This is a genomic window from Methylobacterium oryzihabitans, from assembly GCF_004004555.2.
GTDB lineage: Bacteria > Pseudomonadota > Alphaproteobacteria > Rhizobiales > Beijerinckiaceae > Methylobacterium > Methylobacterium oryzihabitans.
This window is the reverse complement of record NZ_SACP01000004.1, coordinates 1-107,649: the sequence shown is the minus strand read 5'-3', so window position 1 is coordinate 107,649 and position 107,649 is coordinate 1. Positions and strand designations below refer to the sequence as shown.

Genomic DNA, 107,649 nt, shown 5'->3' with positions numbered 1-107,649 from the left:
GCCAACGTCGATGCCCGGGCGATCCAGGGCTTCGAGGACGGCAGCTACCCGCCGTCGCCGGAACAGGCCGAGGCGATCCGCGGGGCGCTTCTCGCGGCGGGCGTGCGCTTCACCGGCGGCGCCCATCCGGGCGCCGCCCTGCGGGGCGAGGGCGAGCCGGACGACGGCATCCACCCGGACGACCTCACCACCGAGAACGACCGCTGAGGCCGGTTCAGCGCGGCCCGGCCGCGAAGCCCTTGAGGTCGAAGGCCGGGTCGGCGGCCTGTTCCGGCGACGGGCCGATCCCGGCGGCGAGCAGCCGGCGGGCGATCATGTGGTCGGCGGGGCGGTTGAGCGACTCGACGCCGACGAGGCGGCCGCCGCGGTAACAGAACACCGAAACGCCGCCGCGCTCCGGGTCGCCGCGGGTCACCGCGCGGTCGTGCGGGGCGGCGAGGCCGGCCATCTGCAGCTTCATCGGTCCCTGGTCGCTCCAGAACCACGGCACGGCGGAGAACGGCGCCGGCCGGCCAAGCAGGCGAGCGGCGATGCAGCGGGCCCCGTCGACGGCGTTCTGCACCGATTCGATCCGCACCCGGGCGCCGTCGGCGAAGGGCGAGGGATGGGCGGCGCAGTCGCCGAGCGCCGAGATTGCGGGATCGGGCGTCGCCAGCATCGCGTCGACGGCGATGCCGTTGGCGACCGGCAGGCCGGCCGCCTCGGCGATCTCCTGGTTCGGCAGCACGCCGATGCCGACGAGGATCAGGTCGGCCGCGACCGCCTCGCCGTCCGCCATCGCGACGCCGGTGGCGCGCCCCGTCCCGGTGATCGCCGTGACCGCGGCGCCGAAGCGGAACGCGACGCCGGCGGCGACATGGGTCCGCTCGACCAACGCGGCCATCTCGGCCGAGACCGCGCGGCCGAGGGGGCGCGGCGCTCCCTCGATCACCGTCACGGGCACGCCCCTGGCGGCGCAGACTGCCGCGAATTCAAGCCCGATGAAGCCGGCGCCGACGACCGCGACCCGCCCGGCCCGCGCCAGCGCCGCCTTGAGGGCGTCGGCCTCGGCGAGCGTCCGCAACTGGTGCACGCCCGACAGGTCGGCGCCGGGGACCGGCAGCGGGCGGTTGCGTGCGCCGGTCGCCAGCACGAGGTGGTTGTAGGGAAGCGACTCGCCCGAGGCGAGGACGACGCGGCGGCCGTCGCGGTCGATCGCGGTCGCGCGCTCGCCGGAGCGGACCGTGATCCCGTGCTCGTCGTAGAAGGCCGGCGGGCGCAGGTTCAGGCCGGCGGCGTCGGTCTTGCCGAGGAGATAGGCCTTCGACAGCGGCGGCCGGCCGTAGGGCAGGCCGGGCTCGTCGCCGACCAGGGTCAGGCTGCCGCGGAACCCGCCCTCGCGCAGGGAGGCGGCGAGCTGGAAGCTGCCCTGGCCGGTGCCGACGACGACGACGTTCTGGAGCGACACGGGCACGGGCCTCGGGTTGGGATGCAAGGGGCGCAGACCGTCGCCGCCCCGCGGGCCGCCGTCAATGCGCCTCGGCGGCCAGCACCGCCTCGGCGCGGATCTCCTCCGTCAGCCGGGCCTTGAGCCGGGAGAATTCCGGGCTGGTCTTCACGGTGTAGTGGCGCGGGTGATCGAGATCGACGGCGACGTCGGACTTGATGCGGCCGGGGCGGGCGCTCATCACGATCACCCGCGAGGCCATGAAGATCGCCTCCTCGATGTCGTGGGTGACGAAGATTACGGTCTTGCGCTCGCGCTCCCAGATGCCGAGCAGCAATTCCTGCATCAGGCCGCGGGTCTGGTTGTCGAGGGCGCCGAACGGCTCGTCGAGGAGCAGGATCTCGGGGTCGTTGGCGAGCGCCCGGGCGATGGCGGTGCGCTGCTGCATGCCGCCCGACAACTGCTTCGGGTAGTGCTCGGCGAAGCCGCGCAGGCCGACCTTGTCGAGATAGGCCGCGACGATCTCCCGGCGCTCGGCCGCCGGCACGCCGCGCTCGCGCAGGCCGAAGGCGACGTTCTCGGCGACGGTGAGCCACGGGAACAGGGTGTAGGACTGGAACACCATGCCCCGATCGGGGCCGGGCCCGCGCACCTCGCGCCCGCCGACCCGGACGCGGCCCGCACTCGGGCGGTCGAGGCCGGCGACGATGCGCAGCAGCGTCGACTTCCCGCAGCCGGACGGCCCCAGGACCGTGATGAAGTCGTTCTTGGCGACGGTGAGGTCGGTCGGCGACAGCGCCTGGACCGGCGCCCGGCCGCCGGCGCCGGGAAACACCCGCGACACGCCCTCGATCGACACCTCGACGGGTTCAGGCATCAGGCGAGCTTCCACGGAAACAGCAGGCGGTTGGCGGCCTTGAACAGGAAGTCGGAGACGAGGCCGATCAGCCCGATCACGATGATGCCGAAGATGATCTGGCCGGTGGCGAGCAGCGCCTGGCTCTCGATGATCATGTGGCCGATGCCCGACGACGAGCCGATCAGCTCGGCGACGATGACGTAGGTCCAGGCCCAGCCGAGGACGAGGCGCAGGATCTCGGCGATGTCGGGGGCGGTGGCCGGGATCAGCACCCGGCGGATGATGCCGGAATCCCGGGCGCCCAGCGTGTAGGCCGCCTCGACGAGGTCGCGCCGCGTGTTGCCGACCGTCACCGCGACCATCAGGATGATCTGGAACACCGAGCCGATGAAGATGACGAGGAGCTTCTGGGTCTCGCCGATGCCGGCCCACAGGATCAGCAGCGGCACGAAGGCCGAGGCCGGCAGGTAGCGGGCGAAGGACACGAACGGCTCGAAGAACGCCTCGACCGGCTTGTAGGCGCCCATCAGCACGCCGAGCGGCACCGCGACGAGCGCCGCCAGCACGAAGCCGCCGACCACCCGCCACACCGTGACGCCGATGTCCGACAGGAAGCCGAACCGGGTCAGCAGCAGCCAGCCGTCCTGCACCATCGTGACCGGATCGGCCAGGAAGGTGCGCGGGACGAAGCCGCCGAGGGTCGCCACCGCCCAGGCGAGCACGAACAGCACGAAGAACGACAGGCCGAGCACGAGGCGCGCGGACCGGCCGACCGGCTGGAGGGGACGCAGGAGCAGCGGCATGGAGGCGCTTACTGGATGTAGCGCGGGTCGGACAGGGTCGCGATGTCCGGCTTCTGCTTGATGACGCCGATCTCCAGCAGCAGGTCGGCCGCCTTGTTGGAGAAATCCTGGATCGGACCGTTGAAGAACGCCTTGTTGGCCTCGCGGTCCTGCCAGCGCAGGAACTTGGCCGAGTTGCCGAACGCCTCGCCGGTCTGCTTGACGTCGGCGCCCATGGTCTCGAACGCCTTGGCCTGATCCTTGGCGATGAGGTCGAGGGCCTCGAAGTAGCTGTCGGCGAGCGCCTTGCCGGCCTTGGGGTTCTGCTCCAGGAATTCCGGCGTGCAGCCGAACGTGTCCATCACCATCGGGTAGTCGAGGGTGGTGGCGATGATCTTGCCGGATTGCGGCGCGGCGCGGACCGAGGACAGGTAGGGCTCGTAGCTCATCGCGGCGTCGTTCTGGCCGGCGATGAAGGCCTGGGCGGCCGGACCGGGCTCGAGGTTGACGACCTTCACGTCCTTCAGGCTCAGGCCGTTCTCCTTGAGGAACCACGCGAGCGCGAAGTAGGGCGAGGTGCCGGGCACCGAGGCGGCGACGGTCTTGCCCTTGAGGTCCTTGATCGACGCCACGTCGTTGCGCACCGCCATCCCGTCGGCGCCGAACGACTTGTCGAGCTGGAAGATCTGCTTGGTCGGCACGCCGTTGGCGTTCCACGCCACCCAGGTCTCGACCGTGGTTGCGGCGCATTGCACGTCGCCGGAGCGGATCGCGAGGTGGCGACTCGCCTGCGGGATCTTCTTGATGGTGACGTCGAGGCCGTTCTTCTTGAAGATCCCGGCTTCCTTGGCCAGCGTGAGCGGCGCGAAGCCGGTCCAGCCGCTGATCCCGATCGTGACCTTCGTCTCCTGCGCCGTAGCCGGCAACGCCGCCAGCATGGCCGCGGCAAACACACCCGTGACGACCGCCCTCATGACCCGTCTCCCGCCCGTCGGACGGAGGCCAGTCGTACCGGCAGGTCCCCGTTTTGTATAGACATATTAGCAGGCAGAGTGCCTTCCCGGTCGGCAATGCGGGCTCGCGCACCCAGGGTCAGCGATTCCGCCGCCGGCAGGCATCCGACGCGCGACCGGAGCGTTGTCAGCCGCATCGACGCAGCGTCAGGACGACGAACATGGCAGCACAGAGAGCCCGCACCGTGGTGGTGACCGGAGGGAGCGCCGGGGTCGGACGGGCGGTGGCTCTGGCGTTCGGACGCCGGGGCTGGAACGTCGGCGTGATCGCCCGCGGCGAGGCCGGCGTCGAGGCGACGGTGAGGGAGATCCGCTCCGCCGGCGGCGAGGCCCGCGGCGTCGTCGCCGACGTCGCCGATGCCGAGGCGATGAGGGATGCCGCTCGGATCGTCGCGCGGGCCTTCGGCGGGATCGACGTCTGGATCAACAACGCGATGGCGACGGTCTACGCGCCGGTCCAGGAGACGACCCCGGCGGAGTTCGCCCGGGTGACCGCGGTGACCTATCTCGGGCAGGTCCACGGCACGCTGGCGGCGCTGGAACAGATGCGCCGGCAGGATCGCGGCACGGTGGTGCTGGTCGGCTCGGCGCTCGCCTACCGCTCGATCCCGCTGCAATCGGCCTACTGCGCTGCCAAGGCGGCGGTGCGCGGCTTCGCCGACAGCCTGCGCAGCGAGCTCCTGCACGACGGCAGCCGGGTGCGGCTGACCATGGTGCAGTTGCCGGCGGTCGACACGCCGCAATTCGACTGGGCGCGCTCGCGGCTGCCGCGCCGGCCGCAGCCGGTGCCGCCGATCTTCACGCCCGAGGCGGTCGCCGAGCGGATCGTCGAGGCGGCGCTCGCCGCGCCGCGGGAGCTATGGATCGGCACGCCGGCCTGGAAGGCGATCCTCGGCACGATGGCGGCGCCCGGACTCGTCGACCGCTACCTCGCCCGCCACGGCTACGACGGCGAGATGAGCGACGAGCCGGCGCGGCCGGACCGGCCCGACAACCTCGACGCGCCGGTCGACCGCGAGCGCGACCACGGCGCCCGCGGCCGGTTCGGCGACCGGGCGATCGGACGGGTCGTCGCCGCCGATCCGCGGTCGCTGCGCGCCGGCCTCGCGGGTGCCGGCCTCGCCCTCGTCGCCGGGGCGGCGTGGCTCGCGGCCCGCCGACGCGACCGGCCGTCCTGACGAGGCGGCTCAGGCCCGGGAGCGGGTGGACAGGCGGGCGGCCGTCAGCAGCGCCGCGGCGCTGGCGGTGAACGGCGCGATCAGGAGGGCGAACGGCAGGCCGCCGTCCAGGAGCAGGACGAGGCCGGCCGGCACCGCTCCGCCGACGATCGCCGCTCCGAGAATGCCCCTCATTCCCGCTCCTCCCGGTTCCGCCGGCGAGCATGAGGCCGGATCGGGGCCTCGCCAAGCTTGCGCGGCGGCGCCCGGAACCGCCTCATCCGGTTTCCGGTCGGTTGCTTCGGGCGATCCTGGCGGATCGCATTCGCAATGCGGAAACCGGCTTCGCTCAAGTGCCGCGCGGGCCGGTGAAACGATCTTCGGAACTGATCGTCCGAAAATCGTATCATCCGTAGACCAGCGCGGTCAGGCTCCGGCGGTGGTCGTCCTCGATCTGCTGGGCCATCAGGCGCAACAGGTTGACGGCCGCCACCGGGCCCTGCCGGTCGGCGTAGGTCCGGAAGGCGACGTCCGCCATCGTCTCGAGCGCCACCTCTTCCTCGCATCCCTTCTTGACGAGATGCGCGAGCGCGAATTCCCAGGCGGCCTGCGCCTGCTCGCGCTGCTCCACGACATCCATTCGACGGCATCCATGCAACCGGGCCGCTCCCTGCCGCGCCATCGTGGCGAGAAGACGATGCGTCCCGGCCGACGCCCCGCGTCATCGCGGATAGGTCGGCAGCCCGGAGGCGCGCTCGGCGGCGGCGGCGGCGCGGCGGTGGGCCGCATCCTCGGCCTCGTCCGCCGCCTGACGCGCCTCGTCGAGCAGGCTGACCTGGGCGCGGCTGGCGCAGCGCGTCCGCAGATCCGCCAGCTCCTCCTCCGTCAGGCTCTCGATGCCGATGTAGCGGTTCTGCGCCGCGCTGGTGCGAATCAGTTCGTCGAGCTTGGCCTGGATCGCCGCGCCGTCGCGGTTCTGGGTGTTCTGGATCAGGAACACCATCAGGAAGGTGACGATCGTCGTGCCGGTATTGATGATGAGCTGCCACGTGTCCGAGTAATGGAACAGGGGCCCGCTCGCCGCCCAGGCCAGGATGACGACGAGGCTGACGGCGAACGAGGCCGGTCGTCCCGCCGCGTGGGCGACGCGGGACGCGAGGGTGGTGAACGTCCTGCTGGGCGACATCGAACAGCCTCGCGCTTGGCCCCTGCACTGGCCTCAACTGCCGCGGCGCCGGGACGGTTGCCGCAGCGCGGCGCGGGTCGGAGGGGGCGACTGTCGCAAAGTCATGCGGGTGGTGAACCGCGGCATCGCAGCGGCGTTGTCCGGCAATCCAGGCCCTGACGCTCCCTGCCGACCCGTCGCGGTCCGCACGCTGACCGATCGGGGCCGATTTCTGAGCGATTTGGGAGAACGGGATGTCGCGGGCACGATGGGCAGTCTGGGCGACGGGGGCCGGCCTCGCGGCGCTGCTCCTGCCGGGGGCGGAGGTCCGGGCGCAGGGGACCGAGCAGGAGCGGATGGCGTGCATGTCCGACGCCATGCGCCTGTGCGCCGCCGACATCCCGAGCGAGGCGCGGATCGAATCGTGCCTGCGCCGGAACTACGTCCGCATCAGTTCCGCCTGCCAGGTCGTGCTCGGGCCGGCGAACACGACCGCGGCCAGCCTCGACGCCACCGGATCGATCCGCGGCCGGCGCTGATCGGCCCCGGCGCGAACGGAACGCGCCCCGACCGGTGCGAGTTGGACCGCGTCACCGGAAGGGTATGCGTCATGGATGTCTGGCACCTGATCTCCCGCGACCACGCGAACATCGCCGACCTGATCCGCGAGATCCCGCTCGCGCTCAACGGGCGCGGCGTCGTGCGCAGCCGCGAGCGCCTGCTGGCCGATCTGCTCGACGAGTTGCACGCCCACGGCGCGGCCGTCGAGGCGGGCCTGCTCACGCCGCTGGCCGAGGCCGACGGCCGGGCCCGGGATCTGGTCGGGTCCCTGCGCGACGAGCACGCCGCCGCGCTGCGGCAGGTCGAGGCGCTGTCCCGCCACCGGGTCGCGGGCTGGCTCGATGCGTTCGAGGATGCGACGTTCCGGCTCGACCAGCACCTGCACCGCCACGGACACGAAATGGTCCCGCTCGCCCGGGCCCGGTTCTCGCCGCAGCAGGAGCAGGCAGCCGCCTCGGCCTACATCCGCGCCCGGATGCAGGCCCTGCGGGACCGGCGGCACGCGCTTCCCGGCGTCGGCGGCGAGATCCTGCTCGGCGCCAGCGTCGCCGCCGCGGCGATTGGGCTCGGGCTGCTGGCGTGGCGCAGCGGCCTGCTGCGCGGGGCCGGCGCGTCGCGGTCGCGGACAGGAGGTGCCGCATCCTCCGGGCCCGGACGCGGGCGGCCGCGCGCCGGTCTCGCCGCCGCGGCTCCGTCGTCCCGGCGGCCCGATGAGGATCCCGCCCGCCGCCGGGATGCGCTCCTCGACGAGGCGACCGAGGAGACCTTCCCGGCCAGCGACCCGATCGCGCCGCACCAGATCACGCATTGACGGCGCGGCGCCGGGATCAGTCGAGGCCGCGCTGCGACTTCCGCTTCAGGCGCTTGTCGTAGAACGTCATGGTGATCCGGGCGTTCGTGCGCTCGTCGGTCCAGTTGTAGATCTCGATCTCGCCGACGCCCGGGATCAGGGTCGCGGTGTCGAGGATGCCCGAACATCCGATCGTCGCCTCGACCTCCCGCACCGGCATCTCGGCGCGCACCTGCCGGAACCCCGCCAGCGTCAGCGCGCAGACCGGCGGCGGGGGCACCAGAGCCAGGCCGGACGGGGCGCGGGCGCCGGGCAATCGGGCCCTGTCGCCGCCCTGGCCGGCCTGCCTCAGGGCGGCGTCCGGACCGATCGCCGCTGCGGCGTCGGCGCTGGCGACTTGTGTGACGGCTTGAGCGGCCTGGCCCGCACCGCCGGTGAGGCTCGCCGCCACGTCGCCGTCATCGGGCCCGCCTGCCGGCACGGGGCCTGCCGCGCCCCGCTTCTCCTGGAACGGATCCACGATCGGGGCGGTCGCGTGATTCGGCGCGAAGGCGGTGCCCCGGCGTTCGCGCGGCTGGGCGTCGGCCTTCCCGGGAGGCCGCGCGGGCGGGGGCCCCGACGACCGCTCGGACTGGTCCTCGGCCGCATCCTTCGCCTGGCTGAGGGCGATGAGACGGCGCAGCATCCGTTCGAGCCGTGCGGTCTCCGGGCGCGGGGTGGCCTTGCCGACGAGCGGCGGACCCTGCTCGCGGTCCTCGCAGGCGGCGTAGACCGCCAGCGCGTCCCGGATGTCGGCCTCGGTCCAGAGATCGGCCGGCTTGCCGAACAGGTCCTCGTGCGGATCGGACACCTGACTCGGGAAGACGGCCGCCGCATCGAGCGGTCCGAGGCGCTGCTCGACCAGGGCGCGATGCGCGCCGCAGCCGCCCTGCGTCGCCAGGGCGGTGCGGAGCGGCGAGCGGGCGGCCTCGGCCGACACCGTCAGGCCGGCGAGGACCGTTGCCGCCAGGAGGGGCATCCGCAGCAGCGGACGGGTCGGACCATCTCCGCGCTGGGACACTGTCGCACCTCGCAATCCGCGCCGGAGACCGGTGACCGGCAGGCTTCGACCGATCTAGGCACGGAATGTTTAACCGTCCGGAAACCGGTTGCGGCGGGTTCGACCGGTCGCGGCTTCCGGCGCCGGCGATCTTGACCGAACCGTTCGCCCCGTGGCGTGTTCACTCTATGTTCCAGCCGATTCGCCCGGAGCGAAGCCCGATGCCGGATGTACGACACGCCGCCCCCACTGCCGACCCGGTCTCGCCGCCCGCCGCGGGATGCCCGGTCGAGACGATCGCCGCCTCGTACCTCGTGCTCGCCTCGGGCGATCCCGGCCTCGCCCTGCGTTGTGCGATCACCGACGCCCTCGCCGACCTCATGGAGGCCGAGCGCCGCACCCGCCGCAACAGCCGCCTGATCTCCCGCGGCTACGTCCGCGGCGCACTCGACGCCGCCGGCTCACCGGCGGGCGGACCTTTCCCCGCCGGCGGGAGTTAGAGGGGACATTCTTCGACAGGAGATCCCCATGCGTACGACCGCCCTCGTCCTCGCGGCCGCCCTGGCCCTCGGCGGCACCGCCTTCGCCCAGTCGGCGATGCCGGGCAGCGCCGAGAACAACATGAACAACCCGGCCAGCGTGAAGAGCAACGCCGAGAAGGGCATGCCCGGCCGCGACATGCCGGCGACCACCGGCACCGTCACGACCCCGGGCGCGGCGCCGATGGCGACCGACGTCTCGACCAGCGGCCACAGCGGCGGCGCCAATACCAGCAGCGGCCCGGCCACCGGCGCCCGCTGAACCCGACACGACCTATCGAAGGGGCCGGCCTCGTCCGGCCCCTTTTCTTTTCGGAAGACCGTCGGGCCGTCCGCTCCCCGGGAGACCGTGCCGATGACGAGCAAGCCGACCCCGACGAACGACGACGGCGCCGCCCCCCGCAAGCCGCGATCCGCCGCGACGCCGGCCGACATCGCGGCTCCCCGCCTGACGCCGCAGGGCCGCGACGCCCCCGACGGTTCCGGCGAGGACGCGACCGATCCCGCCGGCGGCGCCAAGCAGGGACAGGCCGATAAGGCGGAGGGATGATACGCTATCCGGAAGATTCCTTCCGGATCGCGTATCACAAGCCCGCGCGGTGGAGCCTTCGGCTCCACACACCTGAGCGAAGCCGAAATCCGCATTGCGAAGCAATCAATCGGATTTCGTATGACGGCCCGCGCGACCGGGTCCGGGCTACCGCGACGCTGAAACCGCGTCTCTCCAGATACGTTGGTGGAGTATCCCGAACCCGGGAATCTCCATCGAAAGGTCTGACTCCATGCGTCGGCATCCCGCCCTCGTGGCCCTCGCCTCCGTGATCGCGCTCGCGCCGTTCTCCGGCGGCGTGATGGCCCAGAACCCGCCGAGCGCGGTGACCCAGGCCACCGGCAATACCGGCGCCCGCATGGGTGATGCCGAGGCCAAGCACGCGGCCGACACCCTCGCGGCCGGCGCGATGTCGCTGGCGGCGAGCCGGGTCGCGCTGCAGAAGGCCAAGGACGACGACGTGAAGCAGTTCGCCCGCTTCGAGGTCGCCGAGCAGGAGACCATCGCCGACGTGCTCAAGGCGATGCGCGATCCGGCCACCGCGGCGAGCGGCAGCGTGAAGCCGCCCTCCGAGCCCGAGGTGACGGGCCAGCTCGACCCGAAGGGCAAGGCGATGCTGGACAAGCTCGAACAGGCCAAGGCCGGCAGCGCCTTCGACCGCGAATACATCCGCGGCCAGATCGAGGGCCATCAGGCGTTGCTGAAGATCCAGGAGGATTACCTCGCCTCGGGCAAGGATCGCGAGAATCTCGCCGTCGCGAAGCTCGCGCGGGGTCAAATCAGGGAACATCTCGCCCTGCTCAAGGACATCGATGCGGACTTGAAGGACTGAGCCGCCCAGCCCGGGATGCCGTCGGGCCGGCGTGGCGGCACGAAATCTGCTAGGTCAGGCCCGCCGATCGTATCGCGGCGGCGTCACGAAAGACGGCGGAGCCATGATGGACGCGGAGTTGCCGGGCCTGGAGGAGCAGGTCCGGCGCGTGCTGGCTGCCTCGCAGCATCTCGTGGAGCAGACGATCCTGCTCGGCCTCGCGATCCAACTGTTCTGGCTCGACCAGTGGACCCGTCCGGTCCTCGCCGCCGCCGAGGCGCAGGCGGCGTGGCGGGCCCATCAGGCCCGCCGCGAGCGCCTCGTGCGCCGCGGCGTGCCCGATCACCTCGCCCGGCAGGGGCTGCGGCTGGTCTGAGCGAACCCGATCTGCGCATCCGCGAAAGCTTGCGGTGGCCTGAAGCGATCGACCGGACACCCCAGGCGACGAGCGACACGCATGAACATGCGCCTCTCGCGATACGATCCGGCTTTTTCGCAGGGAAGAGATGGTGCCGCTGGGGAGGATTGAACTCCCGACCTCGTCATTACCAATGACGCGCTCTACCACTGAGCTACAACGGCCGGCCGGCCTGCGATCCTCCGGAACAACCCGTTCGCCGGAGCCGCCATCCTGTGCAGGAGGGCCGGGCGAGGGGTCCGAGGCGGTGCAGCGCCGAACACGAGTGGGGCTTTAGCGGATCGGTTTCGGCATTGCAATCGCGAAAAACCGGGCCGCGGACCGGCCGTGGCGCACCGGCCACGGCGGGGTCAGCGGGCGAGTTCGCGCAGGCCGAGGCGGATCAGGGTCTTGGCCTCCATCGCGGCGGCGGCGTCGCCGGCCTCGCGCATCACGGCGGCGATCGCGGCCGAGGCCTGGACCTGGGCGTAGCCGAGATTGACCAGCGCCGAGACCGCGTCGGCGACCGGCTGCGGCGCGGTGCGGGCCTCGACGGCGCCGGTGAGCTGGATCAGCGCCGGATCGACCGGCGCGAAGGCGGGGGCCTTGTCCTTCAGCTCGGCGACGAGGCGGGCGGCGAGCCGGGGGCCGACGCCGGGGGCGCGGGCGACCGCGGTGCGGTCGCCGGTGGCGATGGCGGTGGCGAGGTCGCCGGGTTCGAGCGCCGACAGCACGCCGAGCGCCACCCGGGCGCCGACGCCCTGCACGGTCTGGAGCAGGCGGAACCACTCGCGCTCCGGATCCGAGCGGAAGCCGTAGAGCCGGATCATGTCCTCGCGGACATGGGTCTCGATCGAGAGTTCCGCCGCCTCGCCGGCGGAGGGCAGGCGCTGGAGGGTGCGGGCCGAGCAGTGCACCACGTAGCCGACGCCGTGCACGTCGAGGATGACGAAATCCTCGCCGTAGGAATCCACCACGCCCTTCAGCTTGCCGATCATCGCGTCGTCGTGCTCCTCGCGCCCGTCCTTGAGCCGCGTCCGGGTTCATGGGATGGGGTCGCGCCGATATCGGCCAAGCCCGACCGACCGACAAGGTGACTGCATGAAGCGCGCGACCCTGCGTCTCTCCCGCGCGGCCCTCTGCCTCGCGGGGCTGTGGGCGGCCGCACCGGCCCCGGCGCAGACGGCGCCGCCCGCCGGCCCGAGCGCCGACCCGACCCAGGTCCGGCCCGGGCGCTACGTCCTCGACCCGGCCCACGGCACGATCACGTGGTCGCTGAGCCATTTCGGCTTCTCGGTCTTCTACGGCCAGTTCACCGCGGTCGCCGCGACCCTGACCCTCGATCCGAAGGCGCCCGCCGCCAGCCGGCTCGCCGCCGAGGTCGCCGTGTCGGAGATCGGCGGCGTGGGCGAGGCGCTGAGCCAGCGCCTGCGCGAGCCCGACTTCTTCGACAGCACCCGATTCCCGAAGGCGAGCTTTTCCAGCACCCAGGTCGAGCCGACCGGCCCGACCACCGCCCGGGTCACCGGTGACCTGACGCTCAAGGGCGTGACGAAGCCGGTGGTACTCGACGTGACCTTCACGCTGGCCGGTCCGCATCCGCTCGACCATCGCTACACGGTCGGGTTTGAGGGCCGCACGGTGCTCAAGCGGTCCGAGTTCGGCGTCAGCGCCTACGCGCCGCAGCTCGGGGACGAGGTGACCTTGCGGCTCGCCGGAGAGTTCAAGGCCGAGCCGTGATACGGGATCCGGACGCCGTCTTCCGGACCCCGCATCACGCCCGCCCGTCGACCACCCCGCCGACGAGGTTGCGGCCGAGCAGGAACTCGGACGGGAAGTCGGTGCGCACCAGCGGGTCGAGGGCGATCGGGCCGGCCAGCGCCTCGGCCTCGGCCCGGCGGGCGGCGACCGCCTGGGCCACACCGACGGCGGCGAAGCGCAGGCGGGTGCCGGGCTGCGCCTGGGCGAGGCGGCCGAGATCGGGACCGATCACGGTGGCGATCTTCGGGTAGCCGCCGGTCGATTGCCGGTCGGCCATCAGCACGATCGGCCAGCCCTCGCCCGGCACCTGGATCGCCCCCATGGCGATGCCGTCCGAGACGATGTTGTAGCCCTTGGCGTGGGTCAGCGGCGTGCCGTCGAGGAAGCAGGCCATCCGGTCGCCCTTGGCGGTGACGGTCCAGGGGCGTTCGAGGAAGGCTGCGATCTGGTCCTGCGAGAAGTAATCGTCCTGGGGGCCCAGCACGACGCGGATCTCGCCCGGGTCGCGGTCGAGCCAGGGCGCCACGAGAGTGCAGACCTCGCCCGGGCCGGGCTGCGCGTTCGCGACCGGCAGCCGGTCGCCGGCCTGGAGCGCGCGGCCCCTGAACCCGCCGAAGCCGGAGCGGGTGTGGGTCGCGGTCGAGCCGAGCATCGCCGGCACGTCGATCCGGCCGGCGACCGCGAGGTAGAGCCACGCCCCGGCGCGGCCGGCCCGCACCGTCAGGCTCTCGCCCGGCCGCAGGGTGAGCGCGGCGCCCGGCGGCACCAGGTTGCCGTCGAGGGCGATCCGGAACGCGCCGCCGGCCAGCGCGACGCCGAGCGGCCCGCCCTCGGCGGTCAGCTCGATGCCGCCGAGGGGGATCTCCAGGGCGGTGGCGCCGGCCGGGTTGCCGAGCGCGCGGTTGGCGGTGGCGTGGGCGAGGGGATCCATCGGGCCGGCGGCGGTGATGCCGTAGCGCAGCCAGCCGTGGCGCCCGTGATCCTGGAGCGTCGCCCCCTGGCCGGCGGCCAGGACCGAGAGGAAGACCGGACTCATCACGCCTCCTTGCGGGCGACGACCTCGCCGGCCTCGGCGCGCCGGTCGAGGGCCGCGAAGGTGTCGGCATCCACCGCCTCGAAGCGCAGGACGTCGCCGACGCCGACGGGGAACGGGTCGTCCTGGCCGGGCCGGTACAGGCGCATCGGCGTGCGGCCGACGACGTACCAGCCGGTCGGCATCGAGAAAGTCGCGACCGCCGCGAGCCCGCCGCCGATCATCACGGCGTTCGCCGGGTGCGGCGGGCGCGGCGTCGCCCGGCGCGAGACGGCGAGCGCCTCGGGCAGCCCGCCGAGATAGGCGAAGCCGGGAGCGAAACCGTACATGTAGAGCCGGTACGCGCCCCCCGCGTGCAGGGCCGCGACCTCGGCCACGCTCCTGCGCACGAGATCGGCGACGGCGCCGATATCCTCGGCGACCACCGGGTCGTAGCAGCACGGCAGGGTCCAGGTCGCCGCGGCGGCCCGCGCCGCGGCGGGGCGGTCGGCGAGCGCCCCGACCCGCTCGGCCAGGGCCGCTCGGTCGAGCACCAGTGGGTCGTAATGCACCATCAGCGAGCGGTAGGTCGGCACGGTCTCGCGCAGGCCCGCGGGCGGGTCGGCCTGCAACGCCGCGTCGAGGGCGAGCACCCGGTCGCTGATCGCCGGATCGACGGTGGTGCCGAACTCGACCACGAGCGCGGCCTCGCCGGCATCGAGCAGGCGCATGGCGGGCGCGCTCACGGCCGGAACGGTGCCAGGGTGACTCCGGCCCGTTCCAGCCGGGCGCGGACGGCGCGGGCGGTGGCGACCGCGTGGGCGGAATCGCCGTGGACGCAGATCGAGCGGATCGGCGTCGGCAGGCGTCGGCCGGAGGCGGTGACGATCGCGCCCTCCTCGACCATCGTGCGCACCCGCTCGGCGGCCTCGTCCGGGTCGGTGACCATCGCGCCGGGCTGGCCGCGGGGGATCAGCATGCCGGCCTCGGTGTAGCCCCGGTCGGCGAAGATCTCCTGGTGGACCTCGATCCCCAGGGCCTCGCCGGCCGCCGCCTGCGCCGACAGGGCGATGGCGAGGAGGGCGAGGCCGGGATCGACCGCCTTGACCGCCCGGGCGATGGCGTCGGCGACGCCGCGATCGACCGCCGCGAGGTTGCCGAGCGCCCCGTGCGCCTTGACGTAGGTGATGCGGTGGCCGGCATAGGCCGCCAGCCCCTGCGCGGCGCCGACCTGGTAGGCGACGAGGCGCTCGACCTCGGCGGGCGTGTAGGGGAGGGTGCGCCGGCCGAAGCCCCACAGGTCCGGGTAGCCCGGATGGGCGCCGACGGCGACGCCGCGCTCCTTCGCCAGCGCGAAGGTCGCGGCCATGATCTGCGGGTCGCCGGCATGGAAGCCGCACGCGACGTTGGCCGAGGTCACGACCGACAGCATCGCGGCGTCGTCGCCGGCGCGATAGTCGCCGAAGCCTTCGCCGAGGTCGGAGTTCAGGTCGATGGAGGGCATGGGCGTCTCCGTGGATGGGGATGCGCGGCGGGGGCCGGAAGGAGAGATGAGGCGGTGCCGGTGCGGGAGGGAAGGGGGCCACGCATAACCCTCCCCCCCTCTGCGGGGGAGGGTGCCCGGCGGATGCCGGGCGGGAGAGGGGAACCACGTTTTCGGAGAGGTCGCGACCGTCGTGACGTGCGCCACCTCCGGCACTGTCGCGTTCCCCTCTCGGCGGGACTTCGTCCCGCTGCGCTCGCATCCGCTCGCCACCCTCCCCCGCGGAGGGGGGAGGGTCGGGGCGCGGCCCTACAACCCCAGATACGCCCGCCGCACCTCCGGATCGTCGCGCAGGTTGGCCGCGGGGCCCTGGAGGATCAGGCGGCCGGTCTGGAGCACGTAGGCGCGGTCGGCGATCGACAGCGATTCGGCGAGGCGCTGCTCGACCAGCAGGATCGTCACGCCGGTCGCCCGGATGGTCGTGATCGCGTCGAAGATCTCGTCGACGAGCTTGGGCATGATGCCCTGGGACGGCTCGTCGAGCATCAGGAGGCGCGGGCGGGTCATCAGGGCGCGACCGATGGCGAGCATCTGCTGCTCGCCGCCCGAGAGCGTCCCGGCGCGCTGCGGCAGGCGCTCCTTGAGGCGCGGGAACAGCGCGAAGACCCGCTCCAGCGGCGCCTCGCGGTCGGCGGCGGCGCGGTGGAGGTAGCTGCCGAGCCGCAGGTTGTCGGCGACCGAGAGGCGCGGAAAGAGCCGCTTGTTCTCGGGCACGTAGGCGACGCCCTTCTGGGTGATGACGTGGCCGGGCAGCCCGTCGAGGCGGGCGCCGTCGAGGGTGACGGAGCCGGAGCGCGGACGCTCCATGCCGGCGATCGACTTGAGCAGGGTCGACTTGCCGGCCCCGTTGGCGCCGGCCACCACCACGATCTCGTTCTCGGCGACGTCGATCGAGATGTCCTGGATCGCCAGCAGGCCCGAATAGGCCGTCGACAGGCTGCGGACCTCAAGCAGCACGGTGGCGCTCCCCCAGATAGGCGGTGATGACGGCCTCGTCGCGCACCACCTCGGTCGGCAGCCCCTGGGCGAGGACGCGGCCGAGATGCAGCACGACGGCGCGGTGGACGAGCGGCATCACCACCTCCATCACGTGCTCGACCATGATGACGGTGACGCCGCGCTCGGCGACCTTGCGGATCAGCTCGACGCCGGCCCGGGCCTCGCTCGGGGTCAGGCCGGTCAGCACCTCGTCGAGCAGCAGGACGCGCGGGCCGGTGGCCAGCGCCCGGGCGACCTCCAGCCGGCGCTTCTCCGGCGGGGTCAGTTCCCCGGCCACCGCGTCGGCCCGGTGCTTCAGCCCGACGAAGTCGAGGGTCTCGATCGCCGCGCGGCGGGCCGCGGCGGCCCCCGGGTGCCGGGCGAGGCCGCCGACGATGACGTTCTCGACCACGTTCATCGAGTCGAACGAGCGCGGCACCTGGAAGGTGCGGGCGATGCCGCGCCGGCAGCGCTCCGGCGCCGGCAGCCGCGTGATGTCCTCGCCCTCGAACAGGATCCGCCCGGCGCTCGGCTGGTAGGTCCCGGAGATGAGGTTGAACAGCGTCGACTTGCCGGCGCCGTTGGGTCCGATCAGGCCGAGGATCTCGCCGCGCGTCACGTCGAGGGTGACGTCGCGGTTGGCGACGAGGCCGCCGAAGCGCAGGGTGACGTTGTCGATGCGCAGAATCGCGTCGTCGCTCACGGCGTCGCCTCCTGGTTGCGGGCGCTGCGGGTGCGGCGGAACAGGCTGAGGATGCCCTCGGGGCGGGCCAGCGCGATCGCCATGACCAGCACGCCGTAGAGCATCAGGTCGATGCCGCTGCCGGTGCCGCCGAGGTAGGACCGGCTGATCTCGGTGAGCGGGATCAGGATCGCGGCCCCGACCAGCGCCCCCCACAGGGTGCCGATGCCGCCGAGCACCGCCGGCAAGGCGAAGAGCAGCGAGAAGCGGAAGCTCATCACGCTCTCGGGGTCGATGTAGGAGACGTAGGCGGCGTAGAAGCCGCCGCCGATGGCGGTGAAGAAGGCCGAGACCGCCGCCGCCGCCATCTTGGAGCGAAACACCTCGACGCCGAGGCTCTCGGCCGCCTGGGCGTCGTCCTTGACCGCCCGCCACCAGTAGCCCCAGCGGGAATCCTCGATGAGGTAGGTGACGAACCACACCACCGCGAAGAGCCCGAGGGCGAAGTGGACGTAAGGCACCTTGTCGCGGGCGAACTGGAGCGTCCACCACGAATCCGGGTTGAACGGCCACTGGATGCCCATGGCGCCGCCGACGAAGTCCCAGTTGTGGACGAGCAGCAGGCCGATCTCGGCGATCACGATGGTGGCGATCGAGAAGTAGTGCCCGGCGAGCCGGAAGCAGGGCCAGCCGAGCGCCAGCGCCACCAGGGCCGACAGGACGCCCCCGACCAGCATGCCGCCCCAGGCGACGATGCCGTAATTCACGAACAGCACGCTGGTCGCGTAGGCGCCGATGCCGAAATACAGCGCGTGGCCGAGGGAGATCTGCCCGCAATAGCCCCCTAAGATGTTCCAGCTCTGCGAGAGCGCGGCGTACATCAGGGTCAGGATCAGGACGTTCTGGAGGTAGACGTCGGTGATGCCGTAGGGCAGGGCGGCGATGGCGGCGAAGACGACCGCGGCGACGAGGAGCTTGCGGCGGCGGCGGGCGGCGAAGCCGGCCTCGGGGGAGGCCGCCGGGACGGCGGCGAGGGTGGTCGAGGTCATCTTACAGCCTTCCGAACAGGCCCTGGGGCCGCACGAACACCACCGCGAGGTAGAGGGCGTAGACGCCGACCGACTTCATCGCCGGCGGCAGGATCACGGCGGTGAAGGCTTCGACGAGCCCGACCACGATGCCGGCGACGAGGGCGCCGCCGACGCTGCCGAAGCCCCCGAGCGCCACCGTGACGTAGGCGATGAGCGCGAACGAGGCGCCGACCTGCGGGTGGATGTAGTAGAACACCGCCAGCACGGCGCCGGCGAGGCCGACGAGCGCGGCGCCGAGCCCCCAGCCGAGGGCGAAGACCCGGTTGCGGTCGATGCCGACCAGCGCGACCGCGCCCTGGTCCTCGCGCGTCGCCTCGAGCGCCCGGCCGAAATCGGTCCGGCTCATCAGGAGGTGCAGGCCGCCGAAGGCCGCGAGCGACACCACCGCGCCGAAGATCTGCGGCCAGGGCAGGAACACGCCGCCGGCGTCGAGGGTGCGCCCGCCGAGCCACGAGCCCGGCACGTTGCGGTAATCGGTGCCGAAGGCGTATTGCGCCGCGCCCTGGAGCAGGATCGCGAGGCCGAAGGTCGCGAAGATCTGCACCATGCCCTGGTTGGCCTTCGCCCGCATGGCGAACCGCACCACGCCGAGATAGGCGCAGCCGCCGAGGACGAACAGCAGGGCGACGACGACCGGCATCAGCACGATCGGGTCGAGATGGGTGAGCACGACGAGGCCGAAGGTCGCGTACATCGCGAGCATCAGGAACTCGCCGTGGGCGAAGTTCACCACGTCCATCAGGCCGAAGATGAGCGAGAGCCCGACCGCGATCAGGGCGTAGATCAGCCCCATCAGGAGGCCGCTCGCGAGGACTTGTGCCAGGGCTTGCGCTGTCATGCTGGGGGATCCGGGTGGGGGCGGCGGGGCCGGGGCCGGTGATGCGCGCGGGCATGACCCTCCCCCCTCCGCGGGGGAGGGTGGCGAGCGGAGCGAGCCGGGAGAGGGGGCGGCGCTTCCGGAAAAGTCGGAGCCGTTTTGAAGGGCGCCACCTGGATCAGCGTCGCGTTCCCCTCTCCCGCCCCGCTTCGCGGGGCACCCTCCCCCGCAGAGGGGGGAGGGTGGGGGCGTCCGATGCATCTCCGTCCCGGCCGGTCAGAACCGGCCGCCGCCCTAGGGCGTCACGCGTTCATCGGCCACTTGGCCGGCGACACCGCCACCGCTTCGGGGAAGACGGTGACGAAGCTGGTGCCGACATATTGCAGCAGCACCGGGTCGGCGTTGACGTTCTGGCCGTCGGGCCCGAACGCGACCTTCGACCACGGCATGATGGTGCGCTCGCCCGGGATGTTGGTGGCGGCGAGCGCCTCGCGGATCTTGGGGCCCTCGACCGAGCCGGCGCGGTCGAGGGCGTCGGCGAGCACGATCAGCGCCATGAACTGGCGCGAGGTGTTGTCGTTGAGGTCTCGCCCGGCGCGGGCCTTGTACATGTCGTTGACGGTCTTGATCATCGGCCGCTTGGCGGCGAGGTCGAGGGAGAAGCTCGCCCGCGAGATCAGGCCCTGGAGCTTGTCGCCGACCGTGTCGAAGGTCGCCTTCTCGGAGAAGCCCGACGCCTGGGCGATGATGCTCTTCGGCTTGTAGCCGAGTTCCGCCATCGTCCTGGTCAGCAGGATCGCGTCGGTGGTGTAGGAGGACGGCATCAGTACGTCGGCGTTGGCGGTCTTGATCTGCTGCACCTCGGCGGTCAGCGAGGGCGAATTGGTCTTGTACTTGATGTCCGAAACGACCTTGTAACCGCGCTCGCCCGCCAGCTTGCGCTGAACGGTGGAGGAGTCGACGCCGAAGATCGTGTCCTCGAAGAACAGGGCGACCGAGTCGATCTTCTCGCCCTTGTTGCGCATGGCGTCCATGAAGTCGAACATCGCCGCCGAGAACATCTCGTCGTGGGCGGCGGGGCGGAAGAAGAACTTCAGGCCCTTGCGGTGCAGGCTCGGCGAGGACGAGTCGGCGCAGACGAACGGCACGCCGTAGCGCTCGCAGGTGGCGCTGACGGTGGACGACACCGCCGACTGATAGCAGCCGACGATCGCCGAGACCTTGTCCTGGGTGATGAGGCGCTCGGCCTCGGCGCGGCCCTTCTGCGGGTCGCTCTGGTGGTCGGCGAAGACGAGGCGGATCTTGGCGCCGCCCAGCCCCTTGAGGCCGGTGCCCTTGGCGTTGGGCAGGTCGAGGTCGTGGTCGTTGTTGACGATGTCGAGGGCGGTCTCGATGGCGTGGCGGGCATCGACGCCGACCTGGGCGTTGGCCCCCGACATTGCGTAGAGCACGCCGACCACCACCTCGCTCGGCGCGGCGCGGGCGGGGCCGAGGCCGAGCCCGGCGAGGGCGAGGGCGCCCGCGCCCCCGGTGAGGATTTCGCGACGACGGATCATGTCTGACTCCAGGTGCGGCGGGGCAGGTGCGGCGAAGGAAGGCGGGGCGGGCTCAGAGGACCGCGAATTCGCTGTTGCGGCGGTCGGTGATGAGCATCGACCCGGGGGCGTGGGTGATGGCGAAGTCCGGCTTCACCGCCGCGATCACCGATTGCGGGGTGACGCCGCAGGCCCAGAACACCGGGATCTCGTCGGACGCGATGGTGACCGCGTCGCCGTAATCGGGCCGGCCGATGTCGCGGATGCCGATCATCTCCGGCAGGCCGAGATGCACCGGCGCGCCGTGCACCGAGGGGAAGCGCGAGGTGATCTGCACCGCGCGGATCGCCTGGGCCGGCTTGAGCGGGCGCATCGACACCACCATCGGCCCGGCGAAGCGGCCGGCCGGGGCGCACGGGATGCTGGTGCGGTACATCGGCACCTTCACGTCCATCTCGACGTGGCGCAGCGGCAGGCCGTCCTCCAGCATCGCCGCCTCGAACGAGAACGAGCACCCGATCACGAAGGCCACGAGGTCGTCGCGCCACAGGTCGCCGACCTCGAGGCGCTCCTCCACCACCTCGCCGTGGCGCCAGACCCGGTAGCCGGCGACGTCGGTGGCGATGTCGAGGTCGACGCCGAGTTCCGGGATCGAGCGCTCGCCGCGGGCCGAGACGCCGATGATCGGGCAGGATTTCGGGTTGCGCTGAGCAAACAGCAGGAACTCGTCGGCGAGGTCGCCCGGCAGGACCGCGAGGTTGCCCTGTACGTAGCCGTTGGCGATGTTGGCGGTGCTGCCCGAGATCGCGCCGGACCGGCAGGCGAGCCGCGCCTCGTGGCCCGTCATCGACGGGCGTCCCGTCGGGGTGGCGCGGTCGGCGGCGGCTGCGAAGGACGGCATGGCGAACCCCGTTGCTCAGGAATGCGCCATGTTCACAGAGTGTGCAGTGCGGTACAAATCGTCATTCCGCATCGATTTCGATAACGCCAGCTTATCGGTCGCGACGGCCTCGGCGGCGACCTCCTGGGCGAGGCGGGCGGCCGGGGCGGCGAGGCCGGCATCCGGCACGTTGGCGTAGGTCGCCGTGAAGACGATGTCCGGCAGGTCGGTGGCGGTGTTGACGATGCGCAGGTCGCCGGCCTCCAGCTCGCGCCGCACGATCGCCGGCGGGATCACGCTGATCCCGATCCCCTCGAGGGTCATCCGCACGATGGTCGAGAGCGAGGCGTTGCTGTGCAGGCGCGGCGGCGGCAGGTTCGAGCGCGCGATCAGGTCGTGGAGCTGCGCGTAGGGGTTGGTGTTGCGCGGGTAGGTGATGATCGGGTGGCGGATCAGTTCGGCCAGCGGCACCTCGCCGGGGCCGAGGTCGAGCCCGGGCGCCGCGATCCACGCGACGCCGTAGCGGCACAGCGGCAGGTTGACGAGGCTCGGCATCGTGATCGGCCCGACCAGGAAGGCGAGGTCGAGTTCGCGGTCGAGCAGCGCGTCGCGCATGTTGGGCGAGATGTCGACGGCGATGTCGACGGTGACGCCGGGATAGACCTGCGCCATCCGTTCGATGAAGCGCATCAGCCAAGAGTGGACGATGGTCTCGGACACGCCGAGGCGCAGCACGCCGCGGGCCAGCGCCGGGCTCACCAGCGCCTCGGTCATCTCGGTGCGCAGGCGCAGGAAGCGCTCGGCGTAGCCGAGGAGGTCGCGGCCCTTCGGCGTGAGGCAGACCGAGCGGGCGCGGCGCTCGAACAGCTTGCAGCCGAACTCCGCCTCCAGCGCCGCCACCCGCTGCGACACCGCCGGCTGGGTCGTGTTGAGCCGCTCGGCCGCCCCGCGGAAGCTGCACAGCGTGGCGGTCCAGTAGAAGATCTCGAGGGAGCGGATCTCTGCCAAGGGGGTGCCTCTCCCGATTTCGCGCCAGTCTGGATCGGACGCCGCGCGGCGTCACGGGAAAAAACCGGCGGCCGCGGAGGGACTGGCAAGGGCCGTGCCGCCGTGGTGCGGAAGGCTGTCGCGGCGAAGCACGTCGTTCGACCGGGACCGGCAGGGTGACGTACTACGATCCGTCCGGATGGTTGCCGGATCCGTAACGGGTAGCGATACTTGACCATTGGTCAATGATCCCGGATCCGCGATCCGGTCCTTCAGGATCCGGTCAGTCGTCGGGGCGATCGGGGTCTGTGGCGACGTCGATTGCAACATGGAATGCACTGCGATCTTTTAACGAATCGCGGCGCTATATTGCCGGAAACCGCCGGGCTTTGGGGGCTTGAGGCGGTCCGACGACGTCCGGAGCCTGCCGTGTCCGCTTCCTCCCTGTCCATCCGCGCGCGCCTGATCGGCGCCTTCTCGATCCTGACCCTGTTCGTCGTCGGCCTCGGCGTCCTCGGTCTCCTCAGCACCCAGGCGATGCGCCGGCAGGCGCTGGAGATCGAGACCAACTGGCTGCCGAGCGTGCGGACCCTCGGCGAACTCGACACCCGGCTCGCCCGGCTGAACGGCGTCCTCCTGCGCTTCACCCAGGCCGCCGACCCCCAGACCGTGGCGGCGACCGAGAAGGATCTCGTGCGCTTCGGCCAGTGGGTCGATGAGACCCGGATCGCCTACGAGCGGCTGATCGGCTCGCCCGAGGAGCGGGCGCTCTACGACACCTATCTGCGGGACGCCGCCCTGTTCGAGACCCAGCGCCAGATCGTCCTCGATCTCGCCCGCTCGGGCCGCCGGGCCGAGGCGTTCGCGTATTACGAGACCAAGGGCATCGCCGCGCGGCGCGCGATGTCGAAGGCGATCGAGGCGCTGGTGGCGTTCAACAACGCCGGCGCCGCCGCGGCGCAGGCGCGCAGCGAGGCGGTGTACGAGACCGCCCGCACGGCCGCCCTCGCGGCGATCGTTGCGGGCCTCGTCGCCTCGATCGTGCTGGCGGTGCTCATCGTGCGCGGCGTCACCCGCGGCATCGCCTCGGTGGTGGCGCCGATGCAGGCGCTGGCGGCCGGCGACCTGACGGTCTCGATCCCGCACCAGGGCGCCCGCACCGAGATCGGGTCGATCGCCGACGCCGTGCAGGTGTTCAAGGACGGGCTGATCCGCATGCGCGCCCTGGAGGAGGAGACCGCGCAGGCGCGGCTGGCCGCCGAGGCGCAGCGCAAGGCCGGGATGCGCGAGATGGCCGAGAGCTTCGAGCAGGCCGTCGGCGGCATCATCGAGCACGTCGCGGCCTCCGCCACCCAGCTTCAGGCGACCGCGCAGGCGATGGCCGGCACCGCGACCCAGACCGCCGGCCAGTCGACCGCCGTCGCGGCGGCGGCCGAGCAGGCGGCCTCCAACGTCGGCACTGTCGCGGTGGCGGCCGAGGAACTCGGCGCCTCGGTCCAGGAGATCGGCCGGCAGGTCTCCGGATCGGCGGCGCTCGCCCAGACCGCGGTCGCCGAGGCGTCGCGCACCGCCGGCCACGTCCACGAGCTCAGCGGCGCGGTGGCGCGGATCGGCGACGTGGTGACGATGATCACCGGCATCGCCGGCCAGACCAACCTGCTGGCGCTCAACGCCACCATCGAGGCCGCCCGCGCCGGCGAGGCGGGCCGCGGCTTCGCCGTGGTGGCGGCCGAGGTCAAGGAACTCGCCGGCCAGACCGCGAAGGCGACCGAGGAGATCACGGCGCAGATCGGCCGGATCCAGGGCACCACCGGCGAGGCGGTCGCGGCGATCGACGCGATCACGGCCCGCATCCGCGAGATTAGCACGGTCTCGGCCTCGATCGCCGCGGCGGTGGAGCAGCAGGGCGCGGCGACCCACGAGATCGTGCGCAACGTCGCGGAGGCGGCCACCGGAACCGGCGAGGTGACGCACAACATCGCGGGCGTGGCGGGAGCCGCCGAGGCGACGGGCGCGGCGGCGAGCCAGGTTCTGGCCTCGGCCTCGGCGCTGTCGCGGCAATCCGACCATCTCTCGGCCGAGGTCGCGCGCTTCCTCGGCACGGTGCGCGCCGCCTGAGCGGCGCTCGCCCTCAGCGCAGCCCGACGACGGTGCGGATCGCGAAGCTCGACTGGATCCGCGCCACGCCGGGCAGCCGCGACAGCACCTCCTTGTGCAGGCGCTCGTAATCGCCGGCATCCGTCACCTCGATCCGCATCAGGTAGTCGGACAGGCCGGTCATCAGGTAGCAGTCGCGCACCTCCGGGCAGCGCCGCACCGCCGCCTCGAAGCGGACGAGGTACTCCTCGGTCTGACGGTCGAGGGTGATCTGGGTCAGCACCACCAGCCGCCCGCTCCCCTCCGCCTCCTCGATCAGCGCCGTGTAGCCGCGGATGACGCCGCTGCGCTCCAGGAGCCGCAGCCGGCGCAGGCAGGCGGAGGGTGACAGCCCGACCCGCTGGGCGAGGTCGGCGTTGCTGATCCGCCCGTCGCCGCGCAGCACCCGCAGGATCGCGGCGTCGATCTCGTCCTGGACCGCCACGGCAGGATCCTCCATTTCCTCGCACGATCGTGCGCGGAATCCTCGCACGCGACGGATCCTGCGAGCAAGCGGCGGGACATTCGGCGATCGTTGCGCCTACCCTTGCGGCCGCACTCGTCCGGCCGGGCCGGCGCTCCAGGGGGTGATCGCGATGCGGGTTCTCGTTCTCGGCGGCGGCGTCGTCGGTGTCGCCACGGCCTATTACCTCGCCCGCGCCGGGCACGCCGTGACGGTCGTGGACCGCCAGCCCGGAGCCGGCCTGGAGACCAGCTTCGCCAATGCCGGGCAGGTCTCGCCGGGCTACTCGGCCCCCTGGGCCGCCCCCGGCATTCCGGTCAAGGCGATGAAGTGGCTGATGATGCGCCACCGCCCGCTGGTGCTGTGGCCGAGCCTGGAGCCGAGGCTCTACGGCTGGCTCGCCCGCATGCTGGCGAACTGCACCGAGGACGCCTACCGGCGCAACAAGGGCCGGATGGTCCGCCTCGCCGAGTATAGCCGCGACGTCCTGCGCGACCTGCGCCGCGACACCGGCATCGCCTACGACCACCGCGAGAGGGGCACGCTCCAGCTCTTCCGCACCCAGAAGCAGCTCGACCACGTCGGCGAGGACACCGCGGTGCTCGACGCCTACGGCGTGCCCTACGAGGTGCTCGACGCCGCCGGCTGCGTCGCCGCCGAGCCGGCGCTCGCCCGGGTGACGGGCGGGATCGCCGGCGGCCTGCGGCTGCCGGGCGACGAGACCGGCGACGCGCACCTGTTCACCACCGCGCTCGCGGCGATCTGCGAGCGGCTCGGCGTCGGCTTCCGCTACGGCGTCGCGGTCGCCGGCCTGCGCCACGAGGGCGGCCGGATCACCGGCGCCGTCACCGCCTCGGGCGAGGTGCTGACGGCGGACGCCTACGTCGCGGCGATGGGCAGCTACACCCCGGCGATGCTGCGCCCGCTCGGCCTCGACCTGCCGGTCTACCCGGTGAAGGGCTATTCCCTGACCCTGCCGGTCACCGACGAGGCCGGCGCCCCGGTCTCGACCGTGATGGACGAGACCTTCAAGGTCGGCATCACGCGGCTCGGCGAGCGCATCCGCGTCGGCGGCACGGCGGAATTGGCCGGCTTCAGCAGCACCCTGCGGGCGCCCCGCCGCGCCACCCTGGAGCGCTCGGTCTCCGATCTGTTCCCGGACGGCGGCGACCTGTCCCGGGCCCGGTTCTGGACCGGCCTGCGGCCGATGACGCCGGACGGCACCCCGATCGTCGGCGCGACCTCCTACGCCAACCTGTTCACCAATACCGGCCACGGCACCCTCGGCTGGACGATGGCCTGCGGCTCGGGACGCCTGCTCGCCGACCTGATGAGCGGCCGCGAGCCGGACATCGCTCACCGCGACCTCGCCGGCGCCCGCTACGCCCTGGCGGCCTGACGGCTTCTCGGGGTCGGTGCAAGGATTTCTTAGCCGGTGACGGCGGACCCTGCGTCCGGGGCCGCCTCGATCATGCGACGACTTGCCGAATCCTTGCCGCGCTCCCGCGCCGCCGGCCGACCCGGGCCGGCGCTGGTGGCGACGTGCCTCGGCGTGCTCGTGCTCGCGCCGGCGCTGCTGCTCGCCCTGCCGCGGACCCGCGACGTGGTGGTGATCGGAGCCCCGGGGCGGACGCCGCGGGAGATGGCCGACCTCGTCGCCCGCGCCGACGGCCGCCTCGTCGCGTCGACGGGCACCGGCAACGCCCTGGTGGCGACCTCGGACCGGCCCGGTTTCCCGCTGCGCCTCTACGCGGCCGGCGCGTGGCTCGTCCTCGCGTCGGCGGGTCCGGCGGGATGCGGCCCCGCGGCGCGGCCCGCGACTGCCCTGCCGTAGGGGGGCGCCTCGATCCATCGCGGCCGGCCGGCGGACGACGGCACGGCACGGGCGAATGACGCAGCGTTGCCGTGCGAGTTTAAGGATTCCGGAAGCCGCGCATGCTCCTCTCGAAGAACGGGGAGTCATGGGCGGCAATGAGCGATCTTGCGGATATTCGGCGGAGCTTCGCGCGCATTGTGATCGCGCTGCTGTGGCTGCATCTGCCGGTGATCGCGGCGGTCGGCCTGATGACCGGCGACGGGCTCGCGGTGGTCGAGCCCTGCGCGATCGCCCTGGTCCTGGCGGGCGTGCCGTCGCTGCTGTGGCGGCGCGATCCGACCGGCGCCGCCACGCGCGCGGCGAGCGCCCTGGCGCTGATCGGCCTGGCGATGGTGATCCTCGCCGAGGCCGCCGGACGCCCCTGGCAGGCCGACCTGCACATGTACTTCTTCGCCTGCCTGGCGATCCTGGCGGGGTGGTGCGACTGGCGCGTCATCCTGGTCGGCGCCGGCGCGACCGCGGCCCATCACCTGCTCCTCAACCTCGCGATGCCTGCCCTGGTCTTTCCGGACGCCCGCGGGGATCTCGCCCGCGTGCTCCTGCACGCGGTGATCGTCGCGATGGAGGCCGGGGTGCTGGTCTGGCTGTGCCGGACCATGGAGCGTTCCTTCACCGGGTTGACCCGGGCCGAGGAGGAGTCCCGGTCCCAGCTCGCCCGGCTGCGGGAGGTCGAGGGCGAGGCCGAGCAGGACCGGGCCGCGGCGGCCGAGCGGCGCCGCAGCGACCGGCGGCAGGTCGCCGAGACCTTCGAGGCCAGCCTCGGCGGGATCGTGGGCGCGGTCTCGGCGTCCGCCGCCGGGCTGCGGATGGCGGCGTCCGCGATGACCGAGGCGGCCGACCGCGCGGCGGAGCAATCCGGGTCGGTGGCCGCCGCCGCCGGGGCGGCGGGCGACACGATCGACGCGGTCGCGGCGGCGGCCCGCGAACTCGGCGGCTCGATGCACGAGGTCGGCCGGCAGGCCGCCGCCTCGGCGGAGGTCGCCGGGCGGGCCGCCGGCGAGGCCGACCGCACCGCCGACCTCGTGCGCGACCTCAGCGCCGCCGCCCGGCAGATCGGCGACGTCGTGGCGCTGATCTCCACCATCGCGTCACAGACCAACCTGCTGGCGCTCAATGCCACCATCGAGGCCGCCCGCGCCGGCGAGGCCGGGCGCGGCTTCGCGGTGGTGGCCGCTGAGGTCAAGACGCTCGCCGACCAGACCGCCAAGGCCACCGACGACATCACGGCGCAGATCACCCGCATCCAGTCCTCGACCGGCGAGGCGGTGACGGCGGTGGAGGCGATCATCGCCCGCATCCGCGAGGTCAGCACCGTCGCCACCGGCATCGCCCGGGCGGTCGAGCGCCAGGAGGCGGCGACCGGCGCGATCGTGCGCGACGTGGCCGAGACGGCGGCCGGGACCGGTGCCGTCCGCACCCGCATCGCCGAGGTCGCCGGGACGGCCGGGGAGAGCGGCACCGCGGCGGGCGCGGTCCTCGCCTCGGCCTCGGCCCTGAGCGACGAGACCGGCCGCCTCGGCGACGAGATCGCCCGCTTCCTCGCCATGGTCCGGGCGGCCTGAGGCGGAGCGGAGGGCGGGCCGCCGGGCTTGAAAACGCCCGGCGCCGCCCGAGCATACCGGACGGGCTCGCGGGCGGAGGCGGGATGACGGAGGTGGTGGCGGGCGTCGACGGCTGCCCCGCGGGCTGGATCGCGGCGTTCCGCGACCCCGCCGACGGCGCGGTGACGGTCCGGGTCGTCGCCGATCTCGCGGCGGTCTGCGACGGGCCCGAGGCACCCGCCATCGTCGCCGTCGACATCCCGATCGGCCTGCCCGACCGGGTCGAGGCCGGCGGGCGTCTCGCCGAGCGGCTGGTGCGCCCGCTGCTCGGACCGCGCCGGGCCTCGGTCTTCCCGACCTCGGCCCGCCCGGTGGTCCATGCCGGGGACTACGCCGCCGCCATCGCCCTGTCGCGCCGCCCCGAGACCCAGCCCTTCGCGCCCTCGCCGCCGGCCAACGCCCTGTTTCCGCGCATCCGCGCCGTCGATGCGCTGCTGCGTGCCCGGCCCGATCTCGTCGCCCGGGTGTTCGAGGTCCATCCCGAACTCGCCTTCGCGGGCCTCGCCGGCGGTCCGCTCGCCGAGACCAAGCGCTCGCCGGCCGGGGCCGCCCGGCGCCGGGCGCTGCTCGCCCGGGTCGGGCTCGGCGACGCGGCCGGGCGACCGCCGCCCCGGGGCGCCAAGCCCGACGACCTGCTCGATGCCCTCGCGGCGCTGGCGGTCGCCGAGGCCATCGCCAACGGCCGCGCCGTGTCCTATCCAGACCCGCCCGAGCGCGATGCCCACGGCCTGCCGGCCGCGATCTGGACCCTGCGCCCCGACGAGGCCCGACCATGACCGATTCCCTGCCCACCCGCGACATCGCCCGCGCGCTGGTGTTCGACCCGCAGGACCGCCTGCTGCTGATCGCCTACGAGGCGGTGCGCGACGTCGATCCCGCCCGGCCGGGCGAGCGCAAGTTCTGGTTCATGCCCGGCGGCGGAATCGAGCCCGGCGAGACGCCGGAGGAGGCCTGCCGGCGCGAGCTGGAGGAGGAGATCGGCGTCGCCGACGCGCCGCTCGGGCCGATGGTCGCCCGCTGCGAGGGCCCGTTCACCCTGTTCCGCAAGCCGCGCATCGCCCGCGAGCGCTACTTCGTGGTCCGTCTGCCGAACGACGAGATCGACACCAGCCGCCTCGCCGAGACCGAGGACAACCCGCTCTACGGCACCCGCTGGTGGAGCCTCGACGAACTCGCCGCCACCGGGGAGCGGGTCGAGCCCGCCGGCCTCGCCGCCCTCGCGCGGCGGATCGTCGCCGGCGAGGCGGTGACGGACGTCCGGCTCACCTGGGGCGAGGGTGCGGCATAAGCCTGCGCTCGGCGGCGGAGCGCCGCCGTTAAGGATCTCTCCCGTAAGCAGGAGCCGTTTCCTCCCGCCGGCGGTGCCGGCCCGTGTCCTGGAGCGTCCCGATGAGAATCCGCCTCGCCCTCCTGGTCCTCGCCGCCGCGACGCTGGCGCCGTCGCTCGCCTCTGCGATGTCCCTGGAGGATCCCCGCCGGGCCTGGATCGCCCGCGACTACCGCGCCCGCTGCGCCTACGGCGACGAGCGCGCCTGCTGGCGCTACGAGAAGATGAAGCGCGACGCCGCGCGCGTGATGGCCAAGCGGCGCTATTATCAGGGTTACTGAGAGCGGCGCGGCGGGCGGGACGGCCCCTCCCGCCCCGGCTGCCGCAGACCGGAGGACCGACGATGTTTCCCCAGACGCTCACCGACGGCTACCGCGCGTTCCTCGGCGACCGCTTCCAGCGCGAGCAGGGCCGCTACAAGGCCCTCGCCGAGACGCAGAGCCCCGAGATCCTCGTCATCAGCTGCTGCGACAGCCGGGTCTCGCCGGAGGTGATCTTCGACGCCAGCCCGGGCGAGCTGTTCGTGGTGCGCAACGTCGCCAACCTCGTGCCGCCCTTCGAGAGCGGCGGCGAGTATCACGGCACCTCGGCGGCGCTGGAATTCGCCGTCCAGGCGCTGAAGGTGAAGCACATCGTGGTGCTGGGCCATGCCCGCTGCGGCGGCGTGCGCGCCTTCGCCGACGACGTGGCGCCGCTCTCGCCGGGCGACTTCATCGGCCGCTGGGTGTCGCTGATCCGGCCGGCCGCCGAGAAGCTGAAGGCCGAGGCGCCCGACGCCGCCAAGCGGCCCGACTACCTCCTGCGGCTCGAATACGCCACGGTCGAGAACAGCCTCGCCAACCTGCTGACCTTCCCTTGCGTGCGCATCCTGGTCGAGCGCGGCAGGCTGCACCTGCACGGCGCGCATTTCGGCATCGCCAGCGGCGAGCTGCGCCTGCGCGATCCGCAGACCGGCGAGTTCCACCTCGCGGTGCCGGAGGGCGCGGGCGGGGCGACCCGGCTGATCCGCTGCCAGGACGAGGCCGGCAGCGGCGGCTGAGCCGCGCCGCCGGCGCGCCGGGGCCGGGAGCCTCTACGCCTCCCCGGCGAAGCCGCGCACCAGCAGGTTGGCGATCGCCATCGGGGGCGGGGTCGTCAGGCCGTCCGGGTGGGTGCGCTCCAGCATCTGCCGGACCTCGGCGCGGGAGAACCAGCGGGCGTCCTCCAGCTCCGTGCGGTCGAGGATCAGCTCGACGTCGAGCCCGCCCGACAGCGCCTCGGCCTCGCAGCCGATCATCAGCGAGGACGGGAACGGCCACGGCTGCGAGGCGCGGTAGCGCACCGCGCCGACCCGCAGGCCGGCCTCCTCGAAGGTCTCGCGCCGCACCGCGTCCTCGATCGTCTCGCCGGGTTCGAGGAAGCCGGCGAGGCAGGAATAGACGCCGGGCAGGAAGCGGGCCTGCCGGCCGAGCAGGCAGTACTCGCCGCGGGTCACCAGCATGATGACCACCGGGTCGGTGCGGGGGAAGTGCTCGGTGCCGCAGGCGGCGCAGTCGCGGCGGTAGCCGCCGCAGGCGATCGTCGTCGGCGATCCGCAATTGGCGCAGAAGCCGTGGCGGCCGTGCCAGGACAGCAGCGACTTGGCGGTGGCGAGGAGCCCGGTCTCCGGTGCCGCGACCGCACCCTCGACCGCGATGGTGCGCAGGTCGACCACCCGGTAGGCCAGGTCGTCGGCGTAGAGCGCGCCGGCATCGGCCGGGAGCGCGGTGCCGAAAACCGGGCGGCCCTCGATCCGGCCGAGGAACAGGACCGGCGCGGGGTCCGGTGCCCGTTCGAGGTCGGGCGGCGTCAGGAGGGCCGTCGCACTGTCGCCGGCGCGGCGCAGCACCGCCTGCTCGCCGGCGAACAGCACCAGCCCGGCCCCGGGGCTGCCGGCGAGCGTCGGGGCCGGGTCGGTGCGCTCGGCCGAGTGGCGTTCGAGCAGGCTGCGGGCGAAGCCGAGGCGGTCGAGGGGAGACGTCACGGGCGGGTCCTCAGGCGTCGGCGAACAGGGCGCGGGCGCGCTCGACGAGCTGCGCGGCGGCGTGCGGCGGGTAGGGCGTGCGGCTGCCATGGCCCCAGACCGGGCCGGGCCAGGCCGGATCGGACAGGAAGCGCCCGACGACGTGGACGTGCATCTGCGCCACGACGTTGCCGAGCGCCCCGACATTGACCTTGTCGGGCTTGGCGAGCGCCTGCATCACCCCGACGGCGATCCGCGTCTCCTGCATCAGGGTCGCGGCGTCCTCGGGCGAGAGGTCGGTGAGTTCGCTCACCCCCTCCCGGCGGGGTACCAGCACCAGCCAGGGGAAGCGGGCGTCGTCGAGGAGCAGCACGGAGCAGAGCGGCAGGTCGCCGACCGCCAGGGTGTCGGCGGCGAGCCGGGGATCGAGGGGAAAATCGGACATCGGGGCCTCGGATGACCGCGATGGTGTAGGACGTGCCGCGGGCGCGGGCAAACGCCGGACCGGCTCAGTGCGCCATCAGGACCGGCATCGCCGCGTGGGCGAGGATGTGGCTGGTCGGGCCGCCGAAGATCATCTGGCGCAGGCGGCTCTGGGTGTAGGCGCCCTTGATGAGCAGGTCGCAGCCGATCGCCGCGGCCTCCTCCAGGAAGATCTCGCCCGGGGTGCGGCGCCCCGCCGCGAGGGTGCGCCCTTGGGCCGACAGGCCCTCGCGGGTCAGCGCCGCCGCCATCGCCTCGGCGCTCGGGCCCGGCACCATGCCGGTCTCGACCGCCAGAACCTCGATCCGCGACGCCTTGCGCAGGAACGGCGCCGCGAAGGCGACCGCGCGGGCGGTCTCGGTCGAGCCGTTCCAGGCGATCACCACGGTGTCGCCGATCGTCGCCGGCGGCTCCGGCGGGGCGATCAGCAGCGGCCGGCCGCTCTCGAACAGCACCGCCTCGAGGGTGGTCATGCGCGGGCCGTCGTCGCCGGCATGGGGGCGGCCGACCACCGTCGCGGAGAACAGGCGGGCGTATTGCGCGAGGAAGCCGTCGCCCGGCGAGGCCTCGGGGAGCCAGCGGTAGCGCGGACCGGCCTGGGCGACCCCGGCGCTCTCCCGCGGCACGCCGTGCCGGTCCATGAAGGCGGTGAACAGGCTGCCGCAATCGCGCGCCTCGGCCCGGTCGGTCTCCTCGTCCCGGACCCAGGTCATGCCGCCGACCATGTCGACGGGGACGTATTCGGCGAGCGCGGGGCGCAGGCCGAAGCCCTCGATGCTGCCGTCGAAGCGGCGGGCGGCGAGGAGGGCGGTGGTGAACACCGAATCGAGCAGCGCGTGGCGCGCGACCGGAACCAGGAGGGTCTTCATCGGCACGGGACCTCGGTACGGGCGGCATAGCATCACGCCGCCGCCGCCGCTGTCCAGAGCGCCGGAGGCGCGGCCCCCAGGGCTTTGCCCGGGGCGTTCAGCCGGCCAGGAGCGCGCCGGCCCCGGCGCTCACGCCCACGACGAGCCAGGGCGGCGCCCGCCACAGGAACAGCAGCAGGAAGGCGGCGGCCGCGACGGCGTAGGCGGCGCGGTCGGTGATGCCGGCGGTCCAGACCGGGTCGTAGAAGGCGGCGAGCAGCAGGCCGACCACCGCGGCGTTGACCCCGGCCAGCGCCCGGCGCGCCCGCGGCACGCCGCGCAGGCGGCCCCAGAACGGCAGCGTGCCGAAGACCAGCAGGAACGACGGCAGGAAGATGCCGGCGAGCGCCGCCGCCGCCCCGGCGGGGCCGCCGGCCACGGCCCCGAGATAGGCCGCCAGGGTGAAGAGCGGCCCCGGCATCGCCTGCACGGCGCCGTAGCCGGCCAGGAAGGCGTCGGCGCCGACGAGGTGCGGCACCAGCTCGGCCTGGAGCAGTGGCAGCACGACGTGGCCGCCGCCGAACACCAGGGCGCCGGCGCGGAAGAACAGCGCGAACAGCGTCAGGCCGGGGCTGCCGGCCGCCTCCGCCGCCAGCGGCAGGCCGGCGAGGAGCAGCGCGAACAGGCCGAGGCAGGCGAGGGCGGTGCGGCGGCCGACCGGGCCGGCCGCCGCGGGCGCCCCGGCCGATGGGGCGGGCTGCCCGGGCAGGGCGAGCCCGGCGAGCCCGCCGAGGACCAGGGCGGCGAGCTGGCCGGCGACCCCCGGCAGCGCCAGGGCGATGGCGGCGGCGGCCACCGCCAGGGTGGCGCGGGGCCGGTCCGGGGCGAGGCTGCGCATCATCCCGAGGATCGCCAGCGCCACGACCGCGGCGGCGGCGGCCTTGAGCCCGTGCAGGGCGCCGCGCCCGGCCGGACCGTCGAGGAGCATCGCCCCGGAGGCGAACAGCGCCATCGCGGCGGCGGAGGGCAGGGTGAAGCCGGTCCAGGCCGCGAGGGTGCCGGCCGTCCCCGCCCGGCGCAGGCCGAGGGCGATCCCGACCTGGCTGCTCGCCGGGCCGGGCAGGAACTGGCACAGCGCGACGAGGTCGGCATAGGCCGCCTCGTCGAGCCAGCGGCGCCGGACCACGAACTCGTCGCGGAAGTAGCCGAGATGGGCCACGGGACCGCCGAAGGCGGTGAGGCCGAGGCGCAGGAACGCGGCGAAGACCTCGGGCCAGCGGCCGGCCGCGGTGTCGCCGCGGAGGCCGTGGTGGCGCGCCTCGTCCATGCCGGATCCGTCCCGTCCCTGCGGGGCGGACCTGCCCCGGCTGGGCTTGTGGCCCGGTCCGGGGGGGCGATCAACCCGGTCGGGCGGTCAACCGGCGTGGAGGCCGCGGATTTCCGCGCGCGCCTGTTCGAGGTAGCGGTGGCGCTCCTCGTCGCTCAGCAGCACCGCGATCTCGGCCTGCGTCGCGCGGCGGCGCACGGCGTCGTTCCACAGGCTGTCCTTCGGTCCCTCGGCGGCATGGATCTGCCGAGCGCGGACGATCTCGGTCGCGGTGTAGGCGTCGAGCATGCGTTCCTCCCTGGATCCGATGCCGTGACCTCGTGGTTTTGCCGGACCTTAACCCGAGCGTAAACATGGCGCGAGTGTGGCAGCGTTACCAATGTGCCGGTGGCGCATTTTCCTTTCTTTGTTGCAGTGCGGTAGAGTATCGGATACCCACGTCCCGAATGCCTCGCCCGCCGCCTCGGCGTCCGGTGGGACATCCTCGCCCCGCGCCGGGGCAGGATCGTCCCGTCGCGGGACGGCCGGCGGAGCGGGCGACGCCGGTTGCCAAGGGCATCGCTTCCACGATGCGGCCATCGTCCGGTGGTACAGAATTCGCGTCGGCGCTCCGGACGTTCGCCACGCGGTCGCGAGGAGTGTTCGATGTCGTCTGCCGTCGGCGGCCAGCAGGTCGGCCTCACGAAACGTCTCCGTCGCGCCGCGTCGGGGGACGAATTCGCCGGGGCCCGACAGGATCGGTCGTGACAATGGCAGATCATCGGTCTCGCCGATATTCCGGTCTCGCCCGAGATCGTCTGTTCCTGGCGCTTGCTTGGCAGTCCCGACCATGGTCGAGCAGGCTCGACTTGCATGAACTTGACTTGCATCAACACGACTGACAGATGATGGGCCGCATCAGACGACGCGGACCGATTCCGGATCCACCCTGCCCGGACCGAATCACGGTCCCTCTCGACACGTTGCCCTGAGCGCCAGCCAGCGAAAGGACGTACGATGCTCAAATGGCCAAAGGCAAAGTCATTCGGCCAAGTGCTGGATGACAACAAGGGGGCGGGGCCGGGCTTCGATCTCCTTCGCATGGGCCTCGCCGTCGCGATCCTGCTCAGCCATGCGTCCGGCATCACCGGCAACCGCGGCTTCCTGTCGAGCTTGCTCGCCAACCTCTTCGGCCTGTCGCCGGAGGTGGCCGGCGCGATCGGCGCGCAGGCCGGCGGTCCGCTCCTGGGTCCGGAAGGGCCGGCGGTGACGGGCCTCGCCCGGCCCTACACGCTCTCCCTGGTGCCGATGTTCTTCGCGCTCAGCGGCTTCCTGGTCACGGGCAGCGCCTTCCGCACCCGCAGCGTTCCGCGCTTCCTCGGATTGCGCGCCCTTCGCATCGTTCCGGCGCTGTTCGTCGAAGTGATGCTCTGCGCGGTGGTCCTCGGAGCCATCTTCACCACGCTGCCCCTGAAGGAATACTTCACGTCCAGCGGCTTCTGGATCTATTTCGGCAACATCATCGGCCACGTGGTCCTGACGCTCCCCGGCGTGTTCGAGACCACCAGCCTGTCGAAGAACGTCAACTCGAACCTGTGGACGTTGCCGTACGAGTTCTACTGCTACGTGATCATCGCCATCGGCATGTTCGCGTCGGTGCTCTACAACCGGATGCTGTTCACCGTGCTGTTCGCCATCGCGACGGTCGCGCTGCTGATCGGCAACAGCTTCTTCGGTCTCCATGTCGTGGGCGGGCGTCTCACCGGCGCGACCATGGTGTATTACTTCTTCGCCGGCGTGTTCATCTTCCTCTGGCGTGAGAAGATCGCCTATCGCTGGAGCTACGCGATCGTCGCCGGCGTGATCTGCTACGTCCTGATGATGTCCAGCCGCACGGTCTACCTCTATCCGATCCTGCTCACCTACCTGACCGTGTTCATCGGGCTGACGTCGTTCCCGCGGATCCCGTACCTGAACAGCGGCGACTACTCCTACGGCGTCTACCTCTACGGCTATCCGGCCACGCAGGCGATCATCGCGGCGGCCCCCTCGCTGCGCCACAACCTCGGTGCCGTCGCGCTGCTCGCGCTCGTGATGACGATCCTGTTCTCGGTGGCGTCCTGGCACCTCATCGAGAAGCACTTCCTCAAGCTCAAGGTCTATATCGCCCCGCGCTCGGCGAAGATCTCGGCGATGCTGCATCCGGAGTCGTTCAAGCCGGATGTGCCGATCGAGGGCCAGCCGATCAGCAAGACCGCGACCTGAGGCGACCCCACCCGAAGGCCGGAGCGCGACCGCTCCGGCCCGATGCCCGGCCCGAGCAGGATCGCCCCCGCGATCCTGCTCGTCGCGTTCCCGGCACCCGTCCGGGTCGATAGCGGTCTCATCCTCCCCCGACCGCAGGACGGGTCGGATCCTCCCGGGACAGGGCGACGCCGAGGCGGCTCGTCAGTCGAAATCCGGACGATTGCTTCCGGATTTCGACTGGAGCACGTCACGATCGCGCTGCCATCGCGAAGCTTCTCTCGGTCTTTGAACTTGCTGCCTTTTCTACGACGAACCGGTACCCGCTTCGTCGGAAAATGCTCCAACGAGCCCGCGCGGCGGCTGAGCGAAGCCGGTTTCTGCAACGCGAAGCGATTGCACGGCAATCGCCACGATCCCGCAGGGATCGCCGAGCGATCAATCAGAAACCGCATCAGAGGCAGAGCCGGGTCCGCGGCCCCAGCCGCCGGGCGAGCCGCAGCAGGTCCTCGCGCCGCAGGGCCACGCAGCCCTCGGTCGGTCGGAAGCCCGGCCGGGCGACGTGCAGGAAGATCGCGCTGCCGTGCCCGCGCCGGATCGGCCCGCGATTGTAGTCGAGGTCGACGACGAGGTCGTAGAGGCCGTCGTCGCGCCACAGCCGCTCGGCGCTCACCCCCGCCGCCGGCAGCGGGATCGGCCGGTTGTAGCGCCGGTCGCGGGGGTCGTCGCACCAGCCGTCGCCCGGCGCGGTCCGGCGTAGCGGCAGGGCGGTGCGCGGGCGCGGCCCGAGATGATCGGCGCGGTAGAAGCCGCCGCGCAGGCGGAAGCAGCCCCGCGGCGAGGCGCCGTCGCCCTCGCGCTTCGTCCGCACGATTCCGCCCTTGCCGAGCGCGCACGGGATCAGCACCGGGCCGGCGATGAGCGTGCCGCGGCTGCGGTCGAGCACGCTGACGCGGACCCGCAGCAGCGGCAGGGTAGTGCGGACGGGCCGAGAGGGGACGGAGCGAAGTCGGAGGGACATGGGGCGACGGGTCCCGGTGCGTGGCGGTGGCGCCGCGGTGTAGAGGGCGGCGATCCGCTTGACCATGGAGGCCGGAGTGAACGACGGGGCCGGACCCGACTGGCTCGGCTGGCTGCCGGCACGGATCCTCGCCCTCGACGTCGAGGCCACCGGCCTGCGCGAGCGCGACCGGATCGTCAGCCTCGGCCTCGTCGCGGTCGAGGCCGCGGCGCTGACCGGGCCGGCGCCGCCGCTCCGCCTATGCCACCTCGTGTTCGATCCGGGTCGCCGCAGCCATGCCCGGGCCGAGGCCCTGCACGGCTACGACGACTGGACCCTGCGCCATCAGGACCCGATCGACGCCCACCTTCCGGCGCTCGCCGGTCTCATCGAGGCGGCCGACCTCGTGGTGGCCCACAATGCGGCGTTCGATCTCGGCCTCCTCGACCGCGAACTCGCCCGGGCCGGGCTGCCGCCGCTCGCGGTGCCGCGCTACTGCACCTGGGAGGCGTACCGGCGCCGGGGCGAGAAGGGCCGCGAGTCCCTTGCCGCCGTGTGCGCCCGGTTCGGCGTCGCGCGGGCCGGGCCGCGCCACGGCGCCCTGGAGGATGCGTGGCTCGCCCTGCGGGCCTATCTCTGGCTCCAGGCCTGCCCGGTCGACCTGCCGCGGCTGGACGGCCTGACGCTTCCTCCCGCCAACCTGCGGCCGGTGCCGCCGCGGCCCGAGGGCCGGCTGCCGCCGCGGTCGGCCGGAGCCTCCGTCCCCGTCACCGTCTCTGGACAGTGAGGCGCCGACCCTTGCCGCGAACCCGGGCTCCACTACTGTCGCGTCGGCGGTCCGCGCCCGATCCCGGGGCGCGGTCCCGCCGGTCTCTGCCGCAACGTCCGGCCGGGCATCCGTGCCGCCGGGCGGCCGTCCCGAGAGTGCCGAACCGATGTCCAACGCCCACCGCCTGCTCGTCGTCGACGACGATCCCGCACTCCGGGAGACGCTGAGCGAGCAGCTCGTCCTCTGCGAGGAGTTCGAGGTCGTCACCGAGGAGACCGCCCGGGGCGCCGTCGACCGGGTCGGGGCCGAGCGGGTCGACCTCGTGGTCATGGATATCGGGCTGCCCGACCTCGACGGCCGCGAGGCGGTCAAGCTGATGCGCGGACAGGGGTTTCGCGGGCCCGTCATCATGCTGACCGCCCAGGATTCCGAGGACGACACCGTGAGCGGCCTCGAATCGGGCGCCAACGACTACGTCACCAAGCCGTTCAAGTTCGCGGTGCTGCTCGCCCGCATCCGCGCCCACCTGCGCCAGTACGAGGCGAGCGAGGACGCGGTGTTCCAGATCGGCCCCTACACCTTCCGGCCGGGCGCCAAGCTGCTCGTCGGCGAGCGCGGCTCGAAGCTGAAGCTCACCGAGAAGGAGACCGCGATCCTGCGCTTCCTCTACCGGGCCGGGCGTCAGGTGGTCGGGCGCGACACCCTGCTCGCCGAGGTCTGGGGCTACAACGCCCAGGTCACCACCCACACCCTTGAGACCCACATCTACCGGCTGCGCCAGAAGATCGAGCCCAACCCGGCCGCGGCCTCGATCCTGGTGACCGAGGGCGGCGGCTACAAGCTGGTGCCGTGATACCGATCCGGTAGGAGCCCTCCGGCGGGTGCGCGGCCCGGTTGAATCGGTTAAGCTTGTTCGTGGCCGCCCCCGGGCGGAGGGGGGAGTACCGGGCCGTTGGCGCTCGACGACGACATCGCCACGCTCGCCGCGGCACCTCTGTTCGGCCTGATGAACCGGGACGCCCTGCGGCTGATCTCGTTCGCCGCCGAGCGCCTGCGCCTCGCGCCCGGCGCCGAGCTGTTCGCCCGCGGCGCGGCGGCGGAGGCCGGCTACGTCGTGCTGGCGGGCTCGGTGCGGGTCGAGGCGCGGGCGCCCGGCGCGGCGCCGGTCGAGGCGGGAGCCGCGGCGGTGATCGGCCAGACCGCCCTGCTGGTGGCCGGCGAGCGGCCGAGCGCCGCCCGCGCGGGCGAGGCCGGTGCCGAGGTGATGGTGGTGCCCCGCACCCTGATGCGCCGGGTCCTCGAAGTCTTCCCGGACGCCGCCGCGGCGATCCACGACGCGCTTGCGGACGAACTCGCGGCTCTGGTGCGCGACCTCGCCGGATCGCGCGCGGCACGGCGGACCTGACGCATCCCGGCGGGGCTCCGCTGTACCCTGACGGGGGCTCCCCTGTACCCTGGCGGGGCCTGCCGGCGAACCCCTATCGCGCCACCGGAGGATGCAGGATGGAAGCACGGCCCAGGACGACCGGTGGCGCGGCGGCGGAGACGCCTCCTGCGGGGCCGGCCGATGCCCCCGCCTTCCGCTACGCCGACGTGGTCGCGGTCTCCGACTTCCAGCGCGTGCTCGACGACGCGATCTACCGGCCGGTGCCGGATTCGTGGTCGGTTGCGATCACCGACGTGGTCGAGTCGGGCGCCGCCATCGCCGCCGGCCGCTACCGGGAGGTCAACTTCGTCGGCGCGGCCACGATCGCGTCCCTGCGCAACGCGCTCGGCGGGCGCGACCTGCCGTTCACCTTCGGCGGCGACGGCGCCGCCGCGCTGCTGGCACCGGAGGACGAGGCGGCCGCCCGCGTGGCCCTCTCCGAGACCGCGACCTGGGCGCGGGAGGCGATGGGGCTGCGGCTGCGCGCCGCCCTGATCCCGGTCGCGGAGATTCGGGCCGCCGGCCGCGACCTGCGGGTGGCGCGCTACGCGCCCTCGCCGGACGTCGCCTACGCGATGGTCACCGGCGGCGGGCTCGCCTTCGCCGAGCGTGCGCTGAAGGCCGGCCGCTGGGAGGTGGCGGAGGCGCCGGCCGGGGCCCGGCCCGACCTGTCGGGCCTGTCCTGCCGGTTCGAGCCGACCCGGGCGCGGCGGGGAATCGTCCTGTCGATCGTCGCCATCGGCCGCGACGGCGCCGACCCGGCCGGCCTCCGGGGCGCGATCGCCGACATCCTGCGCCTCGTCGCCGCCCTGCCGGCGATGGGCCGACCGCTGCCGGAGGAGGGGCCGATGCTGGCCTGGCCGCCGGCCGGGGTCGAGGCGGAACTCGGCGCCCGGCCCGGGCGCGGCCCGCGCGCCGTGCGCCGCCTCGCGGTCCTCGGCCGCGGCGCCCTGATGCACCTGATCTTCCGGTTCGGGCTGACGGTCGGCGGCTTCGTCCCGGGCCGCTACCGGCGCGAGATGACCGCCAACGCCGACTTCCAGAAATACGACGACGGCCTGCGCATGACGATCGATTGCGACCCGGACACCGCCGGGCGGATCGAGGACAGGCTGCTGCGGGCCGAGCGGGACGGGATCCTGGATTTCGGGCTGCACCGCCAGGGCTCGGCGCTGGTGACCTGCATCACGCCGGCGCCGAGCGCGAGCGACCACGTCCACTTCATCGACGGCGAGGGCGGCGGCTACGCCCGCGCCGCGGGGGTGCTCAAGGCCAAGCTCGCGACGGGACTCTGAGCGGCCTCGCGTCGGCGCCGGCGCGAGGTGCTTCAGCCGTCCTTCGGCATCGCCGAGCGGATCAACCGGTCGGTGCCGAGATCCTCCTCGTCGTAGCCGAGCAGCTCGGCCAGACGGCCGCGGGCGCGGCTGACCCGGCTCTTCACCGTGCCGACCTTGCAACCCATGATCGCCGCCGCCTCCTCGTAGGACACGCCCTCCGCCCCGACGAGCACCAGCGCCTCGCGCTGGTCGGCCGGGAGCTTCGCCAGCGCGCTCTGCAGGTCCTCGACGTCGAGCCGGTCGCCCTGGTGCGGCGCCGTGGCGAGGCGCGCCGCGTAGGAGCCGTCCTGGTCCTCGACCTCGCGCACCCGTTTGCGGTGGTCGGAGTAGAAGATGTTGCGCAGGATCGTGAACAGCCACGCGTTCAGGTTGGTGCCCGGCTGGAACCGGCCGCGGTGCTGCCAGCCCTTGAGCAGGGTATCCTGCACGAGGTCGTCGGCGCGGGCCGGGTTGCTGGTCAGCGAGAGCGCGAAGGCGCGCAGCGACGGCACCGCCTGGAGCAGCCCGTCGCGGAATTCCGGCCGCACCACCTCGCCCTGGGCCTTGAGCGCGGCTTCGAGCCGGGCGATCAGGTCGGCGAAGCGGTTGCTCGGATCCTCGCTCCCGAGGGTCTCGTAGGCGGCCCGCAGGTGGTCGCCCAGATGCGTGCGGATCGTGGCGGACAGGCCGGGCCGCAGCCCGTCCGGCGGGTTCGAGGCGGTGTCGCGCGTCATGGCTCTCGCATCTGGCTCCCCCTGGACAGATGGGGTCGATCCGGGAGGCGGAAAGGCTCGTGACGAACCTTACCCGGCAAGACCTTGGCCGGAAAGACCTTGGCCGGGAAGCTTCCGCGTCAGCCCCCCGCCGCGGCGCCGTGCTCGTCGCCGTCCGGCACGCCGAGGCGGAACGCCATCACCTCGCCGGGCGCGAGGTCGGTCCAGGTCTCGTCCCGGGTCAGCGGCCGGGTGGCGATGACGGTCACGATGTCGTCGGGCGTGGTCTCCTGGGCAAAATCGACGCGCCAGTCCTCGTCGATCAGCGTCGCGGTGCCGAACGGCGCCCGGCGGGTCAGGGTGCACAGGCGCTTGCCGCAATGGGCGTAGAGGGTGCGGCTGTCCGACAGCAGCATGTTGAACACGCCGAGCCCGTGCAGTTCGGCGCACAGCTCGCGCACCGCCCCGTCGAGGCGGGTCGGCCGCGGCAGCGACGACCAGCGCGCCTCGAGCCGGCCGAGCATCCAGCAGAAGGCGTGCTCGCTGTCGGTGGTGCCGACCGGCTGGAACCGGGTCAGCGGCAGCCGCTTCACGCCCTTGAGCTGGCCGTTATGCGCGAAGGTCCAGGTGCGGCCCCACAATTCGCGGCTGAACGGGTGGGTGTTCTCCAGCGTCACCCGGCCGCGGTTGGCCCGGCGGACATGCGCGACGACGATCCGGCTCTTGATCGGGTAGCGGCGCAGCAGCCGGGCGATCTCCGAGCGCGCGCTCGGCTCGGGATCGTGGAAGCTGCGGCTCCCGCGGCCCTCGTAGAACGAGATGCCCCAGCCGTCCTGGTGCGGCCCGGTCTCGCCGCCGCGGCGGGCGAGGCCGGCGAAGCTGAAGCGGATGTCGGTCGGGACGTTCGCGCTCATGCCGAGGAGTTCGCACATCGCCTCAGCCGCCGATCCCGAGGGCGCGGCCCGCCGCCCGCGCCTGCGCCAGGAAGCCCGGGCCGTCGTAGAGCACCCGGCCGCCGTTCGGCAGCGCGGAGACATCCGGTTCGGGCGCCTCGCGGAACCGCTCCAGGGCGATCGGCATCCGGTTCAGGGTTTCCGCCTGGCTGGCATGGGCGGCGAACAGGGCCGCCTTGAGGGCGCAATCGTCCGGGTCGAGGTGGAGGGCGATCGCCCGCCGCGGCGGCACCGCCGGCAGGAAGCCCCCGGCCTCGAACCCGTCCGGGCCGGCGTGGTAGTACGGCATCTCGACCACGCCGAGGCGGTCGGGCCCGAGCCGTCGGCGCGCGCCGGCGACCGCGAGCGCCACCGCGTCGTGGTCGCTGTGCCCGCCCTCCCAGGCATGGGTGAGCGCGACCGCGATGCCGCGCTCGGCGAACAGGCCGGCGAGGCGGTGCGCGAGGTCGGGGATCCTCTCCGCGACGCCGCCATCGGCATACCCGAGGGCGAGGCGGCGCGCCGCCGGCACCCCGGCGAGCGCCATCGCGGCGTCGAGTTCCTCGAGCCGGGGCCCGGCGCCGGTGACGTGGACGACGGTCAGCCCGCGCAGCCGCGGCAGTTGCGCGCCGCAGCCGATGCTCTCGTCGTCGGGATGGGCCACGACCAGGGCCGCCCGCTCCGCATCGACCGGCCCGCAGGCCGGATCGGCGAGGGCGGCGAGGAACCGCTCGGCGGGGGAGGCGGGCGCCCCCGGCCGGTCGGGAGGGGGCAGGCGGCGCTCGTCCGGGTCTGGCGTCACGGTCTTCTGGCTCTCGAACGCGGTCGACTGTCATGGCGGCGCGACCGCCCCGGTGCAAGATGGCGCGCCCGGCCCGCTCGCCGAGACCCGCGCACGCGGCTCCTGTCGAGAATCGCCCGAAGCCGAGTGTTGCCCGTATCTTACGGTGCCGCACGAATCGACCGCGGCGCAGACCTCCTGCGCTCGCGTCCATCTTGACGACGATACCGCACTTGCGAGATGACCCGTCGCAAAGATTCCAGGCCCGGATTCCAAGCCGCAGGATTGCGCCCGATGAGCAACTTCAACGAGGAGCGCGTGCTGTCCGTCCACCACTGGACCGACACGCTCTTCAGCTTCCGCACCACCCGCGACCCGTCGTTCCGCTTCCGCAACGGCGAGTTCACGATGATCGGTCTGAAGGGCGAGGGCAAGCCGCTCCTGCGGGCGTACTCGGTGGTCAGCGCCAACTACGAGGACGAGCTGGAGTTCTTCTCGATCAAGGTCGCGAACGGCCCGCTCACCTCGAAGCTCCAGCACCTCAAGGTCGGCGACCCAATCGTCGTCAGCCGCAAGGCGACCGGCACCCTCGTCCTCGACAACCTGCTGCCCGGCCGCCACCTCTACCTGCTCGGCACCGGCACCGGCCTCGCGCCGTTCCTGTCGATCATCAAGGACCCGGAGACCTACGACCGCTTCGAGAAGGTCGTGCTGGTTCATGGCTGCCGCCACATCCAGGAACTCGCCTACGGCGAGACGATCACCGAGACGCTGCCGAACCACGAGCTGATCGGCGAACTGGTGCGCGACCAGCTCGTCTACTATCCGACCGTGACCCGCGAGCCGTTCCGCAACCGCGGCCGCATCACCGACCTCATCACCTCGGGCAAGCTCTTCGCCGATATCGGCCTGCCCGAGATGGCGATCGACGCCGACCGGTTCATGCTGTGCGGCAGCCCGGAGATGATCCGCGACACCCGCGACCTGCTGGCGAGCCGCGACTACGTCGAGGGCAACCACGGCGAGGCCGGCCACTACGTCATCGAGAAGGCCTTCGTCGAGAAGTGATCGTTCGAGGGGGAGACGGGCCCGTGCGCATCCTGCTCATCAACCCCAACACCACGGCGGCCGTCACCGAGCAGGCGGCGGCGCATGTGCGCCGCCTGATCCCGGCCGAGATCGTCGCGGTCACCGGCCGGTTCGGCGCGCATTACATCTCCAGCCGGGCCGCGGCGGCCATCGCCGCCCACGCCGCCCTCGACGCCCTGGCCGAGCACGGGGCCGGCTGCGACGCGGTCTACCTCGCCTGCTTCGGCGATCCCGGTCTCCTCGCCCTCAAGGAAGTCTCGCCGGTCCCGGTCGTCGGCATGGCCGAGGGCGCGCTGCACCTCGCCTGCACCCGCGGTCGGCGCGTCGGCATCGTCACCGGCGGCGTGCTGTGGCGGCCGATGCTGGAGGAGTTCGCCGCGAGCCTCGGCCTGTCGTCGCGGCTGTCGGGCATCCGCGCCATCGCGCCGACCGGCGGCGAGATCGCCCGCGATCCCGACGCGGCGCTCGCCCGCCTCGCCGCCGCCTGCCGGGCCTGCGCCGAGGAGGACGGGGCCGACGTGGTGATCCTCGGCGGCGCGGCGCTGGCCGGCCTCGCCGAGCGGATCCGGCCCGACGTGCCGGTGCCGGTGATCTGCTCGACGGAGGCCGGGGCCCGCGCCGTGATGGCGGCTGCCGGCCTGCGGACCGGCCGCGTTCCGCCGCCGGCGACCGCGAGCACCGGCCTGTCGCCGGCCCTGACGGGCCTGCTCGCCGCCGGCTGAGCGGTCCCGGGCCGGGCGCCCGCCGCGCATGACCGCCGCGACCCCCGTGGGGATTGTCATCGCGGCGCCGGCACGCGAAGCAGGGTCGGCCACGGGCCCCGCAGAGGGCCGCGACGCGAGGAAACACCACGATGCAGGACTGGAACGGCTACCGCACCGAGCTGGCGGCCACGCTGGGGCAGATCGGCCAGATCAGCCCCGACCTCCTCAAGGCGCACGATCTCATCGCCACCGCGACCCCGAAGGAGCCGCAGCTCGACGCCAAGACCCGCGAGCTGATCGCGCTGGCCGTCGCGGTGACGACCCGCTGCGACGGCTGCATCGCCTTCCACTCCGAGGCCGCCCGCAAGGCCGGTGCGACCAAGGAGGAGATGGTGGAGGCCCTCGGCGTCGCGATCGCGCTCAATACCGGCGCGGCCCTCGTCTACACCGCCCGCGCCTTCGACGCCTTCACCAAGGGCGAGGGCTGATTAGACACAGCCTTTGAAGCATCGATTGCTGCAACTCTGGATGCATGACTCATAACGGCGTGTCACAATGACCTGCCCCAGGTGGGATGTGCGAGAGGCAGGCATGCCAAACCCGGTTTATGCAGCAATCGAGAAAAAATCCGATGTTTGTGCTGCCATGAAAGAATGGCAGAGAAAATTCGAGGAAGGATCAGACCGTCTTCCAGGTATGCAGGGATCTATTGACTGGCATCCGAGTCTCAAGTTGTGGGGGAGTTTTGGCGGTTGGAGAAAGGGGAATGGTGCATTTCGTTACTGGAATGCGTTCGGAATGGAGCGGCCCAATTTCCGTCAAAATATCATCGTCGAAATTAATCCGCCTGACCAGGGTTCCAATAAGATCATGCAGGGCGTCCTGGCTCTTGATGCTAGGCAATCCCGCTGGATTCTCCATAAGGGCCGGCTGTCCATCCCAGGAAAAGGCATCAGTGAAAATGAATTTGATTTAGCTGTAAGTAGCCGCAGGGTGCCCGTTAGATTTAGCGACGGAACTGTTGTCGAATGCCATCCTGTCGCAGAGATCGACAATTCTCCATCTGCTGTTCAACGTCAAGTAGCCGAGTTTGTCGCAAAATGCCTTATTGTTAGGTCGTTTTACCAGTTTGGCGAGAAAATCCATGAGCAGGCTTTAAACGTCGAAGACGCGGAGCGCAGCGTCCCTGAATTAACAGGCTTTTACGAAATTGGCCCCCAGGCTGGGCGGCAAGTTGAGCGAAAGCATGGAGAGGTCTGGCGTGCGCTTGTTGAGGAACTGGATCGTCGCAACATCAAGCACACGAATGGCCGTGTAGGCCGCTGGGGTCCAGATCTGCGCACGATTGAGGTGGACCCAATATTGTTTGAGATAAAAGTTGCAATATCGGCTCATGATTTGCAATGCGCAGTAGGGCAGCTTTTATTATATGAAGGTCTTTTGGGTAAATCATATCGCAAGGTAATGGTTGTGCCGTGGGATTCGGGATTAGAAAATAGTTCATATATAAGACAAATTCGAGATCTCGATATTATGATACTACCCTATCGGACCAGAAAGATGGGCGTTTACTTCCCCGAAAAGGAGATGCTCCATGAATTGCTGCGGAGCGGCATCGACGATCCGATCTCGTAAAAGGCACCATTGACTTCTGGCCCAACTAATTTGAGATCGTTGGGATGAGCGCGGCGGCGTGCGCCGCCACGTCGCCGGCCCGGCACAGCCACACCGCGTCGCGATGCGCCGCGATGTGGGCGAGCGCCCGCCGCAGGGGCCGCAGGCGGTGCGGCTGGCCGACGAGATAGGGGTGGAGGGCGATGCCCATGACGAGCGGCGCGGCCTCGGCGCGCTCGCGCATCTCGTCGAAGCCGTCGACGATCATCTCGGCGAATTGCGCGCCGGAATCCTTGCGGCCGACGATCGACGGGATGTCGTTGAGCTCCTGCGGGTAGGGCACCGACAGGATCCGGCCCGAACGGGTGCGGAACCAGACCGGCTGGTCGTCGTGGCACCAGTCGAGCAGGTAGCCGTAGCCGGCCTCGGCCAGGAGGTCGGGGGTGACCCGGCTCTGCGAGATCCACGGGCCGAGCCAGCCGGCCGGAGCCCGGCCCTCCTCGGCGGTGAGCGTCGCGGTGGCCTCGGCGATCAGCGCCCGCTCCTCGGCCTCCGGCAGGGTGCCCTGGCGCTCGGCGTTGGTGCGGCCGTGGCCCACCACCTCGTCGCCGCGGGCGCGAAACACCTCCATCAGGCCCGGGCAGTCGCGGTAGACGTGGCTGTTGACCAGGATCGAGGCCGGCAGCCGGACTTCGTCGAACAGTTCGGCCAGCCGGAAGACCCCGACCCGGTTGCCCCAGTCGCGCCAGGCGTAGTTGAGCACGTCCGGCTGCGGCCCGCCGGGGGCGAGTTCGGCGCCGAGCCCCTCGCCGAAGGCGAAGCACTCGACGTTGAGGGCGAGGTAGACCGCGAGGCGGCGTCCGCCGGGCCAGTCGTAGACCGGGCGGGCCGGCAGCGGGCTGTAGGCGTAGCGGCCGTGTCCGGCCCGGGGCGCGTCGGTCATGTCGCGGGGCTCCGGTCGCGCGAGATCGGGTGAACCTAACGCCGGGTGCGGTGCCGGACAGCCCGAGACGACCTCGCGGTGGGCCGCGGGCAAAAGAAAAGCTCCCGTGACGGCCGTCGGCCATCGGGGAGCCTTGGAGATCGAAGGGCCTCGGAGATCGAAGGGCCTTGGAGGACGTCCGTGCCGGCCGGGGCGGCCGGGTTACTGCCGGTAGTGCTGGATCCGCGTCGTGCGCAGGCCGGCGAGGCCGTGCTGCTCGATCGAATACTGCCAGCTCAGGAATTCCTCGGTGGTCAGCGTGTAGCGCTGGCATGCCTCCTCGAGGCTGAGGAGCCCGCCGCGCACCGCCGCGACCACCTCCGCCTTGCGGCGGATGACCCAGCGCCGGGTGTCCGACGGCGGCAGGTCGGCGATCGTGAGAGGACTTCCATCGGGCCCGATGACGTACTTCACCCTCGGGCGGTGCGGTTCGGTCATGATACGCTCATACACTCGACTGACCTGTCGAGATCGGAGGCTAGGGTCCCGCGCTTAAGATTGCTTGAATCGGACGGCGCGGATCCGATTCGTTGCCCACAGGCAATCGTTAACCGCGTTCGCGGCTGCGTCATGATGAAGCGGATCCGAGGGACTGCACGCTGCTGAGCGGCACCTGGGCGTCATCCACGGTCAGCATCGGCTCGGTCCCGCTGAGGTCGATGGCGCTGATCGTGCCCGAGACCTTCGTGTCCACCGCGACCTTCTGGCCGGTGGCGTCGGTGGCCTGCACCTTCACCGTGTACTTGCCGCCCGGGGCGAGCTGCCCGGTCGCGGTGCGCCCGTCCCAGGCGAAGGTCTGGCTGCCGCTCGCCAGCGCCTTGCTCTGGGTCGCCACCACGTTGCCGTTGGCGTCCGAGATCGTGATCGTCGCCTTCGGCGCGGCCCGGGCGGCGGTGAGGGTCCAGGACGCCTTTCCGTCGGCGAGCGTCGAGGTCGCGCCGTCGGCCGTCACCGTCCGGCCGATCAGCCCGGCGGTCGAGGCGGCGGTGGCCGACTTGTTCGCCGTGGTCATGGTCGAGAGCAGGTCGTTGGTCTTGAGCTGCTGCTCGACCGAGGCGAATTGCACGAGCTGCTGGGTGAACTGGTTGGTGTCGAGGGGGTCGAGCGGGTTCTGGTTGCGCAACTGCGTCGTCAGGATGGTGAGGAACTGGTTGAAGTTGCCGGCGATCGCCGAGCCGCCGGTGGCGGTGGTCGAACCGGATTTCGTCGTGGTTCCGGATGCGCTGCCGCTGCCGGCTGTGCTGATGCTGGAGGCCATCGGGGACGCCTTCGGGGAGTGCAGGGGACGCGGACGGGGTCAGATCACGAGGTCGAGGCCGGTCCGGCGGCCGAGCCGGGCGACCGCGGCGGCCGGGAGCGGTTCGGCTTCCGGCAGCGCCGGCCGCGATCCGGCCCGGGAGCCGTCGTCGTCCCGGCCGGTGCCGCCGCGCGAGCCGGCCGAGCCGTCGCCGAGGGAGAAGCTCAGCGCCGCCTCCCCGGCCGACAGCCCGGCCTGGCTCAGCGCCTGTTCGAGGCTGCGGGCGTCGCGCTGGAGCAGCGCCAGGGTCTCGGGCCGCTCGACCACGAGATGCGCCTTCACCGCCCCGCGCTCGCGGTCGATGTCGAGGCTGACCGCGACCCGGCCGAGATGGGCCGGATCGAGCCGGATCTCGAACCGGTTGCTGTCGGCGAGCGCCCGCAGCCCGATCGTCATCGGCACCGCGCTGAGCGGCGTCGGCGGGGTCGCGGCCGGCCCGCCGCCCGGACCCGCCTCGGTCCCGGCGGCCGTCGTCTCCGGCGCGCCGGCCTTCATCGCGGCCACCCGGCCGGTCGCCGGCGACGGAGCGCCCGCATCGCCGGTGACCGCCTGAGCCGGGGTCTGCGGCACCGGCGCGGGCGTTCCCGGCGCGGGAGCCGGGGGCGGCACGGGGGGCGTCGCGACCGCGGCGGCTTCGGTCGCGCTTTCGACGGCCTCCTCGTCCTTGGGGGCGGTCGCCGCCGCCGCCTCGGCCCCGGCGCCGGACCCGGGGGGGGCGGCGTCGGTCGGCGCGTCCGTCTCCTTCGCGGTCTCGTCGGGCCGCTCAGGTGCCGGCGGACGGTCGTCGGCGCTCGGCCGCACCGCGCTCCGGGCCTGCCCGGCCGGCGTGGCGCGCGGGGCGGATCGGGTCTCGGCGCGGCGGTCGCGGTCCGCCGCGGCCGTGTCGGTGCGGCGCTCCTGCGACCCGCCCACGTCGCGCCGCGCGGCGCGCTCGTCCTGCGGCGGGCGGGCCTCGCGGGCGTCGTCGAGGCTGAATCGCCGCTCCGCCGGCAGCGCCGCCTCGCGCGTCCGCGGCCGGTTCGCCGCCGGTCTCGCGGCCTCGGCCATCCGCGCCGGTCCCGTGCTCGTCATCGTCGCCCCGATCCGTTCCTGCCGGTGCGGGCTGCAACCGCCGGGCCACGGGCCGACCCGGCGCAAGCCGTTGGAGGGGTTGGGACGCGGGGGCGGCGGGGCCGGGCGGGCCGGAGCTATCTGCCGGGGCGCCCGGCAGGATCTGCCGGGCGCCGGGTCGTCCTCCCGCGGGAGAATCGACAGGGCCATCGCTTCAGCGATTGTTCTGCGGTCGCCCGCAGGACGCCGCCGCCTGGCGGGCGCGGTGCGCTCTGCGCCCGAAGAGCGCCCCGCGGAGCGGGTTCGAGGGGACGAATGTCCCCTCGAACACAGAGCGGAGCGAAAGCCGAGTGAGCGGGCGACACATCGTGTCGCGCACGACTGCCGGCGCCTGAGGCCAAGCAAGAAACCAGGGCCATCGCTCCGGAGCGATGGCCCTGGGAGAATCGACCGCCACCCTGGAAGAATGCCGGTCGGACCACTATAGACTGCGGGGCGCCGGTCGTGCGGAGCGGTCGCCGGGCGCGCCGCCCCGCGCGCCGAGACTGATGTCGTCCGGATGATGAACTCGCTCGATCTGCCGAAGGCCCCGGAGGCCACCCGCGTCGTCGTCGCCATGTCGGGCGGGGTCGACTCGTCCGTGGTGGCCGCGCTGTTGAAGCGCGAGGGCTACGATGTCGTCGGCATCACGCTCCAGCTCTACGACCACGGCGCCGCCACGCATCGCCGCGGCGCCTGCTGCGCCGGCCAGGACATCCACGACGCCCGCCGCGCCGCCGAGACGCTGGGCATCCCGCATTACGTCCTCGACTACGAGGACCGGTTCCGCGAGGCGGTGATCGACCGCTTCGCCGAGAGCTACCTCCAGGGCGAGACCCCGATCCCCTGCGTCGAGTGCAACCGCTCGATCAAGTTCCGCGACCTGCTCGCCACCGCCCGCGACCTCGGCGCCGACGCGCTGGCGACCGGGCACTACGTCGCGAGCCGGCGGCGCCCGGACGGCGGCCGCGCGCTCTACCGCGCCCTCGATCCGAGCCGCGACCAGAGCTACTTCCTCTACGCCACCACGCCCGAGCAGCTCGCCTTCCTGCGCTTTCCCCTCGGCGAGCGGCCGAAGGACGAGACCCGGGCGCTCGCCCGCGAGTTCGGCCTCTCGGTCGCCGACAAGCCGGACAGCCAGGACATCTGCTTCGTGCCCCAGGGGCGCTACCAGGACGTCATCGCCCGCCTGCGGCCCGACGCCGTGCGCCCGGGTGAGATCGTCCACCGCGACGGACGGGTGCTCGGCCGCCACGACGGCATCATCGGCTTCACGGTCGGGCAGCGGCGCGGGCTCAAGCTCTCCATCGGCGAGCCGCTCTACGTCCTGCGCCTGGAGCCCGACGCCGCCCGGGTCGTCGTCGGCCCGCGCGAGGCGCTGGCGACCTCGCGCCTGCGCCTCGCCGACCTGAACTGGCTCGGCGATGCCGCCCCCGCCGGCCTCGGCGACATTCCGGTCGCGGTCCGGGTCCGTTCGACCCGCGAGCCGCGCCCCGCCACCCTGTCCGTCGACCCTGCCACCGGCGGCGTCGAGATTTCCCTGCTGGCGGCGGAGGACGGAGTGTCCCCGGGGCAGGCCTGCGCCATCTATGCCGACGACGGCCCGCGGGCGCGGGTGCTCGGCGGCGGCACGATCCTGCGCGTCGAGGACGCGCGGCGGGCGGCGGCCTGAGGCGCGGCGGACGACGACACGACCCTTCGAGAGAGAACCACAGACATGCTGAGCGAGCCGCGGGAGGCCGGACCCACCACGGCCCTGATGCGCAAGGCCTATGCGCGCTGGGCCCCGGTCTACGACGTGGTCTACGACAAGCTGACCGAGCCGGCGGCCCGCGACGCCGTCGAGGCGGCGGTGGCGAACGGCCGACGCATCCTGGAGGCCGGGGTCGGCACCGGCCTGTCGCTCGGCTACTACCCGGCGAGTTGCGAACTCTACGGCGTCGACCTGTCGGAGGACATGCTGCGGCGCGCCCGCCGCAAGGTGCTGCGCCGCGGCCTGTCCCACGTGAAGGGCCTCCAGGTCATGGACGTCTGCCGCCTCGGCTACGCCGATGCGAGCTTCGACGCGGTGGTGGCGCAGTTCCTCATCACCCTGGTGCCCGACCCCGAGGCGGCGCTCGGCGAGTTCCTGCGGGTGCTGCGGCCCGGCGGCGAGATCGTGCTCGCCAACCATTTCGGGCAGGACGGCGGCGCGGTCGCGCGGGTCGAGGAGATCGTCGCCCCGCTGTGCTCGAAGATCGGCTGGAGCTCGGACTTCAAGGCCGCCCGCATCGAGGCCTGGGCCCGGCGCAACGGCGTCGCCTTCATCGGCGTCCGCCCGACCTTCCCGGGCGGCTTCTTCAAGATCCTGCGCATGCGCAAAGCCGCGTGAGCGGCCCCGAACAGGCCAAGGACCGCGTGAGCGGTCCCGACCAGACGAAGGACCGCGTGAGCGGTCCCGACCAGACGAAGGACCGCGTGAGCGGTCCCGACCAGACGAAGGACCGCGTGAGCGGCCCCGACCAGACGAAGGACCGCGTGAGCGGCCCCGGCGAGGACGGCGACGCGCCCGCCCTGCCGGAGGAGGCGGTGGCCCGGGCGCCGTGGCGGCGCTGGCTGCGGGTGCTGCCGCTCGTCGCGCTGGTCGCGCTCTCCCTCGGCCTGCTGATCGGCGGGGCGCCGCGGTGGTTCACCCTCGACCACCTCCTCGCCTCCCGTGACCTCGCCCAGGCGGTGGTGACCGAGAACCGTCCGCGGGCGGTGCTGATGGCCTACCTGTTCTACGTCGGCACCGTGGTCGTCTCGGTGCCGGTCTCGGTCGTGATGACCACCCTGTGCGGCTTCCTGTTCGGCACCGTGACCGGTGCCCTGGTGGCGATCGCCTCGGCGACGACCGGGGCGGTGATCGTGTTCGGCATCGGCCGCACAGCAGCGGGGGAACTGCTGCTCAAGCATGCCGGCCCGCGCCTGCGCCGCTTCGCGGACGGATTCCGCGAGGACGCGTTCTCCTACGTGCTGTTCCTGCGCCTGCTGCCGATCTTCCCGTTCTGGATGACCAATCTCGGTCCGGCGGTGTTCGGCGTGCGCCTGCGGACCTTCGCGCTCGCCACCGTCCTCGGCATCAGCCCCGGGGCGTTCATCTACGCCGCGACCGGGGCGCGGATCGAGGCGGTGGCGGCGGCGCACAAGGAGGCGCGGGACGCCTGCCTCGCCGCCGGAGGGACCGCCTGCGACGACGCGATCTCCCTCAGCCAGGTCGTGACGCCGGGCATGATCGCGACCCTGATCGGGCTCGGCGCGCTCGCCCTGCTGCCGGTCGTGGTGCGGCGCCTGCGGCGGCGGCCGGTCTGATACGGGTTTCGGACGATGCGTTCCGAAAACCGTATCAGAAGCCCGCGCGGCGCATGAGCGAAGCCGGTTTTTGCATCGCGAAGCGATCCCGCAGGGATCGCCGAGCGATCAATCAGAAACCGCATGACGCCGGCGCGGACCGTCCCCCGACCAATGGCCCAGTGGCGACGGGCCCGCCGCAGCGGCAATTCTTCAGGAACAAAACGCGGGCGCAGCGGCTCAGTGCAGCGCTGACCGGGCGGATCGGAACCCGCCGTCGACGAGGAGGAATGCGGCCGTGCGACCTGCCGAGAGCGCCCGTGACCGCGCGCCCCTGCGGCGCGGCCTCGGCCGGATCGGGCTCTCGGGCCGGCTGCTCCTGTGCACGGTGCTGTTCGTGCTCCTCGCCGAGGTGCTGATCTCGGTGCCGAGCGTCGCGAACTTCCGCCGGGCGTGGCTGTCCGACCGGGTGGCGGCGGCCCAGGTCGCGGCCCTGGTCCTCGACGCCGCCCCCGAGCACCGGGTCTCCGACGACCTCGCCCGGCGCCTGCTCGGCGGCGTCGGCGCCCAGGCGATCGCCCTGCGCGGCGAGGGGGTGCGCAAGCTGCTCACCGTCGACGAGATGCCCCCGGAGGTAAGCGAGAGCATCGACCTGCGCGACGCCGACTGGCCGGAGCTGATCGCCGGGGCATGGCGCACCCTGGTCGATGCCGACCCGCGCCCGCTGCGGGTCGTCGGCCACGGCATGAACGGCATCGACTTCGTCGAGCTGGTGCTCGACCCGGCGCCGCTGCGGCGGGCGATGGTGGCGTTCTCGCGCCGGATCATGCTGACCTCGCTGGCGATCTCGGGGATCACCGCCCTGCTGTTGTTCCTCGTCCTCCAGGTCTCGATCGTCGGGCCGGTGCGGCGCCTGACGCGCCACATCACCGCCTTCGCCGACGCCCCCGAGGACGCGACACGGCTGATTACCCCGTCCTGGCGCAGCGACGAGATCGGCCTCGCCGAGCGCGCCCTCGCGCAGATGGAGACGGCGCTCGCCGGCGAGCTGCGCCAGAAGCGGCGGCTGGCCGATCTCGGCCTGTCGGTGAGCAAGATCAACCACGAGCTGCGCAACCTTCTCACCACGGCGCAACTGCTCGGCGACCGCCTCGAGAGCGCGGCGGATCCTGGCGTGCAGCGGGTCGCCTCGCGGCTAATGGCGACCCTCGACCGGGCAATCCGCTACTGCGAGGCGACCCTGGCCTACGGCCGGGCCTCCGAGCGGGTGCCGGCCCGCCGCCGGGTCGCCCTGCGGACGCTGCTCGCCGACCTGCCCGACATCGCCGGCCTGTCGCGGGAGGCGCGGGTCCGGGTCGAGGACCGCACGCCCGACGGGATCGAGGTCTGCGCCGATCCCGACCAGCTCGCCCGGGTGCTGGTCAACCTGATCCGCAACGCCGTCCAGGCGCTGAGCCTCGCCGGCACCGCCGACGGGGCGCCGCCCGTGGTCGCCATCGAGGCCGAGACGGTCGGCGACCGGGTGGCGATCCTCGTCGCCGACAACGGCCCGGGCCTGCCGGAGCGGGCGCGGGCCCACCTGTTCGAGGCGTTCCAGGGCGCCGGGCGCTCCGGCGGCACCGGCCTCGGCCTCGCGATCGCGGCGGAACTCGTGCACCTCAACGGCGGCACCCTGTCCCTCGACGAGACGGCGCTCGGCGCCCGCTTCCGCATCGTCCTGCCGCGACACCCGGGTGCCGGGTCCCCGACGTCCTGACACGAGACGCCGCCTGCGCCGCGGCCCGCATCCCCGGTTCGCCGCCATCCCGTCGTCGGGTCCGTGGCCGCTTCGGCGGGCGGCGGCCCGACAGGACTCGCGAAGTCGTCGCCGGTGGCGTGTTCAGCCGACGGGGCGGGCGGGCGCCGCTGCATTCGGGGAGATGGTCGCGAACGACGACGTCATTAAGATTTTTTCAGTTTGTTGTCTGCGATACGGCGGGACGTGACAGCGATGGGGGCACCATGGCCGTTTCCATCCGTCTCCAGCATCTGCAATGGGCCGGCGGCGCCGTCGCGGCGGCCGGCAGCGTGATGCTCGGCACCACGCTGGTCCTGTCCGACTTCCGGAGCGTCCGGCATTACGACCGGGGGCTGGAGGAACTGGCACGGTTCCGCTCGGTGATGGACGCCGCCACCGCGATCTCGGCCGAGCGCGGCCCGGCGAACAGCGTCATGGGCGAGGCCGGGCCGCCGCCGCCGGGTCTGGTCGCGGCCCTGGTCGCCAAGCGCCTCGCGACCGACGAGAGCCTGACCCGCCTGGAGGCGGTGTTCGACGGCGAGTTGCTCGGATCCCCGCGCTTCCGGCAGGACCTGAAGGACCTGCGCGACCGGCTCGCCGCGTCCCGGCTGACAGTCGATACGGTCGTCGGGCGCCCGGCCGGCCAGCGCGGCGGCGGCGAGATCGCGGGGGCGATCCTGGCGATGTTCGCGGTCGCGGACGATGCGGCGGTGCTGCGCGACGAGCTCGGCCGCGGCATCGCCAGGACCCTGCCGCAGATCAGTGCCGAGATCATGCTCCAGTCGGCGGCGAGCGCCCTGCGCGAGGAGGCGGGCAAGCTCGGCTCCTACGTCGTGATGGCGCTGACGACGACGGACGAGCGCCGGCACGGCGAGATCGCGGCCGACTTCGCGCGCACCGCCGGCCGGGTCCGTCAGCAATGGGCCCTCCTGTCGAGCTACGCGGGGGCCGCGATTCCCGGGCGCGCCGTCGACGATGTGCTCGCCGAGGTGCAGACGCAGTACTTCGCCGGCAGTTGGGTGCGGGCCCACGAGACCCTGGGCCACGAAGCGCTGGCCCACGGGACCCTGGCCCACGGGACCCTGGCCCACGAGACCCTGGCCCACGAGGGCGAGAGGCCGGAGACCGCGGTCGGCGGGCGGCCGAGCGCCGCGGCGTTCACCGCCGCCTACGTCCCGGGGCTCGCGGCGGCGGCGCGCCTGCGGGACCGCCTCGGCGAATTGAGCCGCGAGAAGATCGAGACTCAGCGAAGGGCCGCCCTGCGCGACACGGTCATCGCCGGCAGCCTCACGGTCCTCGTCGCCGGGATCCTGCTCGCGCTCAACCTGCTCCTGAGCAACCGCCTGTTCCGTCCGCTGATCGCGGCGCGCCGCCAGATCGTCGCCATCGCCCGGGGCAACCTGTCCGAGCCGGTGCAGCCGGCGCGGTTCGGCCGCGAGATCGGCGAGATGTTCGACGGGCTGGCGATCCTGCGGGCCGAGCAGCGCCAGAAGCGGGTTCTCGAGCGGGAGCGCACCCGCCTGACGCGCCAGCTTCAGATCCTGTCCGAGACCGACGCCCTGACGGGCCTGCCGAACCGGCGCGCGGCCGGCGAGCGGGCGGCGCGGGCCCTCGCCGAGGCCGACCGGGCCGGCACCGGGCTCGCCGTCGTGCTGTTCGACATCGACCACTTCAAGGCGGTGAACGACACCCACGGCCACGCCGCCGGCGACCTCGTCCTGGCCCAGATCGGACCCCGGATCGCGCCGTGCCTGCGGCCCGGCGACCTGCTCGCCCGCTACGGCGGCGAGGAGTTCGTCGTCGTTCTGCCGGGCATCGGCGCCGCGGACGCCGAACGCCTGTGCGAGCGCCTGCGAACCGCGTTGTGCCGGGAGCCGATCGGCCAGATCCCCGGCCTGCGCATCAGCGGCAGCTTCGGGCTGGCGACGCGCGAGCCAGGCTCGAGCCAGAGCTGGGACGCCCTGGTGTCGCTCGCCGACCAGCGGCTGTACCGGGCCAAGCAGGCCGGCCGCAACCGGATCTGCGCCGCCGACCCGCCGCCGGCGGAATGCGACGCAGCGTGACACGGGTGGCGGAGACGGATGGGAATCGAACCCACCGCACGCTTGTGGCGTGCCGCTGGTTTTGAAGACCAGGAGGGCCACCAGACCCCGATCGCCTCCGCCGCCGGTTATGACGGGTTCGCCGCCCCGGGTCCAGCCTCGACCAGCACGCGGGTGTCGCCGGTGCGCCGGGTGAAGCGGGCGGCGTCGAGATGTTCGAGCAGCGGGATCGAGAACTTGCGCGAGATGCCGAGGACCGCCCCCGCCTCGCGGGCGAGGAAGCCCGGCGATCCGGCGAAGGCGTCCGCCAGCGTCGCCTTGGCCTGCTCGACCGCGTCGCGGTGGAAGACGATGGTGCGCCGCTGCACCCGGTCGAGGGCGCGGATCAGGATGCCGGCCCGGACCAGATAGGCCATCGCCTCGGCCCGGCGGGTGTCGCGCCCGACCGCCTCGGCCTCGTCGGGCGGGGTCAGGCCGCCGCGCCGGAAGAGGGCCTCCAGCACCTCGACCACCTCGGAGGCGTTGCGGGCCGGGTCGAAGTCGGCGAGGCGAAAGACGGTCTGGTCCTGCGCGACCTCGCCGGCGGCGACGAGGTCGCGCAGGACCGCCTCCGCCACCGCGTCGTCGGTGCGCAGCAGCGGCGCGAGGCGCGGCAGCGCCAAGCCGTGCTCGATCGGCCGGTCGCGGTGGTAGGAGGCGAGAACCTGGAGCGCGCGCCCGCGCATCGCCGCGAAGGCCTCCGGCCCGACGAACCGGCCCCCGGCCTCTCGGGCGCCGAGTTCGGTCAGCCGGCGCCGCACCCGGTCGGGGGCGATGCCGACGAGGCGGGCGAGATCGGGGAGGCCGGCCCCGGCGCCTCCGGCCTGCCGCAGGCGGATCAGCAGCGTGTCGGCGGGACGGCCGGCGGCGATCGCCCGGAGATCGGCGAGAAGGCGCGGGTCGTGGCGCTTGCGCCGGTGCGAGGCCGGATCGAGCACCCGGCCGCCGCCGACCGTGAGGCTCGGCGAATCGAGCCGGAGGATGAACGGGTCGCGCGCCGGCACCGCCACCGGCTCGGCGCAGTGCAGTTGCGCCAGCGCGGTCTCGCCGGGGGCGAGTTCGTCGCGGTCGAGCAGGCGCAGGCGCACCTCCGCCTCGGTGGTGCCGACGAGAAGCCGCAGCCGCGCCCCGCCGGCGAGCGGAGAGGGCGCATTGCGGGCGGCGCTCAGCTCCACGTCGAGCCAGTCGGACGGCACGAGCAGGCCGGCCGGGGCGAGGGCCTGTCCCCGCTTCAGGTCGGACAGTTCGACGCCGCGCAGGGCGACGGCGGTGCGCCGGCCCGGCTCGGCGGCCTGGACCGCCCGGCCGTGGATCTGAAGCGAGCGCACCGCGGCCTTCAGTTCGGTCGGGGCCACCACGAGAGAATCGCCAACCGCGAGCGGCCCGCGCCGGAGCGTGCCGGTCACGACGGTGCCGAAGCCCGGCCGGGTGAACACCCGGTCGATCGGAAGATAGGGATAGCCGTCGTCGGGAGACCCGGCCCCGTCGAGGAGCGCGGCGAGCCGGGTCCGCAGGTCGTCGAGGCCCTGGTCGCGCAGGACCGAGGTCTCGACCACCGCGACCTCGTCGAAGCCGGCGGCCGCGACCAGGGCCGCGACCTCGGCCGCCCGCTCCCGCGCGGCGTCCGGCGCGACGAGGTCGCACTTGGTGAGTGCGACGACGCCCCGGCGCACGCCGATCAGCCGCGCGATCTCGAGGTGCTCCACCGTCTGCGGCCGCACGCCCTCGCGGACGTCGACCGCGAGCAGCACCGCCCGCATCCCGGTCGCCCCCGACACCATCGCCCGCACGAAGCGCTCGTGGCCGGGCAGGTCGACGAGGTCGATCTCGCCGCCCGGCACCGGCAGCAGGGCGAAGCCCGGCACGATCGAGACGCCGCGCTCCTGCTCCTCCTTCAGCCGGTCGGTCTCGGTGCCGGTCAGCGCCCGCACCAGCGCCGTCTTGCCGTGGTCGACATGGCCGATGACACCGACGAGCAGCGACCTCGTGCCCGCCCCCTCGGACCGGAGGCTCGTCTCGTTGCCCACCCTCACTCGTCTCTCCGTGCTGCCGCGACAGACATCGCGCGCAATTCTTCAGTCTGCAACCGATCTTCGGGTCGTGCATGGCCGGGTCCGGCCGGCGTCGCGATCCGGTCCTCGTCATCGTAGAGTCGCCCGCCGATGCTGAATCGGGACGGAACGGGAGCCCGCCGACGTGACCGACGCACCGCGCTACGCGCTGTACTACACCCCCGCCCCGGGTTCCGGGCTGGCCCGGTTCGGCAACGCGGTGCTGGGCACCGACAGCGCGACCGGCGCGGCGGTGGCGCCGCCGCCCGGCTTCGGCGACGACCTCGACGCGGTGGCGCGGGGCCCGCGGGTCTACGGCTTCCACGCCACCCTGAAGGCGCCGATGCGCCTCGCGGCCGGGTGCGGCGAGGCCGACCTGCTCGCCGAGGCCGCCCGCCTCGCCGCCGGGCGCGGGCCGGTGGCGGTCGGCCCGCTCGTCGTCGCGACGCTCGGGCGCTTCACCGCCCTGGTCCCGGCGGCCCCCCCGCCAGCCCTCGGGCTCTTCGCCGCCGAATGCGTCGCCTTCCTCGATCCGCTGCGCGCGCCGCCGACGCCGGCCGAGATCGCCCGGCGCCGTCCCGAGACGCTGTCGCCGCGCGCCCGGGCGTTGCTCGACCGCTGGGGCTATCCCCACGTCTTCGAGGAATTCCGCTTTCACATGACCCTCACGGCGGCCCTGCCGGAGGCCGAGTGCGCGCCCTGGCGCGAGCGGCTGGCGCGGCTCCATGGCGGCGGCGAGGATCTGACCGTCGAGGCGGTGACGGTCCTGCGCCAGGACGGGAGCGCGCCGTTCCGGGTCGTGCAGCGGTTTCCTCTTGCCGGCTAACTCATTGGCGTCATTCAACTGTCGTTAAACCGGGGTTTACGTTCGCAACGACGCAGGAGCCGCGGACGGGACCGAATGCTGGTTGTCGAGAACCTCACCCGTCGCTTCGGGGGCCGCAACGCCGTCGAGGGCGTGTCGCTGCGCATCGAGCGCGGCAGCTTCGTCGGGGTGATCGGGCGATCGGGGGCCGGCAAGTCGACCCTGCTGCGGATGCTCAACCGGCTCACCGACCCCTCCGAGGGCCGGATCCTGTTCGACGGCACCGACGTGACGGCGCTGCGCGGCCGTGACCTGCGGCGCTGGCGGGCGCGCTGCGCGATGATCTTCCAGCAGTTCAACCTCGTCGGCCGCCTCGACGTGATGACCAACGTGCTGATGGGCCGCCTCGACCACGTCCCGGCCCACCGCTCGCTGCTGCGGCTGTGGTCGGACGAGGACCGCGCCCTGGCGCTCGCGGCGCTGGAGAGCTTCGACATGGGCGGCTTCGCCGCCAACCGGGCCGACCACCTCTCCGGCGGCCAGCAGCAGCGCGTCGCCATCGCCCGCGCCCTGGTGCAGGAACCCGACATCATCCTGGCCGACGAGCCGGTCGCCTCCCTCGACCCGCGCAACACCCGCCTCGTCATGGACGCGCTCGCCGACGCCAACCGGCGCTACGGCATCACCGTCCTGTGCAACCTGCACTCCCTCGACCTCGCCCGCGCCTATTGCGACCGGCTCATCGGCCTCTCGGCCGGCCGGCTGGTCTTCGACGGCCGCGGCTTCGACCTCACCGAGGACGTGGCGCGCGAGCTCTACGGCCTGGAGGCCGGCGAGGTGATGGACCGGGCGCCGCCGGAGGTCCCGGAGCCGCGCCCGCGCCCGGTGCGCGAGGCCGCCGCCCTCGGCGCCTGACCCGTTTCCCCGCGGGCCGCGCCCGCGCAACATCAAGGACGATCCCATGCTCGACCGCCGCACCCTCCTCGGTGCCGCCGCCCTGGCGCTCGCCGCGTTCCCGGCCCTCGCCCAGGACTGGAAGGCCAAGTATCCGGAGCTGACCCTCGGCGTCATCCCGGCCGAGAACGCCTCCGGCACCGTCGACCGCTACACCCCGCTCACCGCCTATCTCAGCAAGGAGATCGGCGTGCCGGTGAAGCTGCGGGTCGCCGCCGACTACGCCGCGGTGATCGAGGGCCAGCGCGCCGGCAACATCCAGCTCGCCTTCTACGGCCCGGCCTCGTTCGCCCGCGCGACGATGACCGGCGTCAAGGTCGAGCCGATCGTCAACCAGAAGCACGACAACGGCGCCTCCGGCTACTACTCGGTGATCTACGTCAAGGCCGACAGCCCGTACAAGACGCTGGAAGACCTCAAGGGCAAGAACCTCGCCCTGGTCGATCCGAACTCGACCTCCGGCAACCAGGCCCCGCGGTTCTTCCTGCAGAAGGCCGGCCACGACGTCGACAAGCTGTTCGGCAAGACCTTCTACGCCGGCAGCCACGAGAACGCGGTGCTCGCCCTCGTCCAGGGCACCGCCGACGCCGCCGCCAACCTGTGGAACTCCGAGACCGACACCATGGTCACCCGGATGGCGACCAAGGGCATGCTGAAGAACCCCGACGGCTCGCCGATGAAGCAGTCGGACTTCCGGGTGATCTTCCGCTCGGAGTTCCTGCCCGAGGGACCGTTCGCGATGCTGACGGGCCTGCCCGACGACCTCAAGGCCCGCATCCGCGAGGCCCTGCTGGCGATGCCGAAGAAGGACAAGGCGGCGTTCGACCGGCTCTCGGACGGCAAGGACCTCGACTTCACCGCGGTGACGCTGAAGGACTACCAGCCGATCATCGAGATGCTCCGCTTCAACGACGAGCAGCGCAAGCGCTCGTGACCTGAGGCGTCCGTGGCTGTCCGCATCGAACCCCTGGCGCCGGAGCGGGCGGCCGCCCTCGCCGGCGCCTACGAGCAGGCCGTCGCCGCGTCGCGGCGGCGCAGCCTCGCGATCCTCGGCACGCTGCTGGTCCTCGTCCTTGTCGCCGGCTGGCTCGCCGAGGTCCGGCCGCTCGCGCTGGTCGAGAACATCGGCGGCCTCACCGCCTATCTCGCCCGGCTGGTGCCGCCCCTCGCCCCCGCGACCCTGCCGGCCGACCTCGCCGCCTGGTACTGGGGCCTGCCGAAATGGCTCTCGCTCCTCGGCGAGACCCTGCTGATGGCCTATCTCGGCACGCTGCTCGGCGGCATCGGCGCGTTCTGCCTCTGCTTCGTCGCCGCCGCCAACCTCGCGCCCTCGCGCAGTGTGCTGTTCCTCGCCCGCCGCTTCCTCGAAGTGTGCCGCACGGTGCCCGAGGTGGTGTTCGCGCTGATCTTCGTCATCGCCTTCGGCCTCGGCCCGATGGTCGGGGTGCTGGCGCTCGCCATCCACAGCGTCGGGGCGCTCGGCAAGCTTTTTTCCGAGGTGGTCGAGAACATCGACATGAAGCCGGTCGAGGGCCTGCGGGCGACCGGCGGGTCCTGGGTCGAGACCGTCCGCTTCGCGGTCGTGCCGCAGGTGCTGTCGAACTTCGCCTCCTACGGGCTGCTGCGCTTCGAGATCAACGTGCGCGGCGCCAGCGTCATGGGCTTCGTCGGGGCCGGCGGCATCGGCCAGGAGCTGCTGGTGGCGATCCGCAACTTCTACAACGCCGACGTCAGCGCCATCCTGCTCATGATCGTCCTGACCGTGGTGGCGATCGACCTCGCCACCGAGCGCCTGCGCCACGCCCTCCTCGGCCGGGAGGCGGCGCGATGAGCCGGCCGTCCTCCTCCCTGCGCGCGGCGGCGCTGGCCGACCTCGACGGCCTGCGCTGCCGCCATCCCGGCGCCTTCCGCACTCCGCCGGCCCGGCGCCTCGCCGTCGCGGCGGTGCTCGCCGGGGTCGTCGGCCTCGCGGTGCTGGCGATGGTGCGCCTCGACTTCTCGCTGATGCGCCTCGTCAACGGCGTCGGCCGGCTCGGCGACTTCGCGGTGCTGATGCTGCCGCCCTCGCCGGAAGGCCAGTTCCTCACCTTCCTGAAGGCGCTCGGCGAGACGCTCGGCATCGCCTTCCTCGGCACGCTCACCGCCTCGCTGATGGCGCTGCCGGTGGCCTTCCTGGCGGCCCGCAACGTGATGCCGAACCCGTTCCTGCGCTTCGGCGTGCGGCGCGGCTTCGACGTGATCCGCTCGGTCGACGTGCTGATCTGGGCGCTGATCTGGATCAACGTCGTCGGGCTCGGTCCCTTCGCGGGGGCGCTCGCCATCGCCTGCTCGGATGTCGGCGGCCTCGGCAAGCTGTTCTCCGAGGCGATCGAGACCGCCGACCGCAAGCCGCAGGAGGGCGTGGCATCCTCGGGCGGCAGCGCCCTGCACCGGGTCCGCTTCGGCCTGCTGCCGGGCGTGCTGCCGGTGCTGACGAGCCAGATGCTGTACTACTTCGAGTCGAACACCCGCTCGGCGACGATCATCGGCATCGTCGGCGCCGGCGGCATCGGCCAGTACCTCACCGAGCTGATCCGCGTGCTGGAGTTGCAGCAGGTCGCGTTCCTGGTGCTGATGATCCTCGTCACGGTGGCGCTGATCGACCTCGTCTCGGGCCGCATCCGCCGGGCGATCATCGGCCCCGCCGCGCGCTAACGCCGCAATCGGGTCGGCAGCCGAGCGTAGCGGAGATCGGAGGGCGCGAACCCGCGCCTTCCGGCCCGTTTCTGCTTGACGGGCGCGGGAGAGGCGACTAAGAGCGCTCCCACTGAACGGCCGGCCGTAGGCGGCAGGCTGATCGAAGTGCCCTCTGTGCCTCGATCGACGCCGCCTAAACGCGACCGAACTTCAAAACCGACTGACACGTGTCAGACCGGCAAGATCGCGGGGCCTCGCGGCCCAGGTGGTCCTCTGCTCGCATGGCGCGCCAAAGGCTGGTTTCAGCCTGGGGCGCGATTTGCGTTGCGCCGTCCCGCACGGCGACGGTCGTTCAGACGAGATTGGGAATTCGACGGTCGCCCGGGACGGCGACGCGTTGCGAGAGGAATGGCATGCCGACGATCAACCAGCTGATCGCCAATCCGCGGAAGGCCCAGAAGGCCCGGAACAAGGTGCCGGCGCTGAACGCCTGCCCGCAGAAGCGCGGCGTCTGCACCCGCGTCTACACCACGACCCCGAAGAAGCCGAACTCGGCGCTCCGCAAGGTCGCCAAGGTCCGTCTCACCAACGGCTTCGAGGTCATCGGCTACATCCCGGGCGAGGGTCACAACCTCCAGGAGCACTCGGTGGTCATGATCCGCGGCGGCCGCGTGAAGGATCTGCCGGGCGTGCGCTACCACATCCTGCGCGGCGTGCTCGACACCCAGGGCGTCAAGAGCCGCAAGCAGCGCCGGTCGAAGTACGGCGCCAAGCGTCCGAAGTAAGACGCCTCCGAGACAAAGGCCCCGCCCGGTTTCGGACGAGGTCACGTTGATCGCCCGTCCCACAAGGATGCCGCCGGCCTCGGGCTCGAGGCGGCCTGCGTGGGGCGCAACAATCTGATTTGAGACAGTACGGAGCGAGCGATGTCCCGCCGCCACAGCGCCGAGAAGCGTGAGATCATCCCCGACGCCAAGTACGGCGACATCGTCCTCACCAAGTTCATGAACTCGGTGATGTACGAGGGCAAGAAGTCGGTCGCCGAGAACATCGTCTACGGCGCGTTCGACATCATTGAGGCCCGCGCCAAGGCGAACCCGATCGAGGTGTTCCGCGCCGCCCTCGACAACGTCGCCCCGGCGATCGAGGTCCGGTCCCGCCGCGTCGGCGGCGCCACCTACCAGGTGCCGGTCGAGGTCCGCAACGAGCGCCGGCAGGCCCTGGCGATCCGCTGGCTGATCCAGGCGGCCCGCTCGCGCAACGACCGCACCATGGTCGAGCGCCTGTCCTCGGAGCTGCTCGACGCCGCCAACAATCGCGGCAACGCCGTCAAGAAGCGGGAAGACACGCACCGGATGGCCGAGGCCAACCGCGCCTTCTCGCACTACCGCTGGTAACCAGCGGCCACCCCCTTCAGGAGCCCCCCGATGCCCCGCACGCACGCGATCGAGGACTACCGCAACTTCGGCATCATGGCCCACATCGATGCCGGCAAGACCACGACGACCGAGCGGATCCTCTACTACACCGGCAAGTCCCACAAGATCGGCGAGGTCCATGAGGGCGCCGCCACCATGGACTGGATGGAGCAGGAGCAGGAGCGTGGCATCACGATCACCTCGGCTGCGACGACCTGCTTCTGGCGCGACAAGCGCCTGAACATCATCGACACCCCCGGGCACGTCGACTTCACGATCGAGGTGGAGCGTTCGCTCCGCGTGCTCGACGGCGCGGTGTGCGTGCTCGACGGCAACCAGGGCGTCGAGCCGCAGACCGAGACCGTGTGGCGTCAGGCCGACAAGTACGACGTGCCGCGCGTCGTGTTCGTCAACAAGATGGACAAGATCGGCGCCGACTTCTTCAAGTGCGTGGCCGACATCATCGACCGCGTCGCCGGCAAGCCGGTCTGCCTGCAGCTGCCGATCGGCTCCGAGTCGAACTTCCAGGGCGTGATCGACCTCATCAAGATGAAGGCGATCGTCTGGTCGGGCGAGGCGCTCGGCGCCAACTTCAACGAGACCGACATCCCGGCCGAGCTGAAGGACCAGGCGGTCGAGTACCGCACCAAGCTGGTCGAGGCCTGCGTCGAGCTCGACGACGACGCCATGACCGCCTACCTCGACGGCGTCGAGCCGGACGAGGAGACGATGCGCAAGCTCGTGCGCCGCGCCGTGCAGCTGCGCGCCTTCCACCCGGTCCTGTGCGGCTCGGCGTTCAAGAACAAGGGCGTCCAGCCCCTGCTCGACGCCGTCGTCGACTACCTGCCGTCTCCCGCCGACCGCGGCGAGATCAAGGGCATCGACTTCAAGACCGAGGAGGACGTGGTCCGCCGTCCGACCGACTCCGACCCGTTCTCCATGCTCGCCTTCAAGATCATGGACGATCCCCACGTCGGCACGATCACGTTCTGCCGCGTGTACTCGGGCAAGATCGACTCGGGCGCCAACGTCATCAACTCGACCCGCGACAAGAAGGAGCGGGTGGGGCGGATGCTCCTGATGCACGCGAACAACCGCGAGGACATCAAGGAGGCTTTCGCTGGCGACATCGTGGCGCTGGCCGGCCTCAAGGACACCCGCACCGGCGACACCCTCTGTGATCCGCAGAAGGCCGTCATCCTCGAGAAGATGGAGTTCCCGGAGCCGGTCATCGAGATCGCCGTCGAGCCGAAGTCGAAGGCCGACCAGGAGAAGCTCGGTATCGCGCTCTCGAAGCTCGCCGCCGAGGATCCGTCCTTCCGGGTCTCGACCGACCAGGAATCCGGCCAAACCATCCTCAAGGGGATGGGCGAGCTGCACCTCGACATCAAGGTCGACATCCTGAAGCGCACCTACAAGGTCGAGGCCAATATCGGCCAGCCGCAGGTCGCGTACCGGGAGAAGCTGACCAAGCGGACCGAAATCGACTACACCCACAAGAAGCAGACCGGCGGGACCGGCCAGTTCGCGCGGGTGAAGTTCGTGGTCGAGCCGAACGAGCCCGGCGCCGGCTACGCCTTCGAGTCGAAGATCGTCGGCGGCTCGGTGCCCAAGGAGTACATCCCGGGCGTCGAGAAGGGCCTCAACAGCGTCCTGACCGCCGGCATCCTGGCGGGCTTCCCGGTGGTCGACATCAAGGTGGAGCTGATCGACGGCGCCTACCACGAGGTCGACTCCTCGGCGCTCGCCTTCGAGATCGCCTCCCGCGCGGCCCTGCGCGAGGCGCTGCAGAAGGGCGGCTCGGTCCTGCTCGAGCCGGTGATGAAGGTCGAGGTGGTGACCCCGGAGGACTACACCGGATCGGTTATCGGCGACCTGAACTCCCGGCGCGGCCAGATCCAGGGCCAGGACATGCGCGGCAACGCCAACGTCATCAACGCGATGGTGCCGCTGGCGAACATGTTCGGCTACGTGAACCAGCTCCGCTCCTTCACCCAGGGACGCGCGAACTTCACGATGCAGTTCGACCACTACGAGGAGGTCCCGCGCGGCGAGGCCGAGAAGGTGGTGGCGAAGTACGCCTGACCGGATCCGCGAGGATCCAGACCCGGACCCGGCGACCGCGCCGGGTCCTCTCCGCGCCCCCTCTCCACGGCCCCTGGCCGGGAGGTCGAGCGCGAACCCGACGAACGCCTGAGAGCATTGGAGATTGGCAATGGCCAAGGAAAAGTTTTCGCGGACGAAGCCGCACTGCAACATCGGGACGATCGGACACGTCGACCACGGCAAGACGTCGCTGACGGCGGCGATCACGAAGGTTCTGGCCGAGACCGGCGGGGCGACGTTCACCGCCTACGACCAGATCGACAAGGCACCGGAGGAGAAGGCGCGCGGCATCACGATCTCGACGGCGCACGTCGAGTACGAGACGCAGAACCGGCACTACGCCCACGTCGACTGCCCCGGCCACGCCGACTACGTCAAGAACATGATCACCGGCGCGGCGCAGATGGACGGCGCGATCCTGGTGGTCTCGGCCGCCGACGGCCCGATGCCGCAGACCCGCGAGCACATCCTGCTCGCCCGTCAGGTCGGCGTGCCGGCGCTCGTCGTGTTCATGAACAAGGTCGACATGGTCGACGATCCGGAGCTGCTGGATCTGGTCGAGCTCGAGGTGCGCGAGCTGCTCTCGAAGTACGACTTCCCGGGCGACGACATCCCGATCACCAAGGGCTCGGCGCTGTGCGCGCTGGAGAACCGCGAGCCGAAGATCGGGCATGACGCGATCCTCGAGCTGATGAGCCACGTGGACGCCTACATCCCGCAGCCGGAGCGTCCGATCGACCTGCCGTTCCTGATGCCGATCGAGGACGTGTTCTCGATCTCGGGCCGCGGCACGGTGGTGACGGGCCGGGTGGAGCGCGGGATCATCAAGGTCGGCGAGACGGTGGAGATCGTCGGGATCCGGGCGACGCAGACGACGACGGTGACCGGCGTCGAGATGTTCCGCAAGCTGCTGGACCAGGGTCAGGCGGGCGACAACGTCGGCGTGCTGCTGCGCGGCACCAAGCGCGAGGACGTGGAGCGCGGGCAGGTGGTGTGCAAGCCGGGATCGGTGAAGCCGCACACGAAGTTCAAGGCCGAGGCGTACATCCTGACGAAGGAGGAGGGCGGGCGCCACACGCCGTTCTTCACCAACTACCGTCCGCAGTTCTACTTCCGCACGACGGACGTGACGGGCGTGTGCCAGCTGCCGGAAGGCACCGAGATGGTGATGCCGGGCGACAACGTGACGATGGACGTGACGCTGATCGTGCCCGTCGCGATGGAGGAGAAGCTGCGCTTTGCCATCCGCGAGGGCGGCCGCACCGTCGGCGCCGGCGTCGTCGCCTCCATCACCGAGTAAGCGGAGCCCGCTCTCACCCTTCAACCCGACGGTTCGATCCGGGGCGGGCCGTGAGGCCCGCCCCGTCCCGTCGCGAGGCAAGAACATGAACGGTCAGAACATCCGCATCCGCCTCAAGGCGTTCGATCATCGCATCCTGGACACGTCGACCCGCGAGATCGTCTCGACGGCGAAGCGGACCGGTGCGCAGGTGCGCGGCCCGATCCCGCTGCCGACCCGGATCGAGCGCTTCACCGTCAACCGCTCGCCCCACATCGACAAGAAGTCGCGCGAGCAGTTCGAGATGCGCACTCACAAGCGCGTGCTCGACATCGTCGATCCCACCCCGCAGACCGTGGACGCGCTGATGAAGCTCGACCTCGCCGCGGGCGTGGACGTGGAGATCAAGCTCTAGGCGATCCCGAGGGATCGCTTAGGGCTTTGGATGGATCGCGCGGGGGAGAACCATGCGCACAGGACTCATCGCACAGAAGGTCGGCATGACCCGCGTCTTCACGGACGCCGGCGAGCATGTTCCGGTCACGGTGCTCAAGGTCGATCAGTGTCAGGTGGTCGCCCACCGCACGGTCGAGAAGAACGGCTACGTCGCGCTGCAGGTCGGCGTCGGCAAGGCCAAGGTGAAGAACGTCTCGGCCGCCGAGCGCGGACGCTTCGCCGTCGCCAAGGTCGAGCCGAAGAAGAAGCTCGCCGAGTTCCGGGTCACCGAGGATGCCCTCATCCCGGTCGGCGCCGAGATCACCGCCGACCACTTCATCCCGGGGCAGTTCGTCGACGTGACGGGCACCACCACGGGTAAAGGCTTCGCCGGCGGCATGAAGCGCTGGAACTTCGGCGGCCTTCGCGCGTCGCACGGCGTGTCGGTCTCGCACCGGTCGATCGGCTCGACCGGCGGCCGTCAGGACCCGGGCAAGACCTTCAAGAACAAGAAGATGCCGGGCCATCTCGGCGTCGAGCGGGTCACGACCCAGAACCTGCGCGTCGTGCGCACCGATCCCGAGCGCGGCCTGATCCTGGTCGAGGGCGCGGTGCCGGGCGTCGCCGGCGGCTGGATCCAAATCCGCGACGCGGTGAAGCGCAAGCTCCCCGCCGACGTGCCGCTGCCGGGCAAGTTCCGCGAGACCGGCGCTCCGGCTGCCGAGGCGCCCGCGACCGAGGAGACCGCGTGATGAAGATCGAGATCACCACGCTCGAGGGTGCCGAGGCCGGCTCGCTGGAGCTGGACGAGGCCATCTTCGGCCTCGAGCCCCGCGCGGACCTGCTGCACCGCTGCGTGCGCTGGCAGCTCGCCAAGCGCCAGGCTGGCACCCACCAGACCAAGCAGCGCGGCGAGATCGCCCGCACGACCAAGAAGCTGTACAAGCAGAAGGGCACCGGCAACGCCCGCCACGGCGCGGCCTCGGCGCCGCAGTTCCGCGGCGGCGCCCGCGCCCACGGCCCGCAGACGCGCTCGCACGCCCACGACCTGCCCAAGAAGGTCCGGGCGCTGGCCCTGCGCCACGCGCTGTCGGCCAAGGCCAAGGGCTCGGCGCTGGTCGTCGTCGACGACGTGCGCCTCGACGAGGGCAAGACCAAGGTGCTCAAGGAGCGCTTCGGCAAGCTCGGCCTGTCGAACGCCCTCATCATCGGCGGCGCCGAGGTGGACGAGAACTTCGCCCGTTCGGCCCGCAACCTGCCCCATATCGACGTCCTGCCGGTGCAGGGCATCAACGTCTACGACATCCTGCGGCGCGAGAAGCTCGTCCTGACGCGCGCGGCCGTCGATGCGCTGGAGGCGCGATTCAAATGAGCGCTGATCCGCGCCACTACGACGTGATCGTCTCCCCGGTCATCACCGAGAAGGCGACCAACCTCACGGAGCAGGACAAGGTCGTGTTCCGCGTCGCCCCCAAGGCGACCAAGCCGCAGATCAAGGAAGCGGTTGAGAAGCTGTTCGAGGTCAAGGTGAAGGCCGTCAACACGATCGTCACCAAGGGCAAGTCGAAGATTTTCCGCGGTCAGCGCGGCCAGCGTTCGGACGTGAAGAAGGCGATCGTCACCCTCGAAGAGGGCCAGACGATCGACGTCACGACCGGGCTCTGAGGGGAACGGCGTAAGGGAACAAGCCAATGGCTTTGAAGACATTCAAGCCGGTCACGCCGAGCCTTCGCCAGCTCGTGATCGTCGACCGTTCGGAACTCTACAAGGGCAAGCCGGTCAAGGCGCTGACCGAGGGCAAGACCTCGACCGGCGGCCGCAACAACCTCGGCCGGATCACCGTCCGCTTCCGCGGCGGCGGCCACAAGCGCGTGCTGCGCAACGTCGACTTCAAGCGGCGCGAGCACGCCGGCAAGGTCGGCACCGTGGAGCGGATCGAGTACGATCCCAACCGCACCGCCTTCATCGCCCTCGTCTCCTACGAGGGCGGCGGGCAGAGCTACATCCTGGCTCCGCAGCGCGTGAAGGCCGGCGACCGCGTGGTGTCGGGCGAGCAGGTCGACATCAAGCCCGGCAACGCGATGCCGATCGGCAACATGCCGGTGGGCACCATCGTGCACAACGTCGAGCTGAAGATCGGCAAGGGCGGGGCGATCGCCCGGTCCGCGGGCAACTACGCCCAGATCGTCGGCCGCGACCAGGGCTACGTGACGCTGCGCCTGAACTCGGGCGAGCAGCGCCTCGTGCACGGCCAGTGCTTCGCCACCGTGGGCGCGGTCTCGAACCCCGACCACATGAACATCTCGCTCGGCAAGGCCGGCCGCAACCGCTGGCTCGGCAAGCGTCCGCACAACCGCGGCGTGGCGATGAACCCGATCGACCACCCGCACGGTGGTGGCGAGGGCCGCACCTCGGGCGGCCGTCACCCGGTCACGCCCTGGGGCATCCCGACCAAGGGCAAGAAGACCCGCTCGAACAAGCGCACCGACACGTTCATCGTGTCGAGCCGCCACTCCCGCAAGAAGTAAGAGCTTCACGCCATGGCACGCTCAATCTGGAAGGGGCCGTTCATCGACGGCTACCTCCTCAAGAAGGCGGAGACCGCGCGCGGCTCCAGCCGCAACGAGGTCATCAAGATCTGGAGCCGGCGCTCCACGATCCTGCCGCAGTTCGTTGGCCTGACCTTCGGGGTCTACAACGGGCAGAAGCACATCCCGGTCTACGTCTCCGAGGAGATGGTCGGTCACAAGTTCGGCGAGTTCTCGCCGACCCGGACCTTCCACGGTCACGCGGCCGACAAGAAGTCGAAGAGGCGCTAACATGGGCAAGGCAGCAGCACCCCGCGCGCTCCCGGACAACGAGGCGAAGGCTGTCGCGCGCATGCTGCGCGTCAGCCCGCAGAAGCTCAACCTCGTCGCGCAGCTCATCCGGGGCAAGAAGGTCGCGACCGCGCTCGCCGACCTGCAGTTCTCGCAGAAGCGCATCTCGGTCGAGGTCAAGAAGTGCCTCGAGAGCGCGATCGCCAACGCCGAGAACAACCACGACCTCGACGTCGACGATCTCGTCGTCAAGGAGGCCTACGTGGGCAAGGCGCTGGTCCTGAAGCGCTTCCATGCCCGCGCCCGCGGCCGCGGCGCCCGCATCCTGAAGCCCTTCGCGAACCTCACCATCGTGGTGCGCGAAGTCCCCGCCGAAGCGGCGTGAGGAGGACCTGATGGGACAGAAGATCAATCCGATCGGTCTCCGGCTCGGCATCAACCGGACCTGGGACTCGCGCTGGTACGCCAACAAAGGCGAATACGCCAAGCTGATGCACGAGGACGTGGCGATCCGCCAGGCCCTCATGAAGCAGCTCAAGCAGGCGGCGGTCTCGAAGATCGTCATCGAGCGTCCGCACCGGAAGTGCCGCGTCACCATCCACTCGGGCCGCCCGGGCGTGGTGATCGGCAAGAAGGGCGCGGACATCGAGAAGCTGCGCAAGCTCGTCGGCGGGATGACCAAGGCCGACGTGACGATCAACATCGTCGAGGTGCGCAAGCCCGAGATCGACGCTACCCTGGTGGCCGACTCGATCGCCCAGCAGCTCGAGCGCCGCGTCGCCTTCCGCCGCGCGATGAAGCGCGCCGTGCAGTCGGCGATGCGCCTGGGTGCCGAGGGCATCCGCATCAACTGCTCGGGCCGCCTCGGCGGCGCCGAGATCGCGCGCCTCGAATGGTACCGCGAGGGCCGGGTTCCGCTGCACACGCTGCGCGCCGACGTCGATTACGGCACGGCGACCGCGTTCACGACCTACGGCACCTGCGGCATCAAGGTGTGGGTGTTCAAGGGCGAGATCCTCGAGCACGACCCGATGGCGCAGGACAAGCGGGCCCACGAGGAGGGCGGCCGTTCGAGCGGGCGTCGCGATCGTGAGCGCGGCGGCGAGCGTGGCGACCGCGGTGATCGCGGCGGACGCGACGCGGCCTGAGCGCTCCGCGCCCTCAGAGTGTGAGAGACAGCCATGCTGCAACCCAAGAAGACCAAGTTCCGCAAGCAGTTCAAGGGCCGCATCCACGGCACCGCGAAGGGCGGAACCGACCTGAACTTCGGACAGTACGGCCTGAAGGCCGTTGAGCCCGAGCGCATCACCGCGCGCCAGATCGAGGCGGCCCGCCGCGCGATCACCCGCGAGATGAAGCGCCAGGGCCGGGTCTGGATCCGGATCTTCCCCGACGTGCCGGTCTCGGCCAAGCCCACCGAAGTCCGCATGGGCTCCGGCAAGGGCGCGCCCGAGTACTGGGCGGCGCGGGTTCACCCGGGCCGGATCATGTTCGAGATCGACGGCGTCGCCGAGGACATCGCCCGCGAGGCGCTGCGCCTGGGCGCCGCCAAGCTGCCGGTCCGCACGCGCTTCATCCAGCGCATCGCGGACTAAGGAGAGACTGCCATGAAGTCGAGCCAGAGGCTGTCTGACCTGAGCGCGATGACGCCGGATCAGCTCAGCGACGAGCTCCTGAACCTGAAGAAGGAGCAGTTCAACCTGCGCTTCCAGCGGGCCACGGGTCAGCTCGAGAACGTCGCCCGCGTGCGCGAGGTCCGTCGCGACATCGCCCGCGTCCGCACGCTGCAGCGCCGCAAGACGCTGCAGCCGGCATAAAGGAGAGGGACCCATGCCGAAGCGCGTGCTGCAGGGCGTCGTCGTCAGCGACAAGCAGGACAAGACCGTCGTGGTGAAGGTGGAGCGCCGCTTCACCCACCCGGTGATGAAGAAGACCGTGCGCCGGTCGAAGAACTACCACGCCCACGACGAGAACAACGCGGCCAAGGTCGGCCAGACGGTGTTCATCGAGGAGTCGCGGCCGTTCTCGAAGCTCAAGACCTGGAAGCTGGTCGAGAGCGCCGCCGCCGAGGCGTGATACGATCGCGGGACGATCAGTCCCGCGATCGTATCATCAGCCCGCGCGGCGCCTGAGCGAAGCCGGTTTCCGCATCGCGACGCGATCCCGGAGGGATCGTCGAGCGATCGATCGGAAGCCGTATGACGCGGGGGCCCGACCCGGAAGGGGAGGGCGCGCGCCACGCTTGCCAGCCGGCCCGAATCAGGGTAGAGGGCCGGCTTCCACGACAGACATGAGGGGCGGACACGCCCGTCATCCGCGTGCGTTGACCGCGCCGGCGCCGTTCAAGCGCCGCAGCGCGGTCTCTTCGATGGAAGGGGGCGCGAGCCTCCCAGGACGGGGACATCAGATCCCCATCAGGCTGCCGTCCGCCGGGCAATCGTGCCTCGCGGAGACCTGCCTGAAACAAGGAAAGGGCGTGAGTCCGTGATCCAGATGCAGACGAATCTGGACGTCGCCGACAATTCCGGCGCACGTCGCGTGATGTGCATCAAGGTGCTCGGCGGTTCCAAGCGCAAGTATGCCGGCGTCGGCGACATCATCGTGGTGTCGGTGAAGGAGGCGATTCCGCGCGGCCGCGTGAAGAAGGGCGACGTGATGAAGGCGGTGGTGGTGCGCACCGCCAAGGACGTCCGCCGCCCCGACGGTTCGGTGATCCGCTTCGACCGCAACGCGGCCGTGCTGATCAACAACCAGAAGGAGCCGATCGGCACCCGCATCTTCGGGCCCGTGCCGCGCGAGCTGCGCGCCCGCAACCACATGAAGATCATCTCGCTCGCCCCGGAGGTGCTGTGATGGCCGCGAAGGTGAAGAAGGGCGACACGGTCGTCGTGCTCGCCGGCCGCGACAAGGGCCGCTCGGGCGAGGTGATCCAGGTCATGCCGAAGGAGGACCGCGCCCTGGTCCGCGGCGTCAACCTGGTGAAGCGCCACCAGCGCCAGACCCAGACGAGCGAGGGCGGGATCATCTCCAAGGAGGCGGCGATCCACCTGTCGAACCTGGCGGTCGCCGATCCCAAGGACGGCCAGCCGACCCGGGTCGGTTTTCGTGTTCTGGAAGACGGGCGCAAGGTTCGCTTCGCGAAGCGCTCGGGAGATCTGATCGATGGCTGAGGCGCTGAAGGACGGCTACACGCCGCGGCTGAAGAAGCACTACGAGGACGTGGTGCGGCCGAAGATGATCGAGGAGTTCGGGTACACCAACCCGATGCAGGTCCCGACGATCGAGAAGATCGTCCTCAACATGGGCGTCGGCGAGTCGACCCAGGACTCGAAGAAGGCGACCGTGGCGGCCGAGGACCTCGGCCTCATCACCGGCCAGAAGCCGGTCATCACCCGCGCCCGCAAGGCGATCGCGACCTTCAAGGTCCGTGAGAACATGCCGATCGGCTGCAAGGTCACCCTGCGCAAGCAGCGGATGTACGAGTTCATGGACCGCCTCATCACCATCGCGCTGCCGCGCGTGCGTGACTTCCGCGGCCTGAACCCGAAGTCGTTCGACGGCCGCGGCAATTACGCGCTCGGTCTCAAGGAGCACCTCGTGTTCCCGGAGATCAACTACGACAAGGCGCAGAACGCCTGGGGCATGGACATCGTCGTGGCGACCACCGCCAAGACCGACGCCGAGGCCCGCGCGCTCCTGAAGCACTTCAACTTCCCGTTCCGGCAGTGAGGGCCTGACGGCTCTCAGACGCGGACACCGGAGAACAGACCAAGATGGCTAAGAAGAGCAAGATCGAGAGAGACAAGCAGCGTCGCGAGCTGGTGAAGCTCTACGCGCCCAAGCGCGAGGCGCTGCTCGCCACGGCGAACGACGAGTCGCTGCCGATGGAGGAGCGCTTCGAGGCGCGCCTCAAGCTGGCCGAGCTGCCGCGCAACGCCAACCCGACCCGCATCCGCAACCGCTGCGCGATGACCGGCCGGCCGCGGGCGTTCTACCGCAAGCTCGGCATCTCGCGGGTCGCCCTGCGGGATCTCGGGTCCCGGGGCCTGATCCCCGGTCTCGTGAAGTCCAGCTGGTAAGGGGAGGCAGCACCCATGATCACCGATCCCGTGGGCGACATGCTCACCCGCATCCGCAACGGTCAGCAGCGCCGCCGCAACGTGGTGCAGACGCCGGGCTCCAAGCTCCGCGCCCGCGTCCTCGACGTGCTGAAGTCCGAGGGCTACATCCGCGACTACGCCACGACCGATTACGGCAACGGGCGCACCGAGTTCGCGATCGAGCTGAAGTACTACGACGGCGCGCCGGTCATCCGCTCGATCGAGCGCGTGTCCAAGCCGGGCCGCCGGGTCTATTCGTCGGTCGATACCCTGCCGCGCGTCGCCGACGGCCTGGGCATCACCATCGTGTCCACTCCGATGGGCGTCATGGCCGACCACGAGGCGCGCGAGCGCAACGTCGGCGGCGAGGTGCTCTGCAAGGTCTTCTGACCTTCGGCACCGACAGCCCCAACAGGAGAGACAGATGTCCCGCGTAGGCAAGAAGCCCGTGACCGTCCCGGCCGGCGTCACCGCCTCGGTCGACGGTCAGACCGTGAAGGTCAAGGGTACCAAGGGCGAGCTGCAGTTCCGCGTCCCCGACCAGGTGTCGGTGAGCCACGAGAACGGCGCCATCTCGGTCCAGCCCCGCTCGCAGACGAAGGAGGCCCGCTCGATGTGGGGCCTCTCCCGCGCCCAGGTCGCGAACCTGATCGAGGGCGTCAGCAAGGGCTACGAAAAGAAGCTCGAGATCAACGGCGTCGGCTACCGCGCGGCGGTCGCCGGCAAGGTGCTCAAGCTGTCGCTCGGCTACAGCCACGACGTCGACTACGAGATCCCGGCCGGGATCACGATCACGACCCCCCGTCCGGTCGAGATCATCGTCGCCGGCATCGACAAGCAGCGCGTCGGCCAGGTCGCGGCGGAGATCCGCGATTACCGCGGTCCCGAGCCCTACAAGGGTAAGGGCGTGAAGTACGCCGGCGAGTTCATCTTCCGCAAGGAAGGCAAGAAGAAGTAAGGGCCGACGATGTCTCGCAAACTCGAAATGCTCGACAAGCGCCGCGCGCGCGTGCGTCGGGCGATCCGGGCGGCGGCGAACGGCCGTCCGCGCCTGTCCGTGTTCCGCTCCTCGAAGCAGATCTACGTCCAGGTCATCGACGACGCCACCGGCCGGACCCTGGCCGCCGCGTCGACCCTGGAGAAGGACCTGCGTTCGCGCCTCAAGACCGGCGCCGACAAGGCGGCGGCGGTCGAGGTCGGCAAGCTCGTCGCCGAGCGCGCCGTGCAGGCCGGCGTCACCCAGGTCATCTTCGACCGCTCGGGCTACCTGTTCCACGGTCGCGTCAAGGCGCTCGCCGACGCGGCCCGCGAGGGCGGCCTCGACTTCTGATCCTCGGACGCGGACGCCCCGGCGACCGCCTCCGCCCCGGCGGACACAGCAATCATGCGAGCGGGACCGCCGCCCGCGTCAGTGAACGGATACACGAATGGCACGCGAACGTGAGGGTCGTCGCCGCGACGACCGCGAGGAGCGCGACAGCGAGTTCGTGGACAAGCTCGTCCACATCAACCGCGTCGCCAAGGTGGTGAAGGGCGGCCGGCGCTTCGGCTTCGCCGCCCTGGTCGTCGTCGGCGACCAGAAGGGCCGCGTCGGCTTCGGCCACGGCAAGGCCCGCGAGGTGCCCGAGGCGATCCGCAAGGCGACGGAATCCGCCAAGCGCGGCCTGATCCGCGTCGCGCTGCGCGAGGGCCGGACCCTGCACCACGACGTCAACGGCCGCCACGGTGCCGGCAAGGTCATCCTGCGCGCGGCGCCGGCCGGTACCGGCATCATCGCGGGCGGCCCGATGCGCGCCGTGTTCGAGACGCTCGGCATGCAGGACGTCGTGGCGAAGTCGCTCGGCTCGTCCAACCCCTACAACCTCGTGCGGGCGACCTTCGACGCCCTCAAGAACGAGGATTCCCCCCGTGCGGTCGCCGCGCGGCGCGGTCTCAAGGTGTCGGCCCTCCAGGCCCGTCGCCGCGATGCCGAGCCGGGCGCCGAATCCGCCGACGCGGCGTGAGGGAGGCTGACCGATGGCCGAGAAGACCCTGCGCGTGCAGCAGACCGGTTCGCCGATCCGCCGTGAGCACAGCCAGCGCGAGACCCTCGTCGGGCTCAAGCTGAACAAGCTGCATCGCGTCGCCACCCTGCCGGATACCCCGACGGTGCGCGGCATGATCGCGAAGGTGCATCACCTCGTGCGCGTCCTCGACGACGCGGCGTGAGGAGGGCGTCATGAAACTCAACGAAATCCGCGACAACGACGGCGCGACCAAGAACCGGATGCGCGTCGGACGGGGCATCGGGTCGGGCAAGGGCAAGACCGCCGGGCGCGGCGTGAAGGGCCAGAAGGCCCGCAGCGGCGTCGCCATCAAGGGCTTCGAGGGCGGTCAGATGCCGCTGCATCGTCGCCTGCCGAAGCGCGGCTTCAACAACCCCGGCGCGACCGACCTCAACGAGGTCAATGTCGGGCGCATCCAGCAGGCGGTCGATGCCGGCCGGCTCGACGCCTCGGCCCCGGTCACCGTCGAGGCGCTCCACGCCGCCGGCGTGGTCGCCCGGGTCCGCGACGGCGTGAAGATCCTCGGCGTCGGCGAGCTGACCGCGAAGCTGACCTTCGAGGTCGCCCGCGCGTCCAAGTCCGCCGTCGCCGCGATCGAGAAGGCCGGCGGCTCGGTGACCCAGTCGCTGGCCGCCGCCGACGACGCGGTTGCGTCGGCGTAAGTCAGACTTTAAGTCACTGGTCATCGGCGGCGGCCCGTGCGAGCAGCGCGTGGCCGCCGTCCTCGTTTCCAGGCGTGACCGACGCCGAAGCCCGACCTTCGCAGTCCCGCCCGTCAAGGACACCGTTCATGGCCTCTGCAGCCGAGCAGCTCGCCGCCAACCTCAACTTCGGCGCCATCGCCAAGGCGGACGAGCTCAAGAAGCGCATCTGGTTCACCCTCGGGGCGCTCATCGTCTACCGGCTCGGGACCTACATCCCGCTGCCCGGCATCGACCCCGACGCGCTGCGCCAGAGCTTCGCCAACGCTCAAGGGGGCGTGCTCGGCCTGTTCAACATGTTCTCGGGCGGCGCCGTCGAGCGCATGGCGATCTTCGCCCTCAACATCATGCCCTACATCTCGGCCTCGATCATCGTGCAGCTCCTCACCTCGGTGCTGCCGTCGCTCGAAGCCCTGAAGAAGGAGGGCGAGTCGGGCCGCAAGGTGCTCAACCAGTACACCCGCTACCTCACGGTGGTGCTGGCGATCTTCCAGGCCTGGGGCATCGCGGTCGGGCTGCAGACCAGCGGCGGCATCGTCCAGGATCCCGGGCCGTTCTTCGTCGTGTCGACCGTCATCACGCTGACCGGTGGCACCCTGTTCCTGATGTGGATCGGCGAGCAGATCACCTCGCGCGGCATCGGCAACGGCTCGTCGCTCATCATCTTCGCCGGCATCGTCGCCCACCTGCCCTCGGCCATCGCCGGCACGCTCGAGCTCGGCCGCCAGGGCGCGCTCTCGACCGTGGTCATCCTCGGCGTCGTGGTGATGGCGGCGGCGGTCGTCTACTTCATCGTGTTCATGGAGCGCGCGCAGCGCCGGCTGCTGATCAACTATCCCAAGCGCCAGGTCGGCAACAAGATGTACGAGGGCCAGACTTCGTTCCTGCCGCTCAAGCTCAACACCTCCGGCGTCATCCCGCCGATCTTCGCCTCGTCGCTGCTGCTGCTGCCGGCCACCGCCGCGAGCTTCCAGACCGATCCGAACGGCACCGGCATCATCGCGACCCTCGCGACCTATCTCGGCCATGGCCGGCCCGCCTACATGTTCCTGTATGCGGCGCTGATCGTGTTCTTCGCCTTCTTCTACACCGCGGTGGTGTTCAACCCGCAGGAGACGGCCGAGAACCTGAAGAAGCACGGCGGCTTCATCCCGGGCATCCGCCCCGGCGAGCGCACGGCCGAGTTCATCGACAAGGTCCTGAGCCGGATCACCGTCATCGGCGCGGCCTACCTCACCCTGATCTGCCTCATCCCCGAGATCCTGGTTTCCTACGCCTCGCTTCCCTTCTATTTTGGCGGCACATCGCTGCTGATCGTGGTGTCCGTCACCATGGACACGGTGGCCCAGGTGCACGGCCATCTGCTGGCGCACCAATACGAAGGTCTCGTCAAGAAGGCCAAGCTCCGCGGCGCCCGCAGGCGCTAAGGTGGCTGCGCGACGCGGTCCCGGCTCGTGGGACCGCGCCGCGACGATCGGGGCGGCCCGTGGCGCGGCTCCGGAACAGGACACGGCCCGGGCGGATCCGTCGCCGCCGCCGGGTCTGGAGGGAGAGACAGGTTATGCGGATCATTCTCCTCGGCCCGCCGGGAGCCGGGAAGGGCACCCAGTCGGCACGGATCGTCGAGCGCTACGGCATCCCGCAGCTCTCGACCGGAGACATGCTCCGGGCCGCCGTCGCGGCCGGCACGCCGGTCGGTCTTCAGGCCAAGAGCCTGATGGAGAGCGGCGCGCTGGTGCCCGACTCGGTCGTGGTCGGCATCGTCGCCGATCGGATCGAGGAGGCCGACGCCCGCCCCGGCTTCATCCTCGACGGCTTCCCGCGCACCGTGGCCCAGGCCGCGGCGCTCGACACCATGCTGAAGCAGAAGGGCCTCGGCATCGACGCGGTGATCGAGTTCAAGGTCGACGAGGACGCCCTCGTCGGGCGCATCGCCAAGCGCGCCGCTGAGACCGCCGCCCGCGGCGAGCCGGTGCGCAAGGACGACACGCCGGAGGTGTTCAAGACCCGTCTCGACGCCTACCGCACCCAGACCGCGCCGCTCTCCGAGTACTATGCCGGCACCGGTCTGCTCCGCCCGGTCGACGGCATGGCGCCGATCGAGGAGGTGACGCGCCAGCTCGACGGCGTGCTGCAGCCGATCCGCCAGCCGGTCTCGGCCTGAACGCCGCACGGGTCGTGTGGTTGACAGGCTGCCCGGTCCGCGCTAGCAGGCACACCTTCGTTCAGACACGGACGGTCCGGCGCGCCCCCTTCGGGCCGTTCCGGACCGATTTGCCGTCTGGACGGCGCGCAGGGGCCGGAACTCCACCGGACGCGCGTTCGCACGAGACACTCGGTTCCGCGGCCGAAGCCCGGGACGCGATGGAGAGCACCATGGCCCGTATCGCCGGCGTCAACATTCCGACCAACAAGCGCGTCGTGATCGCGCTGCAGTACATCCACGGCATCGGCCCCAAGAAGGCCGGCGAGATCACCGAGAAGGTCGGCATCCCCGCCGAGCGCCGGGTGAACCAGCTCACCGACGCCGAGGTGCTCCAGATCCGCGAGGCCATCGACCGCGACTACATCGTCGAGGGCGATCTGCGCCGCGAAGTCGCGATGAACATCAAGCGGCTGATGGATCTCGGCTGCTACCGGGGCCTGCGTCACCGCCGCGGCCTGCCGGTCCGCGGCCAGCGCACCCACACCAACGCCCGCACCCGCAAGGGCAAGGCCAAGCCGATCGCCGGCAAGAAGAAGTAAGGCCGCGCGACCCGTCAGGGTCGCCATGAGATCCCGGCGGCACGGTGCCGTCGGGGGGACGGTTTGAAATCCCGAGCGCCTGGCACGACGGGCGCGTCTGAAGGATCTGGAAGACAAGATGGCCAAGGAAACCACACGCGTCCGCCGCCGCGAGCGCAAGAACATCGTGTCGGGCGTCGCCCACGTGAACGCCTCGTTCAACAACACGATGATCACCATCACGGACGCGCAGGGCAACACGATCTCGTGGTCGTCGGCCGGCGCTATGGGCTTCAAGGGCTCGCGCAAGTCCACCCCCTACGCCGCCCAGGTCGCGGCCGAGGATGCGGGCCGCAAGGCCGCCGAGCACGGCATGCGCACCCTCGAGGTCGAAGTGTCCGGCCCCGGCTCGGGCCGCGAATCGGCCCTGCGCGCGCTTCAGGCCGCCGGCTTCACCGTGACCTCGATCCGCGACGTGACGCCGATCCCGCACAACGGCTGCCGGCCGCGCAAGCGCCGCCGCGTCTGATCGTCCGGGCCGGGGGCGAACGCCGCCCGGCCCTCCTTGCGAGAACAGGACCGACGTGTCGACCGTTCCGAGTGCCGAGACCGTCCGCCCCGGCGTCCTTCCCTGGACGCTGGGCGATCGCGTTGTGGTCGCCCTCAACGACGGCTACCTCGCTGGCGCGCCCGGGCTGGTCACCGGGCTCGACGCCGACGAGGTCGCGCGCCTGCAGGAGGCGGGATTCCGCGATCCGGCGGTGCCGCGGATCTCGGTCAACGCTTTCCTCGTCCTCGGCGGCTCCGCACCCGTGCTGATCCGATGCCGGGATGGGGCAGGGCGGCCCCGACACGCTCGGTCACCTTCCGGCGGCACTCGCCGCCTGCGGCGTGGCGCCGGAGGCGATCGGCACCGTTCTCGTCAGCCACATGCATTCGGACCATACCGGCGGGCTGACCGGGCCCGACGGCGCGATCCGGTTCCCGAACGCCGAACTCGTCCTGCCCGAGGCCGAAGCGGCGTACTGGCTGTCGGAGGCCGAGGCCGCGCGCGCTCCCGAGGGGCGCCGGCGCGGCTTCCAGGCGGCGAAGGCGCTGGCGGCGTCCTACGGCGACCGGGTTCGGTTCGCCGGCGAGGGCGAGGTCGCGCCCGGGATCGAGGCGATTTCGGCCCCCGGCCACACGCCGGGCCACACCGCGTTCCAGGTGTTCTCCGGCGGCCGCTCGCTCCTGATCTGGGGCGACGTGGTCCACCTGCCGGCGGTGCAGTTTCCCCGGCCCGAGGCCGGGATGGTGTTCGACATCGACGGCGAGATGGCCCGTGCCACCCGCCGGCGCATCCTCGACCGGGTCGCCGCCGAGCGCAGCCTCGTCGCCGGGATGCATCTCGAGTTTCCCGCCCTGGGCCATGTCCGACGCGACGGCGCCGGCTTCGCCTGGGTCCCGGAGCCCTGGAGCGCGGCGTCCTGACCGCCCCGGCTCCGCCCGACAGAGATCAGGACTGAGGCCGCCCCCGGGCGGCCGGCGGGGGCGGCGCCCGGGTCGCTCCCGCAACGATTGGCGAGAGGTGTGAACGTGGTCATTCAGAAGAACTGGCAAGAGCTGATCAAGCCGAACAAGCTCGACGTCACCCCCGGGCACGACCCGAAGCGGATCGCCACCGTGGTCGCCGAGCCGCTGGAGCGCGGCTTCGGCACCACCCTCGGCAATGCCCTGCGCCGGGTGCTGCTGTCCTCGCTCCAGGGCGCGGCGGTGACCTCGGTCCACATCGACGGCGTGCTGCACGAGTTCTCGTCGATCCCGGGCGTGCGCGAGGACGTCACCGACATCATCCTCAACATCAAGACCGTCGCGATCCGCTCGTCGAGCGACACGCCCAAGCGCATGACCCTGCGCAAGACCGGCCCCGGCCTCGTCACCGCCGGCGACATCGCCGCGGTCGGCGACGTGCAGATCCTCAACCCGGACCTCGTGCTCTGCACCCTCGACGAGGGCGCCGAGATCCGCATGGAGTTCACGGTCGCCACCGGCAAGGGCTACGTTCCGGCCGAGCGCAACCGCCCCGAGGACGCGCCGATCGGCCTCATCCCGGTCGACGCCCTGTTCTCGCCGGTCACCAAGGTGTCCTACCGCATCGAGAACACCCGCGAGGGCCAGGATCTCGACAAGGACAAGCTGACGATGACGGTCGAGACCAACGGCGCGGTCTCGCCGGAGGACGCGCTCGCCTACGCGGCCCGCATCATCCAGGACCAGCTCCAGATCTTCGTGAACTTCGAGGAGCCGCGCAAGGAGGAGGCGACCCCGCTCGCGCCGCAGCTCCCGTTCAACCCGGCCCTGCTCAAGAAGGTCGACGAGCTGGAACTGTCGGTCCGCTCGGCGAACTGCCTGAAGAACGACAACATCGTCTATATCGGCGACCTGATCCAGAAGACCGAAGCCGAGATGCTGCGCACGCCGAATTTCGGCCGCAAGTCGCTCAACGAGATCAAGGAAGTGCTCGCCGCCATGGGCCTGCACCTCGGCATGGACGTTCCCGGCTGGCCGCCGGAGAACATCGAGGATCTCGCCAAGCGCTTCGAAGAGCATTACTGAGCCGCGGACCGGGGGAGGGGCCTTGCCTCTCCCCCGGTCGTCGCCTCTCCCGATCCGCCCGCCTCGGGCGGATCGGGAGAGGCGGACAGGGTGAACGCCCCGCCGCCTCTCGCATCCCAAAGAATCCCAGAACGACGGCCGACCCGTGGCACGGCGGCCGAGAATCAAAGGAGTCCGCCATGCGTCACGGTTTTCGCGGCCGCCGCTTCAACCGCACCCACGAGCACCGCAAGGCGATGTTCGCCAACATGTCGGCGGCGCTCATCAAGCACGAGCAGATCGTCACCACCCTGCCGAAGGCGAAGGACCTGCGTCCGGTGGTCGAGAAGCTCATCACCCTCGGCAAGCGCGGCGACCTGCACGCCCGCCGTCAGGCGATCGCCCAGATCCGCGACGAGGCCATGGTCCGCAAGCTGTTCGACGTGCTCGGGCCCCGCTACCAGGGCCGCTCGGGCGGCTATTGCCGGATCATGAAGGCCGGCTTCCGTTACGGCGACAACGCCCCGATGGCGGTGATCGAGTTCGTCGAGCGCGACGTCGAGGCCCGCGGCAAGGATTCCGGTCCGTCGCAGGCCGTCGAGGCCGAGGGCGCCGAGGCGTAAGCCTCCCGCGAGCCTTTCGCGTCAGATCGAGGCGGCCCGGCGGGCCGCCTTTTTTGTGTCCAGAGGCTGGACCGGCCGGGCCGGCGGGAGCAGGGTGCCGCCGCTCCTGGCACGACCGGACCTTCCCCGATGACGCCCCTCTCCGAACAGAATCCCGAGGCGCTCCACGCGACTCTAGGCGATCTGCAGTCCCGCTACGCCGAATTGCAGGCCCGCGGCCTCAAGCTCGACATGACCCGCGGCAAGCCGGCGCCGGACCAGCTCGACCTGTCCGACGACCTGCTGACGATGCCGGGCAACCGCGACCACTTCACCGAGAGCCGCGAGGACGCCCGCAACTACGGCGGCGTGCAGGGGCTGGCGGAGCTGCGCACCCTGTTCTCCGGCGTGCTCGGGGCACCGCCGGCCCAGATCGTCGCCGGCAACAATTCGAGCCTCGCGCTGATGCACGACTGCCTCGCCTACGCCCTGCTCAAGGGCGTGCCGGGCGGCGCGCGGCCGTGGTCGCGCGAGGAGACCGTCCGCTTCCTCTGCCCTGTGCCGGGCTACGACCGCCACTTCGCCCTGTGCGAGACCTACGGCATCGAGATGCTGTCGGTGCCGATGACCCCCGACGGGCCCGACATGGCGGTGGTCGAGGACCTGGTGCGCGACCCCTCGGTCAAGGGCATGTGGTGCGTGCCGCAATACTCGAACCCCGGCGGCGAGACCTATTCCGACGACACCGTCCGGCGCCTCGCCGCCATGGAGGCGGGGGCGCCGGACTTCCGGCTGTTCTGGGACAACGCCTACGCCCTGCATCACCTGACCGAGCGCCGGCCGCACCTGGTCAACGTGCTGGAGGCGGCTGCCGAGGCGGGGCACCCCGACCGTCCGTTCGTGTTCGCCTCGACCTCGAAGGTGACGCTGGCCGGCGCCGGCGTCGCCTTCCTGGCCGGTTCGCCGGACACCATCCGCTGGTATCTCGGCTGCGCCGGCAAGCGCAGCATCGGCCCCGACAAGCTCAACCAGTTGCGCCACGCCCGCTTCCTGCGCGACGAGGCCGGGCTCCTGCGGCTGATGGACGGGCACCGCCAGCGGCTCGCGCCGAAATTCACCGCGGTGACGCGGATCCTCGACCGCGACCTCGGCGGCACCGGGGCCGCCCGCTGGACCGACCCGGAGGGCGGCTACTTTATCCTGCTGGAGACGCCGGAGGGCTGCGCCAGCCGGGTGGTCGAGCTGGCGGCCGGCTGCGGCCTCGCCATGACCCCGGCGGGTGCGACCCATCCCTACGGCCGCGACCCGCACGACCGGATTCTGCGGCTGGCGCCGTCCTATCCGAGCCTCGCCGAGGTCGAGGCCGCCGCCGAGGTGATCGCGCTCTGCACGCTGATCGCCGCGACGGAGGCCCGGCTGCGGGGCTGATGGTCGCGTCCGTCTCCGGCGGATCCGCGCCCCGCTCCGGGCCCCTCTCCTGCGCGAGGAGGCGTGCCCCGTCATGCGAGTCCCGCGCGCCGCGCGGGCTTCGATCCGGTTCCGGAACGGATCGTCCCGAAACCGGATCACTCCCCGTCGATGCGCTGCCCGATGATCGCGATGGCGCGCTGGTAGACCGAGGCGGCGTTCCAGCCCTGGATCGCCACGAAGTTCGGCTCGCCCGGCTGGTAGCCCGCCCCGGCCCGCCAGCCATGGGCCTTGAGGAAGTTCGCCGTCGCGTTCAGCGCGTTGGTGCTGTCGTCGAGGCTGCCGCCGGTACCGTAGTTCAGGATGCTTTTCGGCAGGAACTGGGTGTGGCCGACCTCGCCGTGGGCCGCGCCGCGGGTGTTGCCGGTCAGCACGCCGCGGTCGACCAGGGTGAGGGCGGCGTAGAGCTGGTCGGTGAAGAACGCCGAGCGCCGGCAATCGTAGGCCAGGGTCGCCACCGCCGAGAGGGTGTTGACGTTGCCGCGCACCGCGCCGAACCCCGTCTCCATGCCCCAGATCGCCAGCAGCGGGCCGGCCGGGACGCCGTAGCGGCGCTCGATCGCGTCGAACAGCGCGGCGTTGCTGCGCTTCAAGGCCCGCCCGCGCGACACGATCGCCGGGGCGCCGCGCTTGGCCATGAACTGATCCAGGGAGAGCTTGAAGCTCCGCTGGCCGCGGTCGGCGGAGATCGTCGCGGTCGAGTACGAGGTGTTGGCCAGCGCCGCGAGGCTCGCCGCGCTCGCCCGGCCCCGCGCCTCCTCGGCGAATTCGCGCTTCCAGGCCTCGAAGCCGGCGGAGGTGTTGCCGCACTGCGCCGCCTGCGCCGCCCCCGTGCCGACCAGCACCGCCAGTCCCAGGGCGGCGAAGGGCCTCCTCATCACGTTCGTCCTCATCCGACACTCCCCTTGCGGCCGTCACTCGCAACGGCCGCGCTTCCGACCGCTTACCTAGCCGCGGCGATGGCCGGGACCACGGGCCGCGAGACTACGGCGTGACTGTTTGCTGAATCCCTTCGTCACGCCCGCCGGGCGGATTCAAGGCAAGGGGCAGAGCAGGGAGCGGGAGCGGCGCCGTTCAGCCCTTGATGGCGGCCAGGACCGCACCGGCCGCGATGAGGGCGATGCCGAGCCAGTTGAGGGCGGACAGGCGCTCGCCGAGGATCAGCACCCCGAACACGGCCACGAACACCACGCTCAGCTTGTCGAGCGGCGCGACCCGGGCGGCGTCGCCGAGGCTCAGCGCGCGGAAGTAGCACAGCCACGAGGCGCCGGTGGCGAGGCCGGACAGGACGAGGAAGACGGCGCTGCGCCCCGGCACGGCGGTCACCTGCCGCCACTGGCCCGACGCCGCGAGCAGCGCCGCGGTGACGGCGACCACCACGAGGGTGCGCAGGAAGGTCGCGACGTCGGAGGCGACGCCCTCGACTCCGACCTTGGCGAGGATCGCCGTGAGGGCGGCGAACACCGCCGAGAGCACGGCCCAGAACGGCCAGGAGGTGACGAGCGCAGTCATGGCGGCACCGCATAAGGGGGACGGACGGTGCGTCAGATAGGGCGCGGGTCTCATACGATTTTCGATCGATCGCTTCGCGATGCGAAAATCGGCTTCGCTCACGCGCCGCGCGGGCTGGTGATACGATATCCGGACGTGGTCGTCCGGATATCGCATCAGAATCGCGTCACCAGCGCCACGCCGGCGATCATCAGCCCGCAGCCGAGGATCCGCCACGGGCCGGCCCCGTGCTGCGCGAAGCCGAGCCAGCCGTAATGGTCGAGCACCACCGACGTGACGATCCCGGCCGTCACGGTGAGGCCGGTGAAGGTCGCGGCGCCGAGGCGCCCGGCGAACAGGATCATCGCCAGCACGTAGGCCCCGCCCATGGCGCCGCCGAGCCAGCCCCACCACGGCACCTGCGCCAGCCGCCCCGCGCCGGGCCAGCCGAGCCCGAGGAACGGCGCGGCGGCGAGGTAGACGAGGGCGTTCGCCCCGGTGACGACGAGGGCGGCCAGGACCGGCTGCTCCGTCGCCTTGCTCAGGGTCGCGTTGGCGCCGGCCTGGACGGTGTTGAGGATGCCGGCGAGGATCGCGATCGGCACGATGAGGAACGCCATGGGGCTCGGCTCCGGTGTCGGGCCCCGTCAACGCGCCGGGCGGCGGCGCTATCCGTCGATGCGGAAATGCGCCTCGGTCGGCGGGTGGCCGACGCCGTTGATCGGCAGGATGTCCTGCGGGCAGGCCGAGAACGCGATCACGAGGTCCATCTCGGCCCGCAGCGCGACGTGGCTCCCGGGCGGGGCGACCGGCGCCTCGAACGACAGGGTGCGGTCGGGCCGGACCGGGATGTTCATGAACAGGTTGAGCGGACTCGGCGTCTCGGCCGAGGACAGGCCGATCTCGGCGAGCCCCGCATGCAGGTTGTCGGTGCAGTTGTCGTGGTAGCCCTCGACGCCGAGGAACTTGTAGCGGTGGCAGTCGCAGGCGGCGATGATGGTGTCGTGGATCCCGCCCGAGGTGTCCTCGACGAAGGTGAGGATCGGCCGGCGGTGGTTGGTCAGCATCGTGTCGCCGACCACCGGGATGATCTTCAGGATGTGGGCGCGGCTGTGCTCCATCGACATGAACTCGGTCATGTCGTCGGCGCGGAACGCCCAGGTGTCGACCACCTGGTCGCCGTGGGTGTTGACGACCCGCACGGTCTGGCCGGCCCGCACCCGGGCGGCCTTGCCCCGGCGGGCCGGAATGGTGACGAGGTCCCCGTCCATCAGCGTGTCTCCCTGTGTGTGAGGCGCTCCTGCCACCGCGGCTGGGCGCAGATCTCGCCGAGGAAGCCGATCACCACGAGGGCGCCAAGATAGGCGGTCGCCCCGGTGCCGACATCGAGCGGCGGGTTCACCTCGACGAAGTCGAAGCCGACGACCTCGTGCCGCTCGGCCACCGCCCGCAGGGTGTCGCGCAGTTCGGCGTAGCTCAGCCCGTCCGGCTCGGCCGAGACGCAGCCCGGCACCAGCGCCATGTCGAGGGCGTCGACGTCGATGCTGACATAGACCGGCGCACCCTCGGGGATCAGCGCCGCGATGCCCGCCGGGCCGAGGCGGCGGACCTCCGGCATCGGCACCACCCGGTTGCCGCCGGCCTCGATGTCCTCGTGCTGGCGGCGGGCGCTGCGCAGGCTGCGGATGCCGACCTGGGTCAGGCTCAGCGCCGTGTCGAGCCGCGCGACGTGCCGGAAGGCGTGGCCGTTGGTGTAGCGCAGGCCGTCCGCCTCGTCGGCGTAGTCCATGTGGGCGTCGAAATGCAGGATGTGGGCCGGCCGCGGGAAGGCGCGGAAGACCGGGTAGGTGATGGCGTGGTCGCCGCCGAGCACCACCGGCAGCGCCCCGCGCGCCAGCACCGCCGCGACGGTCGCGGTGATGTTGGCGAAGGTCGCCTCGACGTTGGTCGGGGCGATGTCGACGTCGCCGCAATCGGCGATCAGCCCCTCGGCGCGCTCGCGCACGAGGTATTCGCGCCGGGTCGCCGGGTCGTAGAGCCCGCCGGCGAAGCGCAGGGAATGCTCGCGCAGGGCCCGCGGCCCCATCCGGCTGCCGGGCAGGAACGGCGAGCCCTCGTCGAACTGCACGCCGATGATCGCCACCGCCGCGTCGAGGGCCTTGGGGTCGGGGCAGACCGGCGCCCGCAGGAAGGACGGGATGCCGGTATAGGGCCGGTCAATGCGGGACATCGCGGGGCTCCGGAGTGGCGCCGGCCGGTCCGCCGCGCCCGACGAGGCGCAGGAAGGCGGCGACGCGGGGGTCGGCCGGGTTGTCGAGGACGCTGCGGGCCGGGCCCGACTCGACGATCCGGCCGTGATCCATGAACACGATCCGGTCGGCGACGTTGGCGGCGAAGCCGATCTCGTGGGTCACCACCAGCATCGTGGTGCCGGCGGCGGCGAGCTGGCGCAGCAGCGCCAGCACCTCGCCGACGAGTTCCGGGTCCAGCGCCGAGGTCGGCTCGTCGAACAGCATCAGGGCCGGGTCCATGGCGAGCGCCCGGGCGATGGCGACGCGCTGCTTCTGCCCGCCCGACAGCGCGTCGGGGAAGCGGTCGGCGCGATCGGCGAGGCCCAGCGCCGCGAGCAGCTCGCGCGCCCGGGCGACCGCCTCCTCCCGCGGGCGGCCGAGCACGACGGTCTGGGGCCGCACCACGTTGTCGAGGGCGCTCAGATGCGGCCACAGGTTGAGCTGCTGAAAAACCAGCCCGATGCGCGGGCGCATCGCGTCGATCCGGCGCCGGCCGTGGTGGCGGATCACCGCGCCGCGGCGCTCGCGCCCGAACGGCTCGCCGCCGAGGAACACGAAGCCCTCGTCGGGCGGGTCGAGCCAGGTGACCGCCCGCAGCAGGGTGCTCTTGCCGCAGCCGCTCGGCCCGATCAGGGCCACGACCTCGCCGCGGGCGATGTCGAGATGGACCTCGTCGAGGGCCAGCGTGCCGCGAAAGCGCTTGGTGAGCCCGACGAGGCTGAGGACGGGCGGGTTCATCGGGCGGCCTGCCGCTCGAAGGACAGGTAGCTCGCTGCCAGGGCGTTGCGGGTGGCCAGCGGCTCGCGGGCCCGGCCGGTCCGGCGCTCCAGCCGGTGCGCCAGCGCCGCCACGATCGCGGTGATCGCCCAGTAGATCAGCGTCACCGCGGCGAAGACCTCGAACGGCGCGAAGGTGTTGCCCTGGATCACCAGCCCCTGGTAGGTCAGCTCCGGCACGGTGATCGAGCTGAGCACCGCCGATTCCTTCACCATCGTCAGCGTCATGTTGGTCGAGGGCGGCACCAGCCCGCGCAGGATCTGCGGCGCGATGACGTGGCGCATGGCCTGGAGCGGCGACATGCCGATGGCGCGGGCGGATTCGAACTGGCCCCGCGGCAGGGCGAGGATCGCCGCCCGAATGATCTCGGCGTAGTAGGCGCCGGCGAACAGGGCGAGCGCGACGGTGCCGACGAGCACCGCCGGCAGGCGCACGCCCCAGAACGGCAATCCGTAATAGACCAGGAACAGGATGAGGATGAACGGGATGCCGCGCAGCACCGTGACGACCGCCGCCACCGCCAGCCGCGGCAGCCGGCCGGGAACGAGGGCGACGAGCGCCAGCACGATGCCGAGCAGGTAGCCGAGCACGAACGCCCCGGCGGCGACCTGGAGCGTCAGCCACGCCCCGGCGGCGAGGAGCGGCAGGTAGGGGATCAGCAGCGCGGGATCGAAGGTCATGGGAAATCCGATCGATTGCGTCGCAATGCGGATTTCGGCTCCGCTCAAGCGCCGCGCGGGCTGGTGATGCGATTTTCGGAACGAATCTTCCGAACATCGCATCGCGGTTCAGATCCGGCGGGCCGCGAGCCGCGCCTCGGCGGCGAGGCCGCCGAGCGAGACGACGAGGTTCATGGCGAGGAAGACCAGGGCGGCGCCCGCCAGCGTCTCGAACGGCCGGTAGGTGGCGCTGGCGATCTGCTGGGCGGTGCGCAGCACGTCGACCACCGTGATGACCGAGAGCAGGGCGGTGCCCTTCACCACGATCGTCATCTCGTTGACCAGCACCGGCAGGATGCGGCGGAAGAGCTGGGGCAGGATCACCGTCTGCCAGATCGCCCGACGCGGCAGCGACAGGGCGGTGGCGGCCTCGATCTGGCCGGGATCGAAGCTCTCGAGCCCGCCGCGCATCATCTCGGTGATGAAGATCGACGAGTTGAGCGAGATCGCCAGCACGCCCGCCGCCTCGGGCGAGAGGTCGAGCCCGATCGCCGGCAGCACGTAGTAGCACAGGAAGATCTGGATCAGCAGCGGCGTGCCGCGGATGAAGCTGATGAGCACGCCGATCGCCCGGTTGAGCCAGACGATCTTGAGGGTGCGCAGCAGCGTCAGCGCGGTGCCGCCGACGATCGCGATCAGGATGATGATCGCCGCCAGCCGGGCATTGACCAGGGCGGCGGCGAACAGGCCGGGCAGGATCGCGGCGAAGGAGGAGAACTCGAAGGCCACGGCGGCGCCCGGCGCTCAGACGGCGCCGGGCGGCAGGTAGCCGCTGTCGGGGATCTCCATCTTGAAGCCGAACCACTTCTCCTGGAGCGCGCCGAGGCGGCCGTCGTCGCGCATGGAGCGGATCACGCCGTTGATGAAGTCGCGCAGGTCGAGGTCGGTCGGCCGCGTCACCCAGGCGAGGAACGGGTAGGGGCTGCCGGCGGTGACGGGGCCGAGCAGCGCGAAGGTCTGCGGCTTGTCCTTGACCAGCACCGCGAGGGCCGGGAGCGACTGGATCACCGCGTCGACCTCGCCGCTCGCCAGCGCGACGTAGCTCTCGGTGAAGGCGGTGAACAGGCGCAGGTCCTTGAAGCCCTTGCCGCCGGCGGCCTTGAGCTTGGCGTCCATCGCGCGGGCCACCGGCTCGGTCGAGGAGGCGAGCTGGGTCGCCACCACCTTGCCGTTGAGGTCCTCCATCGTCGTCATCCCGGCGCCCTTGCGCTGCATCGCGTAGGGGGCGCCGTTGGCGATCGGCATGGTGAAGGCGTAGCGCTTCGCCCGCTCCTCGTTGATGCCGACGGTGGTCGCCACGAAGTCGAACTTGCCGGCGAGCACGCCGGGCAGGATGCCCTGCCAGGGCAGGTCGAGCTGGTTCAGCCTGACGCCGAGCCCCTTGACCACCTCGGCCAGGATCTCGCTGCCGTAGCCGACGATCTTGCCGTCCTTGACGAACTCGAACGGCGGGTAGGCGGCCTCGGTGCCGACCGTGACGGTGCCGGCGCGCCGGATCTTCTCCAGCGTCGTCTCGGCGAAGGCTGGGCGGGTACCCACGAGGCCGGCGGCGGCGGTGCCGCCGGCGAGGAGGCCGAACCGGCGGCGGGTCAGGGACGTCATCGGGGGCGTCATGGGCGGGCTCCGGTCGTGGGGGGAGAATCAGGCCGGCGGGGCGTCGAAGTAGCCGGCGCGCACCGCCGCGCCGATCAGGTTCACGATCAGGCGGCCGGCGACGATGCTGGTGATGTTGTTGAGGTCGCTCGACGGCGTGATCTCGACGATGTCCATGCCCAGCAGCCGGCCCTTGCGCACGAGCGCGTGGATCAGCTTGCGCGCCTGGTGGAAGGTGAGGCCGCCGGGCGCCGGGCCCTCGACCGCCGGCATCACCGAGGGGTCCATCCCGTCGGCGTCGATGGTGAGGTAGTAGCGGCCGCCGTCGGGGATCCGGTCGATGATCGCGTCGATGCCGGCATCGTGGACCTCGAAGGCCGGGATGATGTGGGCGCCGTAGGCCCGCGCCGCCTCGACCTCCTCCGGCCGGGCGCTGCCCTGGGCGCGGATGCCGATCTGGTAGATCTCGCCGATGTGGCTCATCTCCGAGGCGCGGCGGATCGGGCTCGACAGGCCGTCGCGCACGCCGTTGACGTGGTCGCGCCAGTCGATGTGGGCGTCGATCTGGATCAGCGTCACCGGCCCCTCGCCGTCGAGGGCGCGCAGGATCGGGATCGGGATGCCGTGGTCGCCGCCGACCGTGACCGGCATCGCGCCGGCCGCCAGGATCTTGCGGATCGCCGCCTCGGCGCGGTCGAAATGGCCGTGATGGTCGTGGATGTCGAAGGCGACGTTGCCGACGTCGACCACCTTCAGCGCCCGCCCGTCGTAGATCGGGCCGCCGACGTCGAAGTCGTAGCGTTCCAGCGAGCGGCAGACCCGGTCGGTGACCGCCCGCACGGCGTCGGGGGCGCGGCTCTGGTCGTTGGACACCGCGTGCGGCTCGTAGGCGTTGCCGAACGGCATGCCGATGAACGCCACGTGCGCGTCGAGGGCGTCGAGGTCGGTCGCCAGGGGCGAGTACAGGAAAGTCTGGTGCGGCGCGCGCGGCGGAACCGTCAGCTGCATCGGCGGGATGACCTTGGGTCTCGGGTGTGTCTGATGAAAATCAGGGCGCTTCTGGATCGTTATTTGAGCAGCCTGACTTTCCATTCATCATGCGAAAAGGCTATGCGGCGGTGAAAGCCCGGGCAATTGCTTTCTGCGAAACCGTGCTTGTATGATCTGCAACATGTCCCGGCCGGCTCCGCGCGCGATTGCAAGCATCACCGAGGCGGATCTGCGCCTGATGCGGATCTTCCGCGTCGTGGCCGAGGCCGGCGGGCTCACCGCCGCCGAGTCGCGCCTCCGCATGGAGCGCTCGACGATCAGCCGGCACCTCAAGGCGCTGGAGGAGCGCCTCGGCGGCTGCCTGTGCCGGCGCGGGCCGGCGGGGTTCGAGCTGACCGAGTTCGGTCAGGTCGCCCTGCGGGCGAGCGTCACCGCCTGCGACGCCCTCGATCAGGTCCGCGACGCCCTCAACAGCGCCAGCCGGGTCGTCACCGGCGACCTGATGATCGGGCTCGCCGACAACTGCCTGACCAACCCCGACGCCCGCATCGTCCCGGCGCTGGCCCGGTTCCGGGAGGCGGCCCCGGCGGTGCGCCTGCACGTCACCGTGCACCCGGCGCAGGAGCTGCGCAGCGACGTGCTGGCGCGCCGGCTGCACCTGTGCATCACCACCGCGCCGGTCGACCGCGACCGGCTGGACCTGCATCCGCTCTTCGTCGAGTCGTTCGCCCTCTATGTCGGCGGCGGCGGCCCGGTGCCGCGCCTCTCCGACCTCGCCCGCGACGGTTACGTGTTCATCACCCGCGACAACGACGGCCGCAGCGGTGCCTTCGCCGACCGGCTCGGCATCGCCCGGCAGGCGGTGGCGACCGGGCTCGAGGCGGTGGCGACGCTGCTCGCCGGCGGCGGCTTCGTCGGCTTCCTGCCGACCCACTACGCCGCGGCGCTGGCCGGCACCTACGGCTTCCGGCCGGTGCGGGAGGCCGAGGGCGCGGGCTACGAGTCGCAGTTCTGCCTCGTGCGGGAGCGGGCGCGGCCGCTCTCCCCGGCCGGCGACCTGTTCCTGACCCTCGCCGCCGCGGCGCACCGGCCGCCGGTGCGGCCGGCCGTCGAGGCCGTGCCGGCGTGAGGTGTGGACGGCCGGGCGACTCGTACGGTTTCCGATTGATCGCTCGGCGACCCATGCGGGATCGCTTCGCGATGCGGAAACCGACCTCGCTCAGGTGCCGAGCGGGCTTCGATACGGTTTTCGAACGAATCGTCCAAAAACCGTATCATACGATTGTCGCATCGCGAACCGGTCCGCCAGGATCGCCTGAAGCAATCAGCCGGATGTCGTATGACGAGCGGACGTCAGAAGATGAAGGGATCGGCTGAAGCGAAGTCGGCTGCGGTGAGCATTGCTCCGCCGGTGTGTACGGCGATCTGAAAATCGCCCTTATGATCGCCGTTCGTGTCCCCGGTGATCGTCACCCATCCAGGATTATAAATGTTGAGCCTTACCTGGGGCTGCACATCTCCGGTGAAGTTGGAGACCAGCCTGAAGGGGATGCCGAGATTGATCTTGTCCTCGCCGACGACAAAGTCCTTGATCACATCGCGAAACGCACCAACGGAGGTATCGTCGTAGTAAATATCACCGTCCCTCAGATAGTCGACGTAGTTGTTGTTTCGGAAAATGAAGAAGTCCTGACCTGCTCCGCCGAAGAGCACATCGCGACCTGGGCCACCATAGAGCTTGTCGTTTCCTTCTCCCCCGATGAGGGTATCGTTGCCAAGCCCTCCGATCAGAATATCGTTGCCGTCACCGCCGTTCAGGTAGTCGTCGCCAAAATCGAGGCTGAGAATATCATGCTCGTAGGCCTTGATGCTGAACGTGCCGCCGATCAAGAGATCGTCGCCGCCAAGCCCATAGATCGTGTCGTTGCTGAGGTACAGGCCATCATCCAGGACCACGGCGCCTTCGAGAACGTTGTCTCCAGGTGTTCCGAAAATGACAGCCATGAGCGATCTCCCTGCTCAAATGAAGCCGAATAGAGCTTATCAGCCAACCAATCAACGTGCTACGGAAAATCTGCATTTTCGTAGCAACTTTCGATCCGTTATTCGAGTTCCGATTGATCGCTCGGCGATCCTTCCGGGATCGCTCGGCGATGCCTCCAGGATCGCTTTTGCGGTGCGAAAATCGGATTCGCTCAAGCACCACGCGGGCTGGTGTGCTGCGGAATCCGGAGGCAATCTTCCGAATTCTGTCGCAGTGCCTTCTTAAGCTCCGGCGGCGTATGCCGACGACATTGCCCGCCATGCGGCGCCCCGCTCCGCTCCCGACCGGGACGGATGCCGGGGAGCGCCGGGCGACGGAGACGTGCGATGAGAGCGATGTTGACGACGACCGCGCTGGGGCTGCTCGCGCTCGGTCTGGCCGAGGCGGCCGCCCAGGGGTCGAACGAGGTGCCGATCGGCCGCGACCTGCGGCGGATGGAGCGGCTGGACCAGCGTCTCGGCCGCGGTCGGCCGGCGCCGGTCGATCCGAACGTCACCCCGGACAATCCCGACGGGGTGGTGGGCTTCGACGGCGCCCCCGACATCTTCGGCGACGACATCGAGGACGACGGCCCGATGCCGCCGGGCTCCCCGGCCGATATCGACGACTGATCGGGCCTCAGCCCGGAGGCCGTTTGGCCGGGACCGCCACCGACGCGACCTCGCCGTGGCCGCCATCGGTCACGCCGAGGGCGGCAGCGACGTGCAGCCCGACCACCGGGGCGAAGACGAGGGTCATCATCAGGGCGATGACGAGGACGACGCTGTTGTCGTGGGAAGATACTCCGGCGGAACGGCGCCGGGAGAGGACGTCACGCAGAATCATGGCTCACCTCGGTGGGACCGGCCGCCGCAGGCCGGTCACGGGCGAGCCCGATCAGCGGATCAGGCGCACACCACGCGGACGGCCGTCAGCGGCTCGGTCGATCGACTACTGTCGTCGGGCATGGGGTTGTCGGTTCCTGAGAAGCCGTGGTCCGGCAGGTCGCGCGGTCCGGCGGCTAACGTGCGGATGCGCGAGAAGTTCGTTTCTGTCAACCCGGCGAAAGCCGGTCGAAACCGGCCAACGCGGAGAGAAGCGTTGATCCGCAAGGGATTTTGCGGTGTGGCCGGACCGCCGCCATCCCGGCTTTCCACCGGGTGTCGCGGCGGAACACCCTTCGCCGGCGAAAATCAGCGTGGGCGGGGCGCGGCGCCGCCGCGGCCGAGCACCAGGGAGACCCAGCCCTCGATGACCCGGCGACGGCGCAGGCGCAGGCCCTGCGCGGCGTAGGCCGAGAGCACGCCGGGCACGTCGCGGGGGATCAGCCCCGACAGGACCAGGGTGCCGTCCGGGGTCAGCACCCGGGCGAGGGAGGGGGCGAGCCGGGTGAGCGGCCGGGCCAGGATGTTGGCGAAGACGAGGTCGAAGCCCCGCGGCCGGTCGGCGAGGGGATGGCGCACGCCCGGCGCCTCGTAGAACGCCATCCGCCCGTGCAGCCCGTTGAGGCGGGCGTTGGCGCGGGCGGTGAACACCGCCTCAGGATCGAGGTCGCCGGCCACGACCCGGGCGCGCAGGCTCGTCGCCGCCGCCAGCCCGAGGATGCCGGTGCCGGTGCCGACGTCGAGCACCCGCCGCGGCCGGCGCCGCCTCAGCTCGTCGGTGAGGGCGAGGAGGCAGCCGAGGGTGGTGCCGTGATGGCCGGTGCCGAAGGCCAGCGCCGCCTCGATCTCGATCGGCCGGTCGTTGGCCCGCACCTGCCCGCGGTCGTGCGAGCCGTGGACGAGGATCCGCCCCGCGCGCACCGGCTTCAGGCCCTCCAGGGAGGCCCGGACCCAGTCCTGCTGGTCGATGGCGGTGAATTCCGCCGCGTCGGCGGCGTCGCCGACGATCGGGCGGATCATCTCCCGCACCGCGTCCTCGTCGGGCGCGTCGGAGAAGTAGGCTTCGAGCCGCCAGGTGCGCCCGTCCTCGGCCTCGAACGCCGCGACGGCGGTCTCGGTCGGGTCGAACACCTCGCCGATCAGGTCGGTCATGGCGCGGGCGGCGCGCTCGTCGGTGTCGAGACGCAGCACGTGGGTCGGACGGTGGGGCGGCAGGCCTTCGAGCATGGCGCGGCTCTAGCATCCCGGCGGGGGCGCCGCCACCATGCCGCAGGCAGCGGCCGCGACCGCCGCTCCGGCCGCGCGTTCCGGATCGTGCTGTCACCACCGTGTCACGCCCCTGGGCGACACGATGCCCGGCCGCGATCGCCGGGGAACCGGCGCGACGGTGCCGCGTTCCAAGCGGCGCCGGCGGCCGAGAGCCGGACGGCGAAGAACCCGAGTTGTCGCGATGAGTACCCGACCGAGCGAGCCGTTCCGGCACGAGAGCCCGCCTCCCGTCCCCCACCTTCCCGAACCCGCATCCAGGGAGCCCGCGCCGCCCCAGGCCGTGGAGCCCCAGACCGTGGACATGGCCGTGCCCGGCCGGCTGCTGGTCCTGCTGGCGCGCCTGCACCGCGCCGAGGCCGGCGGGGCGTCCTCGGCCGACGAGGCCGCGCCGCTCGCCCGGAGGGCGTGAACCGCGGCGGCAGCTCGGCGGTTAGAAGCAGGTCCGCCCCGGACACCCGGAACCGCCAGCGTTGCTCCGCCTCGTCACCTACAACGTCCGCCGCTGCCTCGGCACCGACGGCCAGCTCTCCCCCGCCCGCATCGCCCGGATCCTCGCCGCCTGCCGCCCCGACGTGGTGGCGCTTCAGGAGCTGGACGTGGGCCGCCTGCGCACCGGCGGGGTCGATCAGGCCCACGCCATCGCGGCGCATCTCGGCATGACGGCGCATTTCCACGCCGCCCTGCGGGTGCTGGAGGAGGAGTACGGCGACGCGATCCTGTCGGCGCTGCCCTCGCGGCTGGTGCGGGCGGAGGCCCTGCCCGGGCCGGCGGGCCGCGAGCCGCGCGGCGCGCTGTGGGCCGCCGTGACCCTCGGCGAGGACGAGGTCCAGATCGTCAACACCCATCTCGGCCTCGGCCGACGCGAGCGCCTCGCCCAGGCCGAGGCCCTGCTCGGGCCGCGCTGGCTCGGCGACCCCGCCTGCACCGGGCCGGTCGCCCTGGTCGGCGACCTCAACGCCGTGCCGGGGTCGCGGGTCTACCGGCGCTTCGCCGCGCGCCTCACCGACGCCCACCGGGCGGCCCCGTCGCGCACCCGCTGCACCTTCCCGTCGCGGCTGCCGCTGCTGCGCCTCGACCACGTCTTCGTCGGCGGCGGCTTCGAGGTGGTGCGGGCCGAGACCTATCGCGGGCCCGGCGCCCGGCTCGCCTCGGATCACCTCCCCCTCGTCGCCGACCTGCGGGTCGCGGCGCGCTCCGCGGCCTCCCGCGGCGCACTGGCGGAGGCGGCGCGATGAGCGGGCGGGCCGAGGCGGCGGCGCTGCCGCAGGACGAACCGGCGGAGACCCGGAAGGCGCGGCAGCGCCGGCTGCGGCTCGGCTGGACCACCGCCGTCACGGTCGCGGGCTGCGCGCTGGGGCTCTACCTGCTCTACCGGACGCTGAGCGGCTACAGCGCGGCACAGCTCGCCGAGGCGGTGCGGGCGATCCCGGTCGCCCGCCTCGCCGCGGCGGCGGGCTTCGCCGCCGGGAGCTATCTCTGCCTCACGGTCGGCGACTGGCTCGCCCTGAAGGCGGTGCGCCATCCGCTGCCCTATCCGCGGGTCGCGCTCGCCGCGTTCATCAGCCTCGCGATCGGCCACAGCATCGGGTTCGCCGGCCTCAGCAGCGGCGCGGTGCGCTACCGGTTCTATTCCCGCTGGGGCCTCGGGCTCGCCGACAGCGCCAAGGTCATCGTGTTCTGCGGCCTCACCGTCGCCCTCGGGCTGATGGCGCTCGGGGCCGGGGCGCTGGTGCTCGATCCCGGCCTTGCCAGCGAGATCACCGGGCTCGGCCGCCCGGCGGTCTACGCCGTCGCCGGCCTCTGCGCCGCCGGGGTGGCGCTCTACCTCGTGCTCGCCGCGACCCTGACCGCGCCGCTGCGGATCCGGCGCTGGTCGATCGAGATGCCGCCGCTGCCGCTCGCGGCGGCCCAGGTGGCGGTCGGGGCGGTCAACTTCGCCCTGGTCTCCGCCTGCCTGCATCAGGTGCTGCTCGCGGTGTCGGAGGTCGGCTTCCTCGGCGTCGCCTCGGTCTTCGTCATCGCCAACGCGGCGGTGCTGGTCACCCACGTCCCGGGCGGGGTCGGGGTGATCGAGAGCGTGGTCGTCTACCTTTTGCCGAAGACCGACGTGGTCGGCCCGCTGCTCGCGTTCCGGCTGATCTACTTCCTGGCGCCGCTCCTCCTCGGCCTCGTGCTGTTCGGCGTGGCGGAGGCGGTCTTTCGCTGGCGGGACCGGGCACGGACCGGCTGACCCTCCCCGTCAGGGCCGGCCCGGTCCCGGCGTCTCCCCGCCCTCGAAGCCCTGGGCCGGAAAGCCGCGCTCGCGGCCCCAGATCACCGCCTCGCTGCGGCGGTGCAGGCCGAGCTTGCGGTAGAGCGCCGCGACGTGGTTGCGCACGGTGTTGCGGGCCAGCGACAGGCGCTTGCCGATCGCCGCGTCGCTGAGGCCCTGGCAGATCAGGCCGAGCACCTGCCGCTCGCGGGCGGTCAGGGCGTCGAGGCGGGCGTCGGGGGCGCCGCGGCCCGGTTGGCGCAGGCCGGCCAGCCGCTCGATCACCGCGCGGCTGAACCACGAGGTGTCGGCCATCACCGCGTCGATCGCCGCGATCAGCTCGCGCTCGGAGCGCTTGCGCCCGGTGATGTCCTGGAGGGCGCACAGGACGCAGGCCTCGCCGGCGATCGTCACCGTCTCGGCCGAGACGAGGCAGTCGCGTTCGCCGCCCTCCCGCGGCCGCAGGCAGGTCTCGGCCCCGGCGATCCGCCCGGTCCGCAGCAGGTCGCGCTCGAAGGCGGCCCGGGCGCCCTCGTCGACCCACAGCCCGAGGTCGCCGGGCGCACGGCCGAGCGCCTCGGGACCGTGGCCGAACGCCGCCGTGAACGCCTGGTTGAGGCTGAGGAGCCCGAAGCCGTCGCGGCGCGCCACCAGCATCGGCACCGGCGCGAGGCGGAAGGCGGTCTCGAACCGCTCCTCGCTGGCGCGCAGGGCGGTCTCGGCCGCCCGGCGCGGCTCGAGATCGGCGAAGGTGAACAGCATGCAGGGGTCGTCGGCGATCTCGATCGGCTGCCCGGCGACGATCACCGCCCGCTCGCCGCCCCCGGCGCCGCGCAGGCGCGCCTCCATCTGCGGGATGGTGCGGCCCTCCTTGAGCCGCGCGATCGCCAGCTCGCGCCGCTCGGCGCCCGCCAGCACGTCGACCTCGTAGAGCGTGCGGCCGATCACGGCGTCGGCATCGAACCCGGTCAGCTCCGAAAATCCCTCGTTGAGCCTGACGTAGCGCAGGTCGGCGAGCCGGCAGATCACCGCCGGGGCCGGGTTGGCCGCGAAGGTGCGCTCGAACCGCATCTCGGCCTCGAACTGCGCCGTCACGTCCTGCACGATCAGGACGTGGCTCTCCGGCCGGCCGCCGGGGCCGGCGGTGACGAGGCTGCGGATGCGGTGGGTCCAGCTCTCGGCCGGCGAGGCGCCGCCGGCCCGGGTGACGTCGACGTAGACGTCCTCGAACACCTCGCCGGTCGCCGCCCGTTCGAGCGGGTAGCGGTCGAGCCCGAGGGGATGGTGGTTGCGGTAGCGCAGGACGAAGCGGTCGCGGTAGCCGTCGACCGAGCCGCCGAGATCCTCCAGCCGGTCGACCCCGTGCATCGCCAGCGCCGCCGCGTTGGCCCAGGCGATGCGGTGGTCCGGCGTGACCAGGATCACCCCCTCGGTCAGGCTGGCGATGATCTGGTGCTGCTCGGACCGGTCGAGAGCGTGCGTCACGGGGCCCCGCGTTATCCCAGGGGCACCGCGCCCCTAACCGGAGCCTGAACCGCAGCGGAGCCCGGAAGTTGCGGCTCGCTCCCGGTTTTCCGCCCGGCGCACGAGGAGCCGCGCCACCTCGGCGAAGCCCGCGACGAGGGCATCCTCCCAGGCCCGGGCGCCGTGGCGGGGCGGGCGCGGCACGTGCAGGAACAGCACCGGCGCCGGCGCGGCGAGGGCGCGGTAGTACGAGGCGTTGCACAGGTAGCGCCCGGCATCCCGCGACAGCCGCACCGGCAGGCCGCGCCGGCGCAGCAGGATCGCCGCCTCCCGGGCCATGCTGCCCGCGCGCCGCGCGGCCGGCCCGTCCGGGTCGAGGGCGAGGCGCGACGAGACCCGGCCGGAGGCGTCGGGATAGAGCCGGCTGCCCCGGTTGGCCGCCCTCGCCTCGACCCGGATTCCGCGGCTGCGCCCCGCGACCCCGAGCATCAGCACCGCCCGCGGCCCCTCGGCGAGCGCCGGCGCCAGCGCCTCGTCGAGGCAGGCATAGGCGGTGCGCAGCACCAGCCCGCGCGGGGCCTCGCCGAGCGCCAGGGCGAGGTGGGGCAGGGCGGCGAGGCGCCGGACCAGCGCCCCGGTCGGGTTGGCTTGCATGCCCGGGAACGGGCCGAAGCCGGTGACGAGCAGGCGGGGTCGCGTCATGCCAGCGCCTGCTCGATCAGGCGTGCGGCGGCGAGTGCCCGTCCGTCGTCGCCGAACCGGGCGATCACCTGCACGCCGAGCGGCAGGCCGTCGTCGGTCCCGGCCGGGACGGTGACGCAGGGCACGCCCATCAGGGTCCACAGGCGGTTGAAGCGCGAATCGCCCGTGGAGGCGAGCCCGGCCGGGGCCGCCCCGGCGCTGGAATAGGTCAGGATCACGTCGACGCCGCCGTCGCCGAACACGTCCTTCAGGCTGCGGCGGGCGTGGTGGGCGGTCCGGCGGGCGCCGTCGTAGGCCTGGGTCTCGATGCCCTGGGCCTCGTCGAGCGCGGCGCGCAGGGCTGGCGGCAGCGCCTCGCGGTGGTGGGCGTATTCCCAGGCCAGGGCCTGGCGCGCCTCGAAGCCCTGGATCGTCGGATGGACCGCGAAGGCGTCGCCGAACAGGCCCGGCAGGGCGAGATCGTGCACGCTCGCGCCGGCGCGCTCCGCCGCCATCGCGGCGCGGGTGAGGGCCTGCTGCGCCGCCGCCGAGGGCGCCGCGCAGAAATCCTGCCGCACCAGCCCGATCCGGATCGTGCCCGGCCCGGTCGGCGGCAGGTCGAGGCCGGGCCGGTCGGCGAGGAGCGCCAGGGCGCGGGCCGCGTCCGCCACCCCGGCGGCGAACAGCCCGACCGTGTCGAGGGCCCAGGAGAAGCATTTCACGCCGACGGTCGGCAGCAGCCGGAACGACGGCTTGATCCCGACCACGCCGCAGAACGAGGCCGGCCGGATCACCGAGCCGCCGGTCTGGGTGCCGAGCGCCAGGGGCAGCATCCCGGCCGCGACCGCGGCGGCCGAGCCCGCCGACGACCCGCCCGGCGTGTGGCCCGGATGGTGCGGGTTGCGGGTCGCGGTCGGGTCCATGAAGGCGAACGGCGTGGTGGTGGTCTTGGCCAAGGGCACCGCGCCGAGCGCCCGCAGCCGCGCCACCACCGGGGCGTCCGCCCGCGGGCGCCAGCCGGCATGGATCGGCGAACCCATCTCGGTCGGCATGTCGGCGGTGTCGATGATGTCCTTGATGCCGACCGCGATGCCGGCGAGCGGGCCGGCTGTCGCCACCGCCGGAGCGGGGTCGACCCGCACGAAGGCGCCGACCTCCGGCTCGCGCGCCGCGATCGCCTCGCGGGTGCGATCGATCGCGGCGGCGGGGGTGAGGTCGCCGGCATCGATCCGGCGGCTGAGGTCGAGGAGCGAGAGCATCGGGCCATCCGGGCTGGACCAGGGAAGCGCCCCTGTTAGCACCTCGCGCGCCCGGCCTCACCCGGCTCCCGGACCGGGATGCCCGGTTCTCAGCGGTCGAGGACCGCCCGGTCGTTCCCTAGCGGTCGAGGACCGCCCGATCGTTCCCTAGCGGTCGAGGACCGCCCGATCGTTCTTGGCGACGAGGGTGCGGAAATGCGGGGTCAGGTCGGCCTCGCTCAACCCGAACGCCCCGGCGAACTGCATGACGAGCTGCTGCTCGGCCGGCTCGGCCTCGCCGTCCGCCATCGCGCTGTCGATCATGTTGAGGACGATGCAGAGCTTCTGCTCCGGGCGCAGGCGCGGCGCGGCCTCGGCCAGGAACTGCGCCGGCTGGGTCGAGCGGGTGTAGCGCACCGCCGCCTCGAACTGCTGGCGCGTGGCGTTGCGCCCGAGCACCGACATCAGGTGGGTGATCTCCTCCGGGTCCAGCTCGCCGTCCGCGCCGATGCAGTAGATCAGCGACACCGCGAGGCAGTTGCGCGGCGTGAGGTCGAGGGCGTTCTGCGACTTGAACATGTTGAACATCGTCGGGGTCCCTGCGTCGGCGCCGCCCCGGTCCGGCGGCGCGGGCAGGCTCCTAGCCCAGTGGACGAAGCTTGTCGATGGAGACGGCGTGCGGTTCCCCGAGTGTTGTGCGCCTCCGACGAAGACGCGATGACGGGGTTTTGATCCATGCCGTAGATGAGGCGGCAACGATAGATTTGCCGTGAGGAAGGGATTATCGCGCGGCGGCGAACGTGACGGGCGGCGGAAACGGGTTCGCCGCGGCCCTCCGGCCGGTGTAGGAACGGTCCGCCAGCCGGAGACCCGACCATGACCGACCCCCTGCGCCAGCCCGAGCCGCGCCTGTCCCGCCCCGCGTTCTTCGCCCACGTCCCCGAGGCCGAGGCGGCCCTGCGGGCGCTGTCGCGGGCGGTGGCGGGGAGCGGGCTCGATCTCGGGCTGATCGAACTGGTCAAGCTGCGGCTGTCGCAGGTCAACGGCTGCGGCTTCTGCACCGCCTACCACCTCGCCGAGGCGCGCCGCCTCGGCGTCGCGGCGGACAGGCTCGATGCCCTGCCGGTCTGGCGCGAGATGCCGGGATTCTCGCCGGCGGAGCGGGCCGCGCTCGCCTACGCGGAGGCGGTCAACGCCGCCGGCCACGGCGTGCCGGACGCGCTCCACGAGGCCGCCGGCGCCGTGCTCGGCGAGGCCGACCTCGCCCGGCTCACCGTCGCGGTGGCGCTGATCGGCGCCTGGAACCGCATCGCCGCGACGTGGCGGTTCGCGCCCCGTCCGGACGGGCCTTGAGCGACGACCGGAGGAACCGGCCGTGCGGGCCGGCGGGAACAGGGGAGAGGGAATCCGGACGATCACTTCCGGATTCCGTCTCCCCGGCCTGCGCGGCGCATGAGCGAAGCCGAAATCCGCATCGCGACGGCGATCCGCCAGGATCGCGTGAAGCAATCGATCGGATTTCGTATGATCGGTCGGCCGCGAGGCCCGGCTCCGAATCCCGCGGGCCGCGAGACCTGATGCCCCGGCAGCGCCGCCCGCCCCCACACCACCGGACGGGCAGGCTCCCGCGCAACCTCCGCGCAAGGCTCGGCGGCAACATGGCTCCGGTAGGGTCCCCCGAGTCGCAGAGCAGCCCTTGATGTCCGGTCGCGAGCACGCCGAGAGGCTTTGGAGCAACATCGTCGAGCTGGGTCCGCGGCGGATCGCGGCCCTCGGGGTCATCGGCCTCGTCGTCTTCCTGGCGGTGGGGCTCGGCGCCTACTACCTCAGCCGCCCGGCCCACGAGACGCTCTATACCGGCCTCAACCGCGAGGATGTCGGGCGCATCGGCGCGACGCTGAAGGATGCCGGCATCCCGTTCGACGTCAGCGCCGACGGTACCGCGGTCCTCGTCCCCTACGGCCACACCGCCCAGGCCCGGATGCTGCTCGCCGGCAAGGGCCTGCCGCAGAGCTCGAAGTCGGGCTACGAGCTGTTCAACGACCTCGGGTCGCTCGGCCTGACCTCGTTCATGCAGGAGGTCACCCGGGTCCGGGCGCTGGAGGGCGAGCTCGCCCGCACGATCCAGTCGATGAAGGGCGTGCGCGCCGCGCGCGTCCACATCGTGCTGCCCGACCGCGGCTCGTTCCGCCGCGACCAGCAGCCGCCCTCCGCCTCGGTGGTGCTGCGCACCGAGCCCGCCGACGACGTCAGCGGCGCCCAGGCGATCCGCCACCTCGTCGCCTCGGCGGTGCCGGGCATGAAGCCCGACCGGGTGACGGTGATCGGCAGCGACGGCGCCCTGCTGCTGTCGGGCGACGACGAGACCAGCCAGCCGAGCGGCCGCATGGCGAGCCTGGAGAAGACCGTCAACCGCGAGATCCAGGACAACCTGCGCCGGACCCTCACGCCCTATCTCGGCATCGGCAACTTCGAGGTCAGCGTCGCGGCCCGCCTCAACACCGACAAGACCAGCACCAACGAGACCATCTTCAACCCCGACGGCCGGGTCGAGCGCTCGGTGCGGGCGGTGCGCGAGAGCGAGAATTCGCAGAACCGCAACTCGCAGCGGCCGACCACCGCGCAGCAGAACCTGCCCGACCAGCGGGTGCGCTCGGACGGCAACGACAGTTCGAGCAACGAGAGCCAGAAGCGCGAGGACCTGACCAACTACGACATCTCGTCGAAGACGATCCAGACGATCAGCGACGGCTACGACATCCGCCGGATCTCGGTCGCGGTGCTGGTCAACCGCTCGCGGCTGGCCTCGCTCGCCGGCCCGGATGCCGGCAAGGCCGGGGTCGAGGCCCAGATCGCCGAGATCGAGCAGCTCGTCGCCTCCGCCGCCGGGTTCAGCAAGGAGCGCGGCGACGTCGTGAAGGTGGCCGCGGTCGGCTTCGTCAACGACGGGGCGCCGCTGGAGCCGGTGGCGCCGCTGAGCCTCACCGAGGTGCTGATGCGCCAGTCGGCGACCCTCATCAACGCCGCCACCATCCTGGTCGTCGCCGCGCTGCTGATCTGGTTCGGCCTGCGTCCGGCCCTGCGGGCGATCCTCGCCGAGCCGACCGCCCGGGAGGAGGCCCTGGCGCTGGCCGGTCCCGCCGGAGCCGCGGGGGTGGTCACGGGCGGGACCGGCGAGGTCGTCGGGGCGGCCCTGGGGGCGCCGGGCGCCGCCTCGGTCGTGCCCGAGGTGCCGGCCCTCGCCGGCCCCGGCGCGGCCCCCGGCGCTCCGGCGCAGTCCTCGCCCATCGCCTCGCTCCTCGACGACTGGGCCAACAAGGCCAACCGCACGCCGCAGAAGAAGCTGGAGCAGATGATCGACCTCGACGAGGAGCAGGCCGCGACGATCCTCAAGCGCTGGCTGCTGCGTGAGGAGCCGGCGTGATGGCCCACGCCCTCGCCCGCTGCCTGCCCGACTTCTCCGGCGACCTGCCGGTCGCGCTGGCCGGCCCCGAGCCCCTCGGCCTGCTGCTGCGCCCCGCCCGGCGGGCCGCGGTTCCGGCCGAGCCGGCGCCTTCGCCGCCCGCCCGGGTCGCCGCCCTGACCGCCGAGGAGCGCGAGGCGCTGCTGCGCGAGGGCGAGGAGCGCGGCCTTCGCCTCGGCCGCGAGGAGACGCGGGCGGCGCTGGCCGCCGCGCAGGACGCCGCCGAGGCCCGCCTCGCGG

At 71.8% G+C, this 107,649-nt stretch carries 128 protein-coding genes and 2 tRNA genes (1 of these 130 only partly in view); 77 read left to right on the top strand and 53 right to left on the bottom strand.

Annotated features, from left to right (window positions below):
• A protein-coding gene (locus tag EOE48_RS06040) for a helix-turn-helix domain-containing protein (RefSeq protein ID WP_246153985.1) crosses the window boundary here: on the top strand, positions 1-207 show its 3' portion. Its footprint begins 87 nt before the window's first position; the window shows 207 of its 294 coding nt (coding positions 88-294); its start codon lies beyond the left edge, outside the window; the stop codon is at positions 205-207.
• Between the two features lie 7 nt (positions 208-214).
• On the opposite strand, the gene EOE48_RS06035 is transcribed toward EOE48_RS06040, so the two are convergent.
• The 4 genes from EOE48_RS06035 to EOE48_RS06020 form a co-directional block, all read right to left on the bottom strand.
• Positions 215-1,447, bottom strand: coding sequence for an NAD(P)/FAD-dependent oxidoreductase (locus EOE48_RS06035; protein ID WP_425463627.1), 1,233 nt, complete (start codon positions 1,445-1,447; stop codon positions 215-217).
• 61 nt (positions 1,448-1,508) lie between these two features.
• Positions 1,509-2,303 carry an ABC transporter ATP-binding protein gene (locus EOE48_RS06030; RefSeq protein ID WP_127727884.1) on the bottom strand — a complete coding sequence of 265 codons (795 nt, stop codon included), beginning with the start codon at positions 2,301-2,303 and terminating at the stop codon, positions 1,509-1,511.
• The gene (locus EOE48_RS06025) at positions 2,303-3,076 is read right to left on the bottom strand and encodes an ABC transporter permease (RefSeq protein WP_127728037.1); all 774 of its coding nucleotides are present in this window, start codon (positions 3,074-3,076) and stop codon (positions 2,303-2,305) included. The genes EOE48_RS06030 and EOE48_RS06025 overlap by 1 nt, the downstream gene beginning before the upstream one ends.
• A 20-nt stretch (positions 3,077-3,096) precedes the next feature.
• Positions 3,097-4,041, bottom strand: coding sequence for an ABC transporter substrate-binding protein (locus EOE48_RS06020; RefSeq protein ID WP_127727883.1), 945 nt, complete (start codon positions 4,039-4,041; stop codon positions 3,097-3,099).
• Positions 4,042-4,241: 200 nt separating this feature from the next.
• Here EOE48_RS06020 and EOE48_RS06015 point away from each other — a divergent pair, with 200 nt between their 5' ends.
• The gene (locus EOE48_RS06015) at positions 4,242-5,258 is read left to right on the top strand and encodes an SDR family oxidoreductase (protein WP_127727882.1); all 1,017 of its coding nucleotides are present in this window, start codon (positions 4,242-4,244) and stop codon (positions 5,256-5,258) included.
• Between the two features lie 9 nt (positions 5,259-5,267).
• Here EOE48_RS06015 and EOE48_RS29095 read toward each other — a convergent pair whose 3' ends face one another.
• The 3 genes from EOE48_RS29095 to EOE48_RS06005 all read right to left on the bottom strand — a co-directional run bounded on the left by EOE48_RS29095 (position 5,268) and on the right by EOE48_RS06005 (position 6,423).
• Complete coding sequence (locus tag EOE48_RS29095; protein WP_187371323.1) at positions 5,268-5,432, bottom strand: hypothetical protein; 165 nt, start codon at positions 5,430-5,432, stop codon at positions 5,268-5,270.
• A gap of 211 nt (positions 5,433-5,643) precedes the next feature.
• Positions 5,644-5,877 carry a hypothetical protein gene (locus EOE48_RS06010; protein WP_127727881.1) on the bottom strand — a complete coding sequence of 78 codons (234 nt, stop codon included), beginning with the start codon at positions 5,875-5,877 and terminating at the stop codon, positions 5,644-5,646.
• An 81-nt stretch (positions 5,878-5,958) separates the two neighbouring features.
• Positions 5,959-6,423, bottom strand: a complete 465-nt coding sequence (locus EOE48_RS06005) for a low affinity iron permease family protein (protein WP_127727880.1) — start codon at positions 6,421-6,423, stop codon at positions 5,959-5,961.
• Positions 6,424-6,656: 233 nt separating this feature from the next.
• Between EOE48_RS06005 and EOE48_RS06000 the strand changes: the two genes are divergently transcribed.
• Both EOE48_RS06000 and EOE48_RS05995 read left to right on the top strand, forming a co-directional pair.
• Positions 6,657-6,941 carry a hypothetical protein gene (locus tag EOE48_RS06000; RefSeq protein WP_127727879.1) on the top strand — a complete coding sequence of 95 codons (285 nt, stop codon included), beginning with the start codon at positions 6,657-6,659 and terminating at the stop codon, positions 6,939-6,941.
• Positions 6,942-7,012: 71 nt separating this feature from the next.
• Positions 7,013-7,774, top strand: a complete 762-nt coding sequence (locus tag EOE48_RS05995) for a hemerythrin domain-containing protein (RefSeq protein WP_127727878.1) — start codon at positions 7,013-7,015, stop codon at positions 7,772-7,774.
• A 16-nt stretch (positions 7,775-7,790) separates the two neighbouring features.
• On the opposite strand, the gene EOE48_RS05990 is transcribed toward EOE48_RS05995, so the two are convergent.
• Positions 7,791-8,813 (bottom strand): hypothetical protein, encoded by a 1,023-nt coding sequence (locus EOE48_RS05990; protein ID WP_127727877.1) that lies wholly within the window; start codon positions 8,811-8,813, stop codon positions 7,791-7,793.
• 200 nt (positions 8,814-9,013) lie between these two features.
• Here EOE48_RS05990 and EOE48_RS05985 point away from each other — a divergent pair, with 200 nt between their 5' ends.
• The 5 genes from EOE48_RS05985 to EOE48_RS05965 all read left to right on the top strand — a co-directional run bounded on the left by EOE48_RS05985 (position 9,014) and on the right by EOE48_RS05965 (position 11,068).
• Positions 9,014-9,292, top strand: coding sequence for a hypothetical protein (locus EOE48_RS05985; RefSeq protein ID WP_127727876.1), 279 nt, complete (start codon positions 9,014-9,016; stop codon positions 9,290-9,292).
• 28 nt (positions 9,293-9,320) lie between these two features.
• On the top strand, positions 9,321-9,593 hold the full coding sequence (locus EOE48_RS05980) for a hypothetical protein (protein WP_127727875.1): 273 nt from the start codon (positions 9,321-9,323) through the stop codon (positions 9,591-9,593).
• 93 nt (positions 9,594-9,686) lie between these two features.
• Positions 9,687-9,881 carry a hypothetical protein gene (locus EOE48_RS05975; RefSeq protein WP_127727874.1) on the top strand — a complete coding sequence of 65 codons (195 nt, stop codon included), beginning with the start codon at positions 9,687-9,689 and terminating at the stop codon, positions 9,879-9,881.
• A gap of 232 nt (positions 9,882-10,113) precedes the next feature.
• Positions 10,114-10,713 carry a DUF4142 domain-containing protein gene (locus tag EOE48_RS05970; RefSeq protein WP_127727873.1) on the top strand — a complete coding sequence of 200 codons (600 nt, stop codon included), beginning with the start codon at positions 10,114-10,116 and terminating at the stop codon, positions 10,711-10,713.
• Positions 10,714-10,819: 106 nt separating this feature from the next.
• Positions 10,820-11,068 carry a hypothetical protein gene (locus EOE48_RS05965; RefSeq protein ID WP_246153983.1) on the top strand — a complete coding sequence of 83 codons (249 nt, stop codon included), beginning with the start codon at positions 10,820-10,822 and terminating at the stop codon, positions 11,066-11,068.
• 131 nt (positions 11,069-11,199) lie between these two features.
• On the opposite strand, the gene EOE48_RS05960 is transcribed toward EOE48_RS05965, so the two are convergent.
• Together EOE48_RS05960 and ruvA are read right to left on the bottom strand one after the other, a co-directional pair.
• Positions 11,200-11,274: transfer RNA gene (locus EOE48_RS05960), tRNA-Thr, on the bottom strand.
• 186 nt (positions 11,275-11,460) lie between these two features.
• The gene (gene ruvA / locus EOE48_RS05955; RefSeq protein ID WP_127727871.1) at positions 11,461-12,087 is read right to left on the bottom strand and encodes a Holliday junction branch migration protein RuvA; all 627 of its coding nucleotides are present in this window, start codon (positions 12,085-12,087) and stop codon (positions 11,461-11,463) included.
• Between the two features lie 103 nt (positions 12,088-12,190).
• On the opposite strand from ruvA, the gene EOE48_RS05950 reads away from it, so the two are divergent.
• Positions 12,191-12,829: a YceI family protein gene (locus EOE48_RS05950; protein ID WP_127727870.1), complete on the top strand. Its 639-nt coding sequence runs from the start codon at positions 12,191-12,193 to the stop codon at positions 12,827-12,829.
• Between the two features lie 34 nt (positions 12,830-12,863).
• Here the strand turns inward: EOE48_RS05950 and EOE48_RS05945 are convergent, their stop codons facing one another.
• The 10 genes from EOE48_RS05945 to EOE48_RS05900 all read right to left on the bottom strand — a co-directional run bounded on the left by EOE48_RS05945 (position 12,864) and on the right by EOE48_RS05900 (position 22,396).
• Complete coding sequence (locus EOE48_RS05945) at positions 12,864-13,886, bottom strand: 5-oxoprolinase subunit C family protein (protein ID WP_127727869.1); 1,023 nt, start codon at positions 13,884-13,886, stop codon at positions 12,864-12,866.
• Positions 13,886-14,593: a 5-oxoprolinase subunit B family protein gene (locus EOE48_RS05940; protein WP_127728036.1), complete on the bottom strand. Its 708-nt coding sequence runs from the start codon at positions 14,591-14,593 to the stop codon at positions 13,886-13,888. The genes EOE48_RS05945 and EOE48_RS05940 overlap by 1 nt, the downstream gene beginning before the upstream one ends.
• A gap of 11 nt (positions 14,594-14,604) precedes the next feature.
• Positions 14,605-15,366, bottom strand: a complete 762-nt coding sequence (locus EOE48_RS05935; RefSeq protein ID WP_127727868.1) for a LamB/YcsF family protein — start codon at positions 15,364-15,366, stop codon at positions 14,605-14,607.
• Positions 15,367-15,654: 288 nt separating this feature from the next.
• Positions 15,655-16,359, bottom strand: coding sequence for an ABC transporter ATP-binding protein (locus EOE48_RS05930; protein WP_187371329.1), 705 nt, complete (start codon positions 16,357-16,359; stop codon positions 15,655-15,657).
• Positions 16,352-17,086: an ABC transporter ATP-binding protein gene (locus tag EOE48_RS05925; RefSeq protein WP_187371322.1), complete on the bottom strand. Its 735-nt coding sequence runs from the start codon at positions 17,084-17,086 to the stop codon at positions 16,352-16,354. Before EOE48_RS05925 ends, EOE48_RS05930 begins: the two co-directional genes overlap by 8 nt.
• Positions 17,083-18,114: a branched-chain amino acid ABC transporter permease gene (locus EOE48_RS05920; RefSeq protein WP_127727866.1), complete on the bottom strand. Its 1,032-nt coding sequence runs from the start codon at positions 18,112-18,114 to the stop codon at positions 17,083-17,085. The genes EOE48_RS05925 and EOE48_RS05920 overlap by 4 nt, the downstream gene beginning before the upstream one ends.
• Position 18,115: 1 nt before the next feature.
• Positions 18,116-18,994, bottom strand: a complete 879-nt coding sequence (locus EOE48_RS05915; protein ID WP_127727865.1) for a branched-chain amino acid ABC transporter permease — start codon at positions 18,992-18,994, stop codon at positions 18,116-18,118.
• 281 nt (positions 18,995-19,275) lie between these two features.
• Entirely contained in the window at positions 19,276-20,529 is a 1,254-nt protein-coding gene (locus EOE48_RS05910) for an ABC transporter substrate-binding protein (protein ID WP_127727864.1), read from the bottom strand.
• Between the two features lie 52 nt (positions 20,530-20,581).
• Entirely contained in the window at positions 20,582-21,409 is an 828-nt protein-coding gene (locus EOE48_RS05905) for a putative hydro-lyase (RefSeq protein ID WP_425463626.1), read from the bottom strand.
• 15 nt (positions 21,410-21,424) lie between these two features.
• Positions 21,425-22,396 (bottom strand): LysR family transcriptional regulator, encoded by a 972-nt coding sequence (locus EOE48_RS05900; protein ID WP_127727863.1) that lies wholly within the window; start codon positions 22,394-22,396, stop codon positions 21,425-21,427.
• A 408-nt stretch (positions 22,397-22,804) separates the two neighbouring features.
• On the opposite strand from EOE48_RS05900, the gene EOE48_RS05895 reads away from it, so the two are divergent.
• Positions 22,805-24,493 carry a methyl-accepting chemotaxis protein gene (locus EOE48_RS05895; RefSeq protein ID WP_127727862.1) on the top strand — a complete coding sequence of 563 codons (1,689 nt, stop codon included), beginning with the start codon at positions 22,805-22,807 and terminating at the stop codon, positions 24,491-24,493.
• Positions 24,494-24,506: 13 nt separating this feature from the next.
• Here EOE48_RS05895 and EOE48_RS05890 read toward each other — a convergent pair whose 3' ends face one another.
• A complete protein-coding gene (locus tag EOE48_RS05890) occupies positions 24,507-24,956 on the bottom strand; it encodes an Lrp/AsnC family transcriptional regulator (protein WP_246153981.1) in 450 nt (149 codons plus the stop codon).
• Between the two features lie 151 nt (positions 24,957-25,107).
• Between EOE48_RS05890 and EOE48_RS05885 the strand changes: the two genes are divergently transcribed.
• From EOE48_RS05885 to EOE48_RS05855, 7 genes are all read left to right on the top strand, one after another.
• Positions 25,108-26,373, top strand: coding sequence for a D-amino acid dehydrogenase (locus tag EOE48_RS05885; protein ID WP_127727860.1), 1,266 nt, complete (start codon positions 25,108-25,110; stop codon positions 26,371-26,373).
• A gap of 93 nt (positions 26,374-26,466) precedes the next feature.
• Positions 26,467-26,808, top strand: a complete 342-nt coding sequence (locus EOE48_RS05880) for a hypothetical protein (RefSeq protein WP_127727859.1) — start codon at positions 26,467-26,469, stop codon at positions 26,806-26,808.
• Between the two features lie 179 nt (positions 26,809-26,987).
• Complete coding sequence (locus tag EOE48_RS05875; RefSeq protein WP_246153979.1) at positions 26,988-28,412, top strand: methyl-accepting chemotaxis protein; 1,425 nt, start codon at positions 26,988-26,990, stop codon at positions 28,410-28,412.
• An 83-nt stretch (positions 28,413-28,495) separates the two neighbouring features.
• On the top strand, positions 28,496-29,227 hold the full coding sequence (locus tag EOE48_RS05870; RefSeq protein WP_127727857.1) for a DUF429 domain-containing protein: 732 nt from the start codon (positions 28,496-28,498) through the stop codon (positions 29,225-29,227).
• On the top strand, positions 29,224-29,739 hold the full coding sequence (locus EOE48_RS05865) for an NUDIX hydrolase (protein ID WP_127727856.1): 516 nt from the start codon (positions 29,224-29,226) through the stop codon (positions 29,737-29,739). Before EOE48_RS05870 ends, EOE48_RS05865 begins: the two co-directional genes overlap by 4 nt.
• A gap of 101 nt (positions 29,740-29,840) precedes the next feature.
• Complete coding sequence (locus EOE48_RS05860; RefSeq protein ID WP_127727855.1) at positions 29,841-30,059, top strand: hypothetical protein; 219 nt, start codon at positions 29,841-29,843, stop codon at positions 30,057-30,059.
• A 62-nt stretch (positions 30,060-30,121) separates the two neighbouring features.
• Entirely contained in the window at positions 30,122-30,817 is a 696-nt protein-coding gene (locus EOE48_RS05855; protein ID WP_127727854.1) for a carbonic anhydrase, read from the top strand.
• 33 nt (positions 30,818-30,850) lie between these two features.
• On the opposite strand, the gene nudC is transcribed toward EOE48_RS05855, so the two are convergent.
• From nudC to EOE48_RS05830, 5 genes are all read right to left on the bottom strand, one after another.
• Positions 30,851-31,780, bottom strand: a complete 930-nt coding sequence (gene nudC / locus EOE48_RS05850) for an NAD(+) diphosphatase (protein WP_127727853.1) — start codon at positions 31,778-31,780, stop codon at positions 30,851-30,853.
• 10 nt (positions 31,781-31,790) lie between these two features.
• A complete protein-coding gene (locus EOE48_RS05845) occupies positions 31,791-32,204 on the bottom strand; it encodes an HIT domain-containing protein (protein ID WP_127727852.1) in 414 nt (137 codons plus the stop codon).
• Between the two features lie 64 nt (positions 32,205-32,268).
• Complete coding sequence (locus EOE48_RS05840; RefSeq protein WP_127727851.1) at positions 32,269-33,111, bottom strand: universal stress protein; 843 nt, start codon at positions 33,109-33,111, stop codon at positions 32,269-32,271.
• A gap of 97 nt (positions 33,112-33,208) precedes the next feature.
• Positions 33,209-34,417 (bottom strand): chromate efflux transporter, encoded by a 1,209-nt coding sequence (chrA, locus tag EOE48_RS05835; RefSeq protein ID WP_127727850.1) that lies wholly within the window; start codon positions 34,415-34,417, stop codon positions 33,209-33,211.
• An 87-nt stretch (positions 34,418-34,504) separates the two neighbouring features.
• On the bottom strand, positions 34,505-34,705 hold the full coding sequence (locus EOE48_RS05830) for a hypothetical protein (RefSeq protein WP_127727849.1): 201 nt from the start codon (positions 34,703-34,705) through the stop codon (positions 34,505-34,507).
• Positions 34,706-35,413: 708 nt separating this feature from the next.
• Between EOE48_RS05830 and EOE48_RS05825 the strand changes: the two genes are divergently transcribed.
• Positions 35,414-36,661: an acyltransferase family protein gene (locus EOE48_RS05825; protein WP_127727848.1), complete on the top strand. Its 1,248-nt coding sequence runs from the start codon at positions 35,414-35,416 to the stop codon at positions 36,659-36,661.
• Positions 36,662-37,094: 433 nt separating this feature from the next.
• On the opposite strand, the gene EOE48_RS05820 is transcribed toward EOE48_RS05825, so the two are convergent.
• Entirely contained in the window at positions 37,095-37,661 is a 567-nt protein-coding gene (locus EOE48_RS05820) for a L,D-transpeptidase family protein (RefSeq protein WP_127727847.1), read from the bottom strand.
• A 76-nt stretch (positions 37,662-37,737) separates the two neighbouring features.
• Here EOE48_RS05820 and EOE48_RS05815 point away from each other — a divergent pair, with 76 nt between their 5' ends.
• From EOE48_RS05815 to EOE48_RS05800, 4 genes are all read left to right on the top strand, one after another.
• Positions 37,738-38,427, top strand: coding sequence for a 3'-5' exonuclease (locus EOE48_RS05815; RefSeq protein ID WP_246153977.1), 690 nt, complete (start codon positions 37,738-37,740; stop codon positions 38,425-38,427).
• 148 nt (positions 38,428-38,575) lie between these two features.
• Positions 38,576-39,262: a response regulator transcription factor gene (locus EOE48_RS05810; protein WP_127727845.1), complete on the top strand. Its 687-nt coding sequence runs from the start codon at positions 38,576-38,578 to the stop codon at positions 39,260-39,262.
• A gap of 99 nt (positions 39,263-39,361) precedes the next feature.
• Positions 39,362-39,814, top strand: a complete 453-nt coding sequence (locus EOE48_RS05805; RefSeq protein WP_127727844.1) for a cyclic nucleotide-binding domain-containing protein — start codon at positions 39,362-39,364, stop codon at positions 39,812-39,814.
• A gap of 98 nt (positions 39,815-39,912) precedes the next feature.
• Positions 39,913-41,130, top strand: coding sequence for a DUF3095 domain-containing protein (locus EOE48_RS05800; protein WP_127727843.1), 1,218 nt, complete (start codon positions 39,913-39,915; stop codon positions 41,128-41,130).
• A gap of 32 nt (positions 41,131-41,162) precedes the next feature.
• Here the strand turns inward: EOE48_RS05800 and EOE48_RS05795 are convergent, their stop codons facing one another.
• The 3 genes from EOE48_RS05795 to EOE48_RS05785 form a co-directional block, all read right to left on the bottom strand.
• On the bottom strand, positions 41,163-41,885 hold the full coding sequence (locus tag EOE48_RS05795) for a sigma-70 family RNA polymerase sigma factor (RefSeq protein ID WP_127727842.1): 723 nt from the start codon (positions 41,883-41,885) through the stop codon (positions 41,163-41,165).
• A 119-nt stretch (positions 41,886-42,004) separates the two neighbouring features.
• Positions 42,005-42,796 carry a class II glutamine amidotransferase gene (locus EOE48_RS05790; RefSeq protein ID WP_127727841.1) on the bottom strand — a complete coding sequence of 264 codons (792 nt, stop codon included), beginning with the start codon at positions 42,794-42,796 and terminating at the stop codon, positions 42,005-42,007.
• 4 nt (positions 42,797-42,800) lie between these two features.
• Complete coding sequence (locus EOE48_RS05785) at positions 42,801-43,598, bottom strand: PIG-L deacetylase family protein (protein ID WP_246153975.1); 798 nt, start codon at positions 43,596-43,598, stop codon at positions 42,801-42,803.
• Between the two features lie 273 nt (positions 43,599-43,871).
• Between EOE48_RS05785 and EOE48_RS05780 the strand changes: the two genes are divergently transcribed.
• From EOE48_RS05780 to EOE48_RS05765, 4 genes are all read left to right on the top strand, one after another.
• Entirely contained in the window at positions 43,872-44,645 is a 774-nt protein-coding gene (locus EOE48_RS05780; RefSeq protein WP_127727840.1) for a ferredoxin--NADP reductase, read from the top strand.
• 23 nt (positions 44,646-44,668) lie between these two features.
• On the top strand, positions 44,669-45,388 hold the full coding sequence (locus tag EOE48_RS05775; RefSeq protein ID WP_127727839.1) for an aspartate/glutamate racemase family protein: 720 nt from the start codon (positions 44,669-44,671) through the stop codon (positions 45,386-45,388).
• 131 nt (positions 45,389-45,519) lie between these two features.
• Entirely contained in the window at positions 45,520-45,858 is a 339-nt protein-coding gene (locus EOE48_RS05770; RefSeq protein ID WP_127727838.1) for a carboxymuconolactone decarboxylase family protein, read from the top strand.
• A gap of 103 nt (positions 45,859-45,961) precedes the next feature.
• On the top strand, positions 45,962-47,005 hold the full coding sequence (locus EOE48_RS05765) for a hypothetical protein (protein WP_127727837.1): 1,044 nt from the start codon (positions 45,962-45,964) through the stop codon (positions 47,003-47,005).
• 25 nt (positions 47,006-47,030) lie between these two features.
• Here EOE48_RS05765 and EOE48_RS05760 read toward each other — a convergent pair whose 3' ends face one another.
• The 4 genes from EOE48_RS05760 to EOE48_RS05745 form a co-directional block, all read right to left on the bottom strand.
• Positions 47,031-47,927 (bottom strand): polysaccharide deacetylase family protein, encoded by an 897-nt coding sequence (locus tag EOE48_RS05760; protein ID WP_127727836.1) that lies wholly within the window; start codon positions 47,925-47,927, stop codon positions 47,031-47,033.
• Between the two features lie 201 nt (positions 47,928-48,128).
• Positions 48,129-48,404, bottom strand: coding sequence for a CtrA inhibitor SciP (gene sciP, locus EOE48_RS05755; protein ID WP_015932480.1), 276 nt, complete (start codon positions 48,402-48,404; stop codon positions 48,129-48,131).
• Between the two features lie 130 nt (positions 48,405-48,534).
• On the bottom strand, positions 48,535-49,224 hold the full coding sequence (locus EOE48_RS05750) for a flagellar hook assembly protein FlgD (protein WP_127727835.1): 690 nt from the start codon (positions 49,222-49,224) through the stop codon (positions 48,535-48,537).
• 39 nt (positions 49,225-49,263) lie between these two features.
• Positions 49,264-50,334 carry a flagellar hook-length control protein FliK gene (locus tag EOE48_RS05745; RefSeq protein ID WP_127727834.1) on the bottom strand — a complete coding sequence of 357 codons (1,071 nt, stop codon included), beginning with the start codon at positions 50,332-50,334 and terminating at the stop codon, positions 49,264-49,266.
• Positions 50,335-50,875: 541 nt separating this feature from the next.
• Here EOE48_RS05745 and mnmA point away from each other — a divergent pair.
• From mnmA to EOE48_RS05720, 5 genes are all read left to right on the top strand, one after another.
• Positions 50,876-52,024: a tRNA 2-thiouridine(34) synthase MnmA gene (gene mnmA, locus EOE48_RS05740; RefSeq protein ID WP_127727833.1), complete on the top strand. Its 1,149-nt coding sequence runs from the start codon at positions 50,876-50,878 to the stop codon at positions 52,022-52,024.
• 45 nt (positions 52,025-52,069) lie between these two features.
• Complete coding sequence (locus EOE48_RS05735) at positions 52,070-52,723, top strand: class I SAM-dependent methyltransferase (protein ID WP_127727832.1); 654 nt, start codon at positions 52,070-52,072, stop codon at positions 52,721-52,723.
• Positions 52,720-53,682, top strand: coding sequence for a TVP38/TMEM64 family protein (locus EOE48_RS05730; RefSeq protein WP_342791819.1), 963 nt, complete (start codon positions 52,720-52,722; stop codon positions 53,680-53,682). Before EOE48_RS05735 ends, EOE48_RS05730 begins: the two co-directional genes overlap by 4 nt.
• A gap of 277 nt (positions 53,683-53,959) precedes the next feature.
• Positions 53,960-55,417, top strand: a complete 1,458-nt coding sequence (locus EOE48_RS05725; protein ID WP_127727831.1) for a sensor histidine kinase — start codon at positions 53,960-53,962, stop codon at positions 55,415-55,417.
• A 245-nt stretch (positions 55,418-55,662) separates the two neighbouring features.
• Positions 55,663-57,501, top strand: coding sequence for a GGDEF domain-containing protein (locus EOE48_RS05720; RefSeq protein ID WP_127727830.1), 1,839 nt, complete (start codon positions 55,663-55,665; stop codon positions 57,499-57,501).
• 6 nt (positions 57,502-57,507) lie between these two features.
• Here the strand turns inward: EOE48_RS05720 and EOE48_RS05715 are convergent.
• Positions 57,508-57,600: transfer RNA gene (locus tag EOE48_RS05715), tRNA-Sec, on the bottom strand.
• An 8-nt stretch (positions 57,601-57,608) separates the two neighbouring features.
• The gene (selB, locus tag EOE48_RS05710; protein WP_342791818.1) at positions 57,609-59,552 is read right to left on the bottom strand and encodes a selenocysteine-specific translation elongation factor; all 1,944 of its coding nucleotides are present in this window, start codon (positions 59,550-59,552) and stop codon (positions 57,609-57,611) included.
• A gap of 163 nt (positions 59,553-59,715) precedes the next feature.
• Between selB and EOE48_RS05705 the strand changes: the two genes are divergently transcribed.
• The 38 genes from EOE48_RS05705 (at position 59,716) to EOE48_RS05520 (ending at position 86,236) form a co-directional block, all read left to right on the top strand.
• Complete coding sequence (locus EOE48_RS05705; protein WP_127727829.1) at positions 59,716-60,396, top strand: DUF1045 domain-containing protein; 681 nt, start codon at positions 59,716-59,718, stop codon at positions 60,394-60,396.
• 75 nt (positions 60,397-60,471) lie between these two features.
• Complete coding sequence (gene phnC / locus EOE48_RS05700; RefSeq protein WP_127727828.1) at positions 60,472-61,290, top strand: phosphonate ABC transporter ATP-binding protein; 819 nt, start codon at positions 60,472-60,474, stop codon at positions 61,288-61,290.
• A gap of 46 nt (positions 61,291-61,336) precedes the next feature.
• Positions 61,337-62,263 carry a phosphonate ABC transporter substrate-binding protein gene (gene phnD, locus EOE48_RS05695; RefSeq protein ID WP_127727827.1) on the top strand — a complete coding sequence of 309 codons (927 nt, stop codon included), beginning with the start codon at positions 61,337-61,339 and terminating at the stop codon, positions 62,261-62,263.
• A gap of 12 nt (positions 62,264-62,275) precedes the next feature.
• Positions 62,276-63,160 (top strand): phosphonate ABC transporter, permease protein PhnE, encoded by an 885-nt coding sequence (gene phnE / locus EOE48_RS05690; protein ID WP_127727826.1) that lies wholly within the window; start codon positions 62,276-62,278, stop codon positions 63,158-63,160.
• Positions 63,157-64,023, top strand: a complete 867-nt coding sequence (gene phnE / locus EOE48_RS05685) for a phosphonate ABC transporter, permease protein PhnE (RefSeq protein WP_127727825.1) — start codon at positions 63,157-63,159, stop codon at positions 64,021-64,023. Before phnE (EOE48_RS05690) ends, phnE (EOE48_RS05685) begins: the two co-directional genes overlap by 4 nt.
• 395 nt (positions 64,024-64,418) lie before the next feature.
• Positions 64,419-64,790, top strand: coding sequence for a 30S ribosomal protein S12 (gene rpsL, locus EOE48_RS05680; RefSeq protein WP_127727824.1), 372 nt, complete (start codon positions 64,419-64,421; stop codon positions 64,788-64,790).
• A 141-nt stretch (positions 64,791-64,931) separates the two neighbouring features.
• Complete coding sequence (gene rpsG, locus EOE48_RS05675; RefSeq protein ID WP_127727823.1) at positions 64,932-65,402, top strand: 30S ribosomal protein S7; 471 nt, start codon at positions 64,932-64,934, stop codon at positions 65,400-65,402.
• A 30-nt stretch (positions 65,403-65,432) separates the two neighbouring features.
• Positions 65,433-67,508, top strand: coding sequence for an elongation factor G (fusA, locus tag EOE48_RS05670; RefSeq protein ID WP_127727822.1), 2,076 nt, complete (start codon positions 65,433-65,435; stop codon positions 67,506-67,508).
• A gap of 130 nt (positions 67,509-67,638) precedes the next feature.
• Positions 67,639-68,829, top strand: a complete 1,191-nt coding sequence (tuf, locus tag EOE48_RS05665; protein ID WP_127727821.1) for an elongation factor Tu — start codon at positions 67,639-67,641, stop codon at positions 68,827-68,829.
• Positions 68,830-68,914: 85 nt separating this feature from the next.
• On the top strand, positions 68,915-69,223 hold the full coding sequence (rpsJ, locus tag EOE48_RS05660) for a 30S ribosomal protein S10 (RefSeq protein ID WP_018262845.1): 309 nt from the start codon (positions 68,915-68,917) through the stop codon (positions 69,221-69,223).
• 52 nt (positions 69,224-69,275) lie between these two features.
• Positions 69,276-69,995, top strand: coding sequence for a 50S ribosomal protein L3 (gene rplC, locus EOE48_RS05655; protein WP_127727820.1), 720 nt, complete (start codon positions 69,276-69,278; stop codon positions 69,993-69,995).
• Positions 69,995-70,615, top strand: a complete 621-nt coding sequence (gene rplD, locus EOE48_RS05650; RefSeq protein ID WP_127727819.1) for a 50S ribosomal protein L4 — start codon at positions 69,995-69,997, stop codon at positions 70,613-70,615. The genes rplC and rplD overlap by 1 nt, the downstream gene beginning before the upstream one ends.
• On the top strand, positions 70,612-70,908 hold the full coding sequence (locus EOE48_RS05645; RefSeq protein ID WP_127727818.1) for a 50S ribosomal protein L23: 297 nt from the start codon (positions 70,612-70,614) through the stop codon (positions 70,906-70,908). The genes rplD and EOE48_RS05645 overlap by 4 nt, the downstream gene beginning before the upstream one ends.
• Positions 70,909-70,934: 26 nt before the next feature.
• A complete protein-coding gene (gene rplB, locus EOE48_RS05640) occupies positions 70,935-71,771 on the top strand; it encodes a 50S ribosomal protein L2 (RefSeq protein WP_127727817.1) in 837 nt (278 codons plus the stop codon).
• A gap of 12 nt (positions 71,772-71,783) precedes the next feature.
• Positions 71,784-72,062 (top strand): 30S ribosomal protein S19, encoded by a 279-nt coding sequence (gene rpsS / locus EOE48_RS05635; RefSeq protein WP_127727816.1) that lies wholly within the window; start codon positions 71,784-71,786, stop codon positions 72,060-72,062.
• A 1-nt stretch (position 72,063) separates the two neighbouring features.
• A complete protein-coding gene (rplV, locus tag EOE48_RS05630; RefSeq protein WP_127727815.1) occupies positions 72,064-72,447 on the top strand; it encodes a 50S ribosomal protein L22 in 384 nt (127 codons plus the stop codon).
• Positions 72,448-72,457: 10 nt separating this feature from the next.
• Positions 72,458-73,210 (top strand): 30S ribosomal protein S3, encoded by a 753-nt coding sequence (gene rpsC / locus EOE48_RS05625; RefSeq protein WP_127727814.1) that lies wholly within the window; start codon positions 72,458-72,460, stop codon positions 73,208-73,210.
• Between the two features lie 33 nt (positions 73,211-73,243).
• Positions 73,244-73,657 (top strand): 50S ribosomal protein L16, encoded by a 414-nt coding sequence (gene rplP, locus EOE48_RS05620; RefSeq protein WP_127727813.1) that lies wholly within the window; start codon positions 73,244-73,246, stop codon positions 73,655-73,657.
• A gap of 12 nt (positions 73,658-73,669) precedes the next feature.
• The gene (rpmC, locus tag EOE48_RS05615; RefSeq protein WP_127727812.1) at positions 73,670-73,879 is read left to right on the top strand and encodes a 50S ribosomal protein L29; all 210 of its coding nucleotides are present in this window, start codon (positions 73,670-73,672) and stop codon (positions 73,877-73,879) included.
• A 13-nt stretch (positions 73,880-73,892) separates the two neighbouring features.
• On the top strand, positions 73,893-74,138 hold the full coding sequence (gene rpsQ, locus EOE48_RS05610) for a 30S ribosomal protein S17 (protein WP_127727811.1): 246 nt from the start codon (positions 73,893-73,895) through the stop codon (positions 74,136-74,138).
• A 408-nt stretch (positions 74,139-74,546) separates the two neighbouring features.
• A complete protein-coding gene (gene rplN, locus EOE48_RS05605; RefSeq protein ID WP_012330332.1) occupies positions 74,547-74,915 on the top strand; it encodes a 50S ribosomal protein L14 in 369 nt (122 codons plus the stop codon).
• Entirely contained in the window at positions 74,915-75,232 is a 318-nt protein-coding gene (gene rplX, locus EOE48_RS05600; protein WP_127727810.1) for a 50S ribosomal protein L24, read from the top strand. The genes rplN and rplX overlap by 1 nt, the downstream gene beginning before the upstream one ends.
• Positions 75,225-75,791 (top strand): 50S ribosomal protein L5, encoded by a 567-nt coding sequence (gene rplE / locus EOE48_RS05595; protein WP_127727809.1) that lies wholly within the window; start codon positions 75,225-75,227, stop codon positions 75,789-75,791. The genes rplX and rplE overlap by 8 nt, the downstream gene beginning before the upstream one ends.
• Positions 75,792-75,835: 44 nt before the next feature.
• A complete protein-coding gene (gene rpsN, locus EOE48_RS05590) occupies positions 75,836-76,141 on the top strand; it encodes a 30S ribosomal protein S14 (RefSeq protein WP_127727808.1) in 306 nt (101 codons plus the stop codon).
• 15 nt (positions 76,142-76,156) lie between these two features.
• Positions 76,157-76,552, top strand: a complete 396-nt coding sequence (gene rpsH / locus EOE48_RS05585; RefSeq protein WP_127727807.1) for a 30S ribosomal protein S8 — start codon at positions 76,157-76,159, stop codon at positions 76,550-76,552.
• Positions 76,553-76,586: 34 nt separating this feature from the next.
• On the top strand, positions 76,587-77,120 hold the full coding sequence (gene rplF / locus EOE48_RS05580; protein WP_127727806.1) for a 50S ribosomal protein L6: 534 nt from the start codon (positions 76,587-76,589) through the stop codon (positions 77,118-77,120).
• 9 nt (positions 77,121-77,129) lie between these two features.
• Positions 77,130-77,492: a 50S ribosomal protein L18 gene (gene rplR, locus EOE48_RS05575; RefSeq protein WP_127727805.1), complete on the top strand. Its 363-nt coding sequence runs from the start codon at positions 77,130-77,132 to the stop codon at positions 77,490-77,492.
• Between the two features lie 97 nt (positions 77,493-77,589).
• On the top strand, positions 77,590-78,165 hold the full coding sequence (gene rpsE, locus EOE48_RS05570; protein ID WP_127727804.1) for a 30S ribosomal protein S5: 576 nt from the start codon (positions 77,590-77,592) through the stop codon (positions 78,163-78,165).
• 13 nt (positions 78,166-78,178) lie between these two features.
• Positions 78,179-78,370, top strand: a complete 192-nt coding sequence (gene rpmD, locus EOE48_RS05565; protein WP_127727803.1) for a 50S ribosomal protein L30 — start codon at positions 78,179-78,181, stop codon at positions 78,368-78,370.
• Between the two features lie 10 nt (positions 78,371-78,380).
• Positions 78,381-78,869 (top strand): 50S ribosomal protein L15, encoded by a 489-nt coding sequence (rplO, locus tag EOE48_RS05560; RefSeq protein WP_127727802.1) that lies wholly within the window; start codon positions 78,381-78,383, stop codon positions 78,867-78,869.
• A gap of 128 nt (positions 78,870-78,997) precedes the next feature.
• Positions 78,998-80,335 (top strand): preprotein translocase subunit SecY, encoded by a 1,338-nt coding sequence (gene secY, locus EOE48_RS05555; RefSeq protein WP_127727801.1) that lies wholly within the window; start codon positions 78,998-79,000, stop codon positions 80,333-80,335.
• A gap of 134 nt (positions 80,336-80,469) precedes the next feature.
• Positions 80,470-81,072 carry an adenylate kinase gene (locus EOE48_RS05550; protein WP_127727800.1) on the top strand — a complete coding sequence of 201 codons (603 nt, stop codon included), beginning with the start codon at positions 80,470-80,472 and terminating at the stop codon, positions 81,070-81,072.
• Positions 81,073-81,284: 212 nt separating this feature from the next.
• Positions 81,285-81,653, top strand: a complete 369-nt coding sequence (gene rpsM, locus EOE48_RS05545; RefSeq protein ID WP_127727799.1) for a 30S ribosomal protein S13 — start codon at positions 81,285-81,287, stop codon at positions 81,651-81,653.
• Between the two features lie 118 nt (positions 81,654-81,771).
• On the top strand, positions 81,772-82,161 hold the full coding sequence (gene rpsK, locus EOE48_RS05540; protein WP_127727798.1) for a 30S ribosomal protein S11: 390 nt from the start codon (positions 81,772-81,774) through the stop codon (positions 82,159-82,161).
• A 302-nt stretch (positions 82,162-82,463) separates the two neighbouring features.
• Positions 82,464-83,102 carry an MBL fold metallo-hydrolase gene (locus EOE48_RS05535; protein ID WP_342791816.1) on the top strand — a complete coding sequence of 213 codons (639 nt, stop codon included), beginning with the start codon at positions 82,464-82,466 and terminating at the stop codon, positions 83,100-83,102.
• A gap of 87 nt (positions 83,103-83,189) precedes the next feature.
• A complete protein-coding gene (locus EOE48_RS05530) occupies positions 83,190-84,227 on the top strand; it encodes a DNA-directed RNA polymerase subunit alpha (protein WP_425463625.1) in 1,038 nt (345 codons plus the stop codon).
• A 179-nt stretch (positions 84,228-84,406) separates the two neighbouring features.
• Positions 84,407-84,829 carry a 50S ribosomal protein L17 gene (gene rplQ / locus EOE48_RS05525; protein WP_127727796.1) on the top strand — a complete coding sequence of 141 codons (423 nt, stop codon included), beginning with the start codon at positions 84,407-84,409 and terminating at the stop codon, positions 84,827-84,829.
• 129 nt (positions 84,830-84,958) lie between these two features.
• On the top strand, positions 84,959-86,236 hold the full coding sequence (locus tag EOE48_RS05520) for an aspartate aminotransferase type Ic (RefSeq protein WP_127727795.1): 1,278 nt from the start codon (positions 84,959-84,961) through the stop codon (positions 86,234-86,236).
• A gap of 137 nt (positions 86,237-86,373) precedes the next feature.
• Here EOE48_RS05520 and EOE48_RS05515 read toward each other — a convergent pair whose 3' ends face one another.
• The 10 genes from EOE48_RS05515 to EOE48_RS05465 all read right to left on the bottom strand — a co-directional run bounded on the left by EOE48_RS05515 (position 86,374) and on the right by EOE48_RS05465 (position 94,154).
• Positions 86,374-87,153, bottom strand: a complete 780-nt coding sequence (locus tag EOE48_RS05515) for a lytic murein transglycosylase (protein WP_246153973.1) — start codon at positions 87,151-87,153, stop codon at positions 86,374-86,376.
• Between the two features lie 196 nt (positions 87,154-87,349).
• Complete coding sequence (locus EOE48_RS05510; RefSeq protein WP_127727793.1) at positions 87,350-87,787, bottom strand: EamA family transporter; 438 nt, start codon at positions 87,785-87,787, stop codon at positions 87,350-87,352.
• Positions 87,788-87,942: 155 nt separating this feature from the next.
• Positions 87,943-88,386 (bottom strand): DMT family transporter, encoded by a 444-nt coding sequence (locus tag EOE48_RS05500; protein WP_127727791.1) that lies wholly within the window; start codon positions 88,384-88,386, stop codon positions 87,943-87,945.
• Positions 88,387-88,434: 48 nt separating this feature from the next.
• A complete protein-coding gene (locus EOE48_RS05495; RefSeq protein ID WP_127727790.1) occupies positions 88,435-89,037 on the bottom strand; it encodes a DUF1989 domain-containing protein in 603 nt (200 codons plus the stop codon).
• Positions 89,037-89,996: an arginase family protein gene (locus EOE48_RS05490; protein ID WP_127727789.1), complete on the bottom strand. Its 960-nt coding sequence runs from the start codon at positions 89,994-89,996 to the stop codon at positions 89,037-89,039. The genes EOE48_RS05495 and EOE48_RS05490 overlap by 1 nt, the downstream gene beginning before the upstream one ends.
• Complete coding sequence (locus EOE48_RS05485) at positions 89,983-90,795, bottom strand: amino acid ABC transporter ATP-binding protein (RefSeq protein ID WP_127727788.1); 813 nt, start codon at positions 90,793-90,795, stop codon at positions 89,983-89,985. Before EOE48_RS05485 ends, EOE48_RS05490 begins: the two co-directional genes overlap by 14 nt.
• On the bottom strand, positions 90,792-91,514 hold the full coding sequence (locus EOE48_RS05480; protein WP_127727787.1) for an amino acid ABC transporter permease: 723 nt from the start codon (positions 91,512-91,514) through the stop codon (positions 90,792-90,794). Before EOE48_RS05480 ends, EOE48_RS05485 begins: the two co-directional genes overlap by 4 nt.
• A gap of 108 nt (positions 91,515-91,622) precedes the next feature.
• Positions 91,623-92,282 (bottom strand): amino acid ABC transporter permease, encoded by a 660-nt coding sequence (locus EOE48_RS05475; protein WP_127727786.1) that lies wholly within the window; start codon positions 92,280-92,282, stop codon positions 91,623-91,625.
• Between the two features lie 15 nt (positions 92,283-92,297).
• A complete protein-coding gene (locus tag EOE48_RS05470; protein ID WP_246153972.1) occupies positions 92,298-93,167 on the bottom strand; it encodes a transporter substrate-binding domain-containing protein in 870 nt (289 codons plus the stop codon).
• A gap of 27 nt (positions 93,168-93,194) precedes the next feature.
• Complete coding sequence (locus tag EOE48_RS05465; RefSeq protein WP_127727785.1) at positions 93,195-94,154, bottom strand: agmatinase; 960 nt, start codon at positions 94,152-94,154, stop codon at positions 93,195-93,197.
• 163 nt (positions 94,155-94,317) lie between these two features.
• On the opposite strand from EOE48_RS05465, the gene EOE48_RS05460 reads away from it, so the two are divergent.
• The gene (locus EOE48_RS05460; RefSeq protein ID WP_127727784.1) at positions 94,318-95,265 is read left to right on the top strand and encodes a LysR family transcriptional regulator; all 948 of its coding nucleotides are present in this window, start codon (positions 94,318-94,320) and stop codon (positions 95,263-95,265) included.
• A gap of 224 nt (positions 95,266-95,489) precedes the next feature.
• Here the strand turns inward: EOE48_RS05460 and EOE48_RS05455 are convergent, their stop codons facing one another.
• Complete coding sequence (locus tag EOE48_RS05455; protein WP_127727783.1) at positions 95,490-96,140, bottom strand: calcium-binding protein; 651 nt, start codon at positions 96,138-96,140, stop codon at positions 95,490-95,492.
• 366 nt (positions 96,141-96,506) lie between these two features.
• On the opposite strand from EOE48_RS05455, the gene EOE48_RS05450 reads away from it, so the two are divergent.
• On the top strand, positions 96,507-96,791 hold the full coding sequence (locus EOE48_RS05450; RefSeq protein ID WP_127727782.1) for a hypothetical protein: 285 nt from the start codon (positions 96,507-96,509) through the stop codon (positions 96,789-96,791).
• A gap of 7 nt (positions 96,792-96,798) precedes the next feature.
• Here EOE48_RS05450 and EOE48_RS05445 read toward each other — a convergent pair whose 3' ends face one another.
• Together EOE48_RS05445 and EOE48_RS05440 are read right to left on the bottom strand one after the other, a co-directional pair.
• Positions 96,799-97,005, bottom strand: a complete 207-nt coding sequence (locus EOE48_RS05445) for a hypothetical protein (protein ID WP_127727781.1) — start codon at positions 97,003-97,005, stop codon at positions 96,799-96,801.
• A 347-nt stretch (positions 97,006-97,352) separates the two neighbouring features.
• Positions 97,353-98,270, bottom strand: coding sequence for a 50S ribosomal protein L11 methyltransferase (locus EOE48_RS05440; RefSeq protein ID WP_127727780.1), 918 nt, complete (start codon positions 98,268-98,270; stop codon positions 97,353-97,355).
• 512 nt (positions 98,271-98,782) lie between these two features.
• Here EOE48_RS05440 and EOE48_RS05435 point away from each other — a divergent pair.
• Together EOE48_RS05435 and EOE48_RS05430 are read left to right on the top strand one after the other, a co-directional pair.
• Complete coding sequence (locus tag EOE48_RS05435) at positions 98,783-99,547, top strand: endonuclease/exonuclease/phosphatase family protein (protein WP_127727779.1); 765 nt, start codon at positions 98,783-98,785, stop codon at positions 99,545-99,547.
• Positions 99,544-100,542, top strand: a complete 999-nt coding sequence (locus EOE48_RS05430; protein ID WP_127727778.1) for a lysylphosphatidylglycerol synthase domain-containing protein — start codon at positions 99,544-99,546, stop codon at positions 100,540-100,542. The genes EOE48_RS05435 and EOE48_RS05430 overlap by 4 nt, the downstream gene beginning before the upstream one ends.
• A 9-nt stretch (positions 100,543-100,551) precedes the next feature.
• Here the strand turns inward: EOE48_RS05430 and EOE48_RS05425 are convergent, their stop codons facing one another.
• The 4 genes from EOE48_RS05425 to EOE48_RS05410 form a co-directional block, all read right to left on the bottom strand.
• Positions 100,552-102,048, bottom strand: a complete 1,497-nt coding sequence (locus tag EOE48_RS05425) for a helix-turn-helix transcriptional regulator (RefSeq protein WP_127727777.1) — start codon at positions 102,046-102,048, stop codon at positions 100,552-100,554.
• A 33-nt stretch (positions 102,049-102,081) separates the two neighbouring features.
• On the bottom strand, positions 102,082-102,729 hold the full coding sequence (locus tag EOE48_RS05420; protein WP_127727776.1) for a pyroglutamyl-peptidase I: 648 nt from the start codon (positions 102,727-102,729) through the stop codon (positions 102,082-102,084).
• Positions 102,726-103,967, bottom strand: coding sequence for an amidase (locus tag EOE48_RS05415; RefSeq protein ID WP_127727775.1), 1,242 nt, complete (start codon positions 103,965-103,967; stop codon positions 102,726-102,728). Before EOE48_RS05415 ends, EOE48_RS05420 begins: the two co-directional genes overlap by 4 nt.
• Before the next feature lie 147 nt (positions 103,968-104,114).
• On the bottom strand, positions 104,115-104,534 hold the full coding sequence (locus EOE48_RS05410; RefSeq protein ID WP_127727774.1) for a tellurite resistance TerB family protein: 420 nt from the start codon (positions 104,532-104,534) through the stop codon (positions 104,115-104,117).
• Between the two features lie 288 nt (positions 104,535-104,822).
• On the opposite strand from EOE48_RS05410, the gene EOE48_RS05405 reads away from it, so the two are divergent.
• The 3 genes from EOE48_RS05405 to EOE48_RS05390 form a co-directional block, all read left to right on the top strand.
• Positions 104,823-105,299 (top strand): carboxymuconolactone decarboxylase family protein, encoded by a 477-nt coding sequence (locus tag EOE48_RS05405; protein ID WP_127727773.1) that lies wholly within the window; start codon positions 104,823-104,825, stop codon positions 105,297-105,299.
• Between the two features lie 346 nt (positions 105,300-105,645).
• Positions 105,646-107,370, top strand: coding sequence for a flagellar basal-body MS-ring/collar protein FliF (fliF, locus tag EOE48_RS05395; RefSeq protein WP_127727771.1), 1,725 nt, complete (start codon positions 105,646-105,648; stop codon positions 107,368-107,370).
• Positions 107,370-107,649, top strand: a 280-nt coding sequence (locus EOE48_RS05390) for a hypothetical protein (protein WP_425463624.1), incomplete at its 3' end; no start/stop codon positions are given. The genes fliF and EOE48_RS05390, both read left to right, overlap by 1 nt.

Coding starts and splice junctions, on each gene's coding strand:
- EOE48_RS06030 (WP_127727884.1), bottom strand. CDS start 2,303: ATGCCTGAACCCGTCGAGGTGTCGATCGAGGGCGTGTCGCGGGTGTTT.
- EOE48_RS06020 (WP_127727883.1), bottom strand. CDS start 4,041: ATGAGGGCGGTCGTCACGGGTGTGTTTGCCGCGGCCATGCTGGCGGCG.
- EOE48_RS06015 (WP_127727882.1), top strand. CDS start 4,242: ATGGCAGCACAGAGAGCCCGCACCGTGGTGGTGACCGGAGGGAGCGCC.
- EOE48_RS29095 (WP_187371323.1), bottom strand. CDS start 5,432: ATGAGGGGCATTCTCGGAGCGGCGATCGTCGGCGGAGCGGTGCCGGCC.
- EOE48_RS06010 (WP_127727881.1), bottom strand. CDS start 5,877: ATGGATGTCGTGGAGCAGCGCGAGCAGGCGCAGGCCGCCTGGGAATTC.
- EOE48_RS06005 (WP_127727880.1), bottom strand. CDS start 6,423: ATGTCGCCCAGCAGGACGTTCACCACCCTCGCGTCCCGCGTCGCCCAC.
- EOE48_RS06000 (WP_127727879.1), top strand. CDS start 6,657: ATGTCGCGGGCACGATGGGCAGTCTGGGCGACGGGGGCCGGCCTCGCG.
- EOE48_RS05995 (WP_127727878.1), top strand. CDS start 7,013: ATGGATGTCTGGCACCTGATCTCCCGCGACCACGCGAACATCGCCGAC.
- EOE48_RS05985 (WP_127727876.1), top strand. CDS start 9,014: ATGCCGGATGTACGACACGCCGCCCCCACTGCCGACCCGGTCTCGCCG.
- EOE48_RS05980 (WP_127727875.1), top strand. CDS start 9,321: ATGCGTACGACCGCCCTCGTCCTCGCGGCCGCCCTGGCCCTCGGCGGC.
- EOE48_RS05975 (WP_127727874.1), top strand. CDS start 9,687: ATGACGAGCAAGCCGACCCCGACGAACGACGACGGCGCCGCCCCCCGC.
- EOE48_RS05970 (WP_127727873.1), top strand. CDS start 10,114: ATGCGTCGGCATCCCGCCCTCGTGGCCCTCGCCTCCGTGATCGCGCTC.
- EOE48_RS05965 (WP_246153983.1), top strand. CDS start 10,820: ATGGACGCGGAGTTGCCGGGCCTGGAGGAGCAGGTCCGGCGCGTGCTG.
- ruvA (WP_127727871.1), bottom strand. CDS start 12,087: ATGATCGGCAAGCTGAAGGGCGTGGTGGATTCCTACGGCGAGGATTTC.
- EOE48_RS05950 (WP_127727870.1), top strand. CDS start 12,191: ATGAAGCGCGCGACCCTGCGTCTCTCCCGCGCGGCCCTCTGCCTCGCG.
- EOE48_RS05945 (WP_127727869.1), bottom strand. CDS start 13,886: ATGAGTCCGGTCTTCCTCTCGGTCCTGGCCGCCGGCCAGGGGGCGACG.
- EOE48_RS05940 (WP_127728036.1), bottom strand. CDS start 14,593: ATGCGCCTGCTCGATGCCGGCGAGGCCGCGCTCGTGGTCGAGTTCGGC.
- EOE48_RS05935 (WP_127727868.1), bottom strand. CDS start 15,366: ATGCCCTCCATCGACCTGAACTCCGACCTCGGCGAAGGCTTCGGCGAC.
- EOE48_RS05920 (WP_127727866.1), bottom strand. CDS start 18,114: ATGACCTCGACCACCCTCGCCGCCGTCCCGGCGGCCTCCCCCGAGGCC.
- EOE48_RS05915 (WP_127727865.1), bottom strand. CDS start 18,994: ATGACAGCGCAAGCCCTGGCACAAGTCCTCGCGAGCGGCCTCCTGATG.
- EOE48_RS05910 (WP_127727864.1), bottom strand. CDS start 20,529: ATGATCCGTCGTCGCGAAATCCTCACCGGGGGCGCGGGCGCCCTCGCC.
- EOE48_RS05905 (WP_425463626.1), bottom strand. CDS start 21,409: ATGCCGTCCTTCGCAGCCGCCGCCGACCGCGCCACCCCGACGGGACGC.
- EOE48_RS05885 (WP_127727860.1), top strand. CDS start 25,108: ATGCGGGTTCTCGTTCTCGGCGGCGGCGTCGTCGGTGTCGCCACGGCC.
- EOE48_RS05870 (WP_127727857.1), top strand. CDS start 28,496: ATGACGGAGGTGGTGGCGGGCGTCGACGGCTGCCCCGCGGGCTGGATC.
- EOE48_RS05865 (WP_127727856.1), top strand. CDS start 29,224: ATGACCGATTCCCTGCCCACCCGCGACATCGCCCGCGCGCTGGTGTTC.
- EOE48_RS05860 (WP_127727855.1), top strand. CDS start 29,841: ATGAGAATCCGCCTCGCCCTCCTGGTCCTCGCCGCCGCGACGCTGGCG.
- EOE48_RS05855 (WP_127727854.1), top strand. CDS start 30,122: ATGTTTCCCCAGACGCTCACCGACGGCTACCGCGCGTTCCTCGGCGAC.
- EOE48_RS05845 (WP_127727852.1), bottom strand. CDS start 32,204: ATGTCCGATTTTCCCCTCGATCCCCGGCTCGCCGCCGACACCCTGGCG.
- EOE48_RS05840 (WP_127727851.1), bottom strand. CDS start 33,111: ATGAAGACCCTCCTGGTTCCGGTCGCGCGCCACGCGCTGCTCGATTCG.
- chrA (WP_127727850.1), bottom strand. CDS start 34,417: ATGGACGAGGCGCGCCACCACGGCCTCCGCGGCGACACCGCGGCCGGC.
- EOE48_RS05830 (WP_127727849.1), bottom strand. CDS start 34,705: ATGCTCGACGCCTACACCGCGACCGAGATCGTCCGCGCTCGGCAGATC.
- EOE48_RS05825 (WP_127727848.1), top strand. CDS start 35,414: ATGCTCAAATGGCCAAAGGCAAAGTCATTCGGCCAAGTGCTGGATGAC.
- EOE48_RS05820 (WP_127727847.1), bottom strand. CDS start 37,661: ATGTCCCTCCGACTTCGCTCCGTCCCCTCTCGGCCCGTCCGCACTACC.
- EOE48_RS05810 (WP_127727845.1), top strand. CDS start 38,576: ATGTCCAACGCCCACCGCCTGCTCGTCGTCGACGACGATCCCGCACTC.
- EOE48_RS05800 (WP_127727843.1), top strand. CDS start 39,913: ATGGAAGCACGGCCCAGGACGACCGGTGGCGCGGCGGCGGAGACGCCT.
- EOE48_RS05795 (WP_127727842.1), bottom strand. CDS start 41,885: ATGACGCGCGACACCGCCTCGAACCCGCCGGACGGGCTGCGGCCCGGC.
- EOE48_RS05790 (WP_127727841.1), bottom strand. CDS start 42,796: ATGTGCGAACTCCTCGGCATGAGCGCGAACGTCCCGACCGACATCCGC.
- EOE48_RS05780 (WP_127727840.1), top strand. CDS start 43,872: ATGAGCAACTTCAACGAGGAGCGCGTGCTGTCCGTCCACCACTGGACC.
- EOE48_RS05770 (WP_127727838.1), top strand. CDS start 45,520: ATGCAGGACTGGAACGGCTACCGCACCGAGCTGGCGGCCACGCTGGGG.
- EOE48_RS05765 (WP_127727837.1), top strand. CDS start 45,962: ATGCCAAACCCGGTTTATGCAGCAATCGAGAAAAAATCCGATGTTTGT.
- EOE48_RS05760 (WP_127727836.1), bottom strand. CDS start 47,927: ATGACCGACGCGCCCCGGGCCGGACACGGCCGCTACGCCTACAGCCCG.
- sciP (WP_015932480.1), bottom strand. CDS start 48,404: ATGACCGAACCGCACCGCCCGAGGGTGAAGTACGTCATCGGGCCCGAT.
- EOE48_RS05750 (WP_127727835.1), bottom strand. CDS start 49,224: ATGGCCTCCAGCATCAGCACAGCCGGCAGCGGCAGCGCATCCGGAACC.
- EOE48_RS05745 (WP_127727834.1), bottom strand. CDS start 50,334: ATGACGAGCACGGGACCGGCGCGGATGGCCGAGGCCGCGAGACCGGCG.
- mnmA (WP_127727833.1), top strand. CDS start 50,876: ATGAACTCGCTCGATCTGCCGAAGGCCCCGGAGGCCACCCGCGTCGTC.
- EOE48_RS05735 (WP_127727832.1), top strand. CDS start 52,070: ATGCTGAGCGAGCCGCGGGAGGCCGGACCCACCACGGCCCTGATGCGC.
- EOE48_RS05720 (WP_127727830.1), top strand. CDS start 55,663: ATGGCCGTTTCCATCCGTCTCCAGCATCTGCAATGGGCCGGCGGCGCC.
- phnC (WP_127727828.1), top strand. CDS start 60,472: ATGCTGGTTGTCGAGAACCTCACCCGTCGCTTCGGGGGCCGCAACGCC.
- phnD (WP_127727827.1), top strand. CDS start 61,337: ATGCTCGACCGCCGCACCCTCCTCGGTGCCGCCGCCCTGGCGCTCGCC.
- phnE (WP_127727825.1), top strand. CDS start 63,157: ATGAGCCGGCCGTCCTCCTCCCTGCGCGCGGCGGCGCTGGCCGACCTC.
- rpsL (WP_127727824.1), top strand. CDS start 64,419: ATGCCGACGATCAACCAGCTGATCGCCAATCCGCGGAAGGCCCAGAAG.
- rpsG (WP_127727823.1), top strand. CDS start 64,932: ATGTCCCGCCGCCACAGCGCCGAGAAGCGTGAGATCATCCCCGACGCC.
- fusA (WP_127727822.1), top strand. CDS start 65,433: ATGCCCCGCACGCACGCGATCGAGGACTACCGCAACTTCGGCATCATG.
- tuf (WP_127727821.1), top strand. CDS start 67,639: ATGGCCAAGGAAAAGTTTTCGCGGACGAAGCCGCACTGCAACATCGGG.
- rpsJ (WP_018262845.1), top strand. CDS start 68,915: ATGAACGGTCAGAACATCCGCATCCGCCTCAAGGCGTTCGATCATCGC.
- rplC (WP_127727820.1), top strand. CDS start 69,276: ATGCGCACAGGACTCATCGCACAGAAGGTCGGCATGACCCGCGTCTTC.
- rplD (WP_127727819.1), top strand. CDS start 69,995: ATGAAGATCGAGATCACCACGCTCGAGGGTGCCGAGGCCGGCTCGCTG.
- EOE48_RS05645 (WP_127727818.1), top strand. CDS start 70,612: ATGAGCGCTGATCCGCGCCACTACGACGTGATCGTCTCCCCGGTCATC.
- rplB (WP_127727817.1), top strand. CDS start 70,935: ATGGCTTTGAAGACATTCAAGCCGGTCACGCCGAGCCTTCGCCAGCTC.
- rpsS (WP_127727816.1), top strand. CDS start 71,784: ATGGCACGCTCAATCTGGAAGGGGCCGTTCATCGACGGCTACCTCCTC.
- rplV (WP_127727815.1), top strand. CDS start 72,064: ATGGGCAAGGCAGCAGCACCCCGCGCGCTCCCGGACAACGAGGCGAAG.
- rpsC (WP_127727814.1), top strand. CDS start 72,458: ATGGGACAGAAGATCAATCCGATCGGTCTCCGGCTCGGCATCAACCGG.
- rplP (WP_127727813.1), top strand. CDS start 73,244: ATGCTGCAACCCAAGAAGACCAAGTTCCGCAAGCAGTTCAAGGGCCGC.
- rpmC (WP_127727812.1), top strand. CDS start 73,670: ATGAAGTCGAGCCAGAGGCTGTCTGACCTGAGCGCGATGACGCCGGAT.
- rpsQ (WP_127727811.1), top strand. CDS start 73,893: ATGCCGAAGCGCGTGCTGCAGGGCGTCGTCGTCAGCGACAAGCAGGAC.
- rplX (WP_127727810.1), top strand. CDS start 74,915: ATGGCCGCGAAGGTGAAGAAGGGCGACACGGTCGTCGTGCTCGCCGGC.
- rplE (WP_127727809.1), top strand. CDS start 75,225: ATGGCTGAGGCGCTGAAGGACGGCTACACGCCGCGGCTGAAGAAGCAC.
- rpsN (WP_127727808.1), top strand. CDS start 75,836: ATGGCTAAGAAGAGCAAGATCGAGAGAGACAAGCAGCGTCGCGAGCTG.
- rpsH (WP_127727807.1), top strand. CDS start 76,157: ATGATCACCGATCCCGTGGGCGACATGCTCACCCGCATCCGCAACGGT.
- rplF (WP_127727806.1), top strand. CDS start 76,587: ATGTCCCGCGTAGGCAAGAAGCCCGTGACCGTCCCGGCCGGCGTCACC.
- rplR (WP_127727805.1), top strand. CDS start 77,130: ATGTCTCGCAAACTCGAAATGCTCGACAAGCGCCGCGCGCGCGTGCGT.
- rpsE (WP_127727804.1), top strand. CDS start 77,590: ATGGCACGCGAACGTGAGGGTCGTCGCCGCGACGACCGCGAGGAGCGC.
- rpmD (WP_127727803.1), top strand. CDS start 78,179: ATGGCCGAGAAGACCCTGCGCGTGCAGCAGACCGGTTCGCCGATCCGC.
- rplO (WP_127727802.1), top strand. CDS start 78,381: ATGAAACTCAACGAAATCCGCGACAACGACGGCGCGACCAAGAACCGG.
- secY (WP_127727801.1), top strand. CDS start 78,998: ATGGCCTCTGCAGCCGAGCAGCTCGCCGCCAACCTCAACTTCGGCGCC.
- EOE48_RS05550 (WP_127727800.1), top strand. CDS start 80,470: ATGCGGATCATTCTCCTCGGCCCGCCGGGAGCCGGGAAGGGCACCCAG.
- rpsM (WP_127727799.1), top strand. CDS start 81,285: ATGGCCCGTATCGCCGGCGTCAACATTCCGACCAACAAGCGCGTCGTG.
- rpsK (WP_127727798.1), top strand. CDS start 81,772: ATGGCCAAGGAAACCACACGCGTCCGCCGCCGCGAGCGCAAGAACATC.
- EOE48_RS05535 (WP_342791816.1), top strand. CDS start 82,464: ATGGGGCAGGGCGGCCCCGACACGCTCGGTCACCTTCCGGCGGCACTC.
- rplQ (WP_127727796.1), top strand. CDS start 84,407: ATGCGTCACGGTTTTCGCGGCCGCCGCTTCAACCGCACCCACGAGCAC.
- EOE48_RS05520 (WP_127727795.1), top strand. CDS start 84,959: ATGACGCCCCTCTCCGAACAGAATCCCGAGGCGCTCCACGCGACTCTA.
- EOE48_RS05515 (WP_246153973.1), bottom strand. CDS start 87,153: ATGAGGAGGCCCTTCGCCGCCCTGGGACTGGCGGTGCTGGTCGGCACG.
- EOE48_RS05510 (WP_127727793.1), bottom strand. CDS start 87,787: ATGACTGCGCTCGTCACCTCCTGGCCGTTCTGGGCCGTGCTCTCGGCG.
- EOE48_RS05500 (WP_127727791.1), bottom strand. CDS start 88,386: ATGGCGTTCCTCATCGTGCCGATCGCGATCCTCGCCGGCATCCTCAAC.
- EOE48_RS05495 (WP_127727790.1), bottom strand. CDS start 89,037: ATGGACGGGGACCTCGTCACCATTCCGGCCCGCCGGGGCAAGGCCGCC.
- EOE48_RS05490 (WP_127727789.1), bottom strand. CDS start 89,996: ATGTCCCGCATTGACCGGCCCTATACCGGCATCCCGTCCTTCCTGCGG.
- EOE48_RS05485 (WP_127727788.1), bottom strand. CDS start 90,795: ATGAACCCGCCCGTCCTCAGCCTCGTCGGGCTCACCAAGCGCTTTCGC.
- EOE48_RS05480 (WP_127727787.1), bottom strand. CDS start 91,514: ATGACCTTCGATCCCGCGCTGCTGATCCCCTACCTGCCGCTCCTCGCC.
- EOE48_RS05470 (WP_246153972.1), bottom strand. CDS start 93,167: ATGACGCCCCCGATGACGTCCCTGACCCGCCGCCGGTTCGGCCTCCTC.
- EOE48_RS05465 (WP_127727785.1), bottom strand. CDS start 94,154: ATGCAGCTGACGGTTCCGCCGCGCGCGCCGCACCAGACTTTCCTGTAC.
- EOE48_RS05460 (WP_127727784.1), top strand. CDS start 94,318: ATGTCCCGGCCGGCTCCGCGCGCGATTGCAAGCATCACCGAGGCGGAT.
- EOE48_RS05455 (WP_127727783.1), bottom strand. CDS start 96,140: ATGGCTGTCATTTTCGGAACACCTGGAGACAACGTTCTCGAAGGCGCC.
- EOE48_RS05450 (WP_127727782.1), top strand. CDS start 96,507: ATGAGAGCGATGTTGACGACGACCGCGCTGGGGCTGCTCGCGCTCGGT.
- EOE48_RS05445 (WP_127727781.1), bottom strand. CDS start 97,005: ATGATTCTGCGTGACGTCCTCTCCCGGCGCCGTTCCGCCGGAGTATCT.
- EOE48_RS05440 (WP_127727780.1), bottom strand. CDS start 98,270: ATGCTCGAAGGCCTGCCGCCCCACCGTCCGACCCACGTGCTGCGTCTC.
- EOE48_RS05430 (WP_127727778.1), top strand. CDS start 99,544: ATGAGCGGGCGGGCCGAGGCGGCGGCGCTGCCGCAGGACGAACCGGCG.
- EOE48_RS05420 (WP_127727776.1), bottom strand. CDS start 102,729: ATGACGCGACCCCGCCTGCTCGTCACCGGCTTCGGCCCGTTCCCGGGC.
- EOE48_RS05415 (WP_127727775.1), bottom strand. CDS start 103,967: ATGCTCTCGCTCCTCGACCTCAGCCGCCGGATCGATGCCGGCGACCTC.
- EOE48_RS05410 (WP_127727774.1), bottom strand. CDS start 104,534: ATGTTCAACATGTTCAAGTCGCAGAACGCCCTCGACCTCACGCCGCGC.
- EOE48_RS05405 (WP_127727773.1), top strand. CDS start 104,823: ATGACCGACCCCCTGCGCCAGCCCGAGCCGCGCCTGTCCCGCCCCGCG.
- fliF (WP_127727771.1), top strand. CDS start 105,646: ATGTCCGGTCGCGAGCACGCCGAGAGGCTTTGGAGCAACATCGTCGAG.